108 protein-coding genes, 7 tRNA genes, 2 rRNA genes and 8 pseudogenes (2 of these 125 running past the window's edge) are annotated in these 115,343 nt (G+C 42.1%); 39 read left to right on the forward strand and 86 right to left on the reverse strand.

The features are described from left to right. The 8 genes from A4V03_RS16410 to A4V03_RS16455 all read right to left on the reverse strand — a co-directional run. Positions 1 to 461, reverse strand: a 23S ribosomal RNA gene (locus tag A4V03_RS16410) (it extends 2,419 nt beyond the left edge of the window). A gap of 160 nt (positions 462 to 621) precedes the next feature. After that, positions 622 to 695 (reverse strand) — tRNA-Ala (locus tag A4V03_RS16415). A 15-nt stretch (positions 696 to 710) separates the two neighbouring features. Next, positions 711 to 784, reverse strand: a tRNA-Ile gene (locus A4V03_RS16420). A 233-nt stretch (positions 785 to 1,017) separates the two neighbouring features. Then, a 16S ribosomal RNA gene (locus A4V03_RS16425) occupies positions 1,018 to 2,546 on the reverse strand. The 16S and 23S rRNA genes sit together here with 2 tRNA genes alongside, the layout of an rRNA operon. A 1,507-nt stretch (positions 2,547 to 4,053) precedes the next feature. Further along, positions 4,054 to 5,058, reverse strand: coding sequence for an aldo/keto reductase (locus A4V03_RS16440; RefSeq protein WP_065539652.1), 1,005 nt, complete (start codon positions 5,056 to 5,058; stop codon positions 4,054 to 4,056). Between the two features lie 394 nt (positions 5,059 to 5,452). Beyond that, entirely contained in the window at positions 5,453 to 6,940 is a 1,488-nt protein-coding gene (locus A4V03_RS16445; RefSeq protein ID WP_065540480.1) for an MBOAT family O-acyltransferase, read from the reverse strand. Beyond that, the gene (locus A4V03_RS16450; RefSeq protein WP_371867053.1) at positions 6,927 to 7,877 is read right to left on the reverse strand and encodes an SGNH/GDSL hydrolase family protein; all 951 of its coding nucleotides are present in this window, start codon (positions 7,875 to 7,877) and stop codon (positions 6,927 to 6,929) included. The genes A4V03_RS16445 and A4V03_RS16450 overlap by 14 nt, the downstream gene beginning before the upstream one ends. After that, the gene (locus tag A4V03_RS16455) at positions 7,831 to 9,231 is read right to left on the reverse strand and encodes an SGNH/GDSL hydrolase family protein (RefSeq protein WP_065539654.1); all 1,401 of its coding nucleotides are present in this window, start codon (positions 9,229 to 9,231) and stop codon (positions 7,831 to 7,833) included. The genes A4V03_RS16450 and A4V03_RS16455 overlap by 47 nt, the downstream gene beginning before the upstream one ends. A 310-nt stretch (positions 9,232 to 9,541) precedes the next feature. Between A4V03_RS16455 and A4V03_RS16460 the strand changes: the two genes are divergently transcribed. From A4V03_RS16460 to A4V03_RS21385, 6 genes are all read left to right on the forward strand, one after another. Continuing rightward, entirely contained in the window at positions 9,542 to 10,798 is a 1,257-nt protein-coding gene (locus A4V03_RS16460) for a DUF3575 domain-containing protein (RefSeq protein ID WP_236588608.1), read from the forward strand. Next, positions 10,798 to 11,733, forward strand: a complete 936-nt coding sequence (locus tag A4V03_RS16465; RefSeq protein WP_236588704.1) for a DUF5119 domain-containing protein — start codon at positions 10,798 to 10,800, stop codon at positions 11,731 to 11,733. Before A4V03_RS16460 ends, A4V03_RS16465 begins: the two co-directional genes overlap by 1 nt. Before the next feature lie 23 nt (positions 11,734 to 11,756). Next, positions 11,757 to 13,100 (forward strand): fimbrillin family protein, encoded by a 1,344-nt coding sequence (locus tag A4V03_RS16470; protein ID WP_065539656.1) that lies wholly within the window; start codon positions 11,757 to 11,759, stop codon positions 13,098 to 13,100. Between the two features lie 99 nt (positions 13,101 to 13,199). After that, positions 13,200 to 16,445: a fimbrillin family protein gene (locus A4V03_RS16475; RefSeq protein ID WP_236588607.1), complete on the forward strand. Its 3,246-nt coding sequence runs from the start codon at positions 13,200 to 13,202 to the stop codon at positions 16,443 to 16,445. A gap of 1,049 nt (positions 16,446 to 17,494) precedes the next feature. Further along, complete coding sequence (locus tag A4V03_RS21380) at positions 17,495 to 18,040, forward strand: AlbA family DNA-binding domain-containing protein (protein ID WP_236588606.1); 546 nt, start codon at positions 17,495 to 17,497, stop codon at positions 18,038 to 18,040. Next, positions 17,925 to 18,440, forward strand: coding sequence for an ATP-binding protein (locus tag A4V03_RS21385; protein WP_236588703.1), 516 nt, complete (start codon positions 17,925 to 17,927; stop codon positions 18,438 to 18,440). The genes A4V03_RS21380 and A4V03_RS21385 overlap by 116 nt, the downstream gene beginning before the upstream one ends. A 159-nt stretch (positions 18,441 to 18,599) precedes the next feature. On the opposite strand, the gene A4V03_RS16485 is transcribed toward A4V03_RS21385, so the two are convergent. The 5 genes from A4V03_RS16485 to A4V03_RS16505 all read right to left on the reverse strand — a co-directional run bounded on the left by A4V03_RS16485 (position 18,600) and on the right by A4V03_RS16505 (position 25,294). Continuing rightward, positions 18,600 to 18,893: a PG0541 family transporter-associated protein gene (locus A4V03_RS16485; RefSeq protein ID WP_065539657.1), complete on the reverse strand. Its 294-nt coding sequence runs from the start codon at positions 18,891 to 18,893 to the stop codon at positions 18,600 to 18,602. A gap of 15 nt (positions 18,894 to 18,908) precedes the next feature. After that, entirely contained in the window at positions 18,909 to 22,067 is a 3,159-nt protein-coding gene (locus A4V03_RS16490; RefSeq protein ID WP_065539658.1) for an efflux RND transporter permease subunit, read from the reverse strand. A gap of 113 nt (positions 22,068 to 22,180) precedes the next feature. Beyond that, on the reverse strand, positions 22,181 to 23,209 hold the full coding sequence (locus tag A4V03_RS16495; RefSeq protein ID WP_065539659.1) for an efflux RND transporter periplasmic adaptor subunit: 1,029 nt from the start codon (positions 23,207 to 23,209) through the stop codon (positions 22,181 to 22,183). A 33-nt stretch (positions 23,210 to 23,242) separates the two neighbouring features. After that, the gene (locus tag A4V03_RS16500) at positions 23,243 to 24,589 is read right to left on the reverse strand and encodes a TolC family protein (protein WP_065539660.1); all 1,347 of its coding nucleotides are present in this window, start codon (positions 24,587 to 24,589) and stop codon (positions 23,243 to 23,245) included. Between the two features lie 54 nt (positions 24,590 to 24,643). Continuing rightward, entirely contained in the window at positions 24,644 to 25,294 is a 651-nt protein-coding gene (locus A4V03_RS16505) for a TetR/AcrR family transcriptional regulator (RefSeq protein ID WP_065539661.1), read from the reverse strand. A gap of 295 nt (positions 25,295 to 25,589) precedes the next feature. Between A4V03_RS16505 and A4V03_RS16510 the strand changes: the two genes are divergently transcribed. The 6 genes from A4V03_RS16510 to A4V03_RS16535 all read left to right on the forward strand — a co-directional run bounded on the left by A4V03_RS16510 (position 25,590) and on the right by A4V03_RS16535 (position 37,388). Then, positions 25,590 to 27,410: a MutS family DNA mismatch repair protein gene (locus tag A4V03_RS16510; protein WP_065539662.1), complete on the forward strand. Its 1,821-nt coding sequence runs from the start codon at positions 25,590 to 25,592 to the stop codon at positions 27,408 to 27,410. Between the two features lie 302 nt (positions 27,411 to 27,712). Beyond that, positions 27,713 to 29,095, forward strand: a complete 1,383-nt coding sequence (locus A4V03_RS16515; protein ID WP_065539663.1) for an IPT/TIG domain-containing protein — start codon at positions 27,713 to 27,715, stop codon at positions 29,093 to 29,095. Positions 29,096 to 29,115: 20 nt separating this feature from the next. Then, positions 29,116 to 32,205 carry a SusC/RagA family TonB-linked outer membrane protein gene (locus A4V03_RS16520; RefSeq protein ID WP_065539664.1) on the forward strand — a complete coding sequence of 1,030 codons (3,090 nt, stop codon included), beginning with the start codon at positions 29,116 to 29,118 and terminating at the stop codon, positions 32,203 to 32,205. Between the two features lie 12 nt (positions 32,206 to 32,217). After that, positions 32,218 to 34,257, forward strand: coding sequence for a RagB/SusD family nutrient uptake outer membrane protein (locus tag A4V03_RS16525; protein WP_065539665.1), 2,040 nt, complete (start codon positions 32,218 to 32,220; stop codon positions 34,255 to 34,257). Positions 34,258 to 34,280: 23 nt separating this feature from the next. Then, on the forward strand, positions 34,281 to 35,285 hold the full coding sequence (locus tag A4V03_RS16530) for a DUF4973 domain-containing protein (RefSeq protein ID WP_065539666.1): 1,005 nt from the start codon (positions 34,281 to 34,283) through the stop codon (positions 35,283 to 35,285). A 93-nt stretch (positions 35,286 to 35,378) separates the two neighbouring features. Beyond that, complete coding sequence (locus A4V03_RS16535; protein WP_065539667.1) at positions 35,379 to 37,388, forward strand: hypothetical protein; 2,010 nt, start codon at positions 35,379 to 35,381, stop codon at positions 37,386 to 37,388. Positions 37,389 to 38,662: 1,274 nt separating this feature from the next. Here the strand turns inward: A4V03_RS16535 and A4V03_RS16540 are convergent. From A4V03_RS16540 to rpsU, 58 genes and pseudogenes are all read right to left on the reverse strand, one after another. Further along, positions 38,663 to 39,202, reverse strand: a complete 540-nt coding sequence (locus A4V03_RS16540) for a hypothetical protein (RefSeq protein WP_065539668.1) — start codon at positions 39,200 to 39,202, stop codon at positions 38,663 to 38,665. Positions 39,203 to 39,315: 113 nt separating this feature from the next. Continuing rightward, on the reverse strand, positions 39,316 to 39,711 hold the full coding sequence (locus A4V03_RS16545; protein WP_065540483.1) for a hypothetical protein: 396 nt from the start codon (positions 39,709 to 39,711) through the stop codon (positions 39,316 to 39,318). A gap of 145 nt (positions 39,712 to 39,856) precedes the next feature. Then, positions 39,857 to 41,617 (reverse strand): IS66 family transposase, encoded by a 1,761-nt coding sequence (gene tnpC / locus A4V03_RS16550; RefSeq protein ID WP_065539669.1) that lies wholly within the window; start codon positions 41,615 to 41,617, stop codon positions 39,857 to 39,859. Positions 41,618 to 41,704: 87 nt separating this feature from the next. Then, entirely contained in the window at positions 41,705 to 42,049 is a 345-nt protein-coding gene (gene tnpB, locus A4V03_RS16555; protein WP_065538242.1) for an IS66 family insertion sequence element accessory protein TnpB, read from the reverse strand. A 111-nt stretch (positions 42,050 to 42,160) separates the two neighbouring features. Next, positions 42,161 to 43,720 (reverse strand): IS1634 family transposase, encoded by a 1,560-nt coding sequence (locus tag A4V03_RS16560; RefSeq protein WP_065538612.1) that lies wholly within the window; start codon positions 43,718 to 43,720, stop codon positions 42,161 to 42,163. Between the two features lie 112 nt (positions 43,721 to 43,832). Continuing rightward, a pseudogene (tnpB, locus tag A4V03_RS16565) lies at positions 43,833 to 44,024 on the reverse strand (IS66 family insertion sequence element accessory protein TnpB); the annotation flags it as partial. Position 44,025: 1 nt separating this feature from the next. Beyond that, positions 44,026 to 44,394, reverse strand: coding sequence for a hypothetical protein (locus tag A4V03_RS16570; protein ID WP_065538241.1), 369 nt, complete (start codon positions 44,392 to 44,394; stop codon positions 44,026 to 44,028). Positions 44,395 to 44,626: 232 nt separating this feature from the next. Then, entirely contained in the window at positions 44,627 to 45,115 is a 489-nt protein-coding gene (gene rplQ, locus A4V03_RS16575) for a 50S ribosomal protein L17 (RefSeq protein WP_065539671.1), read from the reverse strand. Positions 45,116 to 45,118: 3 nt separating this feature from the next. Beyond that, entirely contained in the window at positions 45,119 to 46,111 is a 993-nt protein-coding gene (locus A4V03_RS16580) for a DNA-directed RNA polymerase subunit alpha (RefSeq protein WP_065539672.1), read from the reverse strand. An 11-nt stretch (positions 46,112 to 46,122) separates the two neighbouring features. Continuing rightward, a complete protein-coding gene (rpsD, locus tag A4V03_RS16585; RefSeq protein WP_004296326.1) occupies positions 46,123 to 46,728 on the reverse strand; it encodes a 30S ribosomal protein S4 in 606 nt (201 codons plus the stop codon). A 120-nt stretch (positions 46,729 to 46,848) separates the two neighbouring features. Then, positions 46,849 to 47,238 carry a 30S ribosomal protein S11 gene (rpsK, locus tag A4V03_RS16590; RefSeq protein WP_004296327.1) on the reverse strand — a complete coding sequence of 130 codons (390 nt, stop codon included), beginning with the start codon at positions 47,236 to 47,238 and terminating at the stop codon, positions 46,849 to 46,851. Between the two features lie 11 nt (positions 47,239 to 47,249). Further along, positions 47,250 to 47,630 carry a 30S ribosomal protein S13 gene (rpsM, locus tag A4V03_RS16595; protein ID WP_004296328.1) on the reverse strand — a complete coding sequence of 127 codons (381 nt, stop codon included), beginning with the start codon at positions 47,628 to 47,630 and terminating at the stop codon, positions 47,250 to 47,252. Positions 47,631 to 47,663: 33 nt separating this feature from the next. Beyond that, complete coding sequence (ykgO, locus tag A4V03_RS16600; protein WP_002558051.1) at positions 47,664 to 47,780, reverse strand: type B 50S ribosomal protein L36; 117 nt, start codon at positions 47,778 to 47,780, stop codon at positions 47,664 to 47,666. Positions 47,781 to 47,788: 8 nt separating this feature from the next. Continuing rightward, positions 47,789 to 48,007: a translation initiation factor IF-1 gene (gene infA / locus A4V03_RS16605; protein ID WP_002558052.1), complete on the reverse strand. Its 219-nt coding sequence runs from the start codon at positions 48,005 to 48,007 to the stop codon at positions 47,789 to 47,791. A 1-nt stretch (position 48,008) separates the two neighbouring features. Continuing rightward, positions 48,009 to 48,806: a type I methionyl aminopeptidase gene (gene map, locus A4V03_RS16610; protein ID WP_065539673.1), complete on the reverse strand. Its 798-nt coding sequence runs from the start codon at positions 48,804 to 48,806 to the stop codon at positions 48,009 to 48,011. Between the two features lie 15 nt (positions 48,807 to 48,821). Further along, positions 48,822 to 50,162: a preprotein translocase subunit SecY gene (gene secY, locus A4V03_RS16615; protein WP_004310881.1), complete on the reverse strand. Its 1,341-nt coding sequence runs from the start codon at positions 50,160 to 50,162 to the stop codon at positions 48,822 to 48,824. 4 nt (positions 50,163 to 50,166) lie between these two features. Beyond that, complete coding sequence (gene rplO / locus A4V03_RS16620; RefSeq protein ID WP_065539674.1) at positions 50,167 to 50,613, reverse strand: 50S ribosomal protein L15; 447 nt, start codon at positions 50,611 to 50,613, stop codon at positions 50,167 to 50,169. Positions 50,614 to 50,645: 32 nt separating this feature from the next. Beyond that, the gene (rpmD, locus tag A4V03_RS16625) at positions 50,646 to 50,822 is read right to left on the reverse strand and encodes a 50S ribosomal protein L30 (RefSeq protein ID WP_004296332.1); all 177 of its coding nucleotides are present in this window, start codon (positions 50,820 to 50,822) and stop codon (positions 50,646 to 50,648) included. A gap of 9 nt (positions 50,823 to 50,831) precedes the next feature. Next, positions 50,832 to 51,350 (reverse strand): 30S ribosomal protein S5, encoded by a 519-nt coding sequence (gene rpsE, locus A4V03_RS16630; protein WP_007747952.1) that lies wholly within the window; start codon positions 51,348 to 51,350, stop codon positions 50,832 to 50,834. A 5-nt stretch (positions 51,351 to 51,355) separates the two neighbouring features. Further along, the gene (gene rplR / locus A4V03_RS16635; RefSeq protein ID WP_065539675.1) at positions 51,356 to 51,700 is read right to left on the reverse strand and encodes a 50S ribosomal protein L18; all 345 of its coding nucleotides are present in this window, start codon (positions 51,698 to 51,700) and stop codon (positions 51,356 to 51,358) included. 21 nt (positions 51,701 to 51,721) lie between these two features. Next, positions 51,722 to 52,291 carry a 50S ribosomal protein L6 gene (gene rplF, locus A4V03_RS16640; protein ID WP_004310884.1) on the reverse strand — a complete coding sequence of 190 codons (570 nt, stop codon included), beginning with the start codon at positions 52,289 to 52,291 and terminating at the stop codon, positions 51,722 to 51,724. A 15-nt stretch (positions 52,292 to 52,306) separates the two neighbouring features. After that, positions 52,307 to 52,702, reverse strand: coding sequence for a 30S ribosomal protein S8 (gene rpsH / locus A4V03_RS16645; protein ID WP_004296336.1), 396 nt, complete (start codon positions 52,700 to 52,702; stop codon positions 52,307 to 52,309). Between the two features lie 52 nt (positions 52,703 to 52,754). After that, a complete protein-coding gene (gene rpsN, locus A4V03_RS16650) occupies positions 52,755 to 53,054 on the reverse strand; it encodes a 30S ribosomal protein S14 (RefSeq protein ID WP_004310885.1) in 300 nt (99 codons plus the stop codon). Between the two features lie 5 nt (positions 53,055 to 53,059). After that, positions 53,060 to 53,617, reverse strand: a complete 558-nt coding sequence (gene rplE, locus A4V03_RS16655; protein ID WP_004310886.1) for a 50S ribosomal protein L5 — start codon at positions 53,615 to 53,617, stop codon at positions 53,060 to 53,062. After that, a complete protein-coding gene (gene rplX / locus A4V03_RS16660; protein WP_004296339.1) occupies positions 53,617 to 53,937 on the reverse strand; it encodes a 50S ribosomal protein L24 in 321 nt (106 codons plus the stop codon). The genes rplE and rplX overlap by 1 nt, the downstream gene beginning before the upstream one ends. Before the next feature lie 19 nt (positions 53,938 to 53,956). Beyond that, positions 53,957 to 54,322 (reverse strand): 50S ribosomal protein L14, encoded by a 366-nt coding sequence (gene rplN / locus A4V03_RS16665; protein WP_004296340.1) that lies wholly within the window; start codon positions 54,320 to 54,322, stop codon positions 53,957 to 53,959. A 2-nt stretch (positions 54,323 to 54,324) separates the two neighbouring features. Beyond that, positions 54,325 to 54,594, reverse strand: a complete 270-nt coding sequence (rpsQ, locus tag A4V03_RS16670; RefSeq protein WP_004296341.1) for a 30S ribosomal protein S17 — start codon at positions 54,592 to 54,594, stop codon at positions 54,325 to 54,327. Beyond that, the gene (gene rpmC / locus A4V03_RS16675; RefSeq protein ID WP_065539676.1) at positions 54,591 to 54,788 is read right to left on the reverse strand and encodes a 50S ribosomal protein L29; all 198 of its coding nucleotides are present in this window, start codon (positions 54,786 to 54,788) and stop codon (positions 54,591 to 54,593) included. The genes rpsQ and rpmC overlap by 4 nt, the downstream gene beginning before the upstream one ends. 5 nt (positions 54,789 to 54,793) lie before the next feature. Beyond that, positions 54,794 to 55,228 (reverse strand): 50S ribosomal protein L16, encoded by a 435-nt coding sequence (gene rplP, locus A4V03_RS16680; protein WP_004291234.1) that lies wholly within the window; start codon positions 55,226 to 55,228, stop codon positions 54,794 to 54,796. 23 nt (positions 55,229 to 55,251) lie between these two features. Next, the gene (gene rpsC, locus A4V03_RS16685; RefSeq protein ID WP_065539677.1) at positions 55,252 to 55,983 is read right to left on the reverse strand and encodes a 30S ribosomal protein S3; all 732 of its coding nucleotides are present in this window, start codon (positions 55,981 to 55,983) and stop codon (positions 55,252 to 55,254) included. Positions 55,984 to 55,988: 5 nt separating this feature from the next. Further along, a complete protein-coding gene (gene rplV / locus A4V03_RS16690) occupies positions 55,989 to 56,399 on the reverse strand; it encodes a 50S ribosomal protein L22 (protein WP_004296344.1) in 411 nt (136 codons plus the stop codon). 36 nt (positions 56,400 to 56,435) lie between these two features. Then, positions 56,436 to 56,705 (reverse strand): 30S ribosomal protein S19, encoded by a 270-nt coding sequence (gene rpsS / locus A4V03_RS16695; RefSeq protein WP_007747939.1) that lies wholly within the window; start codon positions 56,703 to 56,705, stop codon positions 56,436 to 56,438. 20 nt (positions 56,706 to 56,725) lie between these two features. Then, entirely contained in the window at positions 56,726 to 57,550 is an 825-nt protein-coding gene (rplB, locus tag A4V03_RS16700) for a 50S ribosomal protein L2 (RefSeq protein WP_065539678.1), read from the reverse strand. A 5-nt stretch (positions 57,551 to 57,555) separates the two neighbouring features. Then, positions 57,556 to 57,846 carry a 50S ribosomal protein L23 gene (gene rplW, locus A4V03_RS16705; protein WP_065539679.1) on the reverse strand — a complete coding sequence of 97 codons (291 nt, stop codon included), beginning with the start codon at positions 57,844 to 57,846 and terminating at the stop codon, positions 57,556 to 57,558. A gap of 16 nt (positions 57,847 to 57,862) precedes the next feature. Further along, on the reverse strand, positions 57,863 to 58,489 hold the full coding sequence (rplD, locus tag A4V03_RS16710) for a 50S ribosomal protein L4 (protein WP_008023043.1): 627 nt from the start codon (positions 58,487 to 58,489) through the stop codon (positions 57,863 to 57,865). Then, a complete protein-coding gene (gene rplC, locus A4V03_RS16715) occupies positions 58,489 to 59,106 on the reverse strand; it encodes a 50S ribosomal protein L3 (protein WP_065539680.1) in 618 nt (205 codons plus the stop codon). The genes rplD and rplC overlap by 1 nt, the downstream gene beginning before the upstream one ends. 18 nt (positions 59,107 to 59,124) lie before the next feature. After that, positions 59,125 to 59,430 (reverse strand): 30S ribosomal protein S10, encoded by a 306-nt coding sequence (gene rpsJ / locus A4V03_RS16720; protein WP_002558075.1) that lies wholly within the window; start codon positions 59,428 to 59,430, stop codon positions 59,125 to 59,127. A gap of 80 nt (positions 59,431 to 59,510) precedes the next feature. After that, entirely contained in the window at positions 59,511 to 61,628 is a 2,118-nt protein-coding gene (fusA, locus tag A4V03_RS16725; RefSeq protein ID WP_065539681.1) for an elongation factor G, read from the reverse strand. A gap of 45 nt (positions 61,629 to 61,673) precedes the next feature. Then, positions 61,674 to 62,150, reverse strand: coding sequence for a 30S ribosomal protein S7 (gene rpsG, locus A4V03_RS16730; RefSeq protein ID WP_004296352.1), 477 nt, complete (start codon positions 62,148 to 62,150; stop codon positions 61,674 to 61,676). A gap of 143 nt (positions 62,151 to 62,293) precedes the next feature. After that, positions 62,294 to 62,704, reverse strand: a complete 411-nt coding sequence (rpsL, locus tag A4V03_RS16735) for a 30S ribosomal protein S12 (RefSeq protein WP_002558078.1) — start codon at positions 62,702 to 62,704, stop codon at positions 62,294 to 62,296. A gap of 136 nt (positions 62,705 to 62,840) precedes the next feature. Beyond that, positions 62,841 to 63,149: a DUF3467 domain-containing protein gene (locus A4V03_RS16740; protein WP_065539682.1), complete on the reverse strand. Its 309-nt coding sequence runs from the start codon at positions 63,147 to 63,149 to the stop codon at positions 62,841 to 62,843. Positions 63,150 to 63,295: 146 nt separating this feature from the next. Continuing rightward, entirely contained in the window at positions 63,296 to 67,579 is a 4,284-nt protein-coding gene (rpoC, locus tag A4V03_RS16745) for a DNA-directed RNA polymerase subunit beta' (protein ID WP_065539683.1), read from the reverse strand. A 106-nt stretch (positions 67,580 to 67,685) separates the two neighbouring features. Next, on the reverse strand, positions 67,686 to 71,498 hold the full coding sequence (rpoB, locus tag A4V03_RS16750) for a DNA-directed RNA polymerase subunit beta (protein WP_065539684.1): 3,813 nt from the start codon (positions 71,496 to 71,498) through the stop codon (positions 67,686 to 67,688). Positions 71,499 to 71,602: 104 nt separating this feature from the next. Beyond that, positions 71,603 to 71,977 (reverse strand): 50S ribosomal protein L7/L12, encoded by a 375-nt coding sequence (rplL, locus tag A4V03_RS16755; RefSeq protein WP_004296358.1) that lies wholly within the window; start codon positions 71,975 to 71,977, stop codon positions 71,603 to 71,605. Between the two features lie 47 nt (positions 71,978 to 72,024). Beyond that, a complete protein-coding gene (rplJ, locus tag A4V03_RS16760; protein WP_004310893.1) occupies positions 72,025 to 72,543 on the reverse strand; it encodes a 50S ribosomal protein L10 in 519 nt (172 codons plus the stop codon). 15 nt (positions 72,544 to 72,558) lie between these two features. Continuing rightward, on the reverse strand, positions 72,559 to 73,257 hold the full coding sequence (rplA, locus tag A4V03_RS16765; protein WP_004310894.1) for a 50S ribosomal protein L1: 699 nt from the start codon (positions 73,255 to 73,257) through the stop codon (positions 72,559 to 72,561). A 15-nt stretch (positions 73,258 to 73,272) separates the two neighbouring features. Beyond that, a complete protein-coding gene (rplK, locus tag A4V03_RS16770; protein WP_004296361.1) occupies positions 73,273 to 73,716 on the reverse strand; it encodes a 50S ribosomal protein L11 in 444 nt (147 codons plus the stop codon). 61 nt (positions 73,717 to 73,777) lie between these two features. Beyond that, the gene (gene nusG / locus A4V03_RS16775) at positions 73,778 to 74,320 is read right to left on the reverse strand and encodes a transcription termination/antitermination protein NusG (protein WP_004296362.1); all 543 of its coding nucleotides are present in this window, start codon (positions 74,318 to 74,320) and stop codon (positions 73,778 to 73,780) included. Between the two features lie 17 nt (positions 74,321 to 74,337). Continuing rightward, positions 74,338 to 74,529 carry a preprotein translocase subunit SecE gene (gene secE, locus A4V03_RS16780; RefSeq protein WP_004296363.1) on the reverse strand — a complete coding sequence of 64 codons (192 nt, stop codon included), beginning with the start codon at positions 74,527 to 74,529 and terminating at the stop codon, positions 74,338 to 74,340. Positions 74,530 to 74,543: 14 nt separating this feature from the next. Continuing rightward, positions 74,544 to 74,616: transfer RNA gene (locus tag A4V03_RS16785), tRNA-Trp, on the reverse strand. Between the two features lie 53 nt (positions 74,617 to 74,669). Then, positions 74,670 to 75,854, reverse strand: a complete 1,185-nt coding sequence (tuf, locus tag A4V03_RS16790) for an elongation factor Tu (protein WP_065539685.1) — start codon at positions 75,852 to 75,854, stop codon at positions 74,670 to 74,672. 51 nt (positions 75,855 to 75,905) lie between these two features. Further along, positions 75,906 to 75,977: transfer RNA gene (locus A4V03_RS16795), tRNA-Thr, on the reverse strand. A gap of 10 nt (positions 75,978 to 75,987) precedes the next feature. Beyond that, positions 75,988 to 76,060 (reverse strand) — tRNA-Gly (locus tag A4V03_RS16800). A 28-nt stretch (positions 76,061 to 76,088) separates the two neighbouring features. Then, a tRNA-Tyr gene (locus A4V03_RS16805) sits at positions 76,089 to 76,171 on the reverse strand. 78 nt (positions 76,172 to 76,249) lie between these two features. Then, positions 76,250 to 76,323: transfer RNA gene (locus A4V03_RS16810), tRNA-Thr, on the reverse strand. Positions 76,324 to 76,419: 96 nt separating this feature from the next. After that, a complete protein-coding gene (gene hpf, locus A4V03_RS16815; protein WP_065540484.1) occupies positions 76,420 to 76,719 on the reverse strand; it encodes a ribosome hibernation-promoting factor, HPF/YfiA family in 300 nt (99 codons plus the stop codon). Between the two features lie 16 nt (positions 76,720 to 76,735). After that, positions 76,736 to 77,617, reverse strand: coding sequence for a tyrosine recombinase XerC (gene xerC, locus A4V03_RS16820; protein ID WP_065539686.1), 882 nt, complete (start codon positions 77,615 to 77,617; stop codon positions 76,736 to 76,738). 73 nt (positions 77,618 to 77,690) lie between these two features. Beyond that, positions 77,691 to 77,882 (reverse strand): 30S ribosomal protein S21, encoded by a 192-nt coding sequence (gene rpsU, locus A4V03_RS16825; RefSeq protein WP_002558090.1) that lies wholly within the window; start codon positions 77,880 to 77,882, stop codon positions 77,691 to 77,693. A 187-nt stretch (positions 77,883 to 78,069) separates the two neighbouring features. On the opposite strand from rpsU, the gene A4V03_RS16835 reads away from it, so the two are divergent. Together A4V03_RS16835 and A4V03_RS16840 are read left to right on the forward strand one after the other, a co-directional pair. Continuing rightward, positions 78,070 to 79,851, forward strand: a complete 1,782-nt coding sequence (locus A4V03_RS16835) for an aminopeptidase P family protein (protein WP_065539687.1) — start codon at positions 78,070 to 78,072, stop codon at positions 79,849 to 79,851. Positions 79,852 to 79,969: 118 nt separating this feature from the next. Continuing rightward, positions 79,970 to 80,491, forward strand: a complete 522-nt coding sequence (locus tag A4V03_RS16840) for a gamma carbonic anhydrase family protein (RefSeq protein ID WP_065539688.1) — start codon at positions 79,970 to 79,972, stop codon at positions 80,489 to 80,491. A gap of 1,007 nt (positions 80,492 to 81,498) precedes the next feature. Here the strand turns inward: A4V03_RS16840 and A4V03_RS16850 are convergent. After that, on the reverse strand, positions 81,499 to 82,722 hold the full coding sequence (locus tag A4V03_RS16850) for a 3-deoxy-D-manno-octulosonic acid transferase (RefSeq protein WP_065539690.1): 1,224 nt from the start codon (positions 82,720 to 82,722) through the stop codon (positions 81,499 to 81,501). A gap of 13 nt (positions 82,723 to 82,735) precedes the next feature. Continuing rightward, on the reverse strand, positions 82,736 to 84,253 hold the full coding sequence (gene gltX / locus A4V03_RS16855) for a glutamate--tRNA ligase (protein WP_065539691.1): 1,518 nt from the start codon (positions 84,251 to 84,253) through the stop codon (positions 82,736 to 82,738). Positions 84,254 to 84,347: 94 nt separating this feature from the next. On the opposite strand from gltX, the gene A4V03_RS16860 reads away from it, so the two are divergent. Next, entirely contained in the window at positions 84,348 to 86,423 is a 2,076-nt protein-coding gene (locus A4V03_RS16860; RefSeq protein ID WP_065539692.1) for an HD family phosphohydrolase, read from the forward strand. On the opposite strand, the gene A4V03_RS16865 is transcribed toward A4V03_RS16860, so the two are convergent. The 5 genes and pseudogenes from A4V03_RS16865 to A4V03_RS21715 form a co-directional block, all read right to left on the reverse strand. Then, positions 86,398 to 86,868 carry a low molecular weight protein-tyrosine-phosphatase gene (locus tag A4V03_RS16865; protein ID WP_065539693.1) on the reverse strand — a complete coding sequence of 157 codons (471 nt, stop codon included), beginning with the start codon at positions 86,866 to 86,868 and terminating at the stop codon, positions 86,398 to 86,400. The two genes, A4V03_RS16860 and A4V03_RS16865, sit on opposite strands and share 26 nt — an antisense overlap. 46 nt (positions 86,869 to 86,914) lie before the next feature. Further along, positions 86,915 to 89,371, reverse strand: a complete 2,457-nt coding sequence (gene priA, locus A4V03_RS16870; protein ID WP_065539694.1) for a replication restart helicase PriA — start codon at positions 89,369 to 89,371, stop codon at positions 86,915 to 86,917. A gap of 279 nt (positions 89,372 to 89,650) precedes the next feature. Next, a complete protein-coding gene (locus A4V03_RS16875; protein ID WP_065539695.1) occupies positions 89,651 to 90,229 on the reverse strand; it encodes a porin family protein in 579 nt (192 codons plus the stop codon). A gap of 902 nt (positions 90,230 to 91,131) precedes the next feature. Then, positions 91,132 to 91,902 (reverse strand): annotated as a pseudogene (locus A4V03_RS16880) (lyase family protein); the annotation flags it as partial. Further along, positions 91,832 to 92,014 carry a hypothetical protein gene (locus A4V03_RS21715; RefSeq protein WP_369882223.1) on the reverse strand — a complete coding sequence of 61 codons (183 nt, stop codon included), beginning with the start codon at positions 92,012 to 92,014 and terminating at the stop codon, positions 91,832 to 91,834. The gene A4V03_RS21715 and the pseudogene A4V03_RS16880, both read right to left, overlap by 71 nt. Positions 92,015 to 92,191: 177 nt before the next feature. On the opposite strand from A4V03_RS21715, the gene A4V03_RS16885 reads away from it, so the two are divergent. The 3 genes and pseudogenes from A4V03_RS16885 to A4V03_RS16895 form a co-directional block, all read left to right on the forward strand. Further along, positions 92,192 to 93,502 (forward strand): anaerobic C4-dicarboxylate transporter family protein, encoded by a 1,311-nt coding sequence (locus A4V03_RS16885; RefSeq protein WP_065539696.1) that lies wholly within the window; start codon positions 92,192 to 92,194, stop codon positions 93,500 to 93,502. A 35-nt stretch (positions 93,503 to 93,537) separates the two neighbouring features. Further along, on the forward strand, positions 93,538 to 94,596 hold the full coding sequence (gene ansB / locus A4V03_RS16890; RefSeq protein WP_065539697.1) for an L-asparaginase 2: 1,059 nt from the start codon (positions 93,538 to 93,540) through the stop codon (positions 94,594 to 94,596). Between the two features lie 22 nt (positions 94,597 to 94,618). After that, positions 94,619 to 95,071, forward strand: a pseudogene (locus tag A4V03_RS16895) (porin); the annotation flags it as partial. A gap of 86 nt (positions 95,072 to 95,157) precedes the next feature. On the opposite strand, the gene A4V03_RS16900 reads toward A4V03_RS16895, so the two are convergent. From A4V03_RS16900 to A4V03_RS16920, 5 genes are all read right to left on the reverse strand, one after another. After that, on the reverse strand, positions 95,158 to 95,379 hold the full coding sequence (locus A4V03_RS16900; protein WP_002558131.1) for a DUF2795 domain-containing protein: 222 nt from the start codon (positions 95,377 to 95,379) through the stop codon (positions 95,158 to 95,160). A 73-nt stretch (positions 95,380 to 95,452) separates the two neighbouring features. Next, on the reverse strand, positions 95,453 to 96,016 hold the full coding sequence (locus A4V03_RS16905) for a cob(I)yrinic acid a,c-diamide adenosyltransferase (RefSeq protein WP_004313274.1): 564 nt from the start codon (positions 96,014 to 96,016) through the stop codon (positions 95,453 to 95,455). 44 nt (positions 96,017 to 96,060) lie between these two features. Further along, on the reverse strand, positions 96,061 to 96,684 hold the full coding sequence (locus tag A4V03_RS16910; protein ID WP_065539698.1) for a hypothetical protein: 624 nt from the start codon (positions 96,682 to 96,684) through the stop codon (positions 96,061 to 96,063). A 233-nt stretch (positions 96,685 to 96,917) separates the two neighbouring features. Then, positions 96,918 to 97,601: an energy transducer TonB gene (locus tag A4V03_RS16915; RefSeq protein ID WP_065539699.1), complete on the reverse strand. Its 684-nt coding sequence runs from the start codon at positions 97,599 to 97,601 to the stop codon at positions 96,918 to 96,920. Positions 97,602 to 98,053: 452 nt separating this feature from the next. After that, complete coding sequence (locus A4V03_RS16920; RefSeq protein WP_236588605.1) at positions 98,054 to 98,320, reverse strand: hypothetical protein; 267 nt, start codon at positions 98,318 to 98,320, stop codon at positions 98,054 to 98,056. 24 nt (positions 98,321 to 98,344) lie between these two features. Between A4V03_RS16920 and A4V03_RS16925 the strand changes: the two genes are divergently transcribed. Next, entirely contained in the window at positions 98,345 to 99,061 is a 717-nt protein-coding gene (locus A4V03_RS16925) for an IS66 family transposase (RefSeq protein ID WP_065539701.1), read from the forward strand. Positions 99,062 to 99,345: 284 nt separating this feature from the next. Next, complete coding sequence (locus A4V03_RS16930; protein WP_065539702.1) at positions 99,346 to 100,644, forward strand: mobilization protein; 1,299 nt, start codon at positions 99,346 to 99,348, stop codon at positions 100,642 to 100,644. Positions 100,645 to 100,653: 9 nt separating this feature from the next. Here A4V03_RS16930 and A4V03_RS16935 read toward each other — a convergent pair. Then, a pseudogene (locus tag A4V03_RS16935) lies at positions 100,654 to 100,908 on the reverse strand (Fic family protein); the annotation flags it as partial. On the opposite strand from A4V03_RS16935, the pseudogene A4V03_RS16940 reads away from it, so the two are divergent. The 12 genes and pseudogenes from A4V03_RS16940 to A4V03_RS16995 form a co-directional block, all read left to right on the forward strand. Continuing rightward, positions 100,899 to 101,653 (forward strand): annotated as a pseudogene (locus A4V03_RS16940) (PDDEXK nuclease domain-containing protein); the annotation flags it as partial. The pseudogenes A4V03_RS16935 and A4V03_RS16940 overlap by 10 nt on opposite strands. Before the next feature lie 102 nt (positions 101,654 to 101,755). Then, positions 101,756 to 102,319: a Crp/Fnr family transcriptional regulator gene (locus A4V03_RS16945; protein ID WP_004323784.1), complete on the forward strand. Its 564-nt coding sequence runs from the start codon at positions 101,756 to 101,758 to the stop codon at positions 102,317 to 102,319. 80 nt (positions 102,320 to 102,399) lie between these two features. Further along, positions 102,400 to 103,026, forward strand: coding sequence for an NUDIX hydrolase N-terminal domain-containing protein (locus A4V03_RS16950; RefSeq protein WP_008761990.1), 627 nt, complete (start codon positions 102,400 to 102,402; stop codon positions 103,024 to 103,026). Positions 103,027 to 103,037: 11 nt separating this feature from the next. Beyond that, positions 103,038 to 103,658, forward strand: coding sequence for an HAD family hydrolase (locus A4V03_RS16955; protein WP_004323786.1), 621 nt, complete (start codon positions 103,038 to 103,040; stop codon positions 103,656 to 103,658). A 40-nt stretch (positions 103,659 to 103,698) separates the two neighbouring features. Continuing rightward, positions 103,699 to 103,938, forward strand: coding sequence for a hypothetical protein (locus tag A4V03_RS16960; protein ID WP_004323787.1), 240 nt, complete (start codon positions 103,699 to 103,701; stop codon positions 103,936 to 103,938). Continuing rightward, entirely contained in the window at positions 103,892 to 104,311 is a 420-nt protein-coding gene (locus A4V03_RS16965) for a hypothetical protein (protein ID WP_065539703.1), read from the forward strand. The genes A4V03_RS16960 and A4V03_RS16965 overlap by 47 nt, the downstream gene beginning before the upstream one ends. Before the next feature lie 87 nt (positions 104,312 to 104,398). Continuing rightward, a pseudogene (locus A4V03_RS21580) lies at positions 104,399 to 104,623 on the forward strand (hypothetical protein); the annotation flags it as partial. Positions 104,624 to 104,741: 118 nt separating this feature from the next. Continuing rightward, on the forward strand, positions 104,742 to 105,965 hold the full coding sequence (locus A4V03_RS16975; protein ID WP_015546403.1) for a site-specific integrase: 1,224 nt from the start codon (positions 104,742 to 104,744) through the stop codon (positions 105,963 to 105,965). A 25-nt stretch (positions 105,966 to 105,990) separates the two neighbouring features. Next, on the forward strand, positions 105,991 to 107,145 hold the full coding sequence (locus A4V03_RS16980; protein ID WP_015546402.1) for a PDDEXK nuclease domain-containing protein: 1,155 nt from the start codon (positions 105,991 to 105,993) through the stop codon (positions 107,143 to 107,145). Between the two features lie 231 nt (positions 107,146 to 107,376). Next, a complete protein-coding gene (locus tag A4V03_RS16985; RefSeq protein WP_015546401.1) occupies positions 107,377 to 107,949 on the forward strand; it encodes a Crp/Fnr family transcriptional regulator in 573 nt (190 codons plus the stop codon). Between the two features lie 9 nt (positions 107,950 to 107,958). Continuing rightward, a complete protein-coding gene (locus A4V03_RS16990) occupies positions 107,959 to 108,522 on the forward strand; it encodes a Crp/Fnr family transcriptional regulator (RefSeq protein WP_065539704.1) in 564 nt (187 codons plus the stop codon). A 99-nt stretch (positions 108,523 to 108,621) separates the two neighbouring features. Beyond that, a pseudogene (locus A4V03_RS16995) lies at positions 108,622 to 108,939 on the forward strand (GNAT family N-acetyltransferase); the annotation flags it as partial. A gap of 15 nt (positions 108,940 to 108,954) precedes the next feature. On the opposite strand, the gene A4V03_RS17000 reads toward A4V03_RS16995, so the two are convergent. Beyond that, positions 108,955 to 109,932, reverse strand: a complete 978-nt coding sequence (locus A4V03_RS17000; RefSeq protein WP_065537559.1) for an IS982 family transposase — start codon at positions 109,930 to 109,932, stop codon at positions 108,955 to 108,957. 30 nt (positions 109,933 to 109,962) lie between these two features. Between A4V03_RS17000 and A4V03_RS17005 the strand changes: the two are divergent. From A4V03_RS17005 to A4V03_RS17035, 7 genes and pseudogenes are all read left to right on the forward strand, one after another. Next, positions 109,963 to 110,088 (forward strand): annotated as a pseudogene (locus A4V03_RS17005) (GNAT family N-acetyltransferase); the annotation flags it as partial. Between the two features lie 30 nt (positions 110,089 to 110,118). Next, the gene (locus A4V03_RS21075; protein ID WP_167371345.1) at positions 110,119 to 110,280 is read left to right on the forward strand and encodes a hypothetical protein; all 162 of its coding nucleotides are present in this window, start codon (positions 110,119 to 110,121) and stop codon (positions 110,278 to 110,280) included. 21 nt (positions 110,281 to 110,301) lie between these two features. Then, positions 110,302 to 110,970 carry a hypothetical protein gene (locus tag A4V03_RS17010; RefSeq protein WP_024988423.1) on the forward strand — a complete coding sequence of 223 codons (669 nt, stop codon included), beginning with the start codon at positions 110,302 to 110,304 and terminating at the stop codon, positions 110,968 to 110,970. A 29-nt stretch (positions 110,971 to 110,999) separates the two neighbouring features. Continuing rightward, positions 111,000 to 113,291, forward strand: coding sequence for an outer membrane beta-barrel family protein (locus A4V03_RS17015; RefSeq protein ID WP_055221615.1), 2,292 nt, complete (start codon positions 111,000 to 111,002; stop codon positions 113,289 to 113,291). 284 nt (positions 113,292 to 113,575) lie between these two features. Next, on the forward strand, positions 113,576 to 113,815 hold the full coding sequence (locus A4V03_RS17025; protein WP_024988420.1) for a hypothetical protein: 240 nt from the start codon (positions 113,576 to 113,578) through the stop codon (positions 113,813 to 113,815). Beyond that, a complete protein-coding gene (locus tag A4V03_RS17030; RefSeq protein WP_024988419.1) occupies positions 113,769 to 114,188 on the forward strand; it encodes an RteC domain-containing protein in 420 nt (139 codons plus the stop codon). The genes A4V03_RS17025 and A4V03_RS17030 overlap by 47 nt, the downstream gene beginning before the upstream one ends. Positions 114,189 to 114,318: 130 nt before the next feature. Further along, entirely contained in the window at positions 114,319 to 114,651 is a 333-nt protein-coding gene (locus tag A4V03_RS17035) for a helix-turn-helix domain-containing protein (protein ID WP_024988418.1), read from the forward strand. 55 nt (positions 114,652 to 114,706) lie between these two features. Here A4V03_RS17035 and A4V03_RS17040 read toward each other — a convergent pair whose 3' ends face one another. Next, positions 114,707 to 115,343: the 3' portion of a hypothetical protein gene (locus tag A4V03_RS17040; RefSeq protein ID WP_065539705.1), read on the reverse strand. 83 nt of this gene lie beyond the right edge of the window; 637 of the gene's 720 nt are visible here — the last part of the coding sequence; its start codon lies beyond the right edge, outside the window — the gene reads right to left on this strand; its stop codon occupies positions 114,707 to 114,709.

Here is a 115,343-nt window from a genome sequence, read left to right on the forward strand (position 1 = left end):
GTATTTAGCCTTACCGGATGGTCCCGGCAGATTCACGCAAGATTCCTCGTGTCCCGCGCTACTCAGGATACCACTACGCTTCGTTTAGCTTCGAATACAGGACTATCACCGTCTATGGTCCAATTTTCCAAAGGGTTCTTCTCACTAAATTTCTTGCGACATCGTGGTCCTACAACCCCAATATTGCCGTAACAACATTGGTTTGGGCTAATCCCCGTTCGCTCGCCACTACTAGGGGAATCATTATTATTTTCTTTTCCTGCAGGTACTAAGATGTTTCAGTTCCCTGCGTTAGCCTCCATCAAAGATGGATGATGTTCCTTCAGAACACCGGGTTGTCCCATTCGGAAATCTCCGGATCAAAGGTTATTTGCACCTCCCCGGAGCTTATCGCAGCTTATCACGTCCTTCATCGCCTCCGAGAGCCAAGGCATCCGCCATGCGCCCTTGCTTACTTTCTTTCAAACGTTCTGTCCGTGTATTGGTATTGGTTGTGGAATCGCTTCCGGCCGCCAATATTGCATACCCGGACACGTACGGTTTGATATATACTTTTAGCTCTTACTTTTTATTTTACTTCTTGTACATCATGTCAAAGATCGTTTCTCTTTTCAGAGACTGTGGAGAATAACGGATTCGAACCGTTGACCCTCTGCGTGCAAGGCAGATGCTCTAGCCAGCTGAGCTAATCCCCCAAAAGAGTTTCGGAGTAGTCCCAGGCAGAGTTGAACTGCCGACCTCTACATTATCAGTGTAGCGCTCTAACCAACTGAGCTATAGGACTATGTTCTACGCATTATCGGCTGCTTTCGGCATAATCGATGCAAGCATCGCTTCTGCTCTCTCTTGCTCGATAATTCAACCTTGTCTACCTGTGCGTTAGACTCGGCTTCTTGTTTCTCTTGTTTATCTCTATCTATACTTCTATAGATGGTTGATCTATATTTTATAAATAAACAAGTACCAGTAGTACAAAAACAGAACCTTGAAAAAGCCATCGTTACGACATCTCTCCAGAAAGGAGGTGTTCCAGCCGCACCTTCCGGTACGGCTACCTTGTTACGACTTAGCCCCAATTACCAGTTTTACCCTAGGACGCTCCTCGCGGTTACGTACTTCAGGTACCCCCGGCTTTCATGGCTTGACGGGCGGTGTGTACAAGGCCCGGGAACGTATTCACCGCGCCATGGCTGATGCGCGATTACTAGCGAATCCAGCTTCACGAAGTCGGGTTGCAGACTTCGATCCGAACTGAGAGAGGTTTTGGGGATTAGCATCCTGTCGCCAGGTAGCTGCCTTCTGTACCCCCCATTGTAACACGTGTGTAGCCCCGGACGTAAGGGCCGTGCTGATTTGACGTCATCCCCACCTTCCTCACATCTTACGACGGCAGTCTCTCTAGAGTCCTCAGCAGAACCTGTTAGTAACTAAAGATAAGGGTTGCGCTCGTTATGGCACTTAAGCCGACACCTCACGGCACGAGCTGACGACAACCATGCAGCACCTTCACACCTGCCTTGCGGCTAACATGTTTCCACGTTATTCAGGTGCAATTTAAGCCCGGGTAAGGTTCCTCGCGTATCATCGAATTAAACCACATGTTCCTCCGCTTGTGCGGGCCCCCGTCAATTCCTTTGAGTTTCACCGTTGCCGGCGTACTCCCCAGGTGGAATACTTAATGCTTTCGCTTGGCCGCTTACTGTATATCGCAAACAGCGAGTATTCATCGTTTACTGTGTGGACTACCAGGGTATCTAATCCTGTTTGATACCCACACTTTCGAGCATCAGTGTCAGTTGCAGTCCAGTGAGCTGCCTTCGCAATCGGAGTTCTTCGTGATATCTAAGCATTTCACCGCTACACCACGAATTCCGCCCACCTCTACTGTACTCAAGACTGCCAGTTTCAACTGCAATTTTACGGTTGAGCCGCAAACTTTCACAACTGACTTAACAATCCACCTACGCTCCCTTTAAACCCAATAAATCCGGATAACGCTCGGATCCTCCGTATTACCGCGGCTGCTGGCACGGAGTTAGCCGATCCTTATTCATATGGTACATACAAGAGGGTATGCATACCCTGTTTTATTCCCATATAAAAGAAGTTTACAACCCATAGGGCAGTCATCCTTCACGCTACTTGGCTGGTTCAGACTCTCGTCCATTGACCAATATTCCTCACTGCTGCCTCCCGTAGGAGTTTGGACCGTGTCTCAGTTCCAATGTGGGGGACCTTCCTCTCAGAACCCCTATCCATCGTCGTCTTGGTGGGCCGTTACCCCGCCAACTAACTAATGGAACGCATCCCCATCGATAACCGAAATTCTTTAATATCAAGATCATGCGATCTTGATATCCTATCGGATATTAATCTTTCTTTCGAAAGGCTATCCCCGAGTTATCGGCAGGTTGGATACGTGTTACTCACCCGTGCGCCGGTCGCCATCGGAAGTTTGCAAGCAAACTCCCATGCTGCCCCTCGACTTGCATGTGTTAAGCCTGTAGCTAGCGTTCATCCTGAGCCAGGATCAAACTCTTCATTGTAAAAGTATCTTCAACCATCCGTTAGGATGTCTTTTGCTCTGTTCAGGACGCCGTAAATTCATTGACTCTTTTCAAGTACCTGTGTCTCATAATGCATTGCTGCATTAAGACAAGTATTGACGGTTCTATTTTTTACTTGTACTACTTGTATTGTTTATCAATATTTCAAAGAACTTGTCGCTTTCGTTTCAAAAGCGGGTGCAAAGGTAAGCGCTTTATTTTTAACCGCCAAACTTTTTCGGAAGTTTTTTTTTCATTTTTTCTTTTTACTCATTTCTCAGGCTCTCTTTGCGAAAGGGAAAGAATGTATAAAAGAAAAGAAACAAAGGACGCTTTCTTTACGAATCGGACTGCAAAGATAAGAACTTTATTTTATATCCTCCAAAACTTTTTCGAAGTTTTTTTGTTCTTATGTTGAAGACCAAGACGCGCTTTCTCACTAAGTCAATCTTACAAGGCTTTCTTCTCTTGGAAAGCGGGTGCAAAAGTAGGCCCTTTTTACATATACTCCAAATATATCAGGATCTTTTTTCGAAGTTTTTTTGAAGGATTTTGCTAAAGTGCTGAAAGAGAATGATGTTGTAGAACATGTTTTCTTTATCATAAAAGGATTGAATAGGAAGCGGTAAAGGAAATGCACATTATTATATTGCATGCGGGTGCACGCGTGCGCATGCGAAGAATCGCACACATGAAAAGAATAGAGCGAAAGGGATAAACAAGAGAAAAAAGGTAGATTAGACAACGGATTGTTGATTGAAGAGATCCGTTAGTTCCGGTGGTCCCACATATTGTGGGAAAGTATTCCCGCATATTATGGGAATTTGTTCCCAATTAATAGGGAATCTTTTCCCAAGCAGTAGGGAAACTTTTCCCACAATATGTGGGACTAATACACGGTATATGGAAACAAGCAAAAGGAAGAGGGCGGATACGATATAACTACACTTGGCAAAAGCCGGCAATTGAGGCATATATCAGGCATTCAAGCGATAAAAAAACGAGAAATACACTAAAAACAGAGGAGTGCTTGCAGAGGTGCAAAAACAACATATATCATTATCAATCAATGGTTTGAATCAAAAAAGGAGAATTCGGATAGTGAGGGCAAACGCCTGCCCTCACTATGCTATCATACTTGCCCTAATAGCGGAAAGCACGATGAATAAAGGGATTGGGAGGAGATATGAGAGCATGAGGGCAAAAAAGGGAAATAATTCCTGTGGGAGGATTAAGAAAAATGAATTTAGGGGAGAATTACGAAAGTAAGCAAATATAGGCACTGGCTGAATTTACTAAATGAACGGAGAAAAACTTACTACCCAATTGGAAGAAGAAACAAAAATCGTTTGCAGGGGGAGATATACTGATTGGTTTCTGAATACCACATATACTGATTAGCTTCCGATACTGATTAGCTTCCGAATATCATGCAAGGCATATTGCGTACAAAAAAGCCCTTGATCTTGAAACAACAAGGGGAACCAACATACTCCCCCGCCTGAAACTATTCAGATAAAACCCGTTCGATCTCTCTCAACTCGTCTGCCGTGAAATCCAAATGCTCCAGTGCCTTCAAATTGTCTGCCAACTGGCTGACAGAGCTTGCGCCCACAATCACCGAAGTCATCCGTTCGTCTTTCAGCACCCATGCCAGTGCCATTTCAGCGAGTGTTTGTCCACGTCGGAGGGCTATTTCGTTTAGTCGGCGGGCTGCCTCTACCTTTTCAGGCGTCACTTGCGAAAGCTGGAGAAAACCCGAAGAACGTGCAGCACGAGAACCTTCCGGAATACCATTCAGGTATTTGTCTGTCAACAACCCTTGCGCCAAAGGAGAAAAGGCGATGAAACCGGAACCATATTCTGCTGCCAGCGGAAGCGTTTCCACCTCCACCGCACGGTCGAACATACTATACCGATACTGGCTGATGAGACAGGGAACACCAGCTTTTGCCATCATCTCGTAAGCAATACGTGCTTGTTCGGGGGGATATTTGGAGATTCCGATATACAGCGCTTTCCCTTGTTTCACGATATCAATCAATGCCTGAATGGTTTCTTCGACCGGAGTAACCCCATCATAACGATGGCTATAAAAGATATCAAAATACTCTAATCCTGTTCGACGGAGACTTTGGTCAATGCTCGCCATCAGATTTTTACGGGAACTATTCCCGCCATAAGGACCAGCCCACATTTCATGGCCGGCTTTGGAAGAGATAATCATTTCATCCCGATAGCCGCGGAAGTTCTCTCGCAAGATTCGTCCGAAATTACTTTCGGCACTTCCGGGAACAGGACCGTAATTGTTTGCCAGGTCGAAGTGAGTGACACCGTGATCGAACGCATACTTAATCATGTCGGTTGCCACATCGAAATTGTCCACACTACCGAAGTTGTGCCACAACCCCAAGGAGATTAAAGGTAATTGCAAGCCGCTCTTGCCACAATATTTATAGGACATCCGTTCGTAACGTCCGGCTGCCGGCTGATAATCGAAAGACTTTTCCATAATACATTATATTTTACTTTCACAAATATAAATGAAAATCGTGGGAATCTCACACCGATAGAATAAAGAATATATTTTTCTTTAGAGGAAAGGAAGGAAAAATATTCCAAATACAGCTTTAGTCGAATATTAACGTAAGTTCGATATAAGTTTGTCTGCATATTTCCCCTCCTCCGGGAAGGAGGAGAATCGGAAGAGAATATGTTAATAAAAAACGGATATAAGAATTAAAATGAAGCAGTCCGACATTCAATGAAGCAGTCCGACATTCAATGAAGCAGCCCGACATTCAATGAAGCAGTCCGACATTCAATGAAGCAGCCCGACATTCAATGGAGTAACCCGAAAACCCACAGGATATGTTATGTTAGGACTCAAGCCCTCATACAACCAATCAGAACTGGAAATAAATAAACGGCTGAATCTCCGAACTCTTCATCTGAATAACCAGATAAATCAAAGCTACCATCAATACAGCCTTTCCCAAGAACGGCATACGAATAACGCCTCGGCAAACTGCATTTTCCCAACTATCAGGAGCAAAATGAAGCAAGAAGCCAAGCAGCATCAATGCAAATACCTTCCAATATCCTTCGAGCAATTGCGGCAACAGTTGCGGACGGAAAGTAGTGAATATCTGTCCCAGCATATCCATCGAGTTCTGAAAATCGGCATTGCGGAAGAAAATCCAACAGAAGCAGACGAAATGGAAAGTGATAATCACTCCAAACACACGCCGCCAACCGTGACTTTCCTCTCCCTTCTTGCGACCGGTGACAGACATCCACATTTTATGTAATGCCAAAGCTACCCCATGAAAAGCCCCCCAAAGAACAAAGTTCCAAGAGGCACCATGCCACAATCCACCCAGGAACATGGTAATGATAAGATTCAGGTATTGCCGGAACTTACCTTTCCGGTTTCCGCCTAAAGAGATATACAGATAATCGCGCAACCAACTGGATAAAGAGATGTGCCAACGACGCCAAAATTCCGTAATAGAGGCAGACTTATAAGGTGAATTAAAATTGAGATTGAAATGGAAACCTAACAATAAGGCGATACCGATAGCCATGTCGCTATATCCGGAAAAGTCACAGTAAATCTGCAAAGCATAACCATATACGCCCATCAGATTCTCCACACCGGAATAGAGAGTAGGGTTATCAAAAATACGTTCCACAAAGTTGATGCTGATATAATCGGATATGATAGCTTTCTTGAAAAGACCAGAAACAATCAGAAAGATTCCGCGCCCGAACATCTCCTGCGAAACGAATAAGGGTTTCCGGATTTGCGGAATAAAGTCGCGGGCACGCACGATAGGTCCCGCCACCAACTGAGGGAAGAAAGATACGTAAAAGGCATAATCTAAAAAACTGGTCAATGGTTTTATGTCTCTCCGGTAAACATCGATGGTATAGCTTAGCGACTGGAAAGTGAAAAAGGAGATGCCGACCGGCAGGAATATATCGAGAGCGGTAAATTCTCCTCCCATCAATGACGCAATCACTCCACCCAGGAAATTGGTATATTTGAAATAAACAAGAAGTCCTAAATTAACTCCCAAACTCAAAGCGACCAATCCTTTACGTTTCCAATACCCCTCTGCACGATCCATAAGTTGCGCAAGGAAAAAGTCGGCAACGGTGACTATGGCAAGCAGAAAAAAATAGGTGCCGCTACTCTTATAGTAAAAATAATAGGAAAAGAGGGTGACAAACAAGATACGGGCAGTGTGTTTGTGTTGCAGCAACACATACACCACCATGAAAGCAGCGAACAACCAAAGGAAGATACCGCTGCTGAATATCATTGGCGCTTGCGGATCGTAGGTAAGTACCTCTTTCAGTCTACTGAAGTCTATATCAATGGGAAACATAGTCATTATATGCTTTGATAAGTGCTTGGTATAATAAATTTCCTTGCAGGATGTATCCTTCGGGTAAATAATGTACATGATCGGGACGCATCAGTTTTGCAGCGGTCCAGTTCGTGCAGGCACGATGCTTCCCTCCGACTACATCGTACATATCCCACACGAGCAGACGATGGTCTTTTGCATAACGGCGAATGGTTTCCGCCGCTGTTGCCGTACGTGGATTGATGGCATACGTACGTTTACGCTTTCGTTGCCGGAAACTTTCATAAGAACCGGGAGGGGTAGTCAGAAGAATGGGCACGTCAGGAAGACTGTCGCGCAACAGTTTCACCAGCTCATCCATCTGATTGTAGTGCATATTTATATGATAACGCCGGTTATGGCTTTCATTGGTTCCGAAAGAGAGAATCAACAATTCGGGTTTCAAGGCAGCAATTTCGGCAATACGATCCGGATGGGTAAATGTAAGGCAAGTAGCCCCGTTGACACCTTTATCTATATAAGAAACAGCACCGAAAGTTTCTGCCAAACGGGCGCCGGTGGTTTGAGGGTAGATATGTCCGCGTATATGGCTATCGCCAATATGAACAATGCGGACTGTATCTTCGGAGAGTCCGGCACGCACCTGACGAAAATGTTCGAAGACGGGAGCCAGCAGAGCGATACTGTCAATAATCTCATTCCGGCCGGTTTCGCGGAAAGCTGAAGGGAAGGATGTTTGTACAGTGATCGTATCATTCGTCCAGTTCATTTCCCGTAAGGGCTTTATAAGTTTTGCGGTCTTTCCCGGCGGAGGACATACAGGGATACGGTCTTGCGCGATTGCTTTTACAAAGAAACAAGAAACACTCAACATACCGACGAGAATAAAAATAAAGATAGACTGTAGATTATTCTTTCTCATAAGCACGCCTCCTGTCGTATTGTTCCTTACCATAAATCAAAGTTTCATAAAGTAGTCCCGCCAAATGCTTGCCGCCACGGAAGTTTATATGTGTATAGTCGTAGTTTGCCATAGAAGGTTTGGCATGCACCAATTTTGCCATGCTTCCGTCGCCGCCCATGGCTTCAAACATGTTCCAAAAGGCAATACCGCTTTCGGCTGCAATGTTTTGCTGATAACGAATCAGGTTCTTGACGCCGGGCATGGTACGGAGTTCGCCGTTATCGTTTTTATAGTCACGGTCGCCGACACTCAATAACAAGATTCCTGCTTGTGGGAAGCAGGTTTTCAGATGCTCGATAGCCGTGAGCAGCCCTTTCTGATAGTTATCATAATTACGTCCCCGTTGGGTAGCTACATTCAAACCATATTCGAGGATAATCAGATCGTAAGGACGTTGACGGTTAAACTGTTTCAACATGTGCGGAGGAATACCCCGCAGAGAAAGACCGGAACTGCCACGCAACGAGAAGTTGTCGAGAATGATTCCTTTCTTTCCATCCATTGCCAGACCATAGAACAATGTAGAATCTGCACGGTCTACCGTCCAACGGATAGAGCCGATGCGCCCGTCTACCTGGATTTGCTGTAATCCGTCGGAAGGAGCTAATGAATAATTCTTGTTTTCTCCTTTGTTCACACGAGCAGAAAGAAGGACGGAACCTCTGTTATGGAAGAAGATGGAAGCACGCTGGCAAGTGTCGAGCAGGGAGGCATATTTATCTTGCCCGCGCAGTTCTACATAAGCTCCGTGCCGAGGAACGAAATAATGACCGGATATGCCTTGCTTCTTCTTATCGAAATAGGCGGTATCTGTTACTGCATGACTGGACCATCCACCAAACGTATGCCGCACAGTAGGACGGTAACCGCTTGTCATAGAAGTGATGGTAACAAAACCTACGCCACAACCGCCGAATTGTTTCTGAAGCATTTCGCGTAAGTCGGCGGTAAAGATATCCGCCTCGATAAAGGAGTCTCCGAATACGGCAATACGCACCTGTTTGTCATCATCGTCATCCGAATCATTGGAAGAGATACGGTCGAGCGCTTCATAAAAAGGAGCCATCCCCCGGAGCGTGGAATCACTGTAGTCTTCAATGCAAGTCATACCCGTACGACAGGTATCTACAAAGACAGGTTTTACAACAGGAGGCAAAGGGATGCTATCCGAATCGGCCGCGGCAGTCTCCGATTCCGGATAACGAAGGTCGCTCAAAAGGTCTACACGCCTCATCGTGTGCCCGTCAATAGTCAGCACCGGAAGCCAATGAAGCCCAAGTAAGGCTGCAAATACAATCAGCACGAACCATAATGAATATTTCAAATAATTCTTTATTATCTCCATAATGTTTCTAAAATCCCAAACGACCACAAAGATAGGCAAAAGCCACAAAAAGAACGAAATTGTCCAAAAATATATTTTGAGATGATCCGTTCTTTTAGTATATTGTTGTATTTATCAAAATATTTAAAGCCGCTTCATGATTTTTTTAGTTAAAATATTTGTTTTTTGCATTTCCTTGTTTTTATTTTGCAGAATATTTTTTAGGAGACCTAAATTTATAAGTTTAAGTTAGTGCTGTGTAGTTATGAAGGGGGCGGGAATTACATGTCATTTATTACTACTTTTTTTAGCTATTCTACCCATACGGGCCATGAAAGCGTCCAAAGACACTTTGTATGTACAAGTAAAGTTTCAGCTGGGATATTCCTCTGTTGATACTTCCTTTTGTGACAATAAGGTACATTTGGAGCATCTGGTTTCGTTATTAAAGAATGCTGCTTCCGATTCGTCGGCCATTGTAAAATCTATAACGATAAAAGGCTGTGCTTCGCCCGAAGGATATACTCCCATGAATCGTAAGCTTTCAGAAAAACGTGCTCAAAATGTGCGTACTTATATTCTTAACAAAACTCATCTGACAGACTCTATCATTAAAGTACTTCCTTCTGATGTAGATTGGGAATTGCTGAGCAAAATGATTGCTACTACTGAACAGCCGTGGCGTAACGAAGCCATTGAAATCATAGCTAACACCCCTATTTGGATTTTTGACAAAGACAAACGCATCATTGACGGCCGCAAGAACCGTTTATGCATGCTACGTGGAGGACGTGCATGGAAATACATGAAGGAAAAGTTTTTCCCGGACTTACGAAATGCGCGATTCCGCATCGTATGCGAACGGGAGATATTGAATGCCACTGCTGATGAAACTAAAGAGTATGCGGTTGCCACTACAGCCCCCTTAGTAACAACTGCGGGTCATGATTCAATCCCCCAGGTTACTGATGCCGCAGATGCTTATGTTCCGGTTTCTTCCAAGGTAATTTCTGCTACAGCCATACCGTCAACGAAGAAAGAACGCCAACGAATGACAGCTTTGTTGAAAACAAACATGCTTTATGACGCCGCTGCCATCCCTAACATTGGGGTAGAAGTCGCTATCGGCCACCAATGGTCGGTTGGAGCCAATTGGCAGTATGCGTGGTGGAGTAACGATACGAAGCATCGTTTCTGGCGTGTTTACGGTGGCGACGCAGAATGTCGTTATTGGTTTTCTCCCCAGTATAAAAAGCGGTCGGTGATGTGCGGACATCACGTAGGACTTTACGGTCAAATGCTGACTTACGACATAGAATGGGGTGGACGTGGCTATTTAGGCGGCCGCTGGAGTTGGGGAGCTGGTTTGTCTTACGGATATTCGTTGCCGATAGGACGGCAATTCAATATTGACTTCACGTTGGGAGTAGGTTATTTGAGCGGTGACTACATGAAATACCAACCTGAAGACAACTGTTATGTGTGGGAATCCACTCGCAAACGGAAGTGGTTTGGTCCTACCAAAGCCGAAGTATCACTTGTCTGGTACATCGGTGGCCGCAATGAGCAGAAAGGAGGTGTGCGGTGATGCGTCTTCCCTCTTATATGATGGTATTGGGCATGCTGGCGGCTTTCATCGTGCTGTTCGGCGCGTGCGAACACAAGGAGCTTTGCCTCGACCATTCGCACATGGTCGATATGGAAATCAAATTCGACTGGGAAGCTGCGCCCGACGCTACCCCGCAGACAATGGTCGTACAGTTTTTCCGTGCCGATGGCAGCCATTACATCCGCCACGAGTTCACTTCAGCCCAAGGCGGAAAGATCCGCATTGAAGCAGGAGAATATAAATTATTATTCCATAATGGCGAAATGAAATCGGTGGACGAACGCGGAAATACGTATGATAACTACGAAGTGACCACCGTTTCCCAATCGCTTCTCGACCCGATGGGACGGGGTGAGTTAAGCATGCCGCCACGTCCGGCGGAAGTGGTTAATGAACCCGTATGTGGGATTCCCGAAAATGTCTGGGGCGGCTGCCACGAACAGTTGGAAGTGCTGGCAGGAGTCTCGGGGCAGTCTGTTACCTTATTCCCTGCCGAAGCAACGGTGGAATATACCGTCAAGGTATGCAACGTAGAAAACATGTCCGCCGACCTCGATATCAGTGGTGCCCTTACGGGTATGTCCGAAAGTTGGCGGCTTGCCGACGGCACATCTTCCGGTGTACCGGTGACGATGCCCCTTCAACTGGAACGCCCCGACAACCATACGCTCACGGCACGATTTGTATCATTCGGTCATTGCCCGCAAGAAGAAGGAATCCACTACTTTTCCATCTATACTTCTAATAAAAACTTTCTTGATTTTGATGTGACCGATCAGATACACGAAGCTGCCGACCCGAAGCATGTCTATATAGAAATTGATGAAAAAGTGACCCTTCCAGATCCGGAAGAAGGGATGAATCCTTCGATTTCGGGATGGGACGAAGTGATTCAAGATATCCCAATGAATTAATAAACAAAAAAACAAAATAAATTATGAACACAAATGTAAAATTATTAGGAATGACCGTAATGCTTTCCATGACGTTTGCAGCTTGTTCAAACGACGAATTAGTGGAAAGAAACCACCATGATGCACCTATTTCATTCACTACAAGAGTGACGACACGTGCAACTGAAACCAAGCTTGAAAATCTTCATGCATTTCGTGTCTATGCCGATGCTAACGGATATGACAAGATGTTTATTGCCGGAGACACAGCTAAAAAATCGGGAAACGGCAGCACATACATTTTGCAAAATTCACAAAAAGAAAATTATTTTTGGCCGTCAGATGTAGATAAAATCCGATTTTGGGCATATGGTCCTGCAGGATGCGATCATGAAGAAGATAACATTATTATAGAACCTAACATAACTGCTGGTGGTCAAACATTCGGTGATTTTACTCCTAAAGTTGACATGAGCGTAGGAGGAAAAAACCACCAAGATTTTGTGGTAGCTTTTACAGAAGCCGTTCGAAGTGAGACTTCTGGTATGAAAGTAAAATTGGAATTTAAACATGCATTATCGCAGATCGTAGTAAATGCTACATGTGGCATGGGTAGAAACGTATCTATAAAAGGAGCATGGCTAATGAATGTACATGGAAGTGGAAAACTAACATTTGACAACGAAAAAGCTGAGAATGGTGAGGGGTTCGATGGGCTCAAATATAAAAATTACATGAATTGGGCGTATGCAGATGCTACAGAGCCAGATAAAAATAAAGCCAACTATGGTGTCGTCTATCCTGATAATCAAACAGAAAATCTCGATCAGACCAAACGCAGTTTAATCTCTAATACAAACAGTTTGATGCTTATTCCACAAAAAATCGAAAAACAGGAGATTACTAAAGACTCCAAGGCAGAAAGTTATAAGGGAGCATACATCTTATTGCTTTGCCGCGTGGAAGTTGTCCATCCTGGAGCAGAACACAAAGAAGATGGAGAAGAAAACAATTCTGCAACAGAGGCTGAAGCCACACATACCCATCAACTCTTCCCTGTTACAAATGAAAAAAATACAAAAGAATATGGATATACTTGTGTACCTATTGCACTTGATTGGCAGCCGGGAGTGAAGTATGCATACAATCTTAACTTCTGCGGTGCAAACAGTGGTGCCGGAATTTATCCGCCAGATGGCGTAGAAACTATAAAAGGCCTACCTACATCAAATGAAAATTTGACAATTATAAAGCGTCCGGGCGGAAAGAATCCGGGAGACCTTGTTCTTGATGCTCCGATTACTTTTGAAGTATCAGTGGGAGGCTGGGAACCTATCGATAATGAAGGAAACTCAGGACAAGAAGATGAAGATACTCCAATGAACTAAGTGATTGTATTTTTGTAGAAAAACCAACCGTTAATTATGATGCGACATTCTTGTTTATTTCGTCCTGTATCCGGGCTGCTAGGCAGTATATTGATATATATGGCAGTAACATGTTCCGTATCGTCCTGCACAGACGACACGTTTAATAAATATCAACAAGAAAACACCGGTTTGCTTACATTCGATGTAAAAGTACCAGGCAATTGGACCAATGGTTTGTCTCGTGCTGCTACGGATATAAGTATCAAGAGAATGTCGCAATCTGCTCATGCGGAGCCACTATATCTTGTCACTGAAATATCAGAAGTTGCCGCAGATGCGGCAGCTTCTGATGCAGTGGCAAAAGAAGCGGCAACCCGCGGCTCTATGGTTAACTCTACCGACGATTTCCACACTAACTTCGGACTTTCCGCCATCTGCTACACCGGTGCATGGCCTGAAGAAGAGCCAACCGATTGGGGCACTGATTTTGCACATAATCTAAAAATAGAAAAAAAAGAAGAAGGAATATGGAAATCGGCAGAAAAGTTGAACTGGTTAGGATCGGGCGGAATACGTTTCTTTGCCTACTCTCCATATTCTTCTTCGGATAACGGTATAGTTCATTCAGACAAAAACCAAGGCGGCATTCCGACGCTTACCTACACCGTCCCCACAGACGTGACAAAGCAACAAGACCTCATGACAGCAATGGAAGACTGCCCCGGAGGTCAAGGAGGTGCGGTAAATCTAAATTTCGAGCATGCGCTGACCGCTGTCACCATAAAAACGGGTACAAAGATGCTTTCCGGAGAAGTCACCGAAATAACGATTTCCGGAGTGTGCGGAAAAGGTACTTGTCAGATAGGAGCGAAAAACTGGGAACCCGACAAAGACCACGCTGATTGCAGTTTCAGCATAAAGGAAGAAATAAAACTGGATGAGAATAAAGACGACCTGATGACCAAGCCCGGCATTGAGTTGAATAAAGACGAAGAAGGATATACCTTCATGATGATTCCTCAAACACTCACGGATAAGGCTACGCTGACCATAGTCTTTGCAGACAGTATTTCGAAAACACCCCATATTCTTACTGCCGAACTGCAAAAGTATACGAAAGACAAGACATGGGTGGCAGGGAAAAAATATACTTACTCTGTCAATACCACCGGCATCATAGTAGAACCGATTATTGAAATGAAAATCAATCGGGCTAACACCTTGTATCCTAATGGCGGTTATAAAGGTATAGACGTTATAACCCTTACAGAAGACAATCTGTATACAAAAATGACAGAGGCTGATAAACTGGAATATCTTCCGGTCAGCGGCTTTCTGAATGACGTAAGCATTGCCGCATACACCCGTGTGGTGCAAGCCAGTGCGACAGATGATGAGTCGAAAGAGCAGATTCGGAAGCTTGATTTTAAGATTGAATGGTCTACTGATGAAGGGAAAACCTGGGAACCTGCGCCTTCCGGCAACTCCAATATGGGATGGCGACCGGACGCCCCTTCCACTCAAACCGTTGCGGATGAAACCGATGGGAAGTATCCCTCCGTAAACGGAAGCATACTTCTACCTGCACAACCACAATTTACATATATGCAGAATTTCTTGTATGGAGAAGGGACGACTATAGAACAAGCAAAGCTGCCCAAAACTGTTGAAGACCCAGGAAAAGGAACAGCAACAGACCCATACGATTTGGTCAACAATAATACAGTGGCAAAAGAAAGTGCCAACTGCTATATTGTGAATAATTATGGTTATTACACATTTCCGGCTTACTATGGAAATACTTATGGTAAGGATGGCAATACCTCATCTTATATACATGAAGGGGATATTCCAAGCAATGTTGAAGATTTGGTACTTCCCAACTTTGTAGATCACAATGACCAAAAGATCACAAAAGGTAGTATTGATGGCGTGGCGAATGCTATACTGCTATGGCAAGACAGCCCGGACCTTGTTACCGATGTGAAACTGAACGAGAAAAAAAACGGTTGGGTATCTTTCCGTGTACCCAAAGAGACCATCAACCAAGGCAATGCCGTAATTGCCGTGCGTAACAGCGAAGGAACTATTTTATGGAGCTGGCATATATGGGTCACCCATCGTAAGTGGGACGATTCTTCCTGTATAACGATGTCGAATGAGAATCTGAATCAACACGGTCGGTCGTTTATCATAACGCCTTGCAACCTTGGTTATTGCGAACCGCATGAAGGAGATCCTGAAAGAAAAATATATATGCGTTTTGTCGCTGATCCTAAACTAGTAAATGGCAGCAGCAATGGCAATGGAGTTATACTGAATAAACAGATAACAATCAACGGAGCACCCAGGCTATCTTCTGAGAAAGAAGCCGTTGCCGTCATTACGTTTACTCAACCCAAAATTACAAAGTCCGCAGCCGGTGACAACACCTATTATCAATGGGGACGTAAGGATGCGATGCTACCAGGTGTGCACAATGAGGATACTTATAAGAATGGTCTGACTGGAGATCGATCAGCTCTAAATGAAGAGCTTGACATGGTGAATAAAATGTTCTATTCAACCGAGGAATTCCGTTTCACTTCAGCTGAAACTGCCCAAAGTATCGGAAAAAGCATACAACTTCCACATAAGTTTTTTATACATAAGCGGCCACCGACTGATGATGGTAAGGGTGTCAATGGTACCCCAGATGATCCGGTGAACAACTATAAACGGCGTCATTGGCACGATGGAACAAATACTAGTTATGACCTACAAACCATCATGAACTATTGGAATACGCAATTGGTTCAGAGTGGGAACGCACACTTTGTCTACAATGTTACAGAAAAACAAAATTACAAACTACCACCTAATGATCAATATGTTGTCAAAACAATATATGATCCCTCACCGGCAGGATTTAAAATTCCGCCTATTAAGGCTTTTGCTGATTTTTTTGATGATGTAGAATTGGAACTAGTACCTGACCCCAAACCCAATAATCCCGATAATAAAAAAACTAAAGGTAAACCAAATGCAGATGAACTCCACGATAAATCTAGTGATTTTGTAGGATGGAAGGTTGATAATATTAACGGAAGAACATTTTATTTCCCCGCTACCGGAGTACGTGATATGGGAATAAAGTACAAAGATATAGACTATGGTACATATCCAGGCTTTGCTTCAATAACATACATAGCAACATCCGGATTTCACGATAGCGGTGGCACCGGCTCAAGTTGCTTGATACTCAGTATTGATAAAAGAAATAATGATTTTTTTAATCATACTAAACCTGTTGATGGCACCAACAACGCATACGGTTTCACCGTCCGCCCCATCCGTGATGGACAAACGGGAACAGGAAACTAAAGCAGTTACAAAGAGTCTCCGCTAAAGAATGCCGTTCTCTTTTTATACAGCATTTCCCCCAGAAAGTGTGCCAAAAGTCAATAACAACTGACTTTTGGCACACTTTCTTTTACAATCGGCTTACCCTCGAACCACCTTTTCCGGCTCAGTTGTTTGGGGGATGTGATTTAAGGCAATCACCTACCTAAAATTACGTAAGTTCGATACGATTCGTCCGTTCGCATAGTTTTCTCCTCCTTCCAGAAGGAGGAGAATCAAAATAGTACAGCTTATATCGGACTTACATTAAAATTTGATTCATGCCCATACCAATTTAAGCCGAAATATAATCTCACCATATCCCTCTATAGAATAAAAAAAATGAGAATTTGCTGTCACCTGATTGCATTCAAGCATTTGATTATAAGCATACTATAATATGACAGCAAGCGGTGACAGCACGGTGACAGCATCTTTTGCTGTCACCGAAGCAAGTTCCAAGTCGGTCTCTTCAGCTTGAAACTTTAGTTTCAGCAAGGAGAAACCAAAGTTTCATAAGCGAGGAACTTTAGTTTCAAGCAGGATGAAACTCCAGTTTCAAGCGTTTGAAACCAAAGTTTCCAATAAGGGAAACTAAAGTTTCACGGCAAGAAACCGGAGTTTCTAAGGCAGGAAACCGGATGGCTCCCTACAGTTGCACATATTACAGAATCTGTAACCTGTTTGGGGACTTGATTCCATAATGCAAAACCGTCTGTATTTTCTTTCGTTTTTCATTACTCCAATATGAGGCAATATATTGACAAATATTAATCATTTTCATGGAGATAATATATTAGATTCAAAAGAAAATAGATGCATACCCCTAATTATTATGTAATTGTGCTTACCTTTGCATAAGGTTGGTTTATTTCTTAGTTAAGAAGAAAAAGATCAATTGCGAGTGTATTATAAATTGCAAAAGCAATGAAATGGGACTCGGAGACAATATATGATAATGATTAGCTAATGACTGATATGGATATACATACCTTGATAGGAGAAGCAACAACTTATGATAAGAGAAGCAAATGCTTGAGGTCAAGCGTCCTAAAAGTTGGCTCAAAAGTGTATCAGCTTTTGCCAATGGCAAAGGCGGTACATTGATATTCGGCATCAGTGATGATGACCGTATTGTCGGGCTTGCTGACGCAGAAAGTGATGCCGAGAAAATAAGTGAAGAGATTAAGAGCAAACTTGATCCGGTTCCGGCAGTCAATCTTGAGCCTAAGGAGGTTGACGGAAAGAAGTTGGTGTTATTGCATGTTTATCCGGGAGAGGAAACCCCATATTACTATATTGGCGACAAACAACGTCTTGCATTTGTCCGCGTGGGTAATGAATCAGTTACAGCAAACCGTATTCAATTGAAAAGTCTTGTTTTGAAAGGATCTGGTCGCACTTATGATAGTCTGCCATCCGGTTATAAGTTTGAAGATATGGCATTCTCTAAACGGAGGTATGATAGACGGCAGGTTTATTCAACAGTTGAATCCTCTTACCGTGCCCTCCAAAAGAAGAAATCCATTGTTAGCCGATTTCTTCAACCGATTGGGGCTTATGGAGAGACGCGGTAGCGGAATGAAGAAGATTATTGATTCCTATAAGAGGTTTGAGCGTTTGCCTAATTATCATATTCCTGAATTTCAATCAAATGCGTCTGAATTTCATGTAGTATTATGGAACTTGAATTATGGAAGCGATAGCGTAATAGATGAGAAAGAGTTCCTGAAAGAGGCTATAGGAACGGGAAAAGAGTTCCTAAAAGCGCAGCGGCTGATTTACAAAATGATTTCTACGAATCCGGGAATCACGATTGCCGAAATGGCTGTAAATATAGGAGTTTCTGACCGCCAAGTGCGTAAATACATAAAGAGAATGACAGATATGAAGTTCATTGTCAGGGAAGGAGGACGAAAGAACGGGATATGGAAAATAATAGACGGTGATTATGAAGACTTCTTTCGAAGAATATAACGATCTCTGAATGATATGGACAAGCTAAGCAAAGACATCGTTGTATGTCAGCAGAAAAAGGACGGAAAAGGCTAACAAACAACAAAAGTGCCCCTCAAAAGTCGGATACAAGACTTTTGAGAGGCACTTCTCATCTCCACCGGACGAAGAACTATCCCGTTAAATCGTCCGTTCGATACCCCACACAAAGGCGCGCAAGCCTAACTGCTCGGTTTCCAAGTCCATCTTATGCAAGGTATCCAGCAACGGGTCTACCTTCGTATCTTCCACCACCGTGATGATGGCGGAACACATACTGGGCCATGCATGGCTGCCGTAATGCGGTTCGCCTGTCTTGGAACCGCGTCCCTGCACCCTATCCAAATACGTAAACCCACGGCAATTCATACGGTCGAGCAATGCTATGATGCGCTCGTAATAAGCCTGGTCGAATGTTATTAATATAGATTTCATTGCGTTTCGTTCTATTTATTTCTTAATGATTTCATCTTTATGCAATTGGAAGTACTCATTCATCTCGCGTGCCTGCTTAATCTTGCGGCGTTGGCGGCGAACTCCCACACTACCGAAGATACAGTACATCACCGGCACGTAAATCAACGTCAGGATGGTAGAGACTGCCAGACCGCCGATTACGGAAATCGCCATCGGACTCCACATCTCCGCTCCCTGTCCCGTGCTGACTGCCATCGGAATCATACCGAGAATGGTCGTAGCAGTGGTCATCAATACCGGACGCAAGCGGCTCTTGCCCGCCGTCACCACCGCATTGAGGATGGACTGCCCGCGCTCACGGCAGAGGATGGTGTAGTCGATAAGCACAATACCGTTTTTCACCACAATACCAATCAGCATGATACCTCCCAACAGACTCATCACACTCAGCGTAGTGTTGGTGATGAACAACGCCATCAGGATACCGCTCAGCGCAAAGAACACGGAAAGAATCAGAATGAACGGATAAGTCAGCGATTCGAACTGTGCCGCCATCACGATGAATACGAGGATGACAATCAGTACACCCAATGTTCCCAAGTCGCGGAACGAATCCTGCTGGTCTTCGTAGGAACCGGAAATCTGTATCGTCACATCGCCCGGCAAATCCATCTTGTCGATAATCTTATTGCCGGCAGCCACCACGTCGCCCAGCGGAGCACCAGAGATTACGGCAGAAACGGTCACAATACGTTCGCGGTCTTTACGCTCGATGGTGGGCGGAGCGAAACGTTCGACAACCGTTCCCACATCTTTCACGCGCACCGCCTGTCCCTGTGAATTATAGATAAGGATGTTTTCGATGCTTTCCAAGCTGGTACGGTATTCGGGAGCGTAACGCACCTTGATGTCGTACTCGTCACCGTCCTCACGATATTTGGAAGCTACGGAACCGTTGATACGGTTGCGCAGGAAGGTACCCGCCGTAGAGAGGTTCAATCCGTGCATTGCCAACTTCTCGCGGTCGAAGTCCACTTGGTATTCGGGCTGGTAGTCGCTACGGCTGATATTGACTTCGGTCACTCCCTTCACGTTGAGCAGCTCGCGTTTAAGGCGTGCCGATACGCTGTCGGTCAGTTCCATGTCGTATCCGTAAACCTCGAAGTCGGCGCTTGCCTGAGCAGACATACCACTGTTGCTACCACCGAGAATCACCTGTGCCTTGCTGAATTCAGGATATGCCTTGAGGTCGTCGCGCATTTCGTCGCAGACGGTTTCCAGCGTCACGTCGCGGTCGCCCGGGTCGACAAGACTGATGTTGAAGGAGATGATATGCGAACCGTTGTCCTGCATAGACGCCCATGTATTGTCGGAGTCTGCCTGACCTACCGTATAGTTGCACACTTTTATGATGCCTTTATACTTCGTGCGCCACTGTTCGGTCAGTTTCGCCGAAAGCTCTTGGGCAATCTCCTTGCGCGTACCGATGGGCAACTCTAACTTCACGGCAATACGGGCGTTGTCCTGTGCGGGGAAGAACTCCGTACCGATACCCTTAGCACACAGCAGACTAAGGAAGAAGAAGGCGATACATCCGAAGATAACCGTCCAGCGATGGCGAACCGCCCAGTTGAGCATCCTTGCATACCAGACGTCGAGTCCGTCGAGCGTCTTTTCAATCGGAGTAAAGAAGAGCTTGAACATCTTCGACTGCTTCTTCTGCAAACGCAGCAACTGCGAACAGAGCATCGGCGTGAGCGACAGTGCCGAAACGGTAGAGATGAACATGATGGCACACATCATCCAACCCAACTGTTTGAAAAGCACACCCGACATACCGCTTACCATCGTCAAGGGGAAGAACACGGCAATCATCGTCAGCGTAGAAGCGACTACGGAGATTGCCACCTCGTTCGTACCGTGTACTGCCGCCTGTTTGGGGTCGGAACCGCGTTCGATATGGGTCGTCACGTTTTCGAGCACCACAATCGCATCATCCACCACCATACCGATAGCAATGGAAAGAGACGAAAGGGAGATGATATTAATCGTATTCCCACTGATGGCCAGGTAAATGAACGAGGCAATCAACGAAAGCGGGATGGTGATACAGATAATCAGCGTTGCGCGCCAGCGTCCCAAGAAGAGGAACACGACGATTACCACGAAGAGCAAGGCATACATGACGGTTTCGGTCAAACTGTCGATGGTGTTGAGGATGTTGTCGGACGTATCGACGATGACACCGATTTTCACATCGCTCGGCAGGTTCTTCTGAAGTCGGGGCAGTGCTTCCGCCACTTTCTTGGAGATTTCCACCGAATTGGCGCCCGCCTGCTTCTGCACGATAATCATGGCACCCTTCACACCGTTGTTATAGGTCTCCTGTGCACGCTCTTCCACAGAATCGACGATGCGTGCCACATCGCGCAAAAAGACATTCGCCCCATTATACGTACCTACCACTACATCTGCCAACTGGCGGGAGTCGTCGAACTCTCCTTCTACACGCAACGCGTATGTTTCACTACCGATATCGAAGTTACCACCGGGGATGTTCCTGTTCTCGGCACCGATGATGGAACTGATGGTTTCGATGGTCAGGTGATAGGCTTCCAATTTATTGGGGTCGCAATAGACCTGAATCTCACGCTGCGGTGCACCACTGATAGACACGGTTCCGACTCCCGGAATACGCGCCAGCGGGTTTACCACACGGTCGTCCAATATCTTATAAAGCGCTGACTGACTTTCATTGGCCTGTACGGAAAGTAACACGATCGGAATCATGTCCGTACTAAATTTGAAGATGATCGGATTCTCGACGTCATCGGGAAGCTGCGAACTTACCATGTCGAGTTTATCACGCACATCATTAGTCAGAACGTCAATATCGTTACCAAACTCGAACTCCAATGTAATCAATGACATATTCTCGGAAGAACGAGAGGTAATATGTTTCAGGTTACTCACCGCGTTCAAGGTATTTTCAAGCGGGCGAGTCACATTATTTTCTATATCCGAGGCACTTGCGCCGGGATAAGCGGTCATTACCATGATTGTATTCGTATCAATGTCCGGATACAAGTCGATAGGTAACTTGGACAAAGAGAAAAGACCAAAAATCACCACTGCCAGGAAGCAGAGGGAGGTCATAATCGGTTTCTTAACCGCACCTTCGTATAAACTCATGTTATTTTATTTAAAAGCCTCTCCCCGCTCCTCTCCCCAAGAAGAGGAAGCCGGAAGATCGTTTTGAAATCAGGTTAATTAATAAAAGCATTGGGAAAGGTACTGGATACCTCTTATTTGGAAGAGGCTTCCACCTCTACTTCCATACCGTTTACCAAACGTGACTGTCCGGCAACTACCACCCGTGAGTGATCCGGTACGCCGGATTTCAACTCATACTCCGTACCCATGCGCCTACCTAGTTCGACCTTATTATAAGATACCTTACCGTCTTTATAAACAAATACATAACGGTCGCCGGAACCTGCCTGTTTGACGATTGCCAAATCGGGAACAACGACGTTTTCCGATGTACCGAAGTTCAATGTCGCACGGGCAAACATTCCCGGACGCACACGCTGGTCTTTATTATCCAGTCTGATCTCTACCTGGAATGTACGGGTAGCGGCATCTATGGTAGGGTAAATCAGATGGATGGTTCCTGTAAATACTTCATCGCCATATACATCGAGTTTCACATCGACAGGAGTACCTTTCTTCACTTTCGTGAAGTAGGTTTCGGACACGTTAATCAGTAGTTTTACGGGAGTGATCTGTTCTACTACAAGTACGGGTGTGCCACCGCTGTACATATCGCCGTTATCATAGTTGCGTGCAGTGACTACACCATTGATAGGGCTTTGCAAAGAGGTATTCTCCAGCAGATTCTTATAAGCGGTTTTCTTCACATCGAGTTGCATCTTCGAAGCATCCCATTCTGATTTGGAGGCACCTCCCACTTTATATAATTCATCGATACGGTTGAATTCTATTTCCTGATTATCCAGTTGCAGTTTCGTCTGCTTCAGGTTAGCTGCATCCATCTGCACCAGTTTCTGGCCTTTGGATACGCGGTCGCCCACTTCCACAAAAATCCGGTCGATACGTACGGGGGACGAAGGGGCTATATTGTTCTTTACCTCAGCTTCCACCGTTGCTGTGTAATCTTGTATTTGATCTACGGGACGGGCTGTTACGTCTGCCAGCTTCACAATGGGCTTCGCGTCTACATGTTCTTCCGTAGCCGCTTTGTCTTTTCCACCTGTACATGAGCCCATACACACAGTGAACAGCAGGGCTACCAATTGGATACTTCTTTTCATATTCCTTACTTGTAATTTTTTAATTGTCTATCTTTATTCTTTTCCCAAAACCTGATCGAGGTCTGCCTTAGCAACCAAGTAATCGTATATGGACTGATTATAGGTGAGTTGTGCCTGTGTCAGCGACACTTGGGAACTGTTCAGTTCGAGCACCGTGCCCTTACCTACATCATAACGTTTTTCGGCAATCACTACCGCTTTCTTTGCCTGCATCACATTTTCCTTATTGCTGACCACCTGCTCTGTGCTGGCACTCATGTTGTTACGACAACTGACAATCTGCATATTCAACTGTCTTTCCGTATCAATACGGTTCCAATCGAGCTGGCGCATCTGTATACGGGCAGATTTCACTTTCGTGAAGTTGCTTGCCTTATATAAAGGTATGCTAAGATTGAACATCAGGTTGGAACTGTTGCTCCAGTTATAATCCAAGAAATTGATGTTCGGATTATACAAAGACTGATATTTGTAGGAGAAGCTCATGGAAAGAGTCGGTATGAAGTTCGCTTTCAAGGACTTTACGTTCTTTTCAAGCAACTTCATGTTCAAGTCCAACTGCTTCATGGTGGTATTGTTGTCCAGATTGATATTCTCTTCTTTCAACTGGTTGGCAAACATCGCCGTTTCATAGTTGGTCAGACTATCGTTAATTTTTATCTCCACATCGGCTGTAATACCCATCAGGACTTTCAACTGCAACTTAGCCAAAGTCACCGCATTAGCAGCCGAAATCAAGTTTGGCTTAATGCTGCGCATCTGCACTTCCGCACTGATCTTGTCATATTCGCTCACAGTTCCCTGCTGATATTTGGCATTCACTACATTGTAGTTATCTTCTGCCAGTTTATAACTGCCTTGAAGCACTTCATAACTGTCCTGCGCAAGCATCAACTGATAATAAGCCTTGCTTACCTGATTCACGAGATCCAGTCGGGAAGCGCGTGACTTCTCTACTGCCAGTTCAATATCCGTCTTTGTCATCGACATGGCACGGTAAACGCCTGGCACAAAGAGTGGCAGATTAATGCTCAGTCCTGCATTAGCGGTGTTCGTACCGTCTTGTCCCATCTTGAACGACATATCGTTCAATTTCATTTCAGCCGCTTTAATAGTATGATCTAGCGCGCCGGTAATGCTAGCTTCCGGCAACAGATTTTGCCAAGCTTCTTTGCCGGCCACTTTCTTTAAAGCGATTTCTTCTTCTGCCACTTTGATTGTCGGATTCTCATCCAATGCAATTTCCAGGGCTTTGTCTAAGGTTAAGGTCAGGATATTCTTCTCCGCCTGTGTGTCTTGCGCCTTTGCAAAACCAAATGCACAGAGTGCCACAGCTACCAGAAGAATCTTCTTACCTGTCAATCTTCTCATCTTGTCCATAAACTGAATTCTTATTTAATCTTACTTGTTTGTCAATAAAACCTCACTCTTGCTTTAATCTGCGATGCGGTTCTTACGATATTCTTGTATAAAGTCTTCCAATACCTTTGCTCCTTTTTCGGTAGAAATGCCGCGTATATAAGTAAACATAATGGATTCGTACACTTCAATAAAAGGATATTCATTGCAGATATCCGTATTCAAAAGTACGTCAAACTGCTCTCGTACCAGCAAATTGACGATAGCGAAGTTCACATCCGAACGAAAGATGCCCTGCTCTACTCCCGTCTTGAAAAAGGACATCGTTTTCTGCGAATCGCTGTCCTGCCGGTTCTTCATCATCTCATGTATCTTCGGATATTTCTTGATGTCTTCAAAAAAGCGTTTATTCGTCTGATGGAACATCTCAATACTTTTCTGAAAGACTGCAAGTATTACCTCTAACACATTGTGCGACTGTTCAAAGACTTCCTGCAAATACTTATCTCTTTCTGCCTGTGCCTTCAGTATGCATTCTTTCAACAACGATTCTTTATCCGAAAAGACTTCATAAAGGGTACGTTTGGAGATTCCTAATGCTGCTGCAATGTCGTCCATCGTAATGCTCTTGATGCCTTGTGAAGTAAAAGCTTCTGTTGCTGCCGTTATGATCCGTTCTCTTAACTCTACCCGTTGGGAAGCGTCTTTTCCATGCTCTGCCATCATCCGTTTTTCTATTTTATTAAAATGCAGTTTTTCGTTTTCTTTTCATTTCCAAAGGAAAAACGGAACAAAGATATATAGAAAACTTAATTAAGAAATCAAGTTTCCATCTATTTATAATGCATTTGGGAATTATTATCATTCAGGAGAGTGAAATGAAAACAAGTGTTAATGGGAGATATGGAACAAATACACACTTCTTCCGTTAATAAACAGTAAATCTACTCATGACAAAAACAAGCTCCTATCCCGACCGTTACGAATTATATTACCTTTGTGCAAAAGAAGTAAAATTGTCATGGAAAAACTAGCACAAATCATTACCACATATCAGCAAATCATTCAGAAAGCAGAACTGGAGTTACAAAATACCCGGAAACGTATCTATTACATTAGCCTTCTCCGGCTTATCTTATTCGTAGGAGCCGTAGCAAATGCCATCATTTTCTGGTCTGACGGTTGGCTTTACCTCTCTGCGTTCGCTATCCTACCCTTTATCCTATTCATTTGGTTAGTAAAACGCCATAATTTCTGGTTTTACCGAAAAGACTTTCTGAAAAAGAAAATAGAAATCAACGAGCAGGAACTACGTGCCATGCAATATGATTTTTCCGATTTCGACGATGGAAAAGAATTCATTAACCCGGCTCACCTCTACACGCTTGATCTGGATGTATTTGGCGAACACTCTCTTTTCCAATATATCAATCGCACCGCAACTCCTATCGGCAAGCAGCATCTTGCAAACTGGTTCAATGTACATCTGGAAAATAAAGTGGCTATTGAACACCGCCAGGAAGCCATCCGGGAATTATCCGCAGATTTGGAATATCGTCAACAAATCCGCATACTTGGATCGCTCTATAAAGGAAAACCTGCCGATACTACCGAAATAAAAGAATGGGCAACCAGTCCGAGTTATTATCGGAAACGCACACTTTTGCGTATTCTCCCAACTGCGGTAACAGTCATCAACATCCTATGTATAAGTTTAGCTATGTTAGACATTATCTCGGCTAGCATTGCAGGAGGAGTATTTGTTAGCTTTGTATTATTCAGCACTATTTTCTCCAAAGGGATCACCAAACTACAAACAACCTACGGAGAAAAGTTGCAGATTCTTTCGACATACGCCGACCAAATACTACTCACTGAACAAAAAGAAATGCACAGTCACATACTGCAAGAGTTAAAAGTGGACCTTACAAGTCAAAATCAAACTGCTTCTCAAGCAGTCCGCCAGCTCTCTAATCGGATGAATGCGCTCGACCAACGAAGCAATCTACTAATAAGCACTATACTCAACGGACTGATATTTTGGGAGCTACGCCAAGTGATGCGAATCGAGAAGTGGAAAGACATTCATGCATCCGACCTACCCCGTTGGATAGAAACAATCGGAGAAATAGATGCCTATTGTTCCCTGGCAACATTTGCATATAATCATCCGAATTATATCTACCCCACTATCACCGCTCAATCTTTCCACCTACAAGCTGAAGCTTTGGGACACCCTCTGATGGATCGCAACAAATGTGTACGCAACGGTATAGACATTGAAAAACGTCCTTTCTTTATTATAATCACAGGCGCCAATATGGCAGGCAAAAGTACTTATTTACGTACTGTAGGAGTAAACTATCTACTGGCATGTATAGGAGCCCCCGTTTGGGCAAAGCAAATGAAAATATATCCGGCCCGACTCGTTACCAGTCTTCGAACCAGCGACTCCTTAGCTGACAACGAATCTTATTTCTTTGCAGAACTCAAGCGACTTAAATTAATCATAGATAAGCTTGAAGCAGGAGAAGAACTTTTCATCATCCTCGATGAAATATTGAAAGGAACAAACTCCATAGATAAACAGAAAGGTTCTTTTGCTCTTATCAAACAATTCATGCACATGAACGCCAATGGCATCATTGCCACCCATGACTTGTTATTAGGGACTTTAATAGACTCCTTCTCACTAAATATCCAGAATTACTGTTTCGAAGCTGACATTACGAACAATGAACTCCGTTTCTCATATCAAATAAGAAACGGAGTTGCTCAAAATATGAACGCCTGCTTCTTAATGAAGAAAATGGGAATCGCCGTTATTGACAAGGAAGAATGAAGGTGTACCTGCAAAAATTCAATCACAAAGGTAATGTGACCTACATGGCACTAAAATGACACTTAAATGGTACTATATTTTCATTTATTAACCAATTATTAATATACACATATGCTATTAATTACTATTTTTACAATCGTATTCAAGATAACCTTTGGTTGATGTGAAACTAAGGAAACATTTCAAATCTGTCTAATACATCTTTAGTATACTTCTAGCATTTATTAAACAGATACAGAAACTTTCTTTAGTGTCTATTTGTAACCAATTTTATTTATATCATTAACTTATTTTTAATACTTATGAAACATTTTATTCCATTGCTGCTATTATTTTTGTTTAGCTGCAGCGAGAGTGAAAAGAACATCGGACACGATCCGTCGAAGCCGATAGTATTCGAAGATTTCTCTCCCAAAGAAGGGTCGGTTCGTACCCGGTTGTATATCACCGGCAGTAATTTCGGTAATGACGTTTCCAGAATCCATGTAAACGTAGGAGGAAAAGAGGCAAAAGTCATCGGTTCCAACGGAACGGAGATTTACTGTATGGTTCCCAAACGGGCATACGATGGAAAGGTGACAATAACAATTGACGGAGAAAACGGCGAATCTGCCACAGATTTCACCTTCGAAGATGAATTTACTTATCATGCCAAACAAACAGTAGGCACACTTATCAGAAATGTAGACGAAGACGGAAACGGCAGTTGGATAGAAGGTCCTTTTGCCGATGCAAGCGTTTATGGAGGCGACTGGTTAGTGATGGGACCTCCCCAAGATGGAAAGAAGGTGTACCTAGGCACTTATGGCGGCGGAATATATGTGCTTGATCTGGAGACAGAAACGATGACAAAGCTATTTGGCAAACTACACAACGACATGCAGACATTCACCTTTACCGCTGACGGAGACACACTACTTATACCCGATGATAACGGACAAGGCACCAATACCGATCGTCCCAACATCTACTATGCACTGCGTTCTGAGAGCTTCCGCAAGCAACATGTTTATTCTTACGGAACGTGCAGTTACTCCGTTGTTTCGCATCCGGACGACCGCACGGTGTTCTATACCAGTTGGATACGCGGAGGTGTCTATAAGAAAGACGGGCAGTTTAATGCAACGACTGGAAAGTGGGAACCCAAACGTTGCTTCGAGCTGGGCAATCTGGTGCAGATAGACGGTGCGCATCCACATCTCATCATGCATCCCACGGGGAAATATATGTATATCGTGTGCGAACAGGTAACGGCCGTTCTCCGTTCGGATTACAATCCTATCACGAAAGAGTTTGAATATCCCAGAGTGATAGCCGGCCACTTGTCTGCCACCGGCTATACAGATGGTGTAGGAGGAGCAGCGCGCTTCGATAGAATTTATGCGGGTGTATTCGTAAAAAACAGAGAATACGAAGCTGCCGGCAAGGAAGATATCTACGACTTCTATGCAACCGAGAAGTGGAATTGCGACGTGCGCAAGATTACGCCCGAAGGAGTGGTGACTACTTTTGCAGGGAGAAGCAATTCCTCGTCGGACGGCAAGACCTATGGTTACGTAGACGGCGACTTGCGTCAGGAAGCCCGCTTCAACCAGCCGATAGGCATTACCTATGATGAAGAAATGGAAACTTTCTATATCGGAGAGTTGGAAAACCACGATATTCGTTACATTACTACTGAATAATACTTTAAAAAACACACAATATGAAAAAATTTATATTACTCTTGTTCTTACTGTCGGTGGGATGGAATATCATCGGCTACGCTCAAGAAAAACAGGTGGAAGTGACGGGTATCGTCACAGATGCGAAAACGAAAGAACCGTTGATCGGTGTGAACATTACCATCAAGAACTCTCCCGGACTGGGCACCATGACTGATATCAACGGCCGATACAAACTGAAAGCCAATCTTTATTCCTACCTTATATTTTCCTACATAGGTTTCGACAAACAGGAAATACTGCTTAAAGACAGCCGTGTGATCAATGTAGCAATGAAAGAAAGCGAATCTACCGTGCTCGACCAAGTAGTAATCACCGGTACGGGTGCACAGAAGAAAATTTCTGTGACAGGTGCCGTCACTACCGTAGATATAAAAGATTTAAAGACACCTACTTCCAGCATCACCAACGCTTTGGCAGGGGTAGTGCCGGGTGTGATGGCCCGGCAGACCTCCGGTCAGCCGGGAGATAATATTTCCGAATTCTGGATTCGAGGTATCTCCACTTTTGGAGCTGGTTCCGGCGCTTTGGTATTAGTGGATGGATTTGAACGTAGCATGAACGAACTAAATATTGAAGACATAGCTACTTTCACTGTGCTAAAAGATGCTTCTGCTACTGCCATTTATGGCTCACGCGGTGCCAATGGCGTGGTGCTGATAACCACCAAACGCGGTAAGGAAGGCAAGGCGCACATCAACGCAAAGTTGGAAACCTCATATAATATGCGCACCCGGACCCCTGAATTTGTAGACGGCGTGACGTATGCGCGCATGATGAATGAGGCCTATACTACCCGCAATAGGGAAGCAGCCTATTCGGAAGACGATATTCATCTGATTGCAAGCGGTCTTGACCCTGACATCTATCCGAATGTAGACTGGATGGGAATGTTGCTTCGAAAAGGAGCGCCTACCTATCGGGCTACCTTAGACATGAATGGCGGTGGTACGCTCGCACGTTACTTTATCTCTGCCAGCTATGTAGACGAAGGGGGTATGTACGAAGCTGACGAAGCCATGAAAGATTTCAACACCAACGCCAATTACCGCCGTTGGAACTATCGCATGAATGTGGACGTTGACTTGACAAAGACTACTCTGATTAAGGTGGGAGTATCCGGCTCGCTGGCCAAACAGAACCAGCCGGGCGGCACCAGCGATGAGATATGGGGAGCCTTGCTGGGATACAATCCTATCAGCTTTCCGGTGCAGTATTCAGATGGGCGCGCCGCTTCACGAGGATATGCCGAAAAGCAGAATCCGTGGATATTGATCACCCAACAAGGATTCAACGAAACTTGGGAAAACAAGATTCAGAGTACCATCAGCCTTGAACAGAATTTCGACTTTCTCACCAAAGGATTGAAGTTTGTAGGACGCTTTGGATATGATACGACCAACAGAAACTATAACCGCCGCATGAAATGGCCCGAAGGCTGGCAGGCAGAACGGCAACGTGATTCGGACGGGAATATTCAGTTTAAACGAACGACAACGGAACAATTGATGATGTCGCATAGTGGTTCCAACGGTGAACGTAAAGAATATCTCGAAGCGGAACTGCACTACGACCGCACGTTTGGCGACCATCAGGTGGGAGCCGTACTGAAATATACACAAGACAAATTCATTGATACCTCGGAGAATATCTCCAACAACTATGTCCAAACCATCGACCGCCGTCATCAGGGACTTGCCGGACGATTCACTTACGGATGGAAATACCGCTATTTCTTTGATGCCAATTTCGGCTACAACGGTTCTGAAAACTTTGCTCCCGGACATCAGTTTGGTTTCTTTCCGGCTTTTTCTGTGGCATGGAACATTGCAGAAGAACCCATTGTGAAGAAAGCACTTCCATGGATGGGAATGTTCAAACTGCGCTACTCTTACGGTAAAGTGGGCAACGACTATGTAAGTGAGAGAGGAGCAAGAGTTCGATTCCCTTATCTGCCGACCTTCAAGACCGATGATCTCTTTGGATATAACTATGGCGACATAGGAACGAACATTTATTATTATACAGGATTGACCTACGCGACACTGGCATCGAAAAATGTCACATGGGAAGTGTCGAAGAAACACGATGTGGGATTGGACTTCTCACTGTTTGGCGACAAATTGAGTGGTACCATCGATTACTTCCACGAACAACGTGATGGCATCTATATGACCCGCAACTATCTACCGCCAAGTCTTGGACTGAACACGCTAAACTCTGCTCCTGCCGCCAATATCGGTTCCGTTCTTTCCAAAGGATTCGATGGAAACATCGCTTTCAAACAGAAGATGGGAGAAGCCGACTTGACCCTGCGCGCCAATATGACATACAGCAAAAACAACATCATCGAGTATGACGAGGAGTACAGCCACTACGGATATACAAGACAGGCAGGTTTTCGCGTAGACCAAGCACGCGGCTTGATAGCCGAAGGCCTGTTCAAAGATTATGACGAAATACGTCAAAGCCCGCAACAGATGTTCGGTGAGGTAGCACCCGGCGACATCAAATATAAGGACGTGAACGGTGACGGACGCATCAACGACGACGATGTTGTGCCTATTGGCGCCACCACCCGCCCTAACCTGGTCTACGGTTTCGGACTGTCTACTTCTTGGAAAGGTATAGATTTCAACGTCCACTTTCAGGGGGCAGGCAAATCATCGTTCTTTATCAACGGCTATACGGTATATCCGTTCAGCGAAGGAGACTGGGGAAATATTCTGACGGACGTAGTAGGCAAGTATTGGTCGCTAGGTAGCAATGAAAACCCTCATGCAGAATATCCGCGCTTGAGCTTCGGAGGCAACAACAATAACTATCGCGCGTCTACCTATTGGCTACGAGATGGTTCATACATGCGTCTGAAAACGCTGGAGATTGGCTATACCCTGCCAAAGACGTTTGTCAACAAGCTTCATATAGATAACATACGTTTCTATTTGATGGGCACCAATCTCCTCACGTTCTCAAGTTTCAAGCTATGGGACCCCGAAATGGGCAGCTCCAACGGACAGAAATATCCGCTGTCGAGAACATATACATTAGGAATGACTATCAACTTATAATCAAGAAGTGTTATGAAAACAAGAAAATATATCTTACTGGGAATGGTGATGGCAGGATTGAGTCTGAGCGTCACCTCCTGCACAGACTACATGGACATGCAACGCTACTTCAAAGACCAGCAGAGTGAAGACCACATCTTTGAAAATAAAGATAATACTTTGCAGTGGCTGTCTTATTGCTACAGTGCCTTGCAGGGTGACAATCTAGAAATTGCCCACAGCGACGTGTGTCCTACCAATTACTCTGACGACATGGTATTCAACGAAGGAAACAACGGAGAACGCTTCCGCCGTTTCAAGTTGGGCGAATACGGGTACGGCTATGCCTATCAGGACTACTATACCACCTCTTGGCCAAAGTCTTACGAAGGCATCCGTCAGGCATCCATCCTTATTCAAAACGTAGATAAGAATAAAGACCTGACACCCGAAGAGATTACGGATGTGAAAGGACAGGCCCGTTTCGTGAGGGCATACCTCTATTGGCTGCTGTTGCGCAAATATGGTCCGGTGCCCATCATGCCCGATGCAGGCGCGGACTATACGGAATCGTATGACAACCTTTCGTTTCCCCGCAACAGTTATGACGAGTGTGCCGAATACATAGCCACGGAGATGGCACAAGCAGCCACTGAACTGGCGGAGAAGAGAAACAATGTAAACATTGCACGCGCCACGAAAGGCGCCGCGCTAGCCGTGCGTGCCAAAGCCTATCTTTTCGCCGCCAGTCCGTTGGCAAACGGCAATACGGAAATGGCGGACTTCACCGACAAAACGGGACGCATCCTCATCTCACAGACATACGACGAAAGTAAGTGGGCGAAGGCTGCCGCTGCCGCACGTGACCTCATCGAATTGGCAGAGAGCAGAAACCTTTACCGGCTTTACACCAGCCAGGTGCGCACAAACACTACGGACGAGGCATATCCGAACACCATTACTCCGCCCGAACATCCGGTTTACTCCCATCAAGACTTCCCCGACGGTTGGCAGAACATTGACCCGTTTGAGTCCTATCGGTCTGTGTTCAACGGCGAACTGTTCGCATCGGAGAATCCGGAACTTATCTTTACTCGGGGAAAGAACAACAACCACAATGGCGAGCTGAAAGACATGGGTGTCACCGACTTGGCGAAACATCAGTTGCCCGGCACGGCTGGTGGCTGGAATATCCACGGAGTGACCATGAAGCAGTGCGATGCATACGCTATGGCAGACGGAAAACCGTTCGATCGTGCCACTTGCCCCAAGAAGTTCACTGCCGATGATAACAAGGATGAACATCCCTACGACCACCTACGCAACGGCGTTTATTTCGAATATGCCAACCGTGAGCCTCGTTTCTATGCTTCGGTGGCGTTCAGCGGTTCGATGTGGTTCTGTTTGAGTGCCAAAGAAGATGGATATAAAAATCAGCAAGTGTTCTATTATAGAGGAGAATCCAACGGACGGACTAACGGTAATGAGCGCTGGATTCCTACCGGTATCGGTGTGATGAAGTTTATCCATCCCAAAGACTGCAACACGAACGAAGGCAAGATGGAAGGGAAGGTAGATACTGCCATCCGCTATGCCGACATTCTGTTGATGTATGCCGAAGCGTTGAACGAACTGACCGGCACTTATCAGATTAGTTCGTGGGATGGAGCTACCACCTACACCATCCAACGGGACATGGAAGAGATGCGTCGCGGAGTGAAGCCGGTGCGCATGCGTGCCGGAGTGCCCGACTACAACGATGTTGTGTATAATGACCCGGATGCTTTCCGCCGCCAGCTGAAACACGAACGCCAGATCGAGTTTTTTGCTGAGAATCAACGTTTTTGGGACTTACGCCGCTGGAAAGACGCTCCCGTAGACGAAGCGGAACAGATATACGGTTGCAACACTCTGATGAACAAAGCGCACGCTATCGAATTCTATACACCGGTGCGGGTGCCCTACTTGCAAACTTCATTCTCGCGCAAACAGTATTTCTGGCCGATTGCCTACAACGAACTGAAACGCAATAAGAATATGACACAAGCCCCTGGATGGGAAGATTACGATTAATCCGATAATAAACACAGAACGATATGAAGAAATTATATATAGCTATCGCACTGTTGGCATGTATCGCCTTCAGTGCCTGCAATGACGAATGGAAAGACGAACTGTATGAACAAATGATTTCCTTCAAAGCTCCGGTAGACGCAACGGGTATATCAAATATCTATTTGCGCTACAACCCCGACGGCGTCTGCTCTTACCAACTGCCCGTCATCGTGAGTGGAACCACTGATAATGCCAACAATCTGGAGGTGAAGATAGGAGTAGACAATGACACGCTCGATGTGCTGAACATAGCCAAGTTTCTCCATCGCACCGACCTTTATTATAGGCAACTGCCCGAAACGTTTTATTCTCTTGCCTCTGAAACATGCCACATTCCGGCAGGAAGCAACGTGCAATCCTATACGATAGACTTCAATTTTACCAATCTGGACTTGGTGGAGAAGTGGGTACTTCCACTCACCATCGAACCCGGCGAGGGCTACACTCCTAACATGTGGAAGGGATGGCGAAAGGCGCTGCTGAAGATCAACCTGTTCAACGACTATTCGGGCAAGTACTCTGCCACGAGCATGAACATCTATATGGACGGAGAAACCACCGACCCTGCCACGATTTCCGAACGTAACGTGTCGGTAGTCGATGAAAACAGTGTGTTCTTCTACGCGGGAACGGTGTGGGAGGAAGACGTGAACCGCAGCAAGTACAAGGTGATTGTCACCTTTAATCCCGGCACGACGGATGAAAGCGGTACCGTTTCAGGCACACTGACTTTGCGCCCGGGCGATGCCGCAAACGAGATGAACCTGCAAAGCAGCGGTACTTGTACGTACGAGATACGCAGCAACATGGACCCCGTACAGCCTTACCTGAAACACTACTACGTGACGATGCAGATGCAGTATAACTACACCGACTTCACTTCCGATCCTTCCAACCCGATTGTGTTCAACGCTCGCGGCTCGTTGGTGTTGGAACGTAAGATCAATACATTGATTCCTGATCAGGATCAAGCCATTCAATGGTAAAACAAAGAGGAGGGATAGTGGTGGCAGTAAAAACCAAATCGGAGTGCGGCTGACCCTGTAGAATAATAACTCACATTAACCAAATATCGAAATATGAATCTAAAGCAAAATATGGGTTGGCTTACAGCGGCAGTGCTCTTGTCGTGTGCCGGTTTATTAAATGCTCATGAAGCTACAAGATGGACGATTGCTTCGCCCGATAGCATTTATTGGCAAGTAAACGGCACACACCAGGATCACATTGAGATGAGCGGACTGAAAATGTCGGTCGTGTTGCGCTACGGTGTAAACGACAGAGGCGAATGGATGATCGACCGTAATCTTATTCTGCCCACTTTCCGAACCATTCCGAACGATACGCATGGCAGCTTGCAACATCATTTTAATGGAGACTGGGCACACCTGTGCACCGTAAACGGACAGCCTTTGACAGGCGAAAAGGTGGAAACCGTCTCACTAAGCGGGTTTATGACAGTGAGAAGCATCTATGCCGATAGAGGCGTCGCATTAGTACGCACTCTTTTCCCTTCCGCTTCCCATCCGGCGTTTTGTGAGAAATATGAACTGGAAAATACGACAGACCGTCCGCTGACGGTTGAGTTTCCATCACTCACCCTCTCCTATCGCACCGATCAAGAGAAAGGAGTGGAAGGCAGTTATCGGCTGACAGCCACGTTCTCATCTTCCGTGAAAGAGGGAACATTTCAGTTAAAATCCGGCGAAAAGGCATGGTTCCAAGTGATCTATGCCGGATATAAAGAGCATGACCGGGAACTTATATTGCATGCAGACCGGGAACTGGAAGCGCGCCGCGACTTCCTCCGACAGTTACGAAACAATCTGGTGCTTGAAACACCCAATAAAGTCATCAATACAATGTTTTCGTTTGCCAAGATACGCAGTTCGGAAAGCATATTCGACACCCAAGGAGGATATATGCAAAGTCCTGGAGGAGAAGCGTATTATGCAGCCATCTGGGCAAACGATCAGGCAGAATACATCAATCCGTTTTTCCCTTATTTGGGCTATCAGGCGGGCAATCGCTCGGCAATGGATTCTTTCAGCCTGTTCATGCGATATATGAATGATGAATATAAACCGCTGCCCTCCTCTATCATTGCCGAAGGACTGGACTGTTTCGGTGTGGCGGGCGATCGTGGAGATGTGGCAATGGTTGCTTACGGCGCGGCACGCTATGCTTTGGCATCCGGAAAATATGGCGAAGCAGAAAAATTATGGCCGCTGATTAAGTGGAGTCTGGAGTATTGCCACCGGAAACTGAATGCGGAAGGAGTAGTGACATCGGATTCCGATGAACTGGAGAATCGTTTCCCTGCCGGAGAAGCCAATCTATGTACTTCTTCTTTATATTATGATGCTCTGATTTCAGCCGCACATTTGGGAAAAGCCTTGAATAAGGAAGAGAAATTGATCAAATCTTACCGCAAGGAAGCTGCCGAACTTTATAAGAATATTCATACTTATTTTGCCCGAGAGGTGGAAGGTTATGACACCTATCGCTATTATGATGGCAACACAGTGCTACGTTCGTGGATTTGCATCCCCCTGACCATGGGCATCTACGACCAGGCAGAAGGCACGATAGCCGCCTTGTTTTCAGATAAATTATGGATGGAGAATGGCTTATTGACACAGTCGGGCACTTCTACCTATTGGGATCGCTCCACACTTTACGCTTTCCGTGGAAGTTACGCTTGTGGTGCCAGAGATATCGCGACCAAATATCTAGAACAATATTCTACAACCCGTTTATTGGGCGACCATGTACCTTACGCTGTAGAAGCATGGCCGGAAGGAAATCAGAGGCATTTATCGACCGAGAGCGCATTGTATTGCCGTATTATGACGGAAGGCTTGTTTGGCATACGTCCCATTGCATTGAACGCTTTTACATTGACACCACAACTACCGAAAAGCTGGAATGAAATGGCTATCAGACGCGTTTGCGCATTTGGCAAGATATATGATATAGAAGTAAAACGTGACAAAGGAGAACACTTACTGGTATTCATTAAGGAAGACAACAAGACGGTCAGAAAATATAAAGTAGACAATGGCAAATCCGTAGAAGTGCGCTTCTAGCCTTCCGGTAAACTGCAAACAAGTATGTGTCAAACAGAAAAGTATGATCTAGGAGGGGGCAAAACTCAATGATAACTCCATCATCCTTCTTCTGAAAGAATGGGGAGTTTAGCTATTCCCCTTTCTTATTTAACGTGAATTCTAAGACTTCACGTTAAATAAAGTATCATAAATGCCACTATAAGATTATTGCCATTCATCGCTTTCACCTGATTCTTGAAATGCCGATGAATAAGGCTATAGCGGGTGAAAGCGAGGGGTGAAATCAGGTGAAACAGAACATTATCGGTTTCACCTTGGCTTTTCAAAATATCCTTTGAGCTAAAACCAATATCATTATAGCTAATCCGGATATCATTATAGCTAATGAAAATATGCTTATAGCAAATCCATTGTCAGGTATTAATAGATGAACTGTCAGATATTAATAGCTTGGTTGTCAGGTGTTAATACATTGGAACTCATCTATTAATACTTGAATTGGTACATCTATAGATTCAACAGATTGCATCTATATACTCACCGTATTGCATCTATATATTCAGCACGATGGCTATATATGTCCAGCAATCGGTATAAATAAATTCAAAAGGTGAAAGCGATAATGGAAGACTTCACCTGGTTTTTTCCTACGCTTTCACCCGCTATCTACTTATTCATCGATGTTTCAGTTATAAGGTGAAACGGGTGAAACTTATGAATCAAAAGTTCATGGTATACTTATGCAAATCAGTAATTGAGAACAAAATCTCATCCATTTCCGTGCGGAATTGAACTGAGCCCTCACCTTTTCATATCAAATGAGAAACGGAGTTGCTCAAAACATAAACGCCTGCTTCTTAATGAAAAAATGGGAATCGCTGTCATTAACGACTAATCCCCATTCTTCATATGAAAATCAAAGTTATCCTTTACAGTAAGATCTAAAACCTGCTTTATTTAGTAGCAGCAAACTGAATCTAAAGTTTCAAACTGCATGTTTTTTAACGTGTCGGAAAAACAAAGTCAAACAAGAGGCTGTCTAAAAAGTCGGTTCTATCCTCATTCTCCTCCTTCAGGAAGCTACCCTTTTACACATCTATTTTTTTAAGAAATAGGCACATAAAGAGTTAAATTAATTAAGGCTATTCATGGTAAGCATAGTCATTATTTAATCCTTTTTTTTCCTAATAACACCTTTAAATATTCCAATTTGTAAGGATTTAAAGATGTGTATAAAGGGTAGCTTCCCGAAAGAGGGGAATTAGAGTTACTGACGACTTTTTAAACCGCCTTTACATTTTACTTTTTGAAAGAAAAGCTACTACTGCAGAAGCTTCTTCATTGGTGAAATACTGCACCGGTGTTATTGGCTGATACGTGTAAGGTACAAATTGAAATAGCTGTACAGCAGCAAACTTCTTATCAGCAGAGAGCATCACATCCATACGTATATTTCCACTAGCCTCGCTTTTTATTTTCAAATCAGTAGAGAATGAACCCGAATTCACAAAATTCATTAAAGTATCCACATGCTTCAAATCAAAAAATACACTATGTTCTTTAGCCACGCTTTTTGTTGGCAAATAAATAACTTCCTTTGATTTCCAGAAAAGACGGAAAATCCCCATAAGGAACAAACCTGCTCCCAAAACCATTAAAGCCATACTGGCCGTAGAAGACTTGTCATCCAATTCGAAAATTGAAGCAAAAGCTAAAATACCAATCAATAACATTATAGAAGAAATTAAAACTCCAGAAACACTTGTACGTTTAGCGATATCGGGATGTGTAGATGCAAATATAGTAGCATCAATCGTTTGAGTAGTTGCCATAATATTTAATATTAAATTTATTAGTAAAAATATAAACATAAAAGATAAGTGCAATCACCAGTACACAGAAGGTACCAGCAACCACTAAATAAACAGTACCAATAAATTTACTACTAAATAATTATACGCCTCAAAGTGTATACATAGTACGCACTTGATGGTTGGCAATAATAGGAAGTTGTTGTATCATAAATCCGTCCCCAATGCTGTGATAGTGAACTCTCACGATCAGCACAACATTGTAGCACATTCTTTAAAGAAAAGAAATATTCTCCAAGCTGTACACGTTGAATACGCGACACTGACATTTGATGACTCTGCAAATTATTCAATTCAGCCACAGGCTTACCCGGAAGCCCCGGTGTACAGATCTCTCCATGCTGCCCAATGATATATGTAATATCACGCCCCTGCTTATCCACCGTTTTTTCGGTAGAAACATTGCTTGCTATGCTATGAAAAGCAACTGTCAGCAACAGAAACAATATTACCTTTACAAATTTTGCCATATTCATCTGCAAATATAACAGATTCTCATTATGAAAAGTTCAATTAGGATATATTTCAGTAATCATTCTATTTTCCGCCACGACAATTTTATCGGCTGTTTTTCAGCCGATAAAATAAAAATGCCCGCAAGAAAATATTTTTGTTTTAACATTCCGGTTTATAAAAACATGGTAGAAGAGTCTTCTTGTCGCAGTCCTTACCATGAAGAATACATTCGAACAGGTGCTTCAGGTAATCCTGAGGGTCTATGCCATTAAGCTTACAGCTTTCTATCAGAGAGAAGATGAATGCCGAGTTTTCTGCCGCATCCTCACTGCCTATGTTCATACAGTTCTTGAGCAACAGCTTTACCGGTTTCATCCTTTGTTCACAGAGGTTGTTCGATATTTCCGCTGCACCGTCCTTGAGGATATTTCTCAGGGACTTCCACTGGTTTAACGTATAATTGACAGCCTTTCTCATCAGTTCGTTAGCCATAACCTTCGCATCCTGCATCATCATGACCACCTTATGATGGATACTTTCAAGGATCGGTCCTGTAAGCTTCCGTCTTTTCCCCTTTATCTGCTCACCGCTGAGCTTCATGGTGCGGAACAGATCTTCATTCATGAACATATCGCCGATGGAGTCTATTATCTCCATCGCTGTCCTGTCCGAAGGCAAGGCGTCAACCCACAACCTTCTGCAGTGCGTCCGGCATCCTATATGAAGCACCTTTGAGTCTTCTCCATCAAACATTCTGTAAACCGTATATCCGTCAGTGGAAAGGGTCCCCATAAAATGTTCCAGGAACGACTTCGCCACATCGGATGACCTGCTGCCGTTGTTATAGTGGTAATAGACCATCTTCATATGCTTTGCAAAGAATGCCCATAAGTACTTTCTCCTGTAAGCCTTGCCTTCCTTTGTTTCGACGCCTACAAGTTCGGTCGTCTCATCAACCATAAGATATTCAGCCTGCTGTACAAACCCCTTGAATACCTCTCCGATAAAACCCTTGAGTTTGGCGATTCCGTTATGGATATAGCTGTTCAGTGTGGTATTGCTTATGTGGATGCCCTCTCTGGCAAGCAGTCTTATCTGCCTGTTCTCCGGCATGCTGAAGTCGTATTTCAGACAGAGCAGACGGGCAAGCAGTTCAGGAGAGAAGATGCCTCCAAGGTCTTTCAGCGGATGTTCCATCGTGTTCGCGAAAGTGCCGTCCGCAAGCTTCACCCTTGCCACCTTGTAGACATGCTCCACGTTATGAGCCCTTACATGTTCTATAACCCTGTATTCCCACACATCAGGCATACCGTTGCGGTTCATGAACCGTCCTCCTTCGGGAAGCGTGTAATACTCGTCCACTTCATGTACTACTACTTTGTCAACTTTCAATTTGGTTTTCACGGCACGTGGTGCAGTTTCCTTTCTTCTTGAAGGTTGGCTGTCCTGTGCAGGTGTGCTACCAGAAGTGGTACTGCTGCCGGTTTCGTTACCGTCAGCCTTATCGTTGTCATCATCCTTTCTGTCAGAACCGTCATATTCGGACTTATGCAGTGCAGACTTGTCAAGGTTACGGTTGTTCAGCAGTTTTCTTTGCTCGGATGTACGACCGAAACGGTGTTTCCTGTTGTCCTCAAGCTGAAGCCTGAGATTGGAAATCTCGTTTGCCAGCATCCTGTTCACCTCGTCTTTCGCTTCAAGCTGCTTTCTCATAAGCTCCATTTCTTTTCGATAGTTCTCGACTGTTACGGATAATTCATTGATTGTATCAACCAGAGCCTTGGAGTTCTCCTTATTGGATTCTTCAATGGCCTTAAACCTCGCAATCAGTTCGTTTACCTGTTTGCGAAGCCCTGCCTTTTCCTCATTCGCCAGACCCAACTGGCAGCAAAGTAACTCGTATGCCCTTTCATCAATCATGATATAAAGGTACGAAAAATCAGGCAGTTACGCAAACTTTTTATCGTTTATTTTTATATCATTTTACTGATAATCAATATATTAATATTAATCTTTTGAACTAACGTACATCTTGTCAACTACAATACTTTCCGTAAGATAGACCATGTCTGACCATTGTATCCGGTAGCATTTGGAGACCTCATCAAATACCGGTTTCTTGAACTTTCCCATGACAGGACGTTTCTCGTAAAGCACATAAAAACCGCGTTCATAATGAAGTATCTTCACAACCTTCCGGTTACGGGACATGAACATATAGACGTTGGAGGCATCGCTCGGGTCAAGTGACATCTCTTCCCTTATACTCTCACATAATCGGAAAATACCTTTCCGCAGATCAACATTACCGTTGAACAGGTAATAGTTCAGGTTAGCACTCAGTCCCAGCATGTCATCCTATCATTTTATTAAGCAACAAGCTCAAATCAAGAACTGTGGTGTTTCTCAGGAACAGCGTTGCGCCTGATGCCAATTCCTGACTTTATCATTGCGTCACCCAAATCATAACTCTAACCAATCATCAGTATCAATGAGGTACGCTATAGCTCTCTCCTCCTCTGTGAGGCAGAGAGTTTTTGTTATAGTGTCTTTATTCTCCGGACGTGCAATCTCAATAGTAACTATAGTCTCGGCTATCTTGAGTGTTTCATCTACAGAGTATGGACACCCAGACAATTTTAATAGCCTTTCAAGTTCCTTGTATACTTTCAAAGCAACGAAACATATACAAACATGAGCCTCAATTCTTCTTGGCGTGAAATGGAACATCGGTCTTACATCCAGCGTACCTTTGGTAATACGAAACGACCGTTCCACATTCCATAGATTCTGATAGGCTTCATAGACTTTCTCTGGACTTAGATCCGTATTTGTCTTATACCCTTTTAATCCATCCCATATTGCATCTTCCTTTATCTTTTCCTCATCTATACTGACTGTAATTCCAGAACTGACTGAAAGGAACTTGTTGTAGCCTCGTTTGTTGATGTCCGCCTTCGTCAGTGTTCCCTTAGAAAAACGTTTTCTTAGCCTTTCCACACCTTGTTCTCTATCGAATGCGTTCTTCTTTGCCCTTTCATCAGAGTATCCAACAATAAGCCTGTCTCCATCCGGATATTTGATATCATTGAACACCCCACACCGACGCTCTGTTGCAATTATTTTCTCCATTATCCGGCCGGATTCCTTCTTTATCCTGGCACCTATTATATACTTATATCCACCATCACGGAGTAGCTTTACATTCTTTGCGCTCATAAGCCCGGAGTCTGCAATTACTACAAAATCATTGCCGAGATTGAATCTTTGAACAAAATCATCTACGATGGGAAGCATTGTATATCCCTCATATTGTGAACCGTTAAACAGAGAATAAGACAAGGGATATCCTCCACGACTGACAAGAAGTCCTAAAACTACTTGTGAATTTGCATTTTTACCATCTTTGGAAAAACCGGATTCCCGTAACTCGTCCTTATTCGTTGTCTCAAAATAAAGGGTTGTGACATCGTAGAAAAGTATCCCTAAATTCCCGCCAAACAATCCTTTTGTATGCTTAACACTTATCTCCTGCACGAGTTCCTGCTGGGTATTATATAGTTTATCGAGATAACGATAAATCTTCTGTAAACTGACCTCTTCCTTGAAATGCCGTCTCAGATAATCCACTGTGGCCTTCTTGCTCATAGGAGAGCATATTCTGGATACTACAAGATGACGTAGTTCTTCATCCTGTATGATATTGAATCCGATTTTATCGTAAACTTTATTGATGATTCTCTGAGGTGAATTCAGAGAAGTACTTATTATATTGGATACTATGTACTCAGTCATTGAATTCTCTTCCCGTCTTAGTTTTTCACACTCATCATCAGGGAAGCTTATGGTTTGCTGTCCACCGTAATGGGCTATCCAATTCTTTCCTTCATTTACAAGTTGACTAATTTCATCCTCGGTTGTACCCACACCTATGACATGGAGTTCCGTAAATCTACTGGAACTCTTATCGGCGACGACAACACTGGTCGAACCGGATCGATTCTTTTTCCTACGCACAAACATAGCACGAAGATACAAAATTCCCGTGCGTCACCCAAATTAGACTTAAAAACACTGCTACAGATATCTATAGGGCAGGTTCATGAGAAAATTTTAAAAAAGTGATAAAGTCAGGAAAACCGCGTTCATAATGAAGTATCTTCACAACCTTCCGGTTACGGGACATGAACATATAGACGTTGGAGGCATCGCTCGGGTCAAGTGACATCTCTTCCCTTATACTCTCACATAATCGGAAAATACCTTTCCGCAGATCAACATTACCGTTGAACAGGTAATAGTTCAGGTTAGCACTCAGTCCCAGCATGTCATCCTATCATTTTATTAAGCAACAAGCTCAAATCAAGAACTGTGGTGTTTCTCAGGAACAGCGTTGCGCCTGATGCCAATTGTAATTTTACCCATCTTATCGGAGCTTCACCTTCGGGCTGTCTCACTTCCATTTTCACGGTTGGACTGTTGCAGGGATTGCCGGTTATCTGGACTTTGGCAACCTTGGGGTGATCAACCTGAACTGTCTTGCCTAACTTCTCACTCCATAGCTGGTGGCGCTGCCAGTTCATGAACTTGTCGTAATTCACTCCATAATCCGCACAGAACTCGCGAAGGTCTTTGGTTTCGCAGCACAGCTGATAGAGGTCGTACACCTCTTGGTAGTTTACTTTTTCTTTTGCCATAATCTTTGTTAGTAATTGGTTATGGCGCAAAGATATGCTGGGTTGCGATGCGTGTCAAGGCGGAAAATAGAATGGTTACCAAAGATATGCTGGGTTGCGATGCGTGTCAAGGCGGAAAATAGAATGGTTACTATATTTCAATTATCTTAGTATTAGTAAAGGATAGATAGACAAACAAAAAAGGCTACCTTTGAGGGTAGCCCTTTTTATATCTATAAAAATAATTGTAAAATTATTCAGCTGATTCAGCTTTCGGTTCTTCAGTTGCAGGAGCTTCAACAACAGCAGGAGCAGCTTCAGCAGTCTTCTTCGAACGACGAGTACGAGTAGCTTTCTTAGCAACTTTTTCCTTAAGCATATTTTCATTGTAGTCAACCAACTCAATGAAGCACATTTCTGCATTGTCACCCAAACGGTTACCAGTCTTGATGATACGAGTATAACCACCCGGACGATCAGCAATCTTAACAGAGATTTCTTTGAACAACTCTGTTACTGCAATCTTATCTTGCAAGTTGCTAAATACAACACGACGAGAGTTCGTAGTATCTTCTTTAGACTTAGTGATCAAAGGCTCAACAAACTTCTTCAAAGCTTTCGCCTTTGCAACAGTCGTAGTGATTCTTTTGTGCTTGATCAAAGAGCAAGCCATGTTAGATAACATAGCGCTTCTATGAGAAGCAGTACGACCTAAATGATTGAATTTTTTATTATGTCTCATTTTTTATTCTTTATCTAATTTATATTTAGAAATGTCGGTTCCAAACGACAGATTCAGACTTTCCAGCAAATCATCAAGCTCGGTAAGCGATTTCTTTCCGAAGTTTCTGAATTTCAACAGGTCAGTTTTGTTGAACTGTACCAAGTCGCCGAGAGTTTCTACGTCAGCAGCCTTCAAACAATTGAGGGCACGAACTGACAAGTCCATATCAACGAGTTTAGTTTTCAACAGCTGACGCATGTGCAATACTTCTTCATCAAACTCTTCATTGCTGTCAGTATCATTACTTTCAAGCGTGATCTTCTCGTCAGAGAACAACATGAAGTGATAAATCAAAATTTTTGCAGCTTCTTTCAGCGCTTCTTTCGGATGTATAGAACCGTCGGTACTAATCTCAAGCACCAGCTTCTCGTAGTCAGTCTTCTGTTCTACACGGAAGTTTTCTACAGCATACTTGACATTACGTATCGGTGTATAAATAGAGTCGATTGGAATTACATTAACATCCGTGCAATACTCGCGATTTTCATCGGCAGGTACATAACCACGACCCTTGTTAATAGTAATATCAATCTGCATAGTTGACTTAGAATCTAAATGACAAATAACTAATTCCGGATTTAACACTTCAAATCCAGTCAAATACTTACCTATGTCACCTGCTTTAAATTCACTGGAATTCTCGACAGTGATGCTCACTTTTTCGCTCTCGAACTCTTCAACTACTTGCTTGAATCTCACTTGTTTCAGATTCAAGATAATGTTGGTAACATCCTCTTTTACTCCAGGTACACTAGAAAATTCATGCTCCACACCATCGATTCTGATAGTAGTGATAGCAAAACCCTCTAATGAAGAAAGAAGGATACGGCGTAATGCATTACCTACAGTAATACCAAAACCCGGTTCCAACGGACGAAATTCGAATTTGCCGAATCTAGAGTCCGCCTCCAACATTAATACTTTATCAGGTTTTTGAAATGCTAATATCGCCATGAAATTAATTATTATTTAGAATACAATTCAACGATCAAATGTTCTTTAATGTTCTCAGGAATGTCTGCTCTTTCAGGTATGTGCAACATTTTACCAACCTTTGAAGCCTCGTCCCATTCCAACCAAGCATACTTGCTGTGGTTGAAACCTGCAAGAGAATTAGCAATTACTTCCAAAGACTTAGATCTTTCACGAACACCAATCAGTTGTCCTGGTTTTACTGCAAATGAAGGAATGTTTACTACTTCACCATCTACAGTGATGTGCTTGTGACTAACCAACTGACGAGCAGCAGCACGTGTAGGAGCAATACCCAAACGGAATACTACGTTGTCAAGACGACCTTCCAGCAATTGAAGGAGTACCTCACCAGTAATACCTTTAGCAGTAGCTGCTTTTTCAAACAAATTGCGGAATTGTTTTTCTAAAACTCCATAGGTGTATTTAGCTTTCTGCTTTTCACGAAGTTGCACACCGTATTCAGAAGTTTTTCTTTTTCTTGAATTACCATGTTGTCCGGGAGGATAGTTCTTCTTTGACAAAACTTTATCAGCTCCAAAGATTCCTTCACCGAATTTACGGGCGATTCTTGATTTTGGTCCAGTATATCTAGCCATTTCTTTTAAATATTTAATTGTTTATTCATGAACTCAATTTGTTGCAGCCGCGATTACAGAGAGAAATTAATGTAATCCATAAACAAAATCAAGATCATTGTGTAAGTAGTTAAAGGTAAATTAAACTCTACGTCTTTTCGGAGGACGACAACCATTATGTGGAAGCGGAGTCACATCAATGATTTCAGTAACTTCGATACCAGCACCGTGGATAGTTCTAATAGCAGACTCACGTCCGTTACCTGGACCCTTCACATATGCTTTTACCTTTCTCAGGCCAAGATCAAATGCAATCTTTGCACAATCCTGGGCAGCCATCTGAGCTGCATAAGGAGTATTCTTCTTAGAACCTCTAAATCCCATTTTACCAGCAGATGACCAAGAGATAATCTGCCCTTCACTATTTGCAAGAGAAACAATAATATTGTTGAAAGATGAATGAACATGCAACTGTCCATTAGCGTCTACTTTCACATTTCTCTTTTTAGCTGCAACTGTTTTTTTTGCCATATCAACAATTATTATTTAGTAGCTTTTTTCTTATTAGCAACGGTTTTCTTTCTACCCTTACGAGTACGTGCATTGTTCTTTGTGCTCTGACCTCTAACAGGCAGACCAATACGGTGACGTACACCACGATAGCAACCAATATCCATTAATCGCTTAATGTTCAATTGGATTTCAGAACGAAGATCACCTTCTACTTTATACTCTGCACCGATAATCTCACGAATCTTAGCAGCTTGATCATCTGTCCAGTCTTTAACCTTCAGATCTTTATCTACACCAGCTTTATCTAAAATTTTTGCTGAACTACTGCGACCTATTCCATATACATAGGTCAACGCAATTTCACCTCTTTTGTTCTGAGGTAAATCTACACCAACTATTCTTATAGCCATATACTAAATTATTTTTTTTGCAAAAATAACAAATTATCCTTGACGTTGTTTATACTTAGGATTTTTCTTGTTAATAACATACAAACGGCCATTACGTCTAACGATCTTACATTCTGGCGTGCGTTTCTTTAATGATGCTCTTACTTTCATATCTTATTTTATTTATATCTAAACACAATTCTTCCTTTCGATAAGTCGTAAGGAGACATTTCGACTCTCACTTTATCTCCCGGCAGGATCTTGATGTAATGCATCCTCATCTTGCCTGAAATATGTGCAGTAATCTCATGTCCGTTTTCTAATTCAACACGAAACATTGCATTTGACAATGCTTCAACTATAACTCCATCTTGTTCTATTGCAGATTGCTTTGCCATATTATATTGCTTTATCTCCTAAAACTTCTTCTATGAATTTGAATGAAGACAAAATATCAGCTTCACCAGCCCCAACAGCTACCGTATGTTCAAAGTGTGCAGCACATTTACGATCTCTGGTCCTCACAGTCCATCCGTCACGTTCCATAATTACTTGCCGGTCTCCCAATGTTATCATTGGCTCTATCGCTATGCAAAGGCCTCTTTTCATCAATGGTCCATATCCTCTTTTACCATAATTAGGAACTTGAGGATCTTCGTGCATCTCTTTACCGATGCCATGACCAACAAACTCACGCACCACACCATAAGAATGAGACTCACAATATTGCTGGATAGCATATCCGATATCTCCGATTCTTTTGCCTTGCACTGCGTTCTGAATACCGATATATAACGCTTCTTTAGTTACCTTCAACAAATTACGAATCTCTTCGTCTACCTCTCCTACACAAAAAGTATAAGCAGAATCACCACAGAAACCATTCATGTAAGTTCCGCAATCCACTGATACGATATCGCCATCTTTCAGTACGATATCCCCTGGGATTCCATGTACCACCTGTTCATTAACAGAAGTACAGAGAGATGCAGGAAACGGTTCTCCATATTGATTCGGAAATCCTTTGAAAGTTGGAGTTGCCCCATGATCTCTAATGAACTCTTCAGCAACTTTATCCAACTCACGTGTAGTTACACCAGGCTTCACCAATTTGGCAACCTCTGCAAGAGTTTTACCAACAAGCAGGTTACTCTGACGGAGCAATTCTATTTCATCTTCTGTTTTAAGAAATATCATTTCTAATCTAAAGAATTAATATGCCGCTACACCAGCGCGTCCTTTAATACGACCTGATTTCAACAAACCGTCATAATGTCTCATCAACAAATGACTTTCAACCTGTTGCAAGGTATCAAGAACAACACCTACAAGAATTAACAAAGATGTACCGCCGAAGAATTGAGCGAATCCTGCTTGCACTCCGAATACACCGGCAAAAGCAGGCATAATAGCAACTAAAGCCAAGAAGAAAGAACCCGGCAAAGTAATACGAGACATTATATCGTCAATATACTCTGCTGTTTTCTTTCCCGGTTTAATACCAGGGATGAAACCATTATTTCTCTTCATATCCTCAGCCATCTGAGTCGGATTAATTGTAATTGCAGTATAGAAATATGTAAATAATATAATCATTACCGCAAAGACAAAATTATACCAGAAACTTGTATGATCTGTAAACGCATGCAAGAAACCGCCTGCATCATTTACATTTGAAAAGCCGATAAATGTAATTGGAATAAACATGATTGCCTGGGCAAAGATGATAGGCATAACACCGGCAGCATTCACCTTCAAAGGGATATACTGTCTAGCACCACCATATTGCTTGTTACCAACAATTCTTTTTGCATACTGCACAGGAATCTTTCTTGTACCTTGCACCAAAAGAATAGCAGCGCCAATCACTAACAATAAGAATACGATTTCAATTATAAACATAATCAGACCACCACTCTTATTTGCTACTCTAGATACAACTTCTTGTAATAAAGCATCAGGGAAACGAGCAATAATACCAATCAAGATAATAAATGAAATACCGTTACCAATACCTTTATCAGTAATTCTTTCACCAAGCCACAAAATAAACATACTACCTGCTGCCAAAATAATGGTAGAGGTAACCATAAACAGAGTCCAATCTAATGAAGCATTTAAGGAAGGACCAGCCTGCATTTTAAGATTGAGCAAATAAGAAGGGGCCTGAACTAACAATATAGCAATCGTCAAGTAACGAGTATATTGATTCATTTTTCTTCTGCCGCTCTCACCTTCGCGTTGCAACTTCTGGAAATACGGCACAGCGATTCCCAATAACTGAATTACGATAGATGCAGAGATATAAGGCATAATTCCTAATGCAAAAATAGAGGCATTAGAGAATGCTCCTCCAGAGAACATATTTAACAAGGCTAAAAGGCCTTCACTTGTTTGTTCGTGCAATTTTGCCAGCATTGCCGGATTGATACCCGGTAATACAACATACGATCCGAAACGGTAAATTGCCACAAACAATATGGTGATGAGGATCCGTTGTCTCAGATCCTCAATCTTCCATATATTCTTTAATGTTTCAATAGCTTTTCTCATTGAATCAGAGTTTTACTACAGTTCCACCAGCAGCCTCGATAGCAGCAGTTGCAGTCTTAGAGAATGCATGAGCTTCTACTTCCAGCTTGTTAGTCAGAGTTCCGTTACCCAATACTTTTACTAACTGATTTGAAGAAATAAATCCTGCTTCAATAAAGTCGTTTACACCAACTTTTGCCAAGTTTTTAGCTTCAGCAAGCTTCTGGATAGTATCCAAGTTGATAGCTTTATATTCAACACGATTGATATTCTTGAAACCAAATTTAGGTACTCGACGTTGAAGAGGCATCTGACCACCTTCAAAACCGATTTTCTTAGAGTATCCAGATCTTGATTTAGCTCCTTTATGACCTCTTGTAGAAGTACCACCTAAGCCAGAACCAGCACCACGTCCAATTCTTTTTCTTGTCTTAGTAGATCCCTCAGCAGGTTTTAAATTACTTAAGTTCATATTGTAATTTCGTTTTATTATTCAACAAATAATTACTTAACAATGGCAACCAAGTGTTTTACTTTATCTACCATTCCAAGAATTGAAGGAGTGCTTTCGTGTTCAACCACACGGTTCAGTTTACGAAGTCCCAGTGCGTCAAGAGTTCTTTTCTGATCAGCTGGAGCACCAATTCTACTTTTAACTTGTTTAATCTTTATAGTTGACATATCTCCTCCTTATCCTCTAAATACTTTTTCAACACTAATACCTCTGTTCTGAGCAACCATTCTTGCATCACGCATTTCACTCAAAGCTTCGATTGTAGCTTTAACAAGGTTGTGCGGATTCGAAGAACCTTTAGATTTAGCCAAAACGTCAGTAACACCAACACTTTCCAATACAGCACGCATAGCACCACCAGCTACAACACCAGTTCCGTGAGATGCAGGTTTGATGAATACTTCAGCACCACCAAATCTAGCTGATTGTTCATGGGGAACAGTACCTTTTAAAATAGGTACTCTCACCAAGTTCTTTTTAGCTGACTCAACACCTTTTGCGATAGCAGCTGTTACTTCACCTGCTTTACCAAGTCCCCAACCAATGATACCTTCTTCGTTACCTACAACAACGATTGCAGAGAAACTAAAAGTTCTACCACCTTTGGTAACTTTAGTAACACGATTAATAGCAACCAATCTATCTTTCAGTTCTATATCGTTAGTAATCTTAACTCTATTATTAACTCCTGCCATAATGATTAAAATTTAAGTCCACCGTTACGAGCAGCATCAGCTACTTCTTTTACTCTCCCATGATACAAGTAACCATTACGGTCGAAAACAACAGTAGTTATACCTGCTTCCTGAGCCTTTTTAGCAATCATTTCACCAACTTTAGCAGCTTGTTCCTTTTTAGTAACTTTCTCAGTCAAACCTAAAGAAGAAGCAGCAGCCAGTGTCTTACCAGAAAGATCATCGATAATCTGGACATAAATTTGCTTGTTACTTCTAAATACACTCATACGCGGACGTTCAGTAGTACCTGAAATCTTGTTGCGTACTCTATATTTGATTTTAACTCGTCTTTCTATTTTTGTTGTCATAATAATCTAATTTTATATGAATTACTTAGCGCCGGCTGATTTACCAGACTTTCTACGAATTACTTCGCCAACAAACTTAATACCTTTACCCTTGTATGGTTCAGGCTTACGGAAAGAACGTATTTTAGAGCAAACTTGACCAAGCAATTGTTTGTCACACGATTCCAATATAATAAGAGGATTCTTATTTCTTTCAGACTTCGTTTCAACTTTTACCTCAGCAGGTAATTGAATGAAAATATTGTGTGTATAACCTAAAGCCAGCTCAATGATGTTACCTTGGTTTGAAGCACGATAACCTACACCTACAAGTTCCAGTTCTTTCTTGTAACCTTCAGATACGCCCACAACCATATTGTGAACCAATGAACGATACAAACCATGGAAAGCATGTTTCTGCTTCGGGTTATCAAGCATTTCTTTATCGTTTTCTGTTAAAGTTACGTGTCCGTCTTCAATAGTAACATTGATAGCAGGATTCACATATTGGCTCATTTCGCCTTTGGGTCCCTTTACGGTAACCACATTATCCTTCAGAGTGATTGTCACTCCAGCAGGGATACTAATGGGTAATTTTCCTATTCTTGACATTCTAATTCCTCCTAATTAATATACATAACACAAGACTTCACCACCGATTTTCAGTTCTGCAGCCTCTTTGTTAGTCATTACACCTTTGGAAGTAGATATTATAGCAATACCCAGCCCATTAATAACACGCGGCATATCTTTGTAACCAGTATACTTACGCATACCCGGAGAAGATATTCTTTCTAACTTTTTGATTGCGTTAACTTTGTTAACAGAATCATACTTCAAGGCAACCTTAATAGTTCCTTGAGGACCATCTTCTACAAACTTATAATTAAGGATGTAGCCTTTTTCAAAAAGAATCTTAGTGATTTCTTTTTTCAAATTCGAAGCGGGAACTTCAACAACTCTGTGCTTTGCACCAATCGCGTTCCGCAACCTCGTTAAATAATCTGCTATTGGATCAGTCATATAAAAATAAATTAAATTAATCAGGACTACCCTGACAATATTTAAACAATAATTACCAGCTTGCTTTTTTTACGCCTGGGATCAGTCCATTAGATGCCATCTCACGGAATTGAATTCTCGAAATTCCGAATTGACGAATATAACCTTTAGGACGACCAGTCAGTTTGCAACGGTTGTGCATACGAATCGGATTAGAATTCTTAGGCAACTCTTGCAACTTCTGTGCAGCTTCGAAAGCATCAGCAGGATCACCTGTTCTTACGATTTGCTTCAAAGCAGCTCTTTTCTCGGCGTATTTGGCTACTAATTTAGCACGCTTTACTTCACGTGCTTTCATTGATTCCTTTGCCATATCTATTAGTCTTTTTTAGCGTTTTTAAAAGGTAAACCGAATTCCTTCAGCAAAGCATAACCTTCTTCATCTGTTTCAGCAGAGGTTACAAAGGTAATATTCATTCCGAGAATTCTTGTAATACTATCGATATTTATTTCAGGGAAAATGATTTGTTCCTGAATACCAAGGGTATAATTACCTTTACCATCAAACTTACTTTCGATACCTTTGAAGTCACGAATACGAGGAAGAGCTACACGAACCAATTTTTCAAGGAATTCGTACATTCTTTCACGACGTAAAGTTACCATAACACCAATCGGCATCTTTTTACGTAACTTAAAGTTTGCGATATCTTTACGAGAAATGGTAGCTACAGCTTTTTGACCTGTAATAGCTGTCATTTCATTGATTGCTACTTCGATAATCTTCTTATCAGCAACAGCCATACCTAATCCCTGATTGATTACAATCTTCTTAAGTACGGGTATCTGCATTGTAGAAGAATACTGGAACTGTGATTTCAATGCAGGCGCTATACGCTCTGCATATTCTTTCTTAAGACTAGCAGTATTACTCATTACTTAATCTCCTCTCCTGATTTTTTAGAATAACGCACTAAAGTTCCTTCTGAACTCTTTTTTCTCCCAATACGCGTTGCTTTACCAGTTTTTGGATCAACCGGGTTCAAGTTTGAAATGTGGATAGAAGCCTCTTGCTTCACAATACCACCCTGCGGATTCTTTGCATTCGGCTTTGTGCTTTTAGATACCATATTGATACCTTCAACAAATGCACGTCCTTCTTTAACAAGAACCTTCAATACACGACCAGTTTTGCCCTTATCTTCACCAGCATTTACGTAAACTGTGTCGCCTTTTTTAATATGTAATTTACTCATTACTTAAATCTTTTACAAATTAAAGTACCTCAGGCGCAAGTGACACAACCTTCATGTTTGTAGCACGAAGCTCTCTTGCTACAGGACCGAAAATACGACTACCTCTAATTTCACCTGCATTATTCAACAACACGCAAGCATTATCATCAAAACGTATATAAGAACCATCAGGACGACGGATTTCTTTCTTTGTACGTACAATCAAAGCCTTTGATACTGCACCTTTTTTAACATCACTAGAAGGGATAACGCTCTTCACTGAAACAACAATGACATCCCCCACTGAAGCATAACGACGACCTGTACCACCTAAAACGCGGATACACAACGCCTCTTTCGCTCCACTGTTATCACATACTGTAAGTCTGGATTCTACTTGTATCATAATTACTTAGCTCTTTCAATTATTTCTACTAATCTCCATCTTTTAGTCTTGCTCAAAGGACGAGTTTCCATGATGCTTACAGTATCACCGATATTGCATTCATTCTTTTCATCGTGAGCATGGTACTTCTTCGTTTTGCTAACGAACTTACCATATATAGGGTGTTTTTCCTTAAATTTGGCAGCAACAGTGATGGTCTTATCCATCTTATTGCTCAACACAACCCCTGTTCTTTCTTTTCTTAAATTTCTTGCTTCCATCAAGCTGATCATTTATTGTTAAGTTCTCTTTCGCGCAATTCTGTTTTCATACGCGCAATAGTCCTGCGTAATTGTTTGATTTGAGCAGGATTTTCCAAAGGAGAAATAGAATGATTGATAACCATTTGGTTATAATTAGCTGTTTCCGCCTCTACTCTTTCTACTAAGTCACTAGTAGTCATTTCTTTAATTTCTGCAATTTTCATAACACTTACGCATTTTGATTTTGAATATCATAATCACGTCTTACGACAAACTTCGTTGTAATAGGAAGCTTTTGAGCAGCTAAGCGCAATGCTTCTTTCGCGATTTCGTAAGATACTCCTTCAGCTTCAATAATGATTCTACCTGGAGTTACAGGAGCCACAAATCCCTCTGGAGCACCTTTACCTTTACCCATACGTACATCGGCAGGTTTTCTAGTGATCGGTTTATCCGGGAATATACGGATCCAGATCTGTCCTTGACGTTGCATATATCTTGTTACTGCAATACGAGCAGCTTCGATCTGACGGCCTGTAATCCACTTAGTCTCCAAAGCCTTTATGCCAAAAGAACCAAAGGCCAGCTGGTTACCTCTCTGGGCATTACCTTTCTGACGTCCTTTTTGTTGTCTTCTGAATTTTGTCTTTTTCGGTTGTAACATAGTTTCCTAAAATTCAAATTCGTTTAGCGATTATTTTTCTTTCTTTTGAAGTTCTTTCCGCCGTTGTTTCCACTGTTGTTTCCACGACCACTTTCTTTGCTTTGTGTAAAGTTCGGAGCCAATTCTTTCTTACCAAACACTTCATCTCTACAAATCCAAACTTTGATACCAAGAAGACCTACCTTAGTCAATGCTTCTGCATGACAGTAGTCGATATCAGCTCTGAAAGTGTGTAACGGAGTTCTTCCTTCTTTATACATTTCAGAACGAGCCATTTCAGCTCCATTCAAACGTCCTGAAATCTGAATTTTGATACCTTCAGCACCCATACGCATTGTGTTTGCGATAGCCATCTTGATGGCACGGCGATAGGCAATTTTACCTTCAACCTGGCGAGCGATGTTATTAGCAACAATCACAGCATCCAGTTCCGGTCTCTTCACTTCAAAGATATTGATTTGAATATCTTTGTCGGTAACCTTCTTCAACTCCTCTTTTAACTTATCAACTTCTTGGCCACCTTTACCGATAATAATACCCGGGCGAGCAGTGCAAACAGTAATAGTAACGAGCTTCAGCGTACGTTCAATTACGATTCTTGATACACTTGCCTTTGCAAGTCTCGCATTAAGATATTTACGGATTTTGCTATCTTCCAGCAAAGAATCACCGTAATCATTTCCACCATACCAGTTAGAATCCCATCCTCTGATAATTCCTAAACGGTTGCTTATTGGATTAACTTTCTGTCCCATCTACCTTAATTTTGATCTTCGTTATTACTTTTAGCACCAACGAACAATGTTACGTGATTTGAACGTTTGCGAATTCTATAACCTCTACCCTGTGGTGCCGGTCTCATTCTTTTGAGTGTAGCTCCACCATCAACAAAAATCTGTGTTACGAACAACTCACCGCTTTCTGCTTTACGTTCGTTTTTCTGTTCCCAGTTAGCAATTGCAGAGCGAAGCAATTTTTCCACTCTTGCAGCAGCTTCTTTTGAAGAAAATTTCAAAACACCAAGTGCTCTGTTCACTTCCATACCACGGATCATGTCTGCAACCAGACGCATCTTACGTGGAGAAGTAGGAACATTTTGCAATTTTGCAAAATACATGGTCTTAAGGGCTTCTTTTCTTTTTTCAGCCGATATTTTTTTTCTTGCTCCCATTATTATTTATTACTTTATTATTTCAAATAAATCCTGTTATTTTTTCTTGTTACCAGCGTGTCCTCTGAATGTACGAGTTGGAGCAAATTCGCCCAACTTGTGTCCTACCATATTCTCGGTAACATAAACAGGAATAAATTTATTTCCATTGTGAACTGCAACTGTATGACCTACAAAATCAGGCGAAATCATTGAAGCTCTGGCCCAAGTCTTTACTACGACTTTCTTACCCGATTCATTCATGGCAAGAATTCTCTTTTCAAGCTTTACGTTAATATATGGACCTTTTTTTAATGAACGACTCATAGTTTACTCAATTAATCAGATTACTTTTTTCTTCTCTCAATAATGTACTTAGACGATTGTTTCTTAGGAGCTCTAGTCTTAAGTCCCTTAGCGTACAATCCCTTACGTGATCTTGGGTGACCTCCAGAAGCACGTCCTTCACCACCACCCATCGGGTGATCAACCGGGTTCATTACAACACCACGGTTACGAGGACGACGTCCTTGCCAACGAGAACGTCCAGCCTTACCTGAACTTTCCAATCCATGATCAGAGTTACCTACACTACCGATAGTAGCTTTACAAGTGCTAAGAATCTGTCTAACTTCACCTGAAGGCAACTTAATTACACAATACTTACCCTCACGAGAAGTCAACTGAGCAAAGTTACCAGCTGAACGAACCAGAGCAGCGCCCTGTCCCGGACGTAATTCGATATTGTGAATTACAGTACCCACCGGAATGTTCTGAAGAGGAAGAGCATTACCAATCTCCGGCACTGCTGTTTCACCTGACATCAGAGTCGCACCAACTTGCAATCCATTGGGAGCAATAATATATCTTTTTTCTCCATCAGCGTAAAATAACAAAGCGATACGAGCCGAACGATTCGGGTCGTATTCAATTGTTTTAACTACTGCTGGAACACCGTCCTTATTTCTCTTGAAATCAACAATTCTAATCACCTTTCTATGACCGCCACCAATGTAACGCATAGTCATCTTACCTTCGTTGTTACGACCACCAGATGATTTCTTACCATATACAAGAGACTTTTCTGGTACTGATGCAGTAATTTCTTCGAAAGTACCAATAATTTTATGTCTTTGCCCCGGTGTTGTGGGCTTAAATTTACGTACTGCCATTTTTATTAAATATTGCTATAAAAATCAATAGTATCTCCTTCTTTCAATGTCACGATTGCTTTTTTATAAGCGTTCGTACGACCATTGATGATACCTGCCTTAGTATAACGGCTCTTATTCTTGCCAGCATACTTCACAGTATTCACATCAACTACAGTAACATTATAAAGAGCTTCAATTTCCTTCTTAATTTCCAGTTTGTTAGCTTCAGGACGTACAACAAAGCCGAAACGATTCAGCTTATCTGTGATTGCAGTCATTTTCTCTGTTACCAACGGTTTAATAATAATTCCCATTATTTAAGCCTCCTTTTTAAATTAAGATATTGTCAATAGCCTTCAGAGAGTTTTCTGTAAGCACAACAACCCCAGCATTCAATACTCTGTAAGTATTTAATCCTGAGATAGTCTGTACATTAGCACCCTCGATGTTACGAGCTGACAAATATACGTTTTTATTTGCTTCCGGTAAAATTACAAGTAGCTTTTTATCGGAAACTTTAAGATTTTTTGTCATTGCAACGAAATCTTTTGTCTTAGGAGCTTCAAATGTGAAATCCTCAACGACAATGATTGCATCGTTTTGAGCTTTATAAGACAAAGCTGACTTACGAGCCAATGTCTTAACTTTTTTATTCAATTTGAAGAAGTAGTCTCTTGGTTTCGGACCGAAAACGCGAGCACCACCTACAAGTACAGGTGAGTTCATATCACCACGACGTGCCCCACCGCCACCTTTCTGACGACCGATCTTACGAGTTGAACCACTGATTTCACTTCTTTCTTTTGACTTATGAGTACCCTGACGCTGATTAGCCATAAATTGCTTTACGTCCAAATAGATAGCGTGGTCGTTGGGCTCAATTCCGAAGATAGATTCGTTTAACGTAACCTTTCTCCCAGTGTCTTCACCTTTAATGTTATATACGTTAACTTCCATTATTTCTCAATTAAAACGATTGAACCTTTGCAACCCGGGATAGAACCTTTAATCAAAAGAAGGTTATGATCCGCGATTACTTTTAATACCTGCAAGTTTTGAACAGTAACTCTGTCACCACCAAGTTGTCCACCCATGCGCATTCCTTTGAATACTTTTGCAGGGTAAGAACAAGCACCAATAGAACCCGGTTTACGAGCGCGGTTATGTTGACCGTGAGTAGACTGACCCACACCACCAAAACCATGTCTTTTTACTACACCTTGAAAACCCTTACCCTTAGAAGTACCAACAACGTCAACAAAGTTAGCATCGTTAAACATTTCTACAGTAACGGTATCACCCAGATTCAATTCTGTTTCAAATTCTTTGAACTCAGCCAAGTGTCTCTTCGGTGTTACTCCTGCTTTTTTAAAATGTCCCATCAACGGCTTAGTTGTATGTTTTTCCTTTTTGTCCTGGAAACCCAACTGAACAGCTGCATAGCCATCTTTTTCTACAGTTTTAACTTGAGTAACAACACAAGGACCTGCTTCGATAACAGTGCATGGTACATTTTTACCATCGGCACTGAAAACGGATGTCATTCCGATTTTTTTCCCTAATAATCCTGGCATTTCACTAATTTTTAATTATCAAACTTTAATTTCTACTTCCACACCACTTGGCAATTCCAACTTCATCAAAGCATCTACTGTTTTAGCTGTTGAGCTATAGATGTCGATCAATCTCTTATAAGAAGAGAGTTCAAATTGCTCACGAGACTTTTTGTTTACGAAAGTCGAACGGTTCACAGTAAAGATACGCTTGTGCGTAGGCAGAGGTATTGGACCGCTAACGATAGCACCTGTAGCTTTTACAGTTCTTACAATTTTCTCAGCTGATTTATCAACCAAGTTGTGGTCGTAAGATTTCAATTTAATTCTAATTTTCTGACTCATTATTTTTTTTAATTAATACATTTATAATAAGATAAAGCGGCAGGCTAAGAGTCATTCGCTAGCCTGCTGCTTTAGATATTTTAGAGTAAATCAGCACGTCCTTTTACTTCTTCCAATACAGCCTTAGCAATAGAAGAAGAAAGCTGAGCATGGTGAGAGTATGTCATTGATGAAGTTGCACGACCAGAAGTAATAGTACGTAAAGCTGTTACGTAGCCAAACATTTCTGCCAGCGGAACCATTGCTTTTACAATACGAGCACCAGAACGACTGGATTCCATACCTTCAACTTGTCCACGACGTTTGTTCAAGTCACCAATAACATCACCCATATTTTCTTCCGGAGTTACAACTTCCAGCTTCATGATAGGCTCCATCAAAACAGGCCCCGCTTTAGCACATGCATTTTTATAAGCCTGCATTGCACAGATTTCAAATGACAACTGGTCAGAGTCAACCGGATGGAACGAACCATCAACCAAAGTCACTTTCAGTGAATCCAGCGGATAGCCTGCCAAGACTCCATTCTTCATAGCGTTTGTAAAGCCTTTCTGAACTGCTGGAATAAATTCCTTAGGAATATTACCACCCTTCACTTCATCTATAAACTGCAAACCTCCTTCTTTGAAGTCTTCGTCAACTGGACCAATCTTAACAATGATATCAGCAAACTTACCACGACCACCAGACTGTTTTTTATACACTTCACGAAGATCAACAGTCTTAGTAATAGCTTCCTTATAATTAACCTGAGGTTTACCTTGATTACATTCTACTTTAAACTCACGTTTCAGACGGTCGATAATAATATCCAAGTGCAACTCACCCATACCGGAAATCACAGTCTGACCTGTTTGTTCATCAGTTTTCACTGTAAACGTCGGATCTTCTTCAGCCAATTTAGCCAAACCGTTAGACAGTTTATCCATATCCTTCTGAGTCTTAGGTTCTACTGCGATACCAATAACTGGTTCCGGGAAGTCCATAGATTCAAGTACGATCGGAGCGTTTTCGTCACACAAAGTATCACCAGTGTGAATATCTTTAAAACCTACACCTGCACCAATATCACCAGCACTAATTACTTCAACCGGATTTTGTTTATTAGAGTGCATTTGGAATAGACGAGAAACACGTTCTTTCTTACCAGAGCGAGAGTTGTAGATATAAGATCCAGCCTCAATCTTACCTGAATAAACACGGAAGAAAGTCAAACGACCTACATACGGGTCAGTTGCGATCTTAAACGCTAAAGCTGAAGTTTTTTCATCATCACTCGGCTTACGATCTTCTTCAGCACCTGTATTAGGATTTGTACCTACCACATTCTCTGTATCAAGCGGAGAAGGCAGGAAAGCACAAACATAATCAAGCAATGTCTGAACGCCTTTGTTCTTGAAAGAAGATCCACAAAGCATAGGAACTACAGCCATCTGAACTGTTGCATTACGAAGAGCTCTCAATACTTCTTCTTCAGTAATAGTAGAAGGATCATCGAAATATTTCTCCATCAAAGCATCATCAAATTCAGCAACTTTCTCAAGCATCTTATCTCTCCACTCATTGGCTTCGTCAATAAGATTAGCAGGGATTTCCTCTATTGTATAATCAGCTCCCATTGTTTCATCATGCCAATAGATAGCTTTCATTTTGATAAGGTCAACAAGACCTTTGAAGGACTCTTCAGCACCAATAGGAACAACAATAGGACATGGATTAGCTCCAAGTACATCCTTCATCTGGCGAACTACTTCAAAGAAGTCAGCACCAGAACGGTCCATCTTATTAACATAAGCAATACGAGGAACGTTATATTTATCAGCCTGACGCCATACTGTTTCAGATTGAGGTTCAACACCACCAACAGCACAGTAAGCAGCAACAGCTCCATCAAGGATACGCAATGAACGTTCTACCTCTGCGGTAAAGTCAACGTGTCCCGGAGTATCAATCAAGTTAATTTTATAGGTATTACCAGCATATTTCCACCGTGTTGTTGTAGCAGCAGATGTAATAGTGATACCACGTTCTTGTTCCTGCTCCATCCAGTCCATAGTAGCAGCACCATCATGAACTTCACCAATTTTGTGAGTCAATCCAGTGTAGAACAGGATACGTTCAGAAGTAGTTGTTTTTCCGGCATCAATGTGAGCCATGATACCGATATTACGAGTTAAATGTAAATCATGTTTAGCCATCTTCTAATTCCTTTACTTTAAGTTTATATTAGGGTTCTTACAGTATTAGAATCTAAAATGAGCAAATGCACGGTTAGCTTCTGCCATTCTGTGCATATCTTCTTTACGCTTGTATGCACCGCCTTGTTCATTGAAGGCATCCATAATTTCAGCAGCCAACTTGTCAGCCATTGATTTACCACCTCTTTTGCGAGCAAACAGAATCAAATTCTTCATAGAGATTGATTCTTTACGATCCGGACGGATTTCAGTAGGAACTTGGAAAGTAGCACCACCTACACGGCGAGACTTTACTTCCACTTGCGGAGTTACATTATCCAAAGCCTTTTTCCAGATTTCGAGAGCTGATTTTTCTTCGTTAGGAAGTTTTGCTTTCACTGTTTCCAAAGCGGCATAAAAGATTTCATAAGATGTATTTTTCTTTCCATCATACATCAAGTGGTTCACGAACTTGGAAACCTTTTGGTCATTAAACACGGGATCCGGAAGAATCAGGCGTTTTTTTGGTTTTGCTTTTCTCATTTGTTTGAAAAATAATGTTTTTGTTCTTGGTTGTCTACTTCTTGACTTCTTCAACTCTCCCTCTGGAGAATTTACTCAACCCTTAGCATTTCCAACAAACTAAAACGTAAGTTATTACTTTAATTTTAATTAGGTCTTAATCCTTATTTTTTCTTGCCTTTAGCAGGAGCAGCAGCTTGTCCCGGTTTCGGACGCTTAGCACCATACTTAGAACGTCTTTGAGTACGACCAGCAACACCTGCTGTATCAAGTGTACCACGTACAATGTGATAACGCACACCTGGAAGGTCTTTTACACGACCACCACGTACCAAAACGATTGAGTGTTCCTGCAAGTTGTGTCCTTCTCCCGGAATGTATGAGTTCACCTCTTTTTGGTTAGTCAAACGTACACGAGCTACTTTACGCATTGCAGAGTTCGGCTTCTTCGGAGTAGTAGTGTATACTCTCACGCAAACGCCACGTCTTTGAGGACATGAATCCAAGGCTGGAGATTTACTTTTCTCCACCAGCACTTCGCGTCCTTTTCTTACTAATTGCTGAATTGTAGGCATTTTAATTGTTTTTTGATTTATATTATTGTTATATTAATTTCGTAACTATACATTTTGGGCTGCAAAAATACGAATAATATTTGAATATTCAATGCGCTACAACTTTTTTTTCTTTTTTAATGTTTTTATATCATCCTCACGCTTCGCCTTTTACACCTGTCAAAGGAGGAATAGGAGATTCATCCGAAGTACGAATCGGGCCGAATATGCGTTCATACTTTGCTATATTATCTTCTAATGCCCGCAACAGGCGTTTTGCGTGTTCTGGAGCCACAATAATGCGAGATTGCACACCCGCCTTTGGTATGCCTGGCATTACGCGCACGAAGTCAAGGATAAATTCAGAACTCGAATGAGTAATAATAGCAAGATTTGCATAAGTTCCCTGTGCGACCTCTTCTCTCAATTCAATCTGTAACTGTCCGTTGTTATTTTGTTCTTCCATATTTAATATGATTAAAAAGTTATCCTGCAAAATAACACATTTTTCCTGAAACTAACGGTAATGCACGCGAGTAAAAAAGAAATAAAAAAAGGAGCAATTGCCCAATCAAGCAACTGCTCCTTTTCATATAGTCAATTGAATTGTATTTATTCTACTTCATTGTAGTCAAGTACTGTTTTCTTGTTAGCCAAGATACGGTCATACTCTTCTTTTGATCCAACGATAAGCTTCTCAAACTCACGCTGTCCGGTACCGGCAGGAATCAAGTGACCACAGATCACATTTTCCTTCATACCTTCAAGTTTATCGACCTTACCATTGATAGCAGCTTCATTCAAGACTTTCGTTGTTTCCTGGAAGGAAGCAGCCGACATAAAGCTTGATGTTTGCAAAGCGGCACGCGTGATACCTTGAAGAATTTGAGTAGAGGTAGCAGCAACAGCGTCACGAACCTCAACCGGTTTCAAGTCACGACGTTTCAACATACTATTCTCATCACGCAACTTGCGGGCAGTTACAATCTGACCAGCTTGCATATTTTGAGAATCACCAGCATCTACTACGACTTTCTTACCCCAAATACGATCATTTTCTTCCATAAATTCCAGTTTGTCTACAACTTGTTGTTCAAGGAAGCGAGTATCTCCCGGTTCATCAATCTGTACTTTGCGCATCATCTGGCGAACGATAATCTCGAAATGTTTATCATTGATCTTCACACCCTGCAAGCGGTATACATCCTGAACCTCATTCACGATATATTCCTGTACAGCTGTAGGACCTTTAATTGCCAAGATATCTGCCGGAGTAGTAGCACCATCAGACAACGGAGTACCAGCACGTACATAGTCATTCTCCTGTACCAGAATCTGCTTAGACAGTGCAACCAGATATTTCTTAACCTCGCCTGTCTTGGAAGTTACGATGATTTCACGGTTACCACGTTTGATCTTACCCATCGTCACCTCACCGTCGATTTCAGAAACAACAGCTGGATTTGACGGGTTACGAGCTTCAAACAATTCAGTAACACGAGGAAGACCACCCGTGATATCACCCGCCTTACCTACGGCACGCGGAATCTTCACGATTACTTCACCAGCTTTTACCTTCTGACCGTTCTCGATGATAACGTGACCACCTACCGGCAAGTTATAAGTACGGATCAAATCACCGTCCTCTGTCAAGATATGAGCTGTAGGAACTTTAGTTTTATCTTTGGATTCAATAATAATAATTTCACGAAGACCTGTTGCTTCATCCGATTCAACCTTATAAGTAACGTTTTCAATCACGCCCTCAAATTCGATCTTACCGGTTGCTTCTGTAATAATAACAGCATTGAACGGATCCCATTTAGCAATCAGTTTGCCTTTCTCCACCAAGTCACCGTCGCCCACATACAGTGTTGAACCATAGGGTACGTTATGAGTAGAAAGAATAATACCGGTATTTACATCCACAAAACGTACTTCAGCCAAACGACCTACTACCACTTTTGCAGATTCACCCATCTCATCAACGATATCTACTGTACGCAACTCTTCAAATTCAAGACGTGCATTATTTTTAGCAACGATACTTGCGTTAGCTGCAATATTTGCAGCAGTACCACCGGCGTGGAATGTACGCAATGTCAACTGTGTACCTGGCTCACCAATAGACTGAGCAGCGATAACACCAACAGCTTCTCCCTTCTGAACCATGCGGCTTGTTGCCAAGTTACGTCCGTAACATTTAGCACAAACACCCTTCTTAGCTTCACAAGTCAATACTGAACGGATTTCAACACTCTCAATCGGAGACTCCTGAATCTTCTTGGCAATTTCTTCCGTAATTTCTTCACCACCAGCCACAAGCAATTCGCCTGTAGTAGGATGAATAATATCATGTACGGAAACACGACCCAAGATACGTTCGTACAGAGTAGCAATAACCTCATCGTTATTCTTAAGGTCTGTACAAACCAATCCGCGGAGTGTACCGCAATCTTCTTCTGTAATAATCACATCGTGTGATACGTCCACCAAACGACGAGTCAAATAACCAGCATCAGCAGTCTTCAAAGCGGTATCCGCCAAACCCTTACGAGCACCGTGGGTAGAGATAAAGTACTCCAACACCGAAAGTCCTTCTTTAAAGTTCGACAAAATCGGGTTTTCGATAATCTGACCACCTTCAGCACCTGCTTTCTGCGGTTTTGCCATCAAACCACGCATACCTGACAACTGACGAATCTGCTCTTTAGAACCACGGGCACCAGAGTCAAGCATCATATATACAGAGTTGAAGCCCTGATCATCTGAAGAAATTGTCTTCATCAAGATATTAGACAACTCGGAGTTTACATGCGTCCAGATATCGATCACCTGATTGTAACGTTCATTGTTAGTAATGAAACCCATGTTATAGTTGTTTACGACTTGTTCTACTTCATCGTAACCTTTCTGCACCAGAGCTTCTTTTTCTTCCGGTATGATGATATCACCCAAATTGAATGACAAACCACCCTTAAACGCCATCTGATAACCTAAGTTCTTGATTCCATCCAGGAAGTCGGCAGCTTTAGCCACACCACACACCTTAATTACATCACTAATAATATCACGAAGTGATTTCTTAGAGATAATTGTATTGATATAACCAGCTTCAGGCGGAACAATTTCATTCACAATCACACGTCCTACTGAAGTTTCGCGCATTACGTCTACAATGTTGCCATTTTCATCAAGATCTTTCACGATAACCTTCACCGGAGCATGAATATCTACCTTACCTTCATTGTAAGCGATCAAAGCTTCTTCCGGTCCGTAGAATGTCAAACCTTCACCTTTTGCACCAGCACGCAACTTAGTAATGTAGTACAAACCAAGGACCATATCCTGTGCAGGCACAGTAATAGGCGCACCGTTTGCCGGATTCAATATATTATGTGATTGAAGCATCAACATTTGTGCTTCAAGAATTGCTTCATTACTCAAAGGCAAGTGAACAGCCATCTGGTCACCATCAAAGTCAGCGTTGAATGCCGTACATGCCAACGGGTGCAACTGAATAGCTTTTCCTTCAATCATTTTAGGTTGGAAAGCTTGAATACCCAAACGGTGCAATGTCGGAGCACGGTTCAACAGTACCGGATGTCCTTTCATTACATGTTCCAAGATATCCCAAATAACCGGTTCTTTGCGGTCTACAATTTTCTTTGCAGACTTAACAGTCTTAACGATACCACGTTCGATGAGCTTGCGAATAATAAACGGCTTATATAATTCGGCTGCCATTAATTTAGGAATACCACATTCACCCATCTTTAATTCCGGACCAACGACGATTACGGAACGGGCAGAGTAGTCAACACGTTTACCCAGCAAGTTCTGACGGAAACGTCCCTGTTTACCTTTCAAACTGTCAGACAATGACTTCAACGGACGGTTGGCGTCTGTCTTCACAGCACTTGACTTACGTGAGTTATCAAACAAAGAATCGACTGATTCCTGAAGCATACGTTTTTCATTACGCAAAATTACTTCCGGAGCCTTAATTTCAATCAGTCGTTTCAAACGGTTATTACGAATAATCACACGACGATAAAGGTCGTTCAAGTCAGACGTAGCAAAACGGCCACCATCCAACGGAACCAACGGACGAAGTTCGGGCGGAATAACCGGCACGATACGTACGATCATCCATTCCGGTTTGTTACGTCCACGTGATGCGCGGAATGATTCTACTACCTGAAGACGTTTCAAAGCTTCATTCTTACGTTGCTGAGACGCATCGTTACCGGCACGGTGACGCAATTCGTAAGACAAAGCATCCAAATCCAAACGAGCCAGCAAATCATAGATAGCTTCAGCACCCATCTTTGCAACAAACTTGTTCGGATCATTATCTTCTAGATACTGATTATCTTTCGGAAGTGTATCCAGAATATCCAGATATTCTTCTTCAGAAAGCAAATCATATTCAGCCACGCCATCTTCAGCTTTCACACCTGGCTGAATTACAACATAACGTTCGTAGTATATAATCGAATCCAGTTTCTTTGTCGGCAATCCGAGCAAATAACCGATTTTATTAGGAAGCGAACGGAAATACCAGATGTGAGCCACCGGCACAACCAGCTGGATATGTCCCATACGTTCACGGCGTACTTTCTTTTCAGTAACTTCCACACCACAACGGTCGCAGACGATACCTTTATAGCGGATACGCTTGTATTTACCGCAATGACATTCATAATCCTTGATAGGACCAAAAATGCGCTCGCAGAACAAACCGTCACGTTCGGGTTTGTACGTACGGTAATTAATGGTTTCAGGCTTCAAAACTTCACCACTCGAATTCTCAAGGATTTCTTCCGGAGAAGCCAGACCAATTGAGATCTTCGAGAAATTACTTTTCGTCTTATTTTCTTTTCTAAAAGCCATACTCTATATAATTGAGATTTGATAATTGAATCATTGGAAATTGAAAAAAGTGCGGATGCCAACAGACCTTCATCGGTACATTGACATCTCACATTCTTTCATTATTTTATTCTAGGTTGATACTCAAACCTAAACCTCTCAACTCGTGTAACAATACGTTCAAGGATTCCGGAATACCTGGTTGTGGCATCGGTTCACCTTTCACAATTGCTTCATAAGCCTTCGAACGTCCTACTACGTCATCGGATTTGATAGTCAGGATTTCCTGCAGGATATGAGCTGCTCCAAAACCTTCGAGTGCCCAAACCTCCATTTCTCCGAAACGCTGACCACCGAACTGAGCTTTACCACCAAGAGGTTGCTGAGTAATCAATGAGTACGGACCGATAGAACGAGCATGCATCTTGTCTTCAACCATGTGGCCTAACTTCAACATATAAGTTACCCCCACAGTAGCTGCCTGGTCAAATTGTTCACCTGTACCACCATCGCAAAGATAAGTTTTACAGTAACGAGGCAATCCTGCCTTGTCTGTCCAGTGATCCAGATCTTCCATGGTAGCACCGTCGAAAATAGGAGTCGCAAATTTCACACCCAAAGTCTTTCCGGCACGTCCAAGTACAGCTTCAAAAATCTGACCAATGTTCATACGAGAAGGCACACCCAACGGATTCAATACGATGTCAACCGGAGTACCATCGGCCAAGAATGGCATATCCTCCTGACGAACAACACGGGATACAATACCCTTGTTACCGTGACGACCGGCCATCTTATCACCCACACCAATCTTACGTTTCTTAGCAATATATACTTTTGCCATCTGGATAATACCAGCAGGAAGTTCATCACCAATCGTAATAGCAAACTTCTTACGTTTCAATTCAGCATCCAGCTCTTTGTATTTCTTAATGAAATTCATCACCAGATCACGAATCATACCATTAATATGATCGTCACTCGTCCAGTTACTCAACTGAATAGAAGTAAAGTCTAGTGAATCAAAATCAGAAGCACTGAACTTAGAACCTTTCGCAATAACTTCTGCACCCAAATAGTCTTTCACACCTTGAGAAACCTTACCTTCAGTCAAAGTCATCAGTTTCTTAACCAAGATACGTTTCAAGTCAGCTACCTTAGATTCAAATTCGTCATCAATCTTAGGCAACAATGCTTTATCAGCCAGTTTAGAGCTACGATTCTTAATCACACGTGAGAAAAGTTTCTTATCAATCACAACACCTTTCAAAGAAGGAGAAGCTTTCAAAGAAGCATCTTTCACGTCACCTGCCTTATCACCGAAGATAGCACGAAGCAATTTTTCTTCCGGAGAAGGATCAGATTCACCCTTTGGCGTAATCTTACCAATCATGATATCACCCGGTTCGATACGAGCACCGATTCTTACGATACCGTTTTCATCCAAGTCTTTGGTAGCTTCTTCACTTACATTCGGGATATCAGAAGTCAACTCTTCCATACCACGCTTTGTTTCACGAACTTCCAGAGAATATTCCTCTACGTGAACCGAAGTCAACAAGTCTTCACGTACCACACGTTCGTTCAATACGATGGCATCCTCATAGTTGTAACCCTTCCAAGGCATGTAAGCCACCAACAGGTTCTTACCCAATGCCAATTCACCTTTTTCGGTAGAATAACCTTCAGTCAAGATATCACCTTTCTTCACGCGCTGACCCTTATCGCAAATCGGACGCAAGTCAATTGTCATGTTCTGGTTGGTCTTACGGAACTTAGGTATTCTATATTCCTTCAAAGCAGGTTCGAAACTTACAAATTCTTCGTCTTCCGTACGGTCATACAAAATACGGATAGTAGTAGCATCCACATAATCAACTACACCGTCACCTTCTGCAGTAATTTGCGTACGAGAGTCTCTTACCAACTGACGTTCGATACCTGTACCAACAATCGGTGCTTCACTTCTCAACAAAGGAACTGCCTGGCGCATCATATTCGATCCCATCAATGCACGGTTAGCATCATCATGTTCCAAGAATGGAATCAAAGAAGCTGCAATAGATGCAATTTGCTGAGGAGCAACATCCATCAAATCAACTTCAGATGGTTCTACAACCGGAAAATCTGCATCCTGACGAGACTTGACTCTGTTAAGAACAAAGGTACCATCGTCATTCAACGGAGCATTTCCCTGCGCAATAATCTTTTCTTCCTCTTCTTCAGCAGTCAAATAAATCAGACCGTTATCAGAAAGATCCACTTTTCCATTTTCTACCTTACGGTAGGGAGTTTCAATGAATCCTAGTTCATTAATCTTAGCAAATACACACAATGAAGAAATCAAACCGATATTCGGACCTTCAGGAGTCTCAATCGGACAAAGACGACCATAGTGTGTGTAGTGAACGTCACGAACCTCAAATCCGGCACGTTCACGGGAAAGACCACCAGGACCAAGAGCAGACATACGACGTTTGTGCGTAATTTCAGCCAGTGGGTTTGTCTGATCCATGAACTGCGACAACGCATTCGTTCCGAAGAATGAGTTGATTACTGAAGAAATAGTCTTCGCATTAATCAAATCAATCGGAGTAAACACTTCATTGTCACGAACGTTCATACGTTCACGAATCGTACGAGACATACGAGCCAGCCCCACAGCAAACTGATTAGAAAGCTGTTCACCAACAGTACGTACACGACGGTTACTCAAGTGGTCAATATCATCTACATCCGCTTTTGAGTTAATCAACTCAATCAGATATTTGATGATTTCAATAATATCTTCCTTCGTGAGGACACGCACGTCCATATCAGTCGTCAGATTCAACTTCTTATTGATTCTGTATCGACCTACATCACCAAGGTCATATCGTTTTTCTGAGAAGAACAAGTTGTTGATAACCTCCCTTGCACTCGCGTCATCAGCCGGATCAGCATTACGCAACTGACGGTAGATATACAACACAGCTTCTTTTTCCGAGTTACTCGGGTCCTTCTGCAACGTATTATATATGATAGAGAAATCGGACTGATTCGGTTCATCCTTATGCAAAAGGATATTCTGAACTCCCGACTCCAAAATTTCATCAATATGCTCCTCTTCCAGTACGGTTTCACGGTCGATAATAACTTCGTTACGTTCAATAGAAACCACTTCACCGGTATCTTCATCAACGAAATCTTCAATCCATGTTTTCAAGACACGTGCTGCCAATTTACGGCCTAACACCTTCTTCAGATTTGTCTTGTTTACCTTCACATCCTCTGCAAGGTTGAAAATCTCAAGAATATCTTTGTCATTCTCGAAGCCAATTGCACGTAACAATGTAGTTACCGGCAATTTCTTCTTACGGTCGATGTATGCGTACATCACATTATTGATGTCAGTAGCAAACTCAATCCACGAACCTTTAAACGGAATAATACGAGCCGAATAAAGTTTCGTACCATTGGCATGTACACTCTGACCGAAGAACACACCCGGAGAACGGTGAAGCTGTGACACAACTACGCGTTCGGCACCATTAATGACGAAAGTAGCCTTATCAGTCATGTAAGGAATAGGGCCGAGGAATACGTCCTGAATCACTGTATCAAAATCCTCATGATCGGGGTCCGTACAGTAAAGCTTAAGTTTCGCTTTTAAGGGAACGCTATAAGTGAGCCCACGCTCTATACAATCATCAATAGTATAGCGCGGCGGATCAATATAATAGTCCAGAAACTCAAGAACAAAATTGTTTCTTGTATCGGCAATAGGGAAGTTTTCAGCAAATACTTTATACAATCCCTCATTCTTACGCTTTTCAGGTGGGGTATCTAATTGTAGAAAGTCTTGGAATGACTTCAATTGTACTTCCAGGAAATCCGGGTATTCTAGCGGATTCTTAGTCGAAGCAAAATTAACTCTTTGATTTACAGTATTTGAAGACATCTGTCAATGAATTTGGAGAACTTAATTTGAAATATATACACAAAAAGGTTAAGAATCCTCTTGTGAAGGATTCCTAACCGAATTACCTGATTACCAGGCCAATGTTATTTAAGTTCAACTTCAGCTCCAGCTTCTTCCAATGTTTTCTTCAATGATTCTGCTTCGTCTTTAGCCAAACCTTCTTTTACTGTGCTAGGAGCACCGTCTACCAAGTCTTTAGCTTCTTTCAAACCAAGACCACAAGCTTCCTTAACGGCCTTAACTACTTGAAGTTTAGCTGCACCAGCGCTCTTCAATACTACGTCGAAAGAAGTTTTTTCTTCTGCGGCAGCAGCACCAGCTGCAGGACCAGCAGCAACAGCTACAGCTGCAGCAGCAGGTTCAATACCGTATTCTTCTTTAAGGATAGTTGCAAGTTCATTAACTTCTTTTACTGTCAAGTTAACTAATTGTTCTGCAAAAGCTTTCAAATCTGCCATTTTTTGTATGATTTTAATTGTTTAAATACTTTGTTGATTTTTGAAAATTATTCGGGACGTTCACCAAGAGTCTTGAGAACTCCGTGAAGGGTGTTACCACCTGATTGAAGAGCAGAAATAACATTCTTGGCCGGAGATTGCAACAGGGCAACGATATCGGCGATAACTTCATTCTTACTCTTGATTGAAACGAGAGCATCCAATTGATCAGCACCAATGTAGAAGCTTTCTTCTGCATATGCAGCTTTCAGTCCGGGAATACCGTCTTTCGCTTTGTCTTTGATTAGCTTAGCAGGAACGTTTGCAGTATTGCTAAACATAACAGCAGTAGTACCTTTCAAAGAACCGTAAAGAGGTGAAAAGTCTTCTTCCAAGCTTTCAAGTGCTTTGTGAAGCAGCGTGTTTTTAACCAACATCAATTTGATGTCTGATTTAAAACAATCTCTTCTCAATGCACTGGTAGCAGCAGCGTTCATAGCTGTAACGTCTACCAAGTAGAAGTGACCATATTCCTTTACTGTAGCAGCAATTTGCTCTATAATCGTACTTTTATCTTCCTTTCTCATTATTTCTCTGTTTTATTAGATTTCATCCACTGATTTCGGGTCGATTTTAATACCCGCACTCATTGTACTAGAAAGATAAATACTCTTAATATATGTACCCTTTGCTGCGGTCGGTTTCAGTTTGTTCAGAGTAGAGATGAACTCTTTCGCATTGTCGCGAATCTGATCAGGACTGAATGATACCTTACCGATAGAAGTGTGAACGATACCGCTCTTATCAACTTTAAAGTCAATTTTACCTTGTTTTACTTCTTTTACAGCCTTAGCAACATCCATAGTTACAGTACCACTCTTAGGGTTCGGCATCAATCCACGAGGACCAAGAACACGACCGAGTGCACCAATTTTACCCATGATAGATGGCATAGTGATGATTACATCAATATCAGTCCATCCACCTTTGATCTTTTCAATATATTCGTCAAGACCAACGTAGTCAGCACCAGCTTCTTTTGCAGCAGCTTCAGCATCCGGTGTACAAAGCACCAACACACGTACTTCTTTACCAGTACCATGAGGAAGTGAAACAACACCTCTCACCATCTGGTTAGCTTTACGTGGATCAACACCTAAACGTACATCAATATCCAGTGAAGCATCAAACTTAGTAAAAGTGATTTCTTTTACCAAAGATGCAGCTTCTTTCAGTGAGTATGCTTTCCCTGCTTCAATCTTTTCTGCAGCTAACTTTTGATTTTTTGTCAGTTTACCCATTACAATTGAAGTTTATTAATTATTAACCGGGAACTCCCCTTTTACAGCGATACCCATACTTCTAGCTGTACCTGCAACCATTCTCATGGCAGCTTCCACAGTAAAACAGTTTAAGTCAACCATTTTGTCCTGAGCAATCGTACGAACCTGTTCCCAAGTAAGTTCGGCAACTTTCTTACGGTTAGGCTCAGCAGAACCACTCTTTACCTTAGCTACTTCAAGTAATTGAATAGCAACGGGAGGAGTCTTGATTACAAAATCGAAAGACTTATCTGCGTAGTAAGTAATGATAACAGGTAAAATCTTACCTGCTTTGTCTTGGGTTCTGGCATTGAATTGCTTGCAAAATTCCATGATATTGATACCCTTAGAACCCAAAGCAGGTCCAACGGGAGGTGATGGATTTGCAGCGCCTCCTTTAATCTGTAACTTGATTAGTCCAGCAACTTCTTTAGCCATTTTTTTATTGATTTATATATAAACATTAAACGAAGAACAACAACGGCGTAACAATTCCGCGTTATTCCTTTTCCACTTGCATAAAGCCCAATTCAAGCGGCGTTTTGCGCCCGAATATCTTCACCATGACCTTTAGTTTCTTTTTTTCACTATTCACTTCTTCAATGATACCACTGAATCCGCTGAAAGGTCCAAAAGTAACTTTTACAGTTTCTCCCACTACGTACGGAATATTGAGTTCTTCACCCGTTTCCTGCAGTTCGTCCACTGTACCAAGTATACGATTCACTTCTGATTGTCTGAGAGGCACCGGTTTTTCGGAGCCGCCTAAAAAGCCTATCACATTCGGAGTATTACGCAGGTGATGAGCGACCTCACCAACCAAAGCAGCCTCCACTAAAACGTAACCAGGAAGATAACTTCTTTCCTTCACAATTTTTTTACCATTGCGAACCTGGTAAACTTTTTCAGTAGGAATCAATACCTGAGACACATATTCACCAAGGTCGCTGTTTTTAAGATCAGCTTCAAGATATTCCTTCACCTTAGCTTCTTTACCGCTAATAGCACGCAGAACGTACCATTTCTTTTCAATCTCAGCCATTTTCAATTCCTATTTTTTTAATGTGGATAAACGATTTTTTCCATGAAGTTTTGGAAACAGACATCCATACCCCATACTACCAATGCAATAAGCAGGGAAGCATATAAAACAACTACTGCACTGTTAGCAAGTTCAGAATACGTAGGCCACGATACTTTATGTACAAGTTCGTCGTAAGATTCTTTAATATAAGCTATTACCTTTTTCATTTCAATAATATTAGCACGGGAGGAGAGGCTCGAACTCCCGACACCCGGTTTTGGAGACCGGTGCTCTACCAACTGAGCTACTCCCGTGTGTACATAATCAGTTCCCGATGGAAAACCGGGAACTGATTAATTATTGTGTATTAGTCGATAATTTCAGTAATCTGACCAGCACCTACCGTACGTCCACCTTCGCGGATAGCGAAACGAAGACCTGGGTTCAATGCTACTGGGTAGATCAACTCAACTGTAATAGTTACGTTATCACCCGGCATTACCATTTCTGTTCCTTCCGGCAAAGAGATTTCACCTGTACAGTCCATAGTACGCAAGTAGAACTGAGGACGGTATTTGTTGTGGAACGGAGTGTGACGACCACCTTCTTCTTTCTTCAAGATATAAACCTCAGCTTTGAATTTAGAGTGCGGTTTAATCTGACCTGGTTTACAAAGAACCATACCACGTTTGATTTCGTTCTTGTCAATACCACGCAGCAAAAGACCTACGTTATCACCAGCTTCACCTTGATCCAACAGTTTACGGAACATTTCAACACCAGTTACAACTGATTTCTTATCTTCACCTAAACCAAGGATTTCAACTTCATCACCAACGTGGATAACACCTGTTTCGATACGACCTGTTGCTACAGTACCACGACCTGTGATAGAGAACACGTCTTCAACCGGCATCAAGAATGGTTTATCAACATCGCGCGGAGGCAGTGGAATCCAGTTATCAACTGCATCCATCAGTTCCATAACTTTGTCTTCCCATTTTTCAACACCGTTCAATGCGCCAAGAGCAGAACCACGGATAATAGGAGTATTGTCACCATCGAAATCATAGAATGAAAGGAGTTCTCTCATTTCCATTTCAACGAGTTCCAACATTTCTTCGTCGTCTACCATATCGCACTTGTTCAAGAATACAACCAGACGAGGTACGTTTACCTGACGAGCCAACAGAATGTGTTCGCGAGTTTGAGGCATCGGACCATCAGTTGCAGCACAAACGATGATAGCACCGTCCATCTGAGCAGCACCAGTTACCATGTTCTTTACGTAGTCGGCGTGACCCGGACAGTCTACGTGTGCATAGTGACGGTTAGCTGTTTGATATTCAACGTGAGAAGTATTGATAGTGATACCTCTTTCTTTTTCTTCAGGAGCGTTGTCGATAGAATCGAAAGAACGCAATTCTGAAAGACCTTTCTTCGCCAACACAGTAGTGATAGCAGCTGTCAACGTTGTCTTACCGTGGTCTACGTGACCGATTGTACCAATGTTTACGTGCGGTTTGGTACGTTCAAATTTCTCTTTAGCCATAGCTTTACTTGTTATTTATTTGATTAATAATCAGCATTTACATCCTTTATGAGCTGTTACCGGGATTTGAACCCGGGACCTCTTCCTTACCAAGGAAGTGCTCTACCACTGAGCTATAACAGCGGGAAAAGAGAGCGGAAGACGGGGCTCAAACCCGCGACCCTCAGCTTGGAAGGCTAATGCTCTATCAACTGAGCTACTTCCGCATTCTTGCCAAAGTTGTCACTCTGATTGTGGGCAAAGATGGATTCGAACCACCGAAGGCGTAAGCCAGCAGATTTACAGTCTGCCCCATTTGGCCACTCTGGTATTTGCCCTTTTCAAAATCAAGAAATAAAAGAACTATTTCCAAACAATATGATAATGTTTTATCTTTGTTCTTCGGTTTTCTTTTGAGCCTCTTGTCGGATTCGAACCAACGACCCCGAGATTACAAATCACGTGCTCTGGCCAACTGAGCTAAAGAGGCAAACTTACCAAAAATGCAACCGTCACGTTCTAACGCGAGCGAAACGGCTGCAAATTTAGTTATTTATTTCTTTCCCGCAAAATATTTGGGATTTTTTTATTTATTACGTTGCTTTTCCTTGTATTTAACCAGCTGTTTTCCGAGCGCTTCTACATCTAAATCAATTGCTTCTTCAAATGTATCACATACTTTGCTTGCATAAAATTCCCCATTAGGGACCAATATTTTAATGCCTGCCTCCTTATTTTCAGCAACCTCTGGTTTAACTACCTTTAATGACACCTCTACTTTCTTTATATCTTCGTAATATTTTTCCAACTTGGACACTTTCTTCTGAATAAATGCCTGCAATTGCTCTGACGCATCAAAGTGAATTGATTGAATTCTAATATCCATACTTACCTCCTTTTTTTTAAGCTCTTGGATGAGCTTGTTTATACACTTTTTTAAGTTCTTCAAATGTGGCATGCGTGTAGATCTCGGTAGTTGCAATACTCTCGTGACCCAGAAGTTCTTTTACCGCTTCCAACTCCGCTTCATTATTCAGCATCGTGGTAGCAAAAGTATGTCTCAACACGTGAGGACTCTTCTTCTTCACTGTCGCCACTTTTGACAGGTTCCGTTTCACTAAATTATAGACTAGATTCTTGTAAAGCCGTTCACCATTCTCTCTAACAAAGAAAGCTTCTGACCTTTCCGGAATCATCTCGTTTCTTACATCAATATACTCAAGTATTAACTCGCGCAGCTCATCACCAAACGGAATCAGCCGCTGCTTGTTTCTTTTCCCGGTCACTTTCAGAAGAGAAGCCGAAAAATCTATATCCTTATTATCCAAACCTATTAATTCCGAAAGTCTCATGCCGGTAGCATAAAACACTTCAATAATCAACCGATCCCGACACCCTTTAAATCCTTCACCAAAGTCCGTTTCATCCAGCAACCGATTCATTTCGTTCTCTTTCAGGAACACAGGCAACGGTTTTTTGTTTTTAGGTCCTTTTATTTTACGCAAAGGATCTATAGTTGTTTCTCCCTGCTTCAAGAGATACTTGTAAAACGTCCGGAGCGAACTTAGCTTACGATTTACGGAAGTTGAGGTATACCCTTTATCCATCAATGAAACAATCCATTCACGAATCAGTCCCGCCTCGACCTCTAACGGATTAAATTTTCCATACTCTTCCTGAGCAAACTCCTGCAATTGCTTTATATCTTCACCATACGCAAGAACGGTTTTTTCAGAATAGTTCCGCTCATACCGGAGATAATCAAGAAAAGATTCTATCAACATAATATCGCTACATCTAAAATCGTGCAACGAATGTATGAAAAGAATTCAATAATTCAAAGGAAATTACGAATTATTAATCTTCTACTTGCTGAAGTTGTTGTACGTAAACCGCGCGTTCTTTCTTAAGTCTTTTAGTTACAGACGGTTTGTCAAACTGCTGTCTGCTTCTCAACTCTTTTACAATGCCAGTCTTTTCAAATTTTCTTTTGAACTTCTTCAGCGCTTTTTCAATGTTTTCGCCTTCTTTTACAGGTACTACAATCATTTTGTTACTATTAATATGTTATGATTAAAAAATTCCGCAGTCAAATTGCGCCGCAAAATTACACATACTTTCTTTATTCACAAAACTTTCGGCAAATATTTCTCAAAAACTATTCATAAACAAGCTATTAAATGCAGAAAGTTAGTATCTTTGAAACACTTACATGTCTATAATAATATAATAAAGTATGAAACAGAGCATAAAAGAGCGGGTGCATGCATTGCGCATGACCTTTCATCCCAATTCTATCAAAGCGTTCATTATTCCCAGCACCGACCCTCATCTTAGCGAATATGTGGCTCCCCACTGGATGTCACGCGAGTGGATTTCCGGTTTTACCGGTTCTGCCGGAACGGCGGTTATCTTGATGGATAAGGCTGGATTATGGACCGACTCACGTTACTTTCTGCAAGCTATGGAGGAATTGGAGGGCAGCGGTATTACCTTATATAAAGAGATGTTGCCGGAAACTCCTAGTATTACAGAATTTCTCTGCCAACACTTAAAACCCGGAGAATCCGTAAGTATCGACGGAAAAATGTTCTCTGTGCAACAAGTCGAACAGCTGAAAAAAGAACTGGCAGCACACCAGTTACAAGTTGACATATTCGGAGATCCATTGAAAAACATCTGGAAAGACCGACCCGCCATGCCTGATTCTCCTGCCTTTATTTATGATATCAAATATGCAGGAAAAAGCTGTGAAGAGAAAATATCCGCCATTCGTACAGAGTTAAAGAAGAAAGGTGTCTATGCTTTATTCATATCCGCGCTTGATGAGATCGCATGGACGCTCAATTTGCGGGGAAACGATGTACATTGCAATCCGGTCATAGTAAGCTACCTATTAATCACACAGGATGAGGTGACTTATTTTATTTCACCGGAGAAGGTGACGGCAGAAGTAGAGGCTTATCTAAAGGAACGGCAGATTGGGATACAGAAGTATGATGAGGTAGAGACATTCCTGAATTCTTTTCCGGGAAAAAACATTTTGATTGACCCACGGAAAACGAACTATTCCATCTATTCGTCTATTAATCCGCAATGTTCTATTCTTCGTGGCGAGTCGCCTGTCGCATTATTGAAAGCGATTCGCAATGAGCAGGAGGTCGCCGGCATCCGCGCTGCCATGCAACGGGATGGGGTAGCACTCGTCAGATTCCTCAAATGGCTGGAAGAATCTGTACCTACCGGAAAAGAGACAGAATTAAGTATAGATAAAAAGTTGCATGAGTTTAGGGCAGCACAGCCTCTCTACATGGGGGAAAGTTTCGACACGATTGCAGGATATAAAGAACACGGGGCAATCGTTCATTATTCGGCTACCCCGGAAAGTGACGTGACTCTTCAGCCCAAAGGATTCTTACTTTTAGATTCAGGAGCCCAATATTTGGACGGAACTACCGACATCACCCGAACCATTGCCTTAGGCGAACTTACAGAAGAAGAAAAAACAGATTATACTCTTATATTAAAAGGACACATCGCGTTGGCTATGGCCAAATTCCCTGCCGGAACCCGTGGAGCCCAGCTCGACGTACTAGCCCGCATGCCTATCTGGAACCACAGGATGAATTTTCTTCATGGCACAGGACATGGCGTCGGACATTTCCTGAGCGTACACGAAGGTCCGCAAAGTATCCGTATGAATGAGAATCCTGTCATTTTACAGCCCGGCATGGTTACCTCCAATGAGCCTGGCGTTTATAAAGCAGGCAGTCACGGGATACGTACGGAGAACCTGACGTTGGTTTGCAAAGACGGAGAGGGAATGTTTGGAGAATACCTTAAGTTTGAAACTATCACTTTATGTCCAATCTGCAAAAAAGGGATCATCAAGGAGATGCTGGCAAATGAAGAAACTGAATGGTTAAACAATTACCATCAGACTGTCTACGAGAGGTTGTCACCGGATCTTAACGAAGAAGAAAAAGTTTGGTTACAAGAGGCGACTGCTTCCCTTTAAAAAGAGCTTGTCTGCCCCCGAGCATACTAACACCCGGGGTGTCAGGCTGCTCAAGGCCCGAGTGTCGCGCAACATAGAGCTGCATGAAATAAAAAACTTTATTAGAAACAAATATTATATGGCTTTAATTAAATCAGTACGGGGTTTTACTCCCGAAATCGGAGAAAATTGCTTCCTTGCAGATAACGCAACCATTATAGGAGATGTAAAAATAGGAAATGATTGTAGCATTTGGTTTAATACCGTATTAAGAGGTGACGTCAACTCCATACGAATCGGCAACGGTGTCAATATTCAGGATGGAAGTGTCTTGCATACATTATATCAGAAATCGACTATTGAAATTGGCGATCACGTATCCGTAGGACATAATGTCACCATCCATGGGGCAACCATCGAAGATTATGCGCTGGTGGGTATGGGGGCAACCGTACTGGATCACGTCGTAGTCGGTGAAGGAGCAATCGTTGCCGCCGGTTCTCTAGTATTAAGCAATACCATCATTGAGCCGGGAAGCATTTGGGGAGGGGTACCCGCGAAATTCATAAAAAAGGTAGATCCCGAACAGGCCAAAGAACTGAATCAGAAGATTGCTCATAATTATTTGATGTATTCGCAATGGTATAGAGAAGATAAATGACTCACCCGATAAATCTAGGGGGGCTTCAGCATAAGTTTTGTCAGTGTGGACGGAAAGAACCTGATATCTGTCACCCCTCTCAGAGACGTCCTGAACGCTTTGATTTTTGCGTTGGACGATTCTGCGAAGACGTTTGTGGCTCTGTCAACAAAGGAATTCAAGCCAGCAGAAGGGGGCAGTCCGAAAATCCTGTGGGCGGTTCATGCTTCAATGCAGTCAACAATCACCGGCGGGAGAAAGTTTTCCGACAGGCGCCCCGTTCTGTTAACGGATGCAAACGCAATAGAAGAGAGTTTGTCCGCATTTTGAAAAACGCAACAAGCCATCCATCGGTTTACATCATTTAACAATTAAGCATCAAAATCCGCTTCATCCCCGATTTATGAAGCATTCATTTTCGTTTCTTCACGGATATTAAGTAAATATTTATTCAATTTTAGAACGAAGAGGGAACGAAGGGGAAACGAAGGTGATACGAAGGTGATACGGAGAAGTGACGAAAAAGCAGCGGACAAGCGAGGAAAAGACAAAAAATCAGAATCTTCGGGAAGGCTCCGGAAGGAGCTTGTTTTTTCGTTTTTTTATCAGTCTGTTAACCAAGATTAATCGCCCGGAGTGAACCGCCGAATGGAAAACTTTGGGTACGGATGTTGCAGAACCATCCGATGTAAAAATTAAAGCATTCAGAACACAGTCCAGGGGAGTAGGAAATATACCTCTCTTTATGTTTGGATTATGCAAACTGACAGTGTAAATTCGGGCTATACCCACAGGGTTTTCAGACTGCCCCGTGAAGAGTTTTTTGAGGGTAAAGATACGATTCTTTGAGAAATCCACAGGATTTTACAGGTGAGCCAGATAAAGAGTATGACTCTAACAGGTTAATAAAAACAGCGGGACGTTCTTTCATCAAAACATCCCGCTGTTTTTATAGATCTTGTAAGACTGGTCTTTTTACAAAAAGCGAATTTATCGGATTCGTCTCTTTTCGCCCCTATTTCTTCTAATCAAAAATTAATCATGTGCATAATCTTTTCTGTAGCTCCGGCATTACTAGTCACATAATAACCGGCATTTGTTCCGGATTCATGCAAGAACAATTCATCCGTCAGGAAACGATCCAGCAAAGCTTTCAGTTCATCATAATCTTTGATGGAATAAGCGCCTTTTGCCTCGATCAATTGAACAGCTTCCATAAATTTCTGATACTTCGGCCCGAAAATCACCGGAATGCCATATACAGCCGCTTCCAATGTGTTATGAATACCTACTCCGAAACCACCACCGATGTAAGCTATTTCACCATAACGGTAGATAGAAGACAACAGCCCGAAGCAGTCTATTATGAGGCAATCCGCCTTCAATACATTCCTTTCGTCGGCACGGGTATAGCGCACATACGGCCGTTTCAATTTACCGATAATCTCAACCAGATGATTCTCGTCAATCACATGTGGAGCAATAATCAGTTTCATTTCCGGATGGTTATTGAAATATTCGAGGAATAAATCTTCGTCAGGCCCCCATGAGCTTCCGGCAACAAAAGTAAAGGAGTTGTTTCCTTTAAATTTCTCTACCAACGGGAGTTCTTTCGCTTCTTCACGGATTTGCAACACCCGGTCAAAACGGGTATCTCCCACTACTGTCACACGGTTAATGCCGATCTTCGACAAATAACGTTTGGATGCCTCATTCTGAACAAACAGATGGTCGAAATCTTTCAATACATTGCGGTAAGTTCCACCGTACCATTTAAAGAATATTTGTTCGCGACGGAAGATAGATGATACACTATATACCGGGATACGGCGTTTGTGAAGCTCATCCAGATAATTCTTCCAGAACTCATATTTGATAAAGAACGCCATGCAAGGATTTACAATATGCAGGAACTTCCTCACATTCCGCGGTTTATCAAACGGCAGATAGCAGACAATATCCGCTCCCCGGTAATGCTTACGCACCTCGTAACCGGAAGGAGAGAAAAATGTCAGCAATATTTTATAGTCAGGATACTTCGCACGAATCATTTCTATCAGAGGACGCCCTTGTTCAAACTCCCCCAGCGAAGCAGCATGAAACCAAATATACTGTTCCCCTTTCTCCACTTGCTGCCGCAGGAGTTCATACACCACCCAATGCCCTTTCATCATCTTTCGGGGCTTACGGCTAAACGGAGCAGCCAAATGGACGATAAAGTCATAAATGACTATTGCCAGGTTGTAAAGCATAGTACTGTGTCGATTACTTCAAAACCTCTACCGCACGTTTCATGCGGGCTATCGTCTCCTCTTTGCCCAATACCCAGGAAATATCGAACATGTGCGGCCCCTTTCCTTCACCCACTAATGTCAGACGGAAAGCATTCATAATATTACCAGTATGATAACCTTTCTCTGCAATCCAGTCCATAACGACTTTTTCCTGTCCCGCAATACTAAAGTCTTCAATGCCGGCAATCACTTCTGCCAATTCGGTCATACATTTTGCAGAGTCTTCTTTCCAGCGTTTCTTCACCGTCTTTTCATCATATTCGGCAGGAGCAACGAAGAAGAAGCCACATACGTCCCACAGTTCTTTAATGAAACTTACCCGATCTTTCATCATGCCAACCACAGTCGCCACCTTTTCGAAAGGAGCTTCTACACCATGTTCTTTCAGGAAAGGCAAGAACAGTTCCGCAATTTCTTCGTTGGGTTTCTGCTGTATATATTGATGGTTGAACCATATTCCCTTTTTATAGTCGAACTTAGCACCCGACTTGCTGCAACGGTGAAGGTCAAACAATTTAATCAATTCGTCCATTGACATCACTTCCTGGTCATTGCCCGGATTCCATCCCAACAAAGCCAGGAAATTAATCACCGCTTCCGGCAGATAACCCGATTCACGATAACCTGAAGAGATTTCTCCCGATTTCGGATCGTGCCATTCTAATGGGAATACAGGGAATCCGAGACGGTCACCGTCACGTTTGCTTAATTTTCCATTGCCTTCCGGTTTCAGCAATAAAGGCAGGTGGGCAAATTCCGGCATCGTATCTTCCCAGCCGAAGGCACGGTACAACAATACATGCAAAGGAGCAGAAGGCAACCATTCCTCACCACGAATCACATGGGAAACTTCCATCAAATGGTCATCCACGATATTTGCCAAGTGGTAAGTGGGCAGTTCATCAGCCGATTTATAAAGCACTTTATCATCCAGGATGGATGAGTTGATAATAACTTCGCCACGAATCAGGTCATTCACATGCACGTCTTCATTCGGTTCGATTTTGAAACGAACAACGTATTGTTTGCCTTCAGCAATCAGTGCATCCACTTCTTCCTTCGGCATGGTTAATGAGTTGCGCATCATTCCGCGAGTAGATGCGTCATATTGGAAGTTAGCAATTTCGGCACGCTTAGCATCCAGTTCCTCCGGAGTATCAAAAGCGATGTATGCTTTTCCATTTTCCAGCAAAACCTGCACATATTTCTTGTAGATTTCGCGGCGTTCCGACTGGCGGTACGGACCATATTCACCACCGAAGCTCACTCCTTCATCAAAGTGGATACCCAACCACTTAAAAGATTCGAGTATATACTCTTCCGCCCCCGGAACGAACCGGTTAGAGTCAGTGTCTTCAATACGAAATATCAAGTCTCCGCCATGTTGACGTGCAAATAGATAATTATACAAAGCTGTACGCACACCACCGATGTGCAGTGCTCCCGTAGGACTTGGAGCAAAACGAACTCTTACTTTTCTTTCTGCCATAATTTGGGTTAGTATAGGTAAATCGCGGCAAAATTAAACCTTTTTTTCCACACTATTGTTTTTTTTTGTACTTTTCGCAAAAATTTCAGTGGATATGGAACATTTGAAGAAGAAGAAAAAAAGTTTTTCATGGAGAGATTTACTATATAAATCACTGCTATTTGTGAGCACAGTGACGCTGATTGTCTATTTCCTGCCACGTGACGGAAAATTCAATTACCAGTTTGACATCAATAAGCCTTGGAAATACGGGCAGCTGATAGCGACTTTCGACTTTCCTATTTATAAAGAGGATGCGGTAGTAAAAAGAGAGCAGGACAGTCTGATGGCTTTCTTCCAACCTTATTACCAATTGGATAAAGACATCGAAAAAAATGCAATCGCCAAGCTGAAAGAGAATTACCACACCAATCTGAAAGGAATTCTTCCTTCCATCGATTACTTGCGGTATATCGAGCGTACCTTAAAAGAAATCTATCAGGCAGGTATCGTATCGACAGAGGATATACAACAGCTTCAAAAAGACAGCACTTCGTCCGTCATGATGATTGACGATAAACTTGCCAACCCGCAGGCTACTGAAAACATTTACACGGTAAAGAAAGCGTATGAACACCTGCTGACAGCAGACTCTACCCATTTCAACCGGGAAATATTAAGGCAATGCGCACTGAACGAATACATTACTCCCAACCTCACTTTTGACGAGGAACGCACCCAGTCCGCCAAAGAGGAAATATTAAATAATTACTCTTGGGCAAACGGACTGGTAGTCAGCGGACAGAAGATTATCGACCGTGGAGAAATCATCAGCCCGCATACCTATAATATCCTCGAATCATTGCGCAAAGAATCCATCAAACGCAACGAGTCTATGGGACAAAGCCGTTTGATCCTCGGTGGCCAGGTTCTTTTTGTGGGTATGCTGATGCTTTGTTTCATGCTCTATCTTGATTTATTCCGGAAAGACTATTATCAACGGAAAGGCAGTCTGTCGTTACTATTCACCCTGATTGTGTTCTACAGCGTCATAACAGCCTTCATGGTGACACATAATATATTTAATGTGTACATCATCCCATACGCGATGCTGCCGATTATCATCCGTGTCTTTCTTGATTCGAGAACCGCTTTTCTGACGCATGTCATCACCATATTGATATGCTCCATCTCCTTGCGCTTCCCTCATGAGTTTATTCTGACGCAGTTGGCAGCAGGATTAGTGGCGATATTCAGCCTAAGGGAGCTATCGCAGAGATCCCAGCTTTTCCGAACAGCCTTATTAGTGATACTGACTTATGCAGCCATTTATTTCGCTTTCGAACTGATGACGGAGAATGGTCTTTCCAACGACTTCTCGAAGCTGAACATACGTATGTACACCTACTTCATCATTAACGGAATCCTATTATTATTCACTTATCCTTTATTATTCTTATTGGAAAAGACTTTCGGATTTACTTCCAATGTAACTCTTGTGGAACTTTCGAATATCAATAACGATCTTTTGCGACAGATGTCTGAAACGGTTCCCGGAACCTTCCAACATTCCATGCAGGTGGCTAATCTGGCAGCAGAAGCCGCTATCCGCATTGGAGCAAAAAGCCAGTTAGTACGTACGGGAGCTTTGTATCACGATATCGGGAAGATGGAAAACCCGGCTTTCTTTACGGAGAATCAGTCGGGAGGAGTTAATCCGCATAAGAATTTGAATTACGAACAAAGTGCACAAGTCGTTATCAGCCATGTGACAGATGGTTTGAAGCTGGCGGATAAACACAATCTGCCTAAAGCGGTCAAAGATTTTATCAGCACCCATCACGGACGGGGAAAAACAAAATATTTCTATATTTCCTGGAAGAACGAGCATCCGGACGAAGAGCCGAATGAAGAATTATTCACTTATCCCGGACCGAATCCGTTTACCAAAGAACAGGCTATCCTGATGATGGCGGATGCCGTGGAAGCTGCCTCACGCAGTCTTCCGGAATATACGGAAGAAACCATCAGCAACCTGGTTGACAAGATTATCGACTCACAGGTTACCGAAGGTTACTTTAAGGAATGCCCGATCACTTTCAAGGATATAGCAACTGTGAAAGCTGTATTCAAGGAAAAACTAAAGATTGCTTATCACACCCGGATCAGTTATCCGGAGTTAAAGAAGTAAGCAGACCGGCACAAGCGTCTTCCAACACATCGAGTACATATTCAAATCCTTCGGCCCCTCCATAATAGGGGTCGGGGACATGATCCGCAGGAATACGGGTGCAGTATTCCGTCATGCGATGAATCTTCTTCCATTCCTCAAGAGAAGGTGCTTTGTCTTTCAGGTCGTCTATATTCCGGTCGTCCATACCGATTATCAAATCAAAATGATAGAAATCTTCTGTACGGACAGGGCGCGAACGATGCACCAGTTGATACCCGCGACGGGCTGCATGAGCACGCATCCGGCTATCCGGCAGTTCGCCCTGATGATAAGACAAGATTCCGGCGGAATCTATCACAAATTCATTTTCCAGTCCCGCTTCTTTTATCAAATGAAGCATCACGCCTTCAGCCGTAGAGCTACGGCAGATATTTCCCAGGCAGACAAACAATATTTTCTTCATAAATACACTTTTTGATTCCCAACTAGACAATACACGGATTTACGAATCACATGGGGTCTACATCATAATAAACAATCAAAGATTTATAGCGTTCATCTTCCAACATCTCCCGTTGGATGCGTAACAACAACTCACGGGCACGTCCCATCGGAGCGTTCTGCTCAATCTTTACGACAATCTTCTTGATAAACAACGTTTGGATACGGGCAACAGGAGGTTTATCCGGTCCCAACACCCGATTGCCAAATACCGCCCGCAGCTTATCCGCCATCACTGCCGCCATCTGATCCAGCAACGCTTCATTATGATTTTTCAGATAAACATATACCAACCGGTAATAAGGAGGATAATGAAACATCTGCCGTTCCGCCAACTGCCCGCCTACCATGTCTTCATAATCATTGGCAATGACCTGATGGATGATGGGATGCTCGATGCTCTTGGTTTGTAGCACCACCCTACCCCGTTTGTTCTTACGTCCGGCACGTCCCGCTACCTGCGCCATCAACTGGAAAGCTCGTTCATAGGAACGGAAATCCGGATAGTTCAGCATCGTATCAGCATTCAGTATACCGACAATACTGACATGATCGAAATCCAATCCTTTTGAAACCATCTGCGTGCCAATCAATATATCCGTCTTTCCCTGTTCGAAATCCGCAATAATCTTTTCATAAGCAGAGCGGGTTCGGGTGGTATCCAAGTCCATTCGTGCCACTGCCGCTTCGGGAAAAAGGATTTTAATGTCATCTTCAATCTTTTCCGTACCAAAGCCACGGTTCACCAGTTCCGTACCTTCGCAGGCTGGACAGGATTTCGGCAGTTGGTAGGTATAACCGCAATAATGACAAGTTAGCTGATTGATTCCTTTATGATAGGTAAGGCTCACATCGCAATTCTTACACTTAGGCACCCAACCGCAGGTACGACACTCCACCATCGGAGCAAACCCGCGACGGTTCTGAAAGAGAATCACTTGCTCTTCCTGTTCCAAAGCCTCTTTCATGTATTGTATCAAGAGCGGTGAGAATTGTCCCACCATTCTCTTTTTGCGATGCAATTCCTTTATATCTACCGGAATAATCTCCGGCAATTGAATTTCTTTATATCGTTCTTTCAGTTGTACAAAACCATATTTCCCCTCCCCGGCGTTCTGCCACGATTCGATGGAAGGAGTAGCCGTTCCCAATAAGGTTTTAGCTCCATACATGGCAGCCAGTACAATCGCTGCGCTACGGGCATGATAGCGGGGGGCGGGATCTTGTTGTTTATATGTATTTTCGTGCTCTTCGTCCACAATCACCAATCCCAGATTCCGGAAAGGAAGAAACACGGAAGAGCGAACACCCAGGATAATATCGTACCCGTTCTCTCCCAGTTGTTTCCGCCATATTTCAACCCGTTCGGCATCGGGGAATTTAGAATGGTAGATCCCCAGACGAGCACCGAAGACGCGTTGCAGACGCTCTGTAATTTGAGTAGTCAAGGCAATCTCCGGCAACAAATATAAGACTTGTTTTCCCTGACGAATCGTTTCTTCGATTAGATGGATATACACTTCCGTCTTCCCACTGGACGTTACTCCATGAAGCAGACACACGTTCTTCTCCTGGAAAGACCGGACTATTTCATCATGTGCCCGCTGCTGGAACTCATTCAAGGCGTTCAGCTCGACCACTTCTTTCTCCTGTCTATTCAACCGGCCGATTTCGTGATAGTAGATTTCGAAAATCTTCTTATCCACCAGCCCGTTCAGTACTGAAGGGGCCACATTAGCCCGTTGCAACAATTCTTTCTTAGAGACTTCTTTCGGTGTTCCGGTTCCTAAAATGCCTGAATACTCTACATATTTCATGAGCAACGCCAGTTGCTTCGGAGCACGAGACAGAATATCAAACAGAATATGGAGTTGCTTTTCATCTGCCGTACCCGCAAGCCGCACTCGCGCCTCTGTCTTAGGCTTATAAGTGCGTTTCAATTCTTCCTTTACAAAAATGGCTTCTTTATCGAGCAGGGACTTGATGGCAGTAAGAATGTTTTTTATGCCGCTGTCTTTCTCCAGTTTGGTGACGGACTGCTGCGCATCTATGGCAAGTAAATCCAAAATGCGTTGTTCGCGCTCCGGCAACGGAGCATCCGCTTCAAAGTCGGGATTATATTCAACAATCGTTTCACTCTCCAGTTTCAGACCGGAAGGAAGTGCCGCTTTATAAACATCTCCCTGCGTACAGAGATAGTAATCGGCTATCCATTCCCAAAATTTGAACTGAACGGGTAGTAGAATGGGAGAAGCATCCAGTAATGCAGATATATCTTTCACTTCGTACTCCGTTGGAGCACAATAATGAACATTAAGGACAATAGCCGTATAAAACTTCTTCCGCCCGAAAGGAACTACCACACGGCAGCCTATCTTCACATCTTCCGCACATTCATCTGGCAAAGAGTAAGTAAAACTCTTCGAAAGCGGAAGCGGTAATATGACATCTACATATTTTTTCATTGCAGGTACAAAAATACAATAAAAAAATGGGGAATGAAAAAAAGAAGGAAGAGAGAATACTCAAAAGAAAAATGCTTCTTAATGTCAGTCCGATATAAGCTTATACTATTCCCGAAGGAGGGGAAACCATGCGGATGAAGTTATATCGAACTGACGTTTCTTAAAGCAAAATTGGGGTAGAAACTGTTTCGAGGCTGCAACAGGGCATCCTCCGAACAAAAAAAGAGTTCCCGTTGACCGGAAACTCTTTTTTATATACGATGTAGAGTGACAGACTATTTAAAAGATATAGGCAACAGATACTTGCCAAGTCTTAGTTTTATAAGAAGCATCCGTTCCTTCAAAATCCGCAGTGTCGCCCATTGGGATATTGTAATTAGCACCTACCTGCAGATGGTTCAGCAACTTCAAACCAGCACCCACATTAATACCTACTTGCGCTTTCTTCTTATCGATTCCCGACTTCTTTTCAAAATCGAAATAAAAGTCAGGACCTGCAGCAAGATAAATACCTGCCAGACTTCCTAAACCGATTGTATATTTCAGGTTTACAGGAATATCAATACCGTTTTGCTTAACAGTATATTCATCAGCACCTTCCGGAGTAATCTTTATACCTCTTTGAGCAAAAAGCAAAGAAGCGTCTACTCCCAACCCTATGATTGGAATATTAAACTCGGCCATCGGACCAATAAAGAAACCGGTGAAATTATCCTTCTTAAAGTTTCCACCCATATTAGAGAAACTCGCCTTCGACAAGTTCAAACCTCCTTTTACACCAAAGTGTATTTGCGCCTGGGCAGGCATTGCCATACCAATACATACGGCAATCATTAAAGCACCAAAAATCCTTTTCATAAATTTACGTGTTTATAATTCGGGACAAAGATATACAATTAGAATAAATAAACACAATTTATCTGTTTTTTGTTCGCTCAAAGTCGCTGTTGTTCACTTAATCCGGCGTCCTCACTTTTATATTTGCTCTTTTGATATCTGTTTTTTTAATTTCTTATTTCTGATTACTGAATATTCTCCCATCGATAATAATAAGCGATTTTGCTCTCATGCCCTCACTCATCGTTTGGAAACTCCTTATTCATCGGCATTGCAGGGTGTGAGGGCAAGAGTGATAGCAGGGTGAGGGCAACCTTTTGCCCTCACACCCTGTTTTGCACCAAGAGTGATTCATTACACTTGATATTCAGCATATTAGACAACGTAAATCCGAAGGAAGGGGTGGTAGGAGAAACGAGGTTCTTCCTATCTTATTGCGGATGACAGCCTTATGTGTCTACCTACCACAAGAAGTATTAACAGCTATAGCATCAGGTATTAATAGTTGGCAAATCATGTATTAATACCTGAGAAATCAAGTATTAATACCTGAGAAATCAGCTATTAATACATGATAAACTATATAATAATACCTGATAAATGGCTTAATGCTATCTGAAGTAATAGCAGCCATACAATTAGTGGTTACAAAAAAATTAAGAACAGTTCTTCTACATGTTTTTCAGACTAGCAAAAGTCTGTTTCCTCCACAGGAAACTACAGTTCCAAGGCGGGAAACTACAGTTTCCACGGTAGGGAACGAGCGTGCCAAAGGCAGGGAACAAGCGTTCCCACGGCACTTTTTTACGATGCAAGAGAAGAAAACCGCAGTATGTCCCGCTCGTATTTAATCAAAATCGCCGGAACAGATCAGTAATCTGCCCGGCAATTTCCCTATTGAATTGATTCCCACTTACTATCTATCAACGGTTGGGGTGAATATCCAGTTTGACTGGTTTTATCATATTTTCCGGTTTCAGGATAGTGTCCAAGTCTTCTTTGGAGAGGATATTATGTTCCAAAACAAGTTCATACACTCCCTTCCCGGTTTCCAGTGCTTCTTTGGCTATTTGGGTAGAGTTCTTATATCCGATTACCGGATTCAGGGCTGTCACTACGCCAATGCTGTTGTGCACATCTCTCCGGCATTTTTCTTCATTGGCTGTTATGCCGTCGATACATAACGTACGCAAGGTATCGAAGCCGTTCATCAACAAGTCGGCAGACTCGAAACAGCATTGCGCCATCACCGATTCCATGGCGTTCAGTTCCATTTGGGCAGCTTCACCGCTCATGGCGACACAAAGATCATTTCCTATCACCTTATAAGCCACCTGATTCATTACTTCAGGAATCACGGGGTTCACTTTTCCCGGCATAATGGAAGAACCCGGTTGCATAGCCGGCAGATTGATTTCACCCAATCCACAACGCGGACCGGAAGCCAGCAACCGCAAGTCATTGCATATCTTATTCATTTTGACAGCTATACGCCTCATCGCTCCCGAATAACCTACCATGCAGGAAGTGTCCGAAGTGGCTCCCACCAAATCATCGGCAAGTTTTATATCCAGTCCCGTAATCTTGCGCAAAGCAGCGATACATTTCTCTGCGTATTCCGGTTCAGCGGTGATTCCGGTTCCGATGGCAGTGGCTCCCATATTGACAGTCAAAATGAAACTTGCTGATGCGAAAGTTTTCGATACCACGGAGTGTCTGTACTCCATACAGTGCACTTTCCGGCACTTCACGACTACCTATCAGGTCACTCTCCGTACGAGTCTTTCTTGATAAATTTTGTTCCATATCGGTTGTTTTATAATAATAACAGTTTCGTTAGTTCTTATAATAACCAATGAGTTTAGTTATTGTTTTAATAAATATGCAAAAACTATTCAAACACTTTTTTATTGTTAATACAAGAAAAAGAAAATACAAAGAGAGAAATCACGTATCTTTGTTGGGAACTTAAAACAACATTCTATGATATTACAATTAGCATTTGTTCTGACAGCCATTATTATTGGCGCACGCCTGGGAGGTATCGGCCTCGGCGTGATGGGAGGAGTTGGGTTGGCTATACTCACGTTCGTTTTTGGTTTACAACCCACCGCACCTCCTATCGACGTTATGTTAATGATTGCCGCAGTGATTTCGGCTGCTTCCTGTATGCAGGCGGCAGGCGGACTGGACTATATGGTGAAACTGGCAGAACATTTGCTTCGTAAGAATCCTTCACACGTCACCTTGCTTAGTCCGCTGGTGACTTACTTGTTTACTTTCGTAGCCGGAACGGGACACGTTGCCTATTCTGTGTTGCCTGTCATCGCGGAGGTTGCTACCGAAACCAAAATCCGTCCGGAACGTCCGTTGGGTATTGCTGTCATTGCTTCCCAACAGGCCATTACAGCCAGTCCGATTTCCGCAGCCACCGTAGCGCTTCTCGGACTCTTGACCGGATTTGATATCACTCTGTTCGACATTCTCAAGATTACGATTCCCGCTACCATCATCGGGGTGTTGGTCGGTGCTTTATTCTCTATGAAAGTCGGTAAAGAACTGGTGGAAGACCCCGAATATCAGAAACGCCTGAAAGAAGGACTGTTCAACAATAAAAAGATAGAGATTAAAGATGTGAAGAACAAACGTTCCGCTATGGTTTCCGTCCTTATCTTTATATTGGCAACAGCGTTTATCGTACTCTTCGGCTCTTTCGAAGGGATGCGCCCCAGTTTCCTGATCGATGGTGAAATTGTCACGCTAGGTATGTCTTCCATCATCGAAATCGTGATGTTATCGGCTGCCGCCATCATCCTGTTAGTGACCAAAGCCGACGGAATCAAAGCAACGCAAGGTTCCGTATTTCCGGCAGGCATGCAGGCTGTGATTGCCATCTTCGGTATTGCCTGGATGGGAGATACCTTCCTTCAGGGAAATATGGGACAGCTGACTCTTTCTATTGAAGGGATCGTGCAACAAATGCCGTGGCTGTTTGGGGTCGCGCTGTTTGTGATGTCTATTTTGCTATACAGCCAGGCTGCCACTGTTCGTGCACTCATGCCTCTGGGCATTGCGTTGGGGATTTCTCCTTATATGCTGATCGCCCTATTCCCGGCAGTAAACGGATATTTCTTTATTCCGAATTATCCCACCGTAGTGGCCGCCATCAATTTCGACCGTACCGGGACAACAAAAATCGGGAAGTATGTGTTGAATCATTCGTTCATGATACCCGGTCTGGTATCGACAATTGTTGCCATTGCCTTGGGACTGCTCTTTATACAAATATTTTAATATACATATATTATTAACCTAAACCCCATTCAGTTATGAAACAATTCAAAAGCTTTGGACTGGTAGTAGTCACACTACTATTTTCTGTAACAATGGCATTTGCCGCCAAACCGAACATTCATATCCTTGCCACCGGAGGAACGATTGCAGGCACAGGAAGTTCAGCTACCGGAACTAGCTACACAGCAGGACAAGTTGCCATCAGCGCACTGCTTGATGCCGTGCCCGAAATTAAGGATATCGCCAACGTGACCGGAGAACAGATTGTCAAAATCGGTTCACAGGACATGAACGACCAGGTTTGGCTGACGCTTGCCAAGAAAATAAATGAACTATTGAAACGCGCGGACATCGACGGTATCGTGATTACTCACGGAACCGATACGATGGAAGAAACTGCCTATTTCCTGAACCTGACCGTTAAAAGTGACAAACCGGTGGTACTGGTAGGTGCCATGCGTCCGTCTACTGCTCTAAGTGCCGACGGCCCGTTGAATCTCTACAACGCCGTAGTTACCGCCGCCGCAAAGGAATCCAAAGACAAAGGAGTACTGGTTGCCATGAACGGACTGATCCTGGGAGCACAGAGTACGGTTAAAATGAACACGGTCGACGTGCAAACTTTCCAAGCTCCCAACTCCGGCGCGCTGGGGTATGTGTTAAACGGAAAAGTATTCTATAATCAGGTGACGCTAAAAAAACATACCACCCAATCCGTTTTCGATGTTACTCATCTGAACGCACTGCCTAAAGTAGGTATCGTATACAGCTATTCCAACATCGAAGCAGATATGGTCACTCCGATGCTCAACAACGGCTATAAAGGCATTATCCATGCAGGAGTAGGAAATGGAAATATCCATCAGAATATCTTCCCGGTACTGACAGACGCTCGTCAGAAAGGAATCCTTGTGGTTCGTTCTTCCCGTGTCCCGACAGGTCCTACCACACTGGATGCAGAGGTAGACGACGCCAAATATCAATTTGTGGCTTCACAAGAACTGAATCCGCAGAAATCACGTGTTTTGTTAATGCTTGCACTAACCAAAACGACTGACTGGAAACAAATTCAGCAATATTTTAACGAATACTAAAAGCCTGACCTGCTTATGAAAAAAAAGTCACAATATGTATTATTATGCTTTAGGTAACGAGTTGAATCTCGGCAAATGGAATGCTTTCGTCGATTTCATGTATTCAAAAGAGGATATTGACCGCAAAGGTATTATCACCAACATCGTAGGCCGTCCGGGCGGACACAATGCCTTTGATGCGAATTACCTTTCCGTGGTTGCTAAATGTAATTATCGTTTTCTGCCGAAATGGAATGTGTTTGTGAAGGGTATGTATGAGACGGCTTCCGTGAGCAAGGCATCCGAAGGAATAGAGAAAGGCAATTACCGTACTTCCTGGGGATACCTGACCGGTATCGAATATTATCCGATGGAAACCAACCTGCATTTCTTTGTGACGTATGTAGGACGTTCGTATGATTTCACCTCCCGCGCCAAAGTGCTGGGACAGGAGAATTACAGCACTAACCGTATTTCTCAGATGCCTGTATTCTAAAAAACAGCCTCATTATTATACAAAAAATACCCGATAGCCTTCTTGTAAAGGTTATCGGGTATTCTTATATGTTCGGTCTTTTTTAATCAATACTCTTCCTCATTAAAGAAGAAATCCTCCTTACTAGGATAATCCGGCCAAATATCTTCGATACTCTCATAGATTTCGCCCTCATCTTCCATCTCTTGGAGGTTCTCAATAACTTCAAGAGGAGCACCCGAACGCATGGCATAATCAATCAATTCATCCTTGGTTGCCGGCCAGGGAGCATCTTCAAGTTTTGATGCTAATTCCAATGTCCAATACATAATCTTGAGTATTTAAAATGAATACTAAATTTGTCTCGTTTTCTATTTTTCGGCAAAAGTATAATAAAATCTATCATTTCCAACTATTATCCCAAAATATTTCATTATTTTGTTCATCAAAATTAATTTTTCGGGATAATACAAACAAATAATCTGATAATCTGTTGACAAATGCTAATACTTCGGGAGAAATTGTACAAGTTTCGGACAAAGCCAGAATACGTCTTTCGGCTCTCCGGCAAATCGTACGGCAAACATGGCAAACGGCTGCTCCACGACTTCCACCGGGAATGATGAAAGCACAAAGTTCGGGTAATTGCTCGTCCAGCTTATCAATCTCCCGCTCGATACTTTCCACATGTTCAGGGGTAATGATACTGGCGGGTTTCAGTTGTGTTTTCTCCTGGTCGGTGGCGAGATGTGAACCGATGGCGAATAACTTATGTTGAATACTCAAGATAAAATCCCGGTCGGATTCCTCCTGCAGATAAGTATGCAGCCATCCCAGGTGAGAATTTAGTTCATCCACCGTTCCGTAAGCTTCCAGGCGGATATGAGTCTTTGGAACGCGACTTCCGCCAACAAGACTAGTGGTTCCTTTATCTCCGGTCTTTGTATATACAAGGCTCTTTTTCATAACTTTCTTTTTTACATTTATAGATAGTAAACGTACAAAGGTTCTTAGAAGTTGACGATATAATGCTGTTTTATCTTTGTTTTATCAAAAAATAGTAAACCGACATCATACAGGTCGAAAGTTATTCCGACCCTTTCGTCAGCCTGCCACTTTTTCCAAAGCGCTTTCATCTCTTTGGAATAGCAGATACCATGGACTACAAATACACTTTTAAGGGTAGTACGGTATACGCAAACCCGAAATACTTCTTCCAATAAGTCCGGATTTTGGTAATCGTTCAGATACAGAAAATCGACTGAAGTATCCGTATCCAGAAACAGTTCCGACAAGTCGGAAGCAAAGAGATAGGAAGCCGATGGTTTAGCAGACTGTAAGTACAGGGCTGTCGAGGAAGGACGCCCAACCTCAATAATCGTATCAGGCTGTACTCTATTTACCAACCGGAACAAAAAACGGTTTACCTTTTGAGAACCTTTGGTCCACCCACGCTCTCTTATCCTCTTTTTTTGTTCTTCTTTCAAGGAAGAATAAGCATAGTAAGGCATCTTCTCATAAATTACATCAGTAATGAGACTGAAAGCAAATGGGGAATGGACGCCATATCCGCAACGATGACGGAAGCGGGAAAGCCAGATAAAAGGTCTTTTTATACAGAGTAGAAGATTCATAAAACAATCATTCGTATTTTTATTCTCCCGACAAAGATATATTTTTTTATTTCACAGAAGCAAGCCGGGAAAGAAATGTTATAAATACTCAGCAATTTAAGGAAAAGGATTTCATTAGAAAAGGAGGCTGTCTAAAAAGTCGGTTCTATCATCATTCTCCTCCTTCCCGAAGGGAATGAGAGTTACTAACGACTTTTTAAACAGCCTCCTCATTACTCATCCATTCCAAGTTACTACTGTAGTCTGAATACCACAGGCACAGTATATTTCACTCGAACTTTCTTGCCATTCTGTACTCCGGGGTTCCATTTCGGCATAGAGCTTATCACACGGATAGCTTCTTTGTCCAAATAGGCATCCACCCCTCGTACCACTGCCGGATTCGTAATCGTTCCGTCTTTGTCAACAACAAACTGAACAATCACTTTTCCTGCCGAACCCATTTCTTGAGAAATAGTCGGATACTTGATATTTGTACCCAAATACTTCATCAAAGCAGCCATGCCACCGGGGAAGTCCGGCATGATTTCTACATGTTCATGTATTACATCTTCTTCTACCTCTTCTGCTTCCACAACTGGTGGTATCCAAACAATGTTAGTAGTCGCGTCCATGTCCTCTCCTACCGTAGAAACATCATCCGTCACCTCTATATCGTTTTTTACTATTTCTATTATATCCACGATCTTAGTTTCGGGAGGTGGAGGCGGTTCCAGTTTCTCTTCCGGGAATGTGATTGGAACTAACTCTGTAACAAAGATGGATTCATCATCTGGTGATAATGCTGCAACTCTGACATCATGTTGTGTCCATTCGAACGAAACGAACATGAAGGCTAGCGCAACAACCAAACCCATCAACAACCAAGAACCTCGTTGATTCTCAATTGCAGCCTTTTTTGATTTCTTGGCTTCCATAAAAAATGTGTTTAAGTAATTAATAATAGAAAATATATAGTATATATACTACTTTTCGTTTTTCCTCTTAAGCATTACTTAAAGTGCTCTCTTGCTGCAATAAATATAGTATTTTTATGGACAGGCTGTTACATTTGTTCTTGTTTATTTTATTCTTTTCCATTCTTTTGAATAAAATTTATGAAAAGAAGCGGTTGTTTTTTCCAATCACAATATAAGAAACTGTTTAGAAACTGTTTAAGAAATTCCAAACAGCTTCTAAACTGAATCATGGGAACAATTAAGTTGCATAAATGTATGCTACAACAGAACAAAGAGAACCGTGAGCTTCGCAAATTAACACAAGAAGAATATAACGATTTATTGTATAGCAGATGATTTTCTTATAAAGGACAAGCTACTTACGCTGTTTTAAGTTATATCGAACTCACGTCACTTTATCAATTTCATGTTCATTCCCTCCTTATCTTTAAGTTTTTACGTATTGAGAGACCGTTGCCCGCAGCATTTATACAGACTTTCGACGCCTCATCGGTTCTTACCAGAAATGATGCGACTCCCGCTTCCAATTGATACGATGCAGGGCCAACGATTTCTCCTCCCTGCACCGATAGTTCTACAGGAATCCCATTCACCGGACAAAGTACTCCCTGCTTATCAACCAAGCTGATATATACAATCAGCAAGTCGTTTTTTTGCAGCCGGTCGGCCACCTTCAAAATAACTGATTTCCAAACGTTCGGGTGTTCCGGGAGTGTTCACGATGTATTCGGCAACTCTTTTTCCCTGGTGATAGCCGACAGAAGAAACGCACCAACAATGGAGCCGGGAGAAAGACCCATCCCGAGTGCGAGGTGGAGACGGTTATGGTGGAGCCGGACAGTCCGGACTTCAACCCCGAGGCGGCAACGTTCATAGGCGAATGCGATGTTGTGCGCTATGTCATGGAGCCAATGCGCTTCAAGAAAATAATCTACAAGGTACGCAAATATGTGCAGGACGAGAAAATATACAAAGGCTCCGCTCCTGCCACGCCGCTACTCAACTCGCAGTACACTTCTTCCTTTATAGCCGGACTCACCGAGTTACGCTACCTTCATTGTATGCCACTTGAAAATGCAGTCGAATACTTCCGTGCCCACGGCTTCGACCTTGATAAAGGCACGGCACAAAAACTGATCAGCAAGGTAAAGGTTCATCTGGAGAATCTATACAGGGCTCTCGGGCCGGCAGTTGTCGAAGACAATTATATCTGTGGTGACGAGACCTATCAGAAAGTGCGGCTGCAGGCAGCCACTCCCTCGGGCAGGAAGATCAAAAAGGGCTACATCCGGGTGTTCGTCGGAATGACAACCGGGCTTGTGTACTTCTTCTATGACGACGGCTCACGCTCGGCCGAAGTCTTCGAGCAACACATCAGAGGCTTCAACGGAGCGTTCCAATGCGATTGTTACCCCTGACCCGCCGTCGGCTGACAATCGGCTCCCACTCCGGAGCCGAAGTCGCCGCCCTGTACCACTCGCTGGCCATCACCTGCCATCGCTGCGGCGTAAACGTCTTCGACTACTTCTGCGACATAATCGACCGCTGCGCCGTATGGCCTCCGAACACACCCATCGAAAAATACCGCGACCTGCTCCCTGACCGCTGGAAAACCTCACAAAAATAGCCGCCCAAAATCTGGACGGATTTCTTTTTATGGCTTACCTGCTGTCGCGGACGGCTGTACGGAAGGAAAGAAGCTATGGCAACAAAATCAAGCATACATATCAAGCCTTGCAACATCGCATCGAGCGAGGCGCATAACCAAAGGACTGCCGAGTATATACGAAACATCGGGGAGTCCAGAATCTATATCGTTCCCGAACTTTCCACCGACAACGAGCAGTGGATAAATCCCGACTTCGGCACTCCCGAACTGCGAACTCATTATGACAACATCAAACAAATGGTCAAGGAAATCAGACCGGACACCACATTGGCTGATGTACGCAAATTCGGTGAAGAGTGTCAAAGACGCTGGGGCATCACTCCACTACAGATTTTCCTGCACAAAGATGAAGGGCATTGGTTGAACAGTCAGCTGGAAGCGGAAGACAAAGAAAGCTTTCAAATCGGAAGCAGATGGTTCAAGCCGAACTATCATGCTCATATCGTATTTGACTGGATGAACCACGAAACCGGAAAGAGCCGAAAGCTCAATGACGAGGATATGGCAACCATGCAGACCCTTGCTTCCGATATTCTCCTGATGGAACGTGGGCAGGCAAAAGCTGTTACAGGTAAAGAGCATCTGGAACGAAACGACTTCATCATTGAAAAGCAGAAAGCCGAACTGCAACGTATAGAGGAAACCAAGCGACACAAGGAGCAACAGGTAAGCCTTGCCGAGCAGGAACTCAAACAGGTAAAAGCAGAGATACGCACCGACAAGCTCAAAAGTGTAGCCACTGATGCAGCCACAGCCATAGCAAGTGGTGTCAGTTCTCTTTTCGGAAGCGGAAAATTGAAAGATTTGGAACAATCTAACGAGAATTTACGTCATGAAATTGCCAAACGTGACAAGGGCACTGATGAATTAAAAGCCAAGATGCAACAAATGCAGGAACAGCATAGTAAGCAGATTCGTAACATACAAGGAATACATAATCAAGAGCTTGAAACCAAAGACAAGGAAATATCACGATTGAATACCATTCTTGAAAAAGCGTTCAACTGGTTCCCATTACTCAAAGAAATGTTGAGAATGGAAAGACTATGCTATACCATCGGATTTACCAAAGACATGGTAAACAGTCTTTTGATGAAAAGAGAAGCTATCAGATGCAATGGGAAAATCTATTCCGAAGAACACAGACGGAAGTTTGACATCAAAAACGATATTTTCAAAGTTGAAAAAAATCCAACCGACAACAATAAACTCGTTCTAACCATAAACCGACAACCAATAGGCGAATGGTTTAGGGAACAATGGGGAAAATTAAAGCAAAGCTTATATAACTCCGTACAGACAGAGAAGAGAGGCAGAGGATTCAGAATGTAATCCTAAATATCTTAGTAGGTTAGTAGGGAAAAGGTGATAGCAAAATTGGAGGTAGTTCATTAGCAGCCAAGCTGTCCTGCCGTCGCCATCCACCCATGGATGTATGGTCACTAAATTAAGGTGGGCATTGAAACTCAATTCATATTGTTCCCAAAATGTTCCCACGGTCTTTTGCTTCTCTTGCAACAGAACACAAAGTTCATCCACCTTAGCAGGTACTTTTAGATAGTTCATATAAGAATGTCCACCAACGCCAGCCGTATGTATCACAAATTCAAAATCGGCAGTCATTGACCGCCGAATCTGAAAATAGCGTTTGGAAGCTATCAACAAAATACCCAAAACCGAAACATGGATGATTCCAGCTGATAGATTATTCAACAGATTATCTTCCACCCATTTAAATACTATATCAGGAATTGAGAACCCGATAAAACGTGCTTTCTATGAAATGGAAACTATTCGTGGATGCTGGTCTGTAAAAGAGTTAGAGCGGCAAATCGCATCTTTATATTACGAACGTAGCGGACTATCCAAAAACAAAGAAGCCCTCTCCGCTTTAGTCCAGCAACAAGTAACCTTATTGCAACCCAAAGATGTTATCAACACTCCTGTTACTTTAGAGTTCTTAGGATTGAATGAACGTGCATTAGTGACAGAAAACGATTTGGAGCAATCCATTCTTGACAATCTGCAACGCTTCCTGTTAGAAATGGGACATGGCTTCTGCTTTGAAGCCCGGCAAAAACGTATCTTGATTGATGAAGATTATTTCTTTACTGACCTTGTGTTCTATCACCGTATTTTGAAATGCCATGTTATTGTGGAATTAAAGATAGACAAGTTCCGCCATGAATATGCTTCACAGTTAAATATGTACCTCAACTACTTTAAAGCAGAAGTGATGCAGTCGGATGATAATCCGCCTATCAGCATTTTGCTCTACACCGAAAAGGGAAAATCAAGACTGAAAAAGATCACATATCCACATCATGGTTCTCTTTTCATCCCACCTTGCTAAAAATAGTCAAATTCCTTTTTAAACTATGAATGCAACAATATTATCCCTTTCTGTTTTATTATTTTTGTAGAAAGAGCAAAAACATTGATAATGGATAATATAATAAGAAAGATACAAGAACTCTATCCTGTTTCGGATGATTCATTGCATCTGCTAAAGTACTGTTTTAAGCAACAGACTTTTCCAGCTAAAACTATCATCATACAAGCTGGTCGTTTTGACAATCAGGTTTATTTTATAGAAAAAGGTATAACACGTTCATATATCCTGCATAATGGAAAAGAAATAACAACATGGTTTTCTATGGAAGGCGATGCGACTTGTGGTTCATGGGATTTATATCGGCACAAAGCAGGATTTGAATATGTAGAAACCTTAGAAGAAACTTTAACCTACTCCATTTCTATAGACAAGTTGAATGATTTATATAAATCCCGTATTGACATTGCCAATTGGATGAGAGTGTTACAGCAAGAAAATTTTCTACTTTTACAGGACATTCATATTTCCCGGCTGAACTTGTCTGCCCAAGAACGTTATGAAAAGTTGATAAAAGAATATCCCAGCATTTTCCACCGAGTGACTTTAGGACATATTGCCTCTTTTTTAGGAATAACACAACCTTCTCTTAGCAGAATCCGGTCAAGCCGATGATTTTTTAACATAGGACAAAAATAAAGAATTTCATTTTCCATACCTTTGTAAATCAATATAACGATACTAACATTCACTATATGAATAAAATAGTACAACCACAATGGCTTGAATGGGCAAAAGAACTACAATTCATTGCCCAAGGGGGATTGACATACTCCAAAGATGTATTTGATATAGAACGCTTTGAACGCATTAGAGAAATTGCAGCAGAAATGCTTAGTCTGCAAAGTGAAATACCCATAGAAAAAGTAAAGAATCTGTTTTGCAATGAAACAGGATTTCAAACTCCTAAATTAGATACACGAGCTGCTATATTCAAAGATGATAAAATACTGCTTGTGAAAGAGAAAAATGGAACTTGGTCTTTGCCCGGTGGTTGGGTCGATATAAATCAGAGTATCAAGACTAATACAGAAAAAGAAGTAAAAGAAGAAGCAGGATTAAATGTAAAAGCTATCCGGATAATAGCTATACAAGATAGAAATTTGCATAATATTCCCCCCTATGCCTACAATGTTTGTAAAGTTTTTGTTCTTTGTGAGATTGAAAGCGGATATTTCCGACCCAATATTGAAACGGATGAGAGTGCCTATTTCGGATTGGAAGAATTACCTATTCTTGCAAAAGAGAAAAATAACGAAGAACAAATTAAAATGTGCTTTTCAGCTTACTACGATAGAAACTGGCAAGTATTATTTGACTAATAAATCAACACATGAAATATAAACATATCGTATTCGACATAGACGGTACATTGATAGATACGGAATATGCAGTCATCAACTCTTTAATAAAAACAATTACAGAAATAACAGGAAGCGCACCTCAATATGAAAGTCTGAAATTTGCTTTAGGCATTACCGGAAGAAATGCGTTGGAATTACTCAAAATACCCGACATAGAAGATGCATTGAAACGATGGGATAGGAATATGAAATTGCTCCAGCACACTATTCAACCTTTTCAAGGTATCAAAGAATGCTTGCAATCCCTTTTATCAAGAGGCTATATTTTAGGCATTGTAACCTCCAAAACATATCAAGAATATTATTCTGATTTTGAGCCATTAGGGTTAGCGGACTATTTTTCCACAATTGTATGTGCCGATGATACTGATGAACATAAGCCCCAAGCAGCACCCTTAGTAGCATATTTGGCTAAAGCCCATGTAAGCCCCGAAAACGCTCTCTATATTGGTGATAGTATTTATGATATTCAATGTGCTAACAATGCCGGTGTTGATTCCGGATTGGTTTTATGGAGCAATAATGTATCTAATCCTATACGTGCAGACTATTATTTTAAGACACCCAATGATATAAGTAAAATTCTATAAAAGACGAACTAACTAATTATGAAATTAAAAATATTAATAGATGAAAGCATTATTACAACAGAGTTTTTTTCGATTACTATCGGAATACTCACAGCGCAAAGTTTCTGCATCTGAACTAACAAAAGCTGTTGAAGAATTAGCTATCCATGTAGCCAATTTCAGTATTAACGAGCAAGATTATAGTGTATTACTCCGCTATTTTTCTTTTGGTTTATATCGTCTTAAGTCATACCGTGTACGGTTTGAGCAAGAAAAAAATGCCCTATTTGCATCTAATTGATGAAGCGATAGGACTTTTAAACACAGAAATACGCCTTATTGAATGGCGCATCAAATACCCGGAACAACTCAAACAGCGGATTGAAAAACAAAGCCTTTCCCCTCTCTATCTCGCTGACAAAACAGCCCTTATCAACATCATGGAAATGGTAAGCGGTCTGTTCCTCTCCAAAGACATCGTTTATCAGAACGGTAAACCTGCCTATTTGGTAGATTTATCCAAAGGTTTTGAATGGTTGTTTAACATCAAGATAAGCGACTGTCACCAAAAGCATGAGGACGTGATAAAACGAAAGCCGGGCAAACTCACAGAATCTCATAATGGACTGGCAGACCTTATCCGAAAGAAACATGACAAAAAAGGATATAGATAATCAGCGCTTTATGATTTATTTATAATGGACTCCATGTGCGCCCCGTAATTTTCTTGGCCCGCAATCCCCCAAATTTTCAGACTGAGCCTTGATTTAATCTATCAGCAAACCAACGAGTTACGGGGAGTAGAAAAGAAAAGCGGAGAGAGTTTTTCAACTTTCTCCGCTTCAGTACCCGGACCCGGTACAAACCATAGAAATCATAGGAAAACAAAAGAATTTATTCACCTTATTATCAACAACTTGCATACTTCTTATTTTCTCCATTTTTGCCATATTTTGCCCATTTTCTGTTATTCAGTACACTTTTAGTACACTTTGAAATATCATTTTCTTTTGTACCTTTGCAATATCAGAAAACAAAAGAAAATCAACTATTTAGCGTAATCACCCGGTTATGGTACCTAAATCGGGATAAAACCTCTAAACAATGGCAAAGTTAGAAAATAAAACGAAAGAAAACCCCAAGTTAGAGCAAAATAAGCTCTCGGATGGTAGAATTAGCCTTTACTTAGAGTATTATTTAGGTAGAGAGGAAAAGCCCGTATTAGATGAAAACGGCAATCAAGTGTACTATGATAGTGGAAAGATGCAAGGCAAGCCCAAGTTTGCAGTAAAGCACAACAGGCGAAAAGAAAACCTTAGTCTGTATCTGATAGATAAGCCCCGTACCCCTGCGGAACGTCAGCAGAACAAAGAAACGTTGGAACTTGCTACAAAGATACGTGCAGAGCGTGAGCAGGAATTTAAAGAAAGTATGTTGGGCTATCGGTTAAAAAAAGATAGAACGGTCAATTTCTTAGACTATTTCCAAGCCTATATCAACAGTTATACCAAGAAAGATATTCGCATGGTACAAATTGCGCTTAGCCGTTTTAAGGACTTCTTAAAAGAGCAATACCCCATGAATGAGTTTAGTATCAAACCGGAACTTATTACCAAAGAAATGATGGAGCAGTTTGTAGCCTATTTGCAATCCCGAAGTGTGGGTGAGGGAGCTAAAAGCATTTACCAGCGTTTTAAGAAAGTTATTCGATATGCGATTGACCACGATGTAATGTTGAAAGACCCATGCAAAAGTGTTACCTGCAAAGTGGATAGCCAAATGCTTCGGAAAGATGTTCTTTCTCCCGAAGAAATACAAAAGCTGGCGGCTTGCCATTATGACAACGAGAACCCGAATGTCAGACGGGCTTTTATCTTCTGCCTATACTGCGGTCTGCGCTTCTGTGATGTAAAAGACCTGACCTATAAGAATGTGGATTATGGTAATCGGTTATTGAAGTTTGAGCAAAGCAAAACAAAGGGACATTCAGCCAGTAGCGGTGTGGTTATTCCTCTGAATGACGGTCTATTGTCTATCATTGGCGAAGCCCCGGCAGACAAAAACTGTTTGATATTCGATTTGCCTACTTACGAAAGCTGCTGTAAATCAGTAAAGCGTTGGGTAAAGAGAGCCGGGATAGACAAACATATAAGCTGGCATTGTGCCCGGCACTCGTTTGCCGTGAACATTCTGAACAATGGGGCAAATATAAAAACCGTAGCCAGCCTTTTAGGACATAGCGGATTGAAGCATACGGAGAAGTACACCCGTGCGGTGGATAAATTGAAAGAGGAAGCAATAAACAGCTTACCCGAACTAAAGTTTTAACCATAAAAGACTTATCTTTGTAACTATGAACTTTGAAGCATTAGTAAAACATATCAGCACGATACAGAACACGTTGCAGGCACAAGCCGCACATGCTGTAAACCTTGCCCTTACTTCCCGTAACTGGCTTATGGGTTGCTATATCGTAGAATTTGAGCAGAACGGAGAAGACCGTGCCGCCTACGGTGAACAACTGTTGAAGAAGCTGGAACAACGACTGAAAACAAAAGGGCTGAATGAACGTAGATTCCGTGAATTTAGGCGGTTGTATCTTGTTTATCCACAACTAAAAAAACCTGTTACACAATACATTGCATCACAAATTCAAATTCGGCAGTCATTGACCGCCGAATTCACTGAACCAATTCGGCGGTTGATGACCGCCGAATCTGAAAGTGGAGTTTGGAAACTATCAACAGAATACCCACAAACCGAAACATGGATGATTCCAGCTGATAGATTATTCAATAAATTATCTTCCACCCATTTAAACACTATATCGGGAATTGAGAACCCGGTAAAACGTGCTTTCTATGAAATGGAAACTATTCGTGGCTGCTGGTCTGTAAAGGAGTTGGAGCGACAAATCGCATCTTTATATTACGAACGTAGCGGACTATCCAAAAACAAAGAAGCCCTCTCCGCTTTAGTCCAGCAACAAGCAACCTTATTACAACCTAAAGATGTTATCAATACTCCTGTTACTTTGGAGTTCTTAGGGTTGAATGAACGTGCATTGGTGACAGAAACTGATTTGGAACAAGCCATTCTTGACAACCTGCAACACTTCCTGTTAGAAATGGGACATGGCTTCTGCTTTGAAGCCCGGCAAAAACGCATCTTGATTGATGAAGATTATTTCTTTGCCGACCTTGTGTTCTATCACCGTATTTTGAAATGTCATGTTATTGTAGAATTGAAGATAGACAAGTTCCACCATGAGTATGCTTCGCAACTAAATATGTATCTGAACTATTTCAAAGCGGAAGTGATGCAGCCGGATGATAATCCACCTATCGGTATTCTGCTTTGCACTGAAAAGGGAGATACATTAGTAAAGTATGCCACAGCCGGATTAGACCCAAATATCTTTGTACAGAAGTATAGGATAGAGCTTCCAACAGAAGAAGAAATAAAAGAGTTCATTTCCTCCTCAAACTATGAGAGTTACAAACTTTAAAATTGGCGAAAAGGAAAAAGGTTGTTTCTTCTTTCGCCAGCATATACTTTCAGTCAATAGAAATAAGTTTAGTTCGTTTTGGACATATATACAAAAGCACAAACTAAACTCACAATAAAGTGGATTAAAAAAAAAGAGAAGATGTTTTGACAAAGTCAGGAATCTATTTTTGCTTTTTGAGAGAACAACTCACGAAGTTATTCTATATTTCAATTGTAATTAGTTTATAGTATGGAAGATTTTAACTCACAATATGCCAACCATTCGAAATTAGAACAGCTAAAGCAGTTCATTTTGGAACATGGTACTTATATCGAACTCAAAAAGGGCGAACGATTCACTATTCAAGGCAAAGTGAATCATCGGGGAGCTTATATTGAACACGGCTTATTGAGATATACTCGTGTGGATGAAAAAGGAAACATACACATAGTAGGATATACTTTCTCCGGAGAATTTGCAGGAAGTTTATGCACTCTTATAGAACCCAATCAACCGTCATTAGTAACAATTGAAGCCGTTTGCGATACAAAGATTTGTTATATGTCCTATTCAAAAGTGGAGGAATTCTTTGCTGCAAATGTAGAAACCATGCAACTAAAATGTACGCTTGTTGAACAATCATACTTATTAATGTATCATAGATTAATGGATATGTACTGCAAGACCACAGCAGAGCTGTATCTTGACTTATTGAATAGATGCCCCGATATTCAAGAGTACATTACGTTAAAGGAGATTGCTTCTTTCTTGCAAGTCACACCGGAAACAATCAGTCGCATACGCCGTGGACTGAATAAATAGCTTACGATAATGAATGATTTTAATACATATCTCAACAATTTGGACTATTCCCATGTAAAAGATTTATTTGCGAGAAAAGGGATATTGCGTACTTACCATAAGAAAGATTTCTTTATCCGGCAAAATGAGGTGGAACGTTTTGCTGGATGGGTAAAACATGGCACATTTCAATATACGCATATTGACGAAGAAGGAGAAGAACACATTGTAGGATATGCTTTTACCGATGAATTTGTATGTGACTATTCTTCTTTTATGAAAAGTTGTCTGTCAGCAGTGAGCATTCAAGCGTTAACAGACTGTTCTGTTTATGAAATATCACGCCATGATATTATAGAATGTTGGGAAACGAATATGGAAACTCAACGATTAGGAAGATATGTAGCTGAAAATCTATATGAAATGGTGTATGAACGATTGCTCGATTCGTATTGTACACCTGAAATACGATATCAAAGACTAATGAAACGTTGTCCTGACCTTAAAGATACTATACCCTTGAAAAGTATAGTTTCTTTCTTAGGGGTTACTCCTGAAACAGTTAGTCGCATACGCCGCAAACTGGAGAAATAGCCAATCTTTTAACATCCATTATACCGGGGTCTTGACAATTGTCAAGACCTTTTTTCTTTATTCTTCCGTATTTTGCATTCATGATTTAATAACATTGATATGATACGTAAATTAACACAAGAAGAATATAATAATGCGGCTGATTTGTCCTATCAAGTATATATGGAATGTGGCAGGAATGATTTCACCCAAGAAGGTATTGAAACCTTTAAAAGTTTCGTGTATGACACATCGTTGATGAATACACTTGACATATATGGTGCTTTTGACAATCATTTATTGATAGGAATAATCGGTGTACATCAAGAAAGGCAACATATATCCCTCTTCTTTGTCTTGCCACACTATCATCAGCAAGGAATAGGGAAATCGCTATTTGATTATATGATGAGCAATTGTAATTTCACTTATATAACAGACCTGTTGGTTGAATTAAATTAGAGAATATTTTATCTGCCCAATCGGACGATGATTAACGAAATTGACATATTGCATGAACGTCATTGCAGCGATTTTGCCTGCCATTCGGGTGAAAAGACCGCAGGATTGCTTTGCGTAGTTTCGTATCATCATAAGATTGTCGTTGAGTTGAGAAAATATCGTTTCGATACGTTTACGGAACCTCTTGTATGCCCATGTGGGCGGACGCCAGTTTTTCTGATTAAGCCGATATGGAACTTCAAGAGTGATATTTGCTGCCTCAAAGAGATTCTTCTGAATCTCAGCACTGAGATAGCCTTTGTCTCCAAGCATCATGCAATCATGATATTCCCAGCGTACGTCCTTGAGATAATGAAGGTCATGGACGCTTGCGGCAGTCATGTCAAAGGAATGGATAACACCACGTATTCCGCAGACTGCATGGAGCTTATATCCATAGTAATGCAAGCCTTGCGAAGCGCAGTATCCCCAGTCAGGAGCCGCATCGGGATTGTCTTGTCCCATGGTGCATCGTTTCGCCCGTGCGTTCTGGCATACCTTTACAGGTTTGGAATCAATGCAGAACACATCTTCGGATCCATCAATGGCTCCGGCTACATCCTTGCGGATTTCTTCTGCAAGTCGTGCTGTAAACTTACGTCGGGCATTGAACTGTCTCCGACTGATCAGGTTTGGAAAATCCTCCTTACACTCATTATGCAATCGATGAAAAAGAAGATTCTCGCTGTCGAATCCGAAGGCTTCGGCGGTTATGCCGAGAGCAATTACTTCGAGGTCCGAGAACTTGGGGACAACGCCACATCTTGGGACGTTTCCGAGTTCATTAACACGATTTCCAGCGAAATCCTTGCATATTCCGAGGATTCTGACGAAATTTGCTATGAAGTTGCGCATAAGCAGTGCAATAGTACTTAGTAGTTTGGTCACCACTAATTTACTAATAATCTGTGAATTGTGCAACTTTTTCATTTGTAGATATTTAAAACTTTAATTCAACCAACGAGTATAACAGTTAATTCTTCAACCTATGCAGAAACTTTTTATACATCTTTAGGCTTCAAAAAAGTGGGTGAAAAAGAGATTAATAAAGGTATTGTTAGTATCCCTATGAAGAGAAATATATAATTATTGTCAATCACTTAAAATAGAGATAAGATGAAAAAGAAAATTACTTTATGTATGGTGCTTTCCACATTCATTATTTGCGCCATGTTATGTCTGACAAATTGTAGTAACGATGATGCCCCTACTTCTGTCTTCACCCCCGAAGCCTATAATCCCAATAAGATGGTGTGGACGTTGAAGAAGATGTATTAACGGATAAGGCTTAAATGAAGTGTGGATGCGACTAATCAGATAATTTCAAACGTTTGGAAAACAGCAATATTTTTGTTGTTTTTTTTATTTCTCGCCCGTCCAGTCAATGCACAAGTACAAAACGGGTGGACTCCAAACGATTCTGTCCGATTGGCTAAAATGCTGAAAGGAGAAATGCCTATCCATATTGATGATGCTTTTAAAAGGGAATTAGAACAGTCTATTATTGGTCATTCGCCAAAAGACGATAATAGATACTGGGATGATTTTAGGTTAGATATTGATTTTAAAGAAGATTTTCCGAATGTAGCAAATATTGGGTGCGCCACAACGTTTCACAATAAATTAAATCATAACAATAATCTATTGAATGGAAATCTAAAATGCAAAAGCCTTATGTTCAATAGTCGGATAGATAAAAATCTACCTCTTATAAAGATTCAACAAAATACAAATATGGCTATTCCTTTAAATAAGAAACTATATTTTAGTGTATATGGAAACTATACACTGGATAAAAAACGGAGTGTGATACTTCCTGCAACTTCTATCCCTTATCAGATAGGAGCAGGATTTTCATATGAGATAGGCAAATATGTCACTATTAAATCCCAAACGAACTACCAATATAACATAATACAAAGAAGATGGGAATGGTTCTTTGGTGCAGGAGTTTCTTTTACCTTTTAATAGTTTTGTAATCAATAAACTGAATTCGTATGATGCGATTAAATAAAATAATAACATTGACATTTTTCTACCTATTTTTAGGTTGCTATCAAACAGTCGCTTGGGGGCAAACGATTAACGGAAAAATAATAGATGACAAACAACTACCTATAGACGGTGCGACTATTATTTTGCAAGCAATGGATTCGACCTATATAGGCGCATCCATTTCCAATTCCGACGGCATATTCGTTTTTAAAAGCCAACAGAAAGAATACCGCTTGATAATACAACACCTTTTATATGAGACTAAACAAATGGTAGGTAAGGGAAATAATGCTGGAACTATTCAACTTCAACCTCAAGACTATGCTTTGGATGAAGTTATTATAAAAGCAGAACATCCTTTTGCAAAAGTAGAGAATGGACTTTTAGGATATAATCTTGCTGTTCTTACCCAAAATCAACTCGTAAACAATGCTTATGAAGCATTGACAAAGATACCGGGAGTACAAGAAGATAGAGGAATACTAACTTTGGCTGGAGCAGGAAAACTGACTGTTATTTTAAATGGTAAACCTACAACAATGGATGCCGGACAACTTGAAACAATTCTGCGCAATACTCCGGTTAGTCGTATAGAAAAAGCAGAAGTAATGTACAGTGCGCCTCCTGAATATCATGTACGGGGTGCAGCTATTAATATGGTTTTAAAACATTCAAACGACTACTCTTTTCAGGGGGAGATAAGTGCTAACTATAAAAACCAATATTTCAATGATGGAGGAATGAATGGAAACTTTCGTTTATCAACTCCCAAAATGGCTTTTGATGTAATGTACGGAGCAAATAACGTAAAAAAGATGGAGTACATAGACCTTGATTCCAAACATACACAAAAAGGTGAACTACATAATATCATACAAAATGAACAGTTGCGTAGCAAGTACTGGAAACACGACCTTAGAGCAGCTTTTGAGTATAACTTCAACAACAAAAACAATATCAATATAGCATACACAGGTAGTTATACCCCCGACCAGTATAATAATAGCCGGACATCAGGCAATTACCAAACCAGCAATGTCGATAAATATATTGACAATCAAATGCGCAATATTACATTGCAATATCATTCAGGCTTCGGACTTGACATAGGTGGTGATTATACATATTATACTTCTAATAATGCCCAAAGACTATATGCTGATTATCAAGATGGAAGTCAGAGTAGTTTCTCTATGGTTGGTGGACAAAAAATAGACCGCTACTCTATCTATGCAGACCAGAAACAATCTCTATCAAAAGGATGGAATCTGGGTTATGGAATTTCCTATCGATTTGCCAAAGATCTTGATTTTCAAACTTATGATAAAGTGACAGGTAACATTCAAACTCAAAATACATATTCCAATCTAAGAGAACAAACTACCAGCTTTTATGTATCATTGAGCAAAAACTATACAACAGGTACATCTTTATCCGTTTCTGCTACGGGAGAATATTATACTATTGGAAATTATCATAAATGGGCAGTTTATCCACAAGCATCGTTGACTTATTTTAAAACACCGAAACATGTGTTTCAACTTTCATTATCTACGGACAAAACTTATCCAAGCTATTGGGATATGCAATCTTCCGTCAGCTATCTTAATGGATATACAGAATTATGGGGAACACCGAATTTGAAGCCAATGACGAATTATAATCTGAATGGAAGCTATATTTTTTTGAATAAGTATATTCTTAGCCTGTTTTTCACGCATACATCAGATTATTTCACACAAGCTGCCTATCAATCTACTGACAGGCTGGCACTAATCTATAAAAACACAAATTGGAACTATATGCAGGTGTGGGGAGCAAATATCATATTACCCTTTAAAGTAGGAAACTGGCTGGATTCCCGATTAACCTTAGTCGGTATGCAAATGCACCAACGCTGTGATGATTTTTTCGACATCCCTTTCAATCGTAAGAAATGGGTATTTAGCGGCACACTGGATAATACATTTAAAGTAAATAAGAATTTGTCTTTCGAGTTAATGGGAAATGTACAGACCCCCGTCATACAAGGGACATTTGATATAGAATCTATTTTTAATCTCACTGCCGGATTGCGATGGAATTTCGCAAATGATAAATTGAGTTTATCTGTCCGTTGCTATGACATATTTGATACAGGGATGCCTGCAACAAAAGTCCGTTTCAAAGGGCAAAACTTGAATATGGATAGCGGATTTTATTCACGAGCATTTACTCTGCATTTCAGTTATCGCTTTGGTGGATATAAGAAAAAGGAGATAAAAGGAGTAGATACATCAAGATTTAGATACTAATTCAAAAATGATATGAGAACATTGTTACTAATTCTGAGTGTTTTATGTTTTGGTTCATGCAAAACATCATTGATTACCTATCGAAATGGATATATATTTGACAAGCAAGGTGAAACGATTGGTAATTATACTAACGGGTATATTTATAGTTCAAAGAGAATACTTAAAGGATATTATTCCAATGGGTATATTTATGATGATAATCACAATATTGTAGGAAATTATGCAAATGGATATGTAAAAATGAAAAACAAAGATGATTAATAATATAATTTCAACACTACATGGAAAGTGTATTACAACAGAGATTTTTCCGTTTATTATCGGAATACTCGCAGTATGAAGTTTCTGAATTAGAGTTAACAGAAGCCATTGAAGAATTGGCTATCCATTTAGCAGATTCCAGTATGAACGAGCAGGATTACAACGTTTTACTGCGTTATTTTTCCTTTGGTTTACACCGTCTTAAATCGTATCGTGTACGGTTTGAGCAAGAAAAAAATGCCCTATCTGCATCTAATTGATGAAGCGATAGGGCTTTTAAACACTGAAATACGCCTTATTGAATGGCGCATCAAGTACCCGAACCAACTACAGCAATGTATTAATAAACAAATCATTTCTCCTCTTTTTCTTGCAGACAAAACAACTCTTATCAACATCATGGAAATGGTAAGCGGTCTGTTCCTCTCCAAAGACATCGTATATAAGAACGGAAAGCCTGCCTATTTGGTGGATTTATCTAAAGGCTTTGAATGGTTGTTCAATATCAAGATAGGCGACTATTACCAAAAACATGAGGACGTGATAAAACGGAAGCCGGGCAAACTGACCGAATTTCTTAATGGACTGGCAGACCTAATCAAAAAGGAACATGACAAGAAAGGATATAGATAATCAGCAACTTATGGTTTATTTATAGGGGATTCCATTAGTTCCCCTATAATTTCTTTGCATCCATTTTTAGAACTTTGCTTCATCAATCGATTGACAAATAAGAATGTATAACCTGAAACATGAAGCAATTATGTATATAGAGAATGACGAATTTGGTGAATGGATGCAGAAGCTGTATGCCAAACTGGAAGAACTCTGCAAAGATGTACGGGTACTACGCAATGCAGACAGGGTACTGCCCGAAGATGACAACCTATTGGATAATCAGGACTTGTGCCTGCTGTTCAAAGTAAGTATCAAAACCCTGCAACGCTACCGGGCTCTCGGTGCGCTGCCATACTTCACTATCAACGGAAAAGTGTATTACAAGGCTTCCGATGTACGGGAGTTCATCAAAGAAAGGTTCAGTATTACCACGCTACGCCAGTTCGAGAAAGAACACTGCACGAAGAAAAAGAAGTAAATCTAAAAAGCCGGAACGGTGAATGTACTTCATCATTTGTTCCGGCTTTCCCTGCTTATGGCTTGCCCAACTTATCGGCTTCTTTCTTTAGCTGTTCGGCTTGCTCGTTCAACAGCCTTGCACGTTCCAACGCTTCCGCCTGCTTTTGGATGCGGTATTCAAAATCCATCACTGAATCGGTCAGACTTCGGATAAAACCGTTATCCCGTTGCCACTTGAACTTGTTTTCCAGCATATCAAAAGTTTCCCCTTCTGCCTGTCCTTGCATCAGCAAATAGCGGTATTTCATATCGTTGTCCTGCAACTGCTGCATACGTTCAGCTAAACGGACATTTAAGAATATGGAAGCGGAACAGATAACCAGCACAGCCGAAAAAAGAAACAATTCCGGACGAATCCAAGAAGCGACTTTGTTGTAAATCCGTTGATAGAGCGGTAAGGGTGCAGCTTCCTCTTTATCCGTCTTGCAAGAACCCAAAGCATCAATCATTACCTTGAAACAACGATAAGTTTCCAATGCTATTTTCTTGGTGTCCTCGATATGTTTCTGCTGACCTTGCATCCCGTTTCTTATGTCGTCAAGTTGGCTTCGAATAGCCTGCAAATCTTTTTCGAGAATAGCTGGGTTGCTGTGCAATTCTGACAATGCCTGTTCGATTGCGTTCAGTCTTTCGAGAGTTTCCTCCCGACTG

It is taken from the genome of Bacteroides caecimuris (assembly GCF_001688725.2).
Lineage (GTDB): Bacteria > Bacteroidota > Bacteroidia > Bacteroidales > Bacteroidaceae > Bacteroides > Bacteroides caecimuris.

Coding starts and splice junctions, on each gene's coding strand:
- A4V03_RS16440 (WP_065539652.1), bottom strand. CDS start 5,058: ATGGAAAAGTCTTTCGATTATCAGCCGGCAGCCGGACGTTACGAACGG.
- A4V03_RS16445 (WP_065540480.1), bottom strand. CDS start 6,940: ATGTTTCCCATTGATATAGACTTCAGTAGACTGAAAGAGGTACTTACC.
- A4V03_RS16450 (WP_371867053.1), bottom strand. CDS start 7,877: ATGGTAAGGAACAATACGACAGGAGGCGTGCTTATGAGAAAGAATAAT.
- A4V03_RS16455 (WP_065539654.1), bottom strand. CDS start 9,231: ATGGAGATAATAAAGAATTATTTGAAATATTCATTATGGTTCGTGCTG.
- A4V03_RS16460 (WP_236588608.1), top strand. CDS start 9,542: ATGAAAGCGTCCAAAGACACTTTGTATGTACAAGTAAAGTTTCAGCTG.
- A4V03_RS16465 (WP_236588704.1), top strand. CDS start 10,798: ATGCGTCTTCCCTCTTATATGATGGTATTGGGCATGCTGGCGGCTTTC.
- A4V03_RS16470 (WP_065539656.1), top strand. CDS start 11,757: ATGAACACAAATGTAAAATTATTAGGAATGACCGTAATGCTTTCCATG.
- A4V03_RS16475 (WP_236588607.1), top strand. CDS start 13,200: ATGGCAGTAACATGTTCCGTATCGTCCTGCACAGACGACACGTTTAAT.
- A4V03_RS21380 (WP_236588606.1), top strand. CDS start 17,495: ATGCTTGAGGTCAAGCGTCCTAAAAGTTGGCTCAAAAGTGTATCAGCT.
- A4V03_RS21385 (WP_236588703.1), top strand. CDS start 17,925: ATGATAGACGGCAGGTTTATTCAACAGTTGAATCCTCTTACCGTGCCC.
- A4V03_RS16485 (WP_065539657.1), bottom strand. CDS start 18,893: ATGAAATCTATATTAATAACATTCGACCAGGCTTATTACGAGCGCATC.
- A4V03_RS16490 (WP_065539658.1), bottom strand. CDS start 22,067: ATGAGTTTATACGAAGGTGCGGTTAAGAAACCGATTATGACCTCCCTC.
- A4V03_RS16495 (WP_065539659.1), bottom strand. CDS start 23,209: ATGAAAAGAAGTATCCAATTGGTAGCCCTGCTGTTCACTGTGTGTATG.
- A4V03_RS16500 (WP_065539660.1), bottom strand. CDS start 24,589: ATGGACAAGATGAGAAGATTGACAGGTAAGAAGATTCTTCTGGTAGCT.
- A4V03_RS16505 (WP_065539661.1), bottom strand. CDS start 25,294: ATGATGGCAGAGCATGGAAAAGACGCTTCCCAACGGGTAGAGTTAAGA.
- A4V03_RS16510 (WP_065539662.1), top strand. CDS start 25,590: ATGGAAAAACTAGCACAAATCATTACCACATATCAGCAAATCATTCAG.
- A4V03_RS16515 (WP_065539663.1), top strand. CDS start 27,713: ATGAAACATTTTATTCCATTGCTGCTATTATTTTTGTTTAGCTGCAGC.
- A4V03_RS16520 (WP_065539664.1), top strand. CDS start 29,116: ATGAAAAAATTTATATTACTCTTGTTCTTACTGTCGGTGGGATGGAAT.
- A4V03_RS16525 (WP_065539665.1), top strand. CDS start 32,218: ATGAAAACAAGAAAATATATCTTACTGGGAATGGTGATGGCAGGATTG.
- A4V03_RS16530 (WP_065539666.1), top strand. CDS start 34,281: ATGAAGAAATTATATATAGCTATCGCACTGTTGGCATGTATCGCCTTC.
- A4V03_RS16535 (WP_065539667.1), top strand. CDS start 35,379: ATGAATCTAAAGCAAAATATGGGTTGGCTTACAGCGGCAGTGCTCTTG.
- A4V03_RS16540 (WP_065539668.1), bottom strand. CDS start 39,202: ATGGCAACTACTCAAACGATTGATGCTACTATATTTGCATCTACACAT.
- A4V03_RS16545 (WP_065540483.1), bottom strand. CDS start 39,711: ATGGCAAAATTTGTAAAGGTAATATTGTTTCTGTTGCTGACAGTTGCT.
- tnpC (WP_065539669.1), bottom strand. CDS start 41,617: ATGATTGATGAAAGGGCATACGAGTTACTTTGCTGCCAGTTGGGTCTG.
- tnpB (WP_065538242.1), bottom strand. CDS start 42,049: ATGCTGGGACTGAGTGCTAACCTGAACTATTACCTGTTCAACGGTAAT.
- A4V03_RS16560 (WP_065538612.1), bottom strand. CDS start 43,720: ATGTTTGTGCGTAGGAAAAAGAATCGATCCGGTTCGACCAGTGTTGTC.
- A4V03_RS16570 (WP_065538241.1), bottom strand. CDS start 44,394: ATGGCAAAAGAAAAAGTAAACTACCAAGAGGTGTACGACCTCTATCAG.
- rplQ (WP_065539671.1), bottom strand. CDS start 45,115: ATGAGACATAATAAAAAATTCAATCATTTAGGTCGTACTGCTTCTCAT.
- A4V03_RS16580 (WP_065539672.1), bottom strand. CDS start 46,111: ATGGCGATATTAGCATTTCAAAAACCTGATAAAGTATTAATGTTGGAG.
- rpsD (WP_004296326.1), bottom strand. CDS start 46,728: ATGGCTAGATATACTGGACCAAAATCAAGAATCGCCCGTAAATTCGGT.
- rpsK (WP_004296327.1), bottom strand. CDS start 47,238: ATGGCAAAAAAAACAGTTGCAGCTAAAAAGAGAAATGTGAAAGTAGAC.
- rpsM (WP_004296328.1), bottom strand. CDS start 47,630: ATGGCTATAAGAATAGTTGGTGTAGATTTACCTCAGAACAAAAGAGGT.
- ykgO (WP_002558051.1), bottom strand. CDS start 47,780: ATGAAAGTAAGAGCATCATTAAAGAAACGCACGCCAGAATGTAAGATC.
- infA (WP_002558052.1), bottom strand. CDS start 48,007: ATGGCAAAGCAATCTGCAATAGAACAAGATGGAGTTATAGTTGAAGCA.
- map (WP_065539673.1), bottom strand. CDS start 48,806: ATGATATTTCTTAAAACAGAAGATGAAATAGAATTGCTCCGTCAGAGT.
- secY (WP_004310881.1), bottom strand. CDS start 50,162: ATGAGAAAAGCTATTGAAACATTAAAGAATATATGGAAGATTGAGGAT.
- rplO (WP_065539674.1), bottom strand. CDS start 50,613: ATGAACTTAAGTAATTTAAAACCTGCTGAGGGATCTACTAAGACAAGA.
- rpmD (WP_004296332.1), bottom strand. CDS start 50,822: ATGTCAACTATAAAGATTAAACAAGTTAAAAGTAGAATTGGTGCTCCA.
- rpsE (WP_007747952.1), bottom strand. CDS start 51,350: ATGGCAGGAGTTAATAATAGAGTTAAGATTACTAACGATATAGAACTG.
- rplR (WP_065539675.1), bottom strand. CDS start 51,700: ATGACAACAAAAATAGAAAGACGAGTTAAAATCAAATATAGAGTACGC.
- rplF (WP_004310884.1), bottom strand. CDS start 52,291: ATGTCAAGAATAGGAAAATTACCCATTAGTATCCCTGCTGGAGTGACA.
- rpsH (WP_004296336.1), bottom strand. CDS start 52,702: ATGACTGATCCAATAGCAGATTATTTAACGAGGTTGCGGAACGCGATT.
- rpsN (WP_004310885.1), bottom strand. CDS start 53,054: ATGGCAAAGGAATCAATGAAAGCACGTGAAGTAAAGCGTGCTAAATTA.
- rplE (WP_004310886.1), bottom strand. CDS start 53,617: ATGAGTAATACTGCTAGTCTTAAGAAAGAATATGCAGAGCGTATAGCG.
- rplX (WP_004296339.1), bottom strand. CDS start 53,937: ATGAGTAAATTACATATTAAAAAAGGCGACACAGTTTACGTAAATGCT.
- rplN (WP_004296340.1), bottom strand. CDS start 54,322: ATGATACAAGTAGAATCCAGACTTACAGTATGTGATAACAGTGGAGCG.
- rpsQ (WP_004296341.1), bottom strand. CDS start 54,594: ATGATCAGCTTGATGGAAGCAAGAAATTTAAGAAAAGAAAGAACAGGG.
- rpmC (WP_065539676.1), bottom strand. CDS start 54,788: ATGAAAATTGCAGAAATTAAAGAAATGACTACTAGTGACTTAGTAGAA.
- rplP (WP_004291234.1), bottom strand. CDS start 55,228: ATGTTACAACCGAAAAAGACAAAATTCAGAAGACAACAAAAAGGACGT.
- rpsC (WP_065539677.1), bottom strand. CDS start 55,983: ATGGGACAGAAAGTTAATCCAATAAGCAACCGTTTAGGAATTATCAGA.
- rplV (WP_004296344.1), bottom strand. CDS start 56,399: ATGGGAGCAAGAAAAAAAATATCGGCTGAAAAAAGAAAAGAAGCCCTT.
- rpsS (WP_007747939.1), bottom strand. CDS start 56,705: ATGAGTCGTTCATTAAAAAAAGGTCCATATATTAACGTAAAGCTTGAA.
- rplB (WP_065539678.1), bottom strand. CDS start 57,550: ATGGCAGTACGTAAATTTAAGCCCACAACACCGGGGCAAAGACATAAA.
- rplW (WP_065539679.1), bottom strand. CDS start 57,846: ATGGGAATTATTATTAAACCGTTGGTAACAGAGAAAATGACTGCAATC.
- rplD (WP_008023043.1), bottom strand. CDS start 58,489: ATGGAAGTTAACGTATATAACATTAAAGGTGAAGACACTGGGAGAAAG.
- rplC (WP_065539680.1), bottom strand. CDS start 59,106: ATGCCAGGATTATTAGGGAAAAAAATCGGAATGACATCCGTTTTCAGT.
- rpsJ (WP_002558075.1), bottom strand. CDS start 59,430: ATGAGTCAGAAAATTAGAATTAAATTGAAATCTTACGACCACAACTTG.
- fusA (WP_065539681.1), bottom strand. CDS start 61,628: ATGGCTAAACATGATTTACATTTAACTCGTAATATCGGTATCATGGCT.
- rpsG (WP_004296352.1), bottom strand. CDS start 62,150: ATGAGAAAAGCAAAACCAAAAAAACGCCTGATTCTTCCGGATCCCGTG.
- rpsL (WP_002558078.1), bottom strand. CDS start 62,704: ATGCCTACAATTCAGCAATTAGTAAGAAAAGGACGCGAAGTGCTGGTG.
- A4V03_RS16740 (WP_065539682.1), bottom strand. CDS start 63,149: ATGGAAGAACAAAATAACAACGGACAGTTACAGATTGAATTGAGAGAA.
- rpoC (WP_065539683.1), bottom strand. CDS start 67,579: ATGGCTTTTAGAAAAGAAAATAAGACGAAAAGTAATTTCTCGAAGATC.
- rpoB (WP_065539684.1), bottom strand. CDS start 71,498: ATGTCTTCAAATACTGTAAATCAAAGAGTTAATTTTGCTTCGACTAAG.
- rplL (WP_004296358.1), bottom strand. CDS start 71,977: ATGGCAGATTTGAAAGCTTTTGCAGAACAATTAGTTAACTTGACAGTA.
- rplJ (WP_004310893.1), bottom strand. CDS start 72,543: ATGAGAAAGGAAGATAAAAGTACGATTATAGAGCAAATTGCTGCTACA.
- rplA (WP_004310894.1), bottom strand. CDS start 73,257: ATGGGTAAACTGACAAAAAATCAAAAGTTAGCTGCAGAAAAGATTGAA.
- rplK (WP_004296361.1), bottom strand. CDS start 73,716: ATGGCTAAAGAAGTTGCTGGACTAATCAAGTTACAGATTAAAGGAGGC.
- nusG (WP_004296362.1), bottom strand. CDS start 74,320: ATGGCTGAGATTGAAAAGAAATGGTACGTTCTGCGTGCTATTAGCGGT.
- secE (WP_004296363.1), bottom strand. CDS start 74,529: ATGAAAAAGGTAATAGCTTATATTAAAGAATCTTACGACGAACTTGTA.
- tuf (WP_065539685.1), bottom strand. CDS start 75,854: ATGGCTAAAGAGAAATTTGAACGTACCAAACCGCACGTAAACATTGGT.
- hpf (WP_065540484.1), bottom strand. CDS start 76,719: ATGGATATTAGAATTCAATCAATTCACTTTGATGCGTCAGAGCAATTG.
- xerC (WP_065539686.1), bottom strand. CDS start 77,617: ATGTTGATAGAATCTTTTCTTGATTATCTCCGGTATGAGCGGAACTAT.
- rpsU (WP_002558090.1), bottom strand. CDS start 77,882: ATGATTGTAGTACCTGTAAAAGAAGGCGAAAACATTGAAAAAGCGCTG.
- A4V03_RS16835 (WP_065539687.1), top strand. CDS start 78,070: ATGAAACAGAGCATAAAAGAGCGGGTGCATGCATTGCGCATGACCTTT.
- A4V03_RS16840 (WP_065539688.1), top strand. CDS start 79,970: ATGGCTTTAATTAAATCAGTACGGGGTTTTACTCCCGAAATCGGAGAA.
- A4V03_RS16850 (WP_065539690.1), bottom strand. CDS start 82,722: ATGCTTTACAACCTGGCAATAGTCATTTATGACTTTATCGTCCATTTG.
- gltX (WP_065539691.1), bottom strand. CDS start 84,253: ATGGCAGAAAGAAAAGTAAGAGTTCGTTTTGCTCCAAGTCCTACGGGA.
- A4V03_RS16860 (WP_065539692.1), top strand. CDS start 84,348: ATGGAACATTTGAAGAAGAAGAAAAAAAGTTTTTCATGGAGAGATTTA.
- A4V03_RS16865 (WP_065539693.1), bottom strand. CDS start 86,868: ATGAAGAAAATATTGTTTGTCTGCCTGGGAAATATCTGCCGTAGCTCT.
- priA (WP_065539694.1), bottom strand. CDS start 89,371: ATGAAAAAATATGTAGATGTCATATTACCGCTTCCGCTTTCGAAGAGT.
- A4V03_RS16875 (WP_065539695.1), bottom strand. CDS start 90,229: ATGAAAAGGATTTTTGGTGCTTTAATGATTGCCGTATGTATTGGTATG.
- A4V03_RS21715 (WP_369882223.1), bottom strand. CDS start 92,014: ATGGAACAAAATTTATCAAGAAAGACTCGTACGGAGAGTGACCTGATA.
- A4V03_RS16885 (WP_065539696.1), top strand. CDS start 92,192: ATGATATTACAATTAGCATTTGTTCTGACAGCCATTATTATTGGCGCA.
- ansB (WP_065539697.1), top strand. CDS start 93,538: ATGAAACAATTCAAAAGCTTTGGACTGGTAGTAGTCACACTACTATTT.
- A4V03_RS16900 (WP_002558131.1), bottom strand. CDS start 95,379: ATGTATTGGACATTGGAATTAGCATCAAAACTTGAAGATGCTCCCTGG.
- A4V03_RS16905 (WP_004313274.1), bottom strand. CDS start 96,016: ATGAAAAAGAGCCTTGTATATACAAAGACCGGAGATAAAGGAACCACT.
- A4V03_RS16910 (WP_065539698.1), bottom strand. CDS start 96,684: ATGAATCTTCTACTCTGTATAAAAAGACCTTTTATCTGGCTTTCCCGC.
- A4V03_RS16915 (WP_065539699.1), bottom strand. CDS start 97,601: ATGGAAGCCAAGAAATCAAAAAAGGCTGCAATTGAGAATCAACGAGGT.
- A4V03_RS16930 (WP_065539702.1), top strand. CDS start 99,346: ATGGCAACAAAATCAAGCATACATATCAAGCCTTGCAACATCGCATCG.
- A4V03_RS16945 (WP_004323784.1), top strand. CDS start 101,756: ATGGATAATATAATAAGAAAGATACAAGAACTCTATCCTGTTTCGGAT.
- A4V03_RS16950 (WP_008761990.1), top strand. CDS start 102,400: ATGAATAAAATAGTACAACCACAATGGCTTGAATGGGCAAAAGAACTA.
- A4V03_RS16955 (WP_004323786.1), top strand. CDS start 103,038: ATGAAATATAAACATATCGTATTCGACATAGACGGTACATTGATAGAT.
- A4V03_RS16960 (WP_004323787.1), top strand. CDS start 103,699: ATGAAAGCATTATTACAACAGAGTTTTTTTCGATTACTATCGGAATAC.
- A4V03_RS16975 (WP_015546403.1), top strand. CDS start 104,742: ATGGCAAAGTTAGAAAATAAAACGAAAGAAAACCCCAAGTTAGAGCAA.
- A4V03_RS16980 (WP_015546402.1), top strand. CDS start 105,991: ATGAACTTTGAAGCATTAGTAAAACATATCAGCACGATACAGAACACG.
- A4V03_RS16985 (WP_015546401.1), top strand. CDS start 107,377: ATGGAAGATTTTAACTCACAATATGCCAACCATTCGAAATTAGAACAG.
- A4V03_RS16990 (WP_065539704.1), top strand. CDS start 107,959: ATGAATGATTTTAATACATATCTCAACAATTTGGACTATTCCCATGTA.
- A4V03_RS17000 (WP_065537559.1), bottom strand. CDS start 109,932: ATGAAAAAGTTGCACAATTCACAGATTATTAGTAAATTAGTGGTGACC.
- A4V03_RS21075 (WP_167371345.1), top strand. CDS start 110,119: ATGAAAAAGAAAATTACTTTATGTATGGTGCTTTCCACATTCATTATT.
- A4V03_RS17015 (WP_055221615.1), top strand. CDS start 111,000: ATGATGCGATTAAATAAAATAATAACATTGACATTTTTCTACCTATTT.
- A4V03_RS17025 (WP_024988420.1), top strand. CDS start 113,576: ATGGAAAGTGTATTACAACAGAGATTTTTCCGTTTATTATCGGAATAC.
- A4V03_RS17035 (WP_024988418.1), top strand. CDS start 114,319: ATGTATATAGAGAATGACGAATTTGGTGAATGGATGCAGAAGCTGTAT.